The sequence below is a fragment of the Granulicella aggregans genome (assembly GCF_025685565.1).
Taxonomy (GTDB): domain Bacteria; phylum Acidobacteriota; class Terriglobia; order Terriglobales; family Acidobacteriaceae; genus Edaphobacter; species Edaphobacter aggregans_B.
On record NZ_JAGSYE010000001.1, the window covers coordinates 1,496,259 to 1,611,601 of the forward strand.

At 60.5% G+C, this 115,343-nt stretch carries 75 protein-coding genes and 1 tRNA gene (2 of these 76 cut by a window edge); 52 read left to right on the forward strand and 24 right to left on the reverse strand.

Annotation, left to right across the window (positions count from 1 at the left end):
* Both OHL18_RS05960 and OHL18_RS05965 read left to right on the forward strand, forming a co-directional pair.
* Positions 1-106: the 3' end of a carboxypeptidase-like regulatory domain-containing protein gene (locus OHL18_RS05960; protein ID WP_263373906.1), read on the forward strand. 1,739 nt of this gene lie to the left of the window's left edge; 106 of the gene's 1,845 nt are visible here — the last part of the coding sequence; its start codon lies beyond the left edge, outside the window; its stop codon occupies positions 104-106.
* Positions 103-1,749, forward strand: coding sequence for an MSCRAMM family protein (locus OHL18_RS05965; protein WP_263373907.1), 1,647 nt, complete (start codon positions 103-105; stop codon positions 1,747-1,749). The genes OHL18_RS05960 and OHL18_RS05965 overlap by 4 nt, the downstream gene beginning before the upstream one ends.
* A gap of 263 nt (positions 1,750-2,012) precedes the next feature.
* Here the strand turns inward: OHL18_RS05965 and OHL18_RS05970 are convergent, their stop codons facing one another.
* Complete coding sequence (locus OHL18_RS05970; protein WP_263373908.1) at positions 2,013-2,228, reverse strand: helix-turn-helix domain-containing protein; 216 nt, start codon at positions 2,226-2,228, stop codon at positions 2,013-2,015.
* A 130-nt stretch (positions 2,229-2,358) separates the two neighbouring features.
* Between OHL18_RS05970 and OHL18_RS05975 the strand changes: the two genes are divergently transcribed.
* Positions 2,359-3,570 carry a hypothetical protein gene (locus tag OHL18_RS05975; protein ID WP_263373909.1) on the forward strand — a complete coding sequence of 404 codons (1,212 nt, stop codon included), beginning with the start codon at positions 2,359-2,361 and terminating at the stop codon, positions 3,568-3,570.
* Positions 3,571-3,913: 343 nt separating this feature from the next.
* Here OHL18_RS05975 and OHL18_RS05980 read toward each other — a convergent pair whose 3' ends face one another.
* Together OHL18_RS05980 and OHL18_RS05985 are read right to left on the reverse strand one after the other, a co-directional pair.
* Positions 3,914-4,858: a hypothetical protein gene (locus tag OHL18_RS05980; protein ID WP_263373910.1), complete on the reverse strand. Its 945-nt coding sequence runs from the start codon at positions 4,856-4,858 to the stop codon at positions 3,914-3,916.
* A gap of 416 nt (positions 4,859-5,274) precedes the next feature.
* Positions 5,275-5,748 carry a hypothetical protein gene (locus OHL18_RS05985; RefSeq protein ID WP_263373911.1) on the reverse strand — a complete coding sequence of 158 codons (474 nt, stop codon included), beginning with the start codon at positions 5,746-5,748 and terminating at the stop codon, positions 5,275-5,277.
* A gap of 666 nt (positions 5,749-6,414) precedes the next feature.
* Between OHL18_RS05985 and OHL18_RS05990 the strand changes: the two genes are divergently transcribed.
* Entirely contained in the window at positions 6,415-7,092 is a 678-nt protein-coding gene (locus OHL18_RS05990) for a recombinase family protein (RefSeq protein WP_263373912.1), read from the forward strand.
* 244 nt (positions 7,093-7,336) lie between these two features.
* Here the strand turns inward: OHL18_RS05990 and OHL18_RS05995 are convergent, their stop codons facing one another.
* The 4 genes from OHL18_RS05995 to OHL18_RS06010 form a co-directional block, all read right to left on the reverse strand.
* Positions 7,337-9,568 (reverse strand): AAA family ATPase, encoded by a 2,232-nt coding sequence (locus tag OHL18_RS05995; protein WP_263373913.1) that lies wholly within the window; start codon positions 9,566-9,568, stop codon positions 7,337-7,339.
* Positions 9,549-9,725, reverse strand: a complete 177-nt coding sequence (locus OHL18_RS06000; protein ID WP_263373914.1) for a hypothetical protein — start codon at positions 9,723-9,725, stop codon at positions 9,549-9,551. Before OHL18_RS06000 ends, OHL18_RS05995 begins: the two co-directional genes overlap by 20 nt.
* A 223-nt stretch (positions 9,726-9,948) precedes the next feature.
* Positions 9,949-10,125 carry a hypothetical protein gene (locus OHL18_RS06005; protein ID WP_263373915.1) on the reverse strand — a complete coding sequence of 59 codons (177 nt, stop codon included), beginning with the start codon at positions 10,123-10,125 and terminating at the stop codon, positions 9,949-9,951.
* Between the two features lie 643 nt (positions 10,126-10,768).
* The gene (locus tag OHL18_RS06010; RefSeq protein WP_263373916.1) at positions 10,769-10,918 is read right to left on the reverse strand and encodes a hypothetical protein; all 150 of its coding nucleotides are present in this window, start codon (positions 10,916-10,918) and stop codon (positions 10,769-10,771) included.
* Positions 10,919-11,161: 243 nt separating this feature from the next.
* On the opposite strand from OHL18_RS06010, the gene OHL18_RS06015 reads away from it, so the two are divergent.
* Positions 11,162-11,398 carry a hypothetical protein gene (locus tag OHL18_RS06015; RefSeq protein ID WP_263373917.1) on the forward strand — a complete coding sequence of 79 codons (237 nt, stop codon included), beginning with the start codon at positions 11,162-11,164 and terminating at the stop codon, positions 11,396-11,398.
* Positions 11,399-11,707: 309 nt separating this feature from the next.
* Here the strand turns inward: OHL18_RS06015 and OHL18_RS23230 are convergent, their stop codons facing one another.
* Positions 11,708-11,923 (reverse strand): helix-turn-helix domain-containing protein, encoded by a 216-nt coding sequence (locus OHL18_RS23230; protein WP_396273990.1) that lies wholly within the window; start codon positions 11,921-11,923, stop codon positions 11,708-11,710.
* 86 nt (positions 11,924-12,009) lie between these two features.
* Between OHL18_RS23230 and OHL18_RS06020 the strand changes: the two genes are divergently transcribed.
* Positions 12,010-12,825: a hypothetical protein gene (locus OHL18_RS06020; protein WP_263373918.1), complete on the forward strand. Its 816-nt coding sequence runs from the start codon at positions 12,010-12,012 to the stop codon at positions 12,823-12,825.
* 286 nt (positions 12,826-13,111) lie between these two features.
* On the forward strand, positions 13,112-14,053 hold the full coding sequence (locus OHL18_RS06025; protein WP_263373919.1) for a tyrosine-type recombinase/integrase: 942 nt from the start codon (positions 13,112-13,114) through the stop codon (positions 14,051-14,053).
* 25 nt (positions 14,054-14,078) lie between these two features.
* Here OHL18_RS06025 and OHL18_RS06030 read toward each other — a convergent pair.
* From OHL18_RS06030 to alaS, 4 genes are all read right to left on the reverse strand, one after another.
* Positions 14,079-14,154 (reverse strand) — tRNA-Thr (locus tag OHL18_RS06030).
* A gap of 469 nt (positions 14,155-14,623) precedes the next feature.
* Positions 14,624-15,673, reverse strand: a complete 1,050-nt coding sequence (locus OHL18_RS06035; RefSeq protein ID WP_263373920.1) for a DUF6599 family protein — start codon at positions 15,671-15,673, stop codon at positions 14,624-14,626.
* Positions 15,674-15,842: 169 nt separating this feature from the next.
* Entirely contained in the window at positions 15,843-18,098 is a 2,256-nt protein-coding gene (locus OHL18_RS06040) for an N-acetylmuramoyl-L-alanine amidase (protein WP_263373921.1), read from the reverse strand.
* Between the two features lie 435 nt (positions 18,099-18,533).
* Positions 18,534-21,329 carry an alanine--tRNA ligase gene (gene alaS, locus OHL18_RS06045; RefSeq protein ID WP_263373922.1) on the reverse strand — a complete coding sequence of 932 codons (2,796 nt, stop codon included), beginning with the start codon at positions 21,327-21,329 and terminating at the stop codon, positions 18,534-18,536.
* Between the two features lie 65 nt (positions 21,330-21,394).
* Between alaS and OHL18_RS06050 the strand changes: the two genes are divergently transcribed.
* Both OHL18_RS06050 and OHL18_RS06055 read left to right on the forward strand, forming a co-directional pair.
* Positions 21,395-21,655, forward strand: a complete 261-nt coding sequence (locus OHL18_RS06050; RefSeq protein ID WP_263373923.1) for a type II toxin-antitoxin system Phd/YefM family antitoxin — start codon at positions 21,395-21,397, stop codon at positions 21,653-21,655.
* 128 nt (positions 21,656-21,783) lie between these two features.
* Positions 21,784-22,086, forward strand: coding sequence for a PIN domain-containing protein (locus OHL18_RS06055; protein ID WP_263373924.1), 303 nt, complete (start codon positions 21,784-21,786; stop codon positions 22,084-22,086).
* A 68-nt stretch (positions 22,087-22,154) separates the two neighbouring features.
* Here OHL18_RS06055 and OHL18_RS06060 read toward each other — a convergent pair whose 3' ends face one another.
* Complete coding sequence (locus OHL18_RS06060; protein ID WP_263373925.1) at positions 22,155-24,704, reverse strand: peptide-N4-asparagine amidase; 2,550 nt, start codon at positions 24,702-24,704, stop codon at positions 22,155-22,157.
* 189 nt (positions 24,705-24,893) lie between these two features.
* Complete coding sequence (locus OHL18_RS06065; RefSeq protein WP_263373926.1) at positions 24,894-25,853, reverse strand: hypothetical protein; 960 nt, start codon at positions 25,851-25,853, stop codon at positions 24,894-24,896.
* 113 nt (positions 25,854-25,966) lie between these two features.
* Between OHL18_RS06065 and OHL18_RS06070 the strand changes: the two genes are divergently transcribed.
* From OHL18_RS06070 to OHL18_RS06080, 3 genes are all read left to right on the forward strand, one after another.
* A complete protein-coding gene (locus tag OHL18_RS06070; RefSeq protein WP_263373927.1) occupies positions 25,967-27,613 on the forward strand; it encodes a porin in 1,647 nt (548 codons plus the stop codon).
* A gap of 228 nt (positions 27,614-27,841) precedes the next feature.
* Complete coding sequence (locus tag OHL18_RS06075) at positions 27,842-30,370, forward strand: M1 family metallopeptidase (protein WP_263373928.1); 2,529 nt, start codon at positions 27,842-27,844, stop codon at positions 30,368-30,370.
* 64 nt (positions 30,371-30,434) lie between these two features.
* Positions 30,435-30,626, forward strand: a complete 192-nt coding sequence (locus OHL18_RS06080; protein ID WP_263373929.1) for a hypothetical protein — start codon at positions 30,435-30,437, stop codon at positions 30,624-30,626.
* A gap of 180 nt (positions 30,627-30,806) precedes the next feature.
* Here OHL18_RS06080 and OHL18_RS06085 read toward each other — a convergent pair whose 3' ends face one another.
* Complete coding sequence (locus tag OHL18_RS06085) at positions 30,807-31,358, reverse strand: regulatory protein RecX (protein WP_263373930.1); 552 nt, start codon at positions 31,356-31,358, stop codon at positions 30,807-30,809.
* 82 nt (positions 31,359-31,440) lie between these two features.
* Complete coding sequence (locus OHL18_RS06090) at positions 31,441-33,672, reverse strand: dipeptidyl-peptidase 5 (RefSeq protein ID WP_263373931.1); 2,232 nt, start codon at positions 33,670-33,672, stop codon at positions 31,441-31,443.
* A 333-nt stretch (positions 33,673-34,005) separates the two neighbouring features.
* Here OHL18_RS06090 and OHL18_RS06095 point away from each other — a divergent pair, with 333 nt between their 5' ends.
* The gene (locus tag OHL18_RS06095; RefSeq protein ID WP_263373932.1) at positions 34,006-34,857 is read left to right on the forward strand and encodes an outer membrane lipoprotein-sorting protein; all 852 of its coding nucleotides are present in this window, start codon (positions 34,006-34,008) and stop codon (positions 34,855-34,857) included.
* A gap of 23 nt (positions 34,858-34,880) precedes the next feature.
* Here OHL18_RS06095 and OHL18_RS06100 read toward each other — a convergent pair whose 3' ends face one another.
* Positions 34,881-35,147, reverse strand: a complete 267-nt coding sequence (locus OHL18_RS06100; protein WP_263373933.1) for a hypothetical protein — start codon at positions 35,145-35,147, stop codon at positions 34,881-34,883.
* A 597-nt stretch (positions 35,148-35,744) separates the two neighbouring features.
* Between OHL18_RS06100 and OHL18_RS06105 the strand changes: the two genes are divergently transcribed.
* From OHL18_RS06105 to OHL18_RS06175, 15 genes are all read left to right on the forward strand, one after another.
* Positions 35,745-35,939 carry a hypothetical protein gene (locus OHL18_RS06105; RefSeq protein ID WP_184215194.1) on the forward strand — a complete coding sequence of 65 codons (195 nt, stop codon included), beginning with the start codon at positions 35,745-35,747 and terminating at the stop codon, positions 35,937-35,939.
* Between the two features lie 274 nt (positions 35,940-36,213).
* On the forward strand, positions 36,214-37,473 hold the full coding sequence (locus tag OHL18_RS06110) for an efflux RND transporter periplasmic adaptor subunit (protein ID WP_263374601.1): 1,260 nt from the start codon (positions 36,214-36,216) through the stop codon (positions 37,471-37,473).
* Between the two features lie 96 nt (positions 37,474-37,569).
* Positions 37,570-37,839, forward strand: a complete 270-nt coding sequence (locus tag OHL18_RS06115; protein ID WP_263373934.1) for a hypothetical protein — start codon at positions 37,570-37,572, stop codon at positions 37,837-37,839.
* An 83-nt stretch (positions 37,840-37,922) separates the two neighbouring features.
* Complete coding sequence (locus tag OHL18_RS06120) at positions 37,923-38,669, forward strand: ABC transporter ATP-binding protein (RefSeq protein WP_263373935.1); 747 nt, start codon at positions 37,923-37,925, stop codon at positions 38,667-38,669.
* Between the two features lie 237 nt (positions 38,670-38,906).
* Positions 38,907-41,366: an ABC transporter permease gene (locus OHL18_RS06125; RefSeq protein ID WP_263373936.1), complete on the forward strand. Its 2,460-nt coding sequence runs from the start codon at positions 38,907-38,909 to the stop codon at positions 41,364-41,366.
* 217 nt (positions 41,367-41,583) lie between these two features.
* A complete protein-coding gene (locus OHL18_RS06130; RefSeq protein WP_263373937.1) occupies positions 41,584-44,139 on the forward strand; it encodes an ABC transporter permease in 2,556 nt (851 codons plus the stop codon).
* A 184-nt stretch (positions 44,140-44,323) separates the two neighbouring features.
* Entirely contained in the window at positions 44,324-46,765 is a 2,442-nt protein-coding gene (locus OHL18_RS06135) for an ABC transporter permease (RefSeq protein WP_263373938.1), read from the forward strand.
* Between the two features lie 30 nt (positions 46,766-46,795).
* Positions 46,796-49,336 carry an ABC transporter permease gene (locus tag OHL18_RS06140; protein WP_263373939.1) on the forward strand — a complete coding sequence of 847 codons (2,541 nt, stop codon included), beginning with the start codon at positions 46,796-46,798 and terminating at the stop codon, positions 49,334-49,336.
* Between the two features lie 84 nt (positions 49,337-49,420).
* Positions 49,421-51,952, forward strand: a complete 2,532-nt coding sequence (locus OHL18_RS06145) for an ABC transporter permease (protein ID WP_263373940.1) — start codon at positions 49,421-49,423, stop codon at positions 51,950-51,952.
* Positions 51,953-52,039: 87 nt separating this feature from the next.
* On the forward strand, positions 52,040-54,520 hold the full coding sequence (locus tag OHL18_RS06150; protein WP_263373941.1) for an ADOP family duplicated permease: 2,481 nt from the start codon (positions 52,040-52,042) through the stop codon (positions 54,518-54,520).
* Positions 54,521-54,628: 108 nt separating this feature from the next.
* Entirely contained in the window at positions 54,629-57,091 is a 2,463-nt protein-coding gene (locus OHL18_RS06155; protein WP_263373942.1) for an ABC transporter permease, read from the forward strand.
* Between the two features lie 183 nt (positions 57,092-57,274).
* The gene (locus OHL18_RS06160; protein ID WP_263373943.1) at positions 57,275-57,964 is read left to right on the forward strand and encodes an ABC transporter ATP-binding protein; all 690 of its coding nucleotides are present in this window, start codon (positions 57,275-57,277) and stop codon (positions 57,962-57,964) included.
* A gap of 2 nt (positions 57,965-57,966) precedes the next feature.
* Positions 57,967-59,973 carry a TolC family protein gene (locus OHL18_RS06165; protein WP_263373944.1) on the forward strand — a complete coding sequence of 669 codons (2,007 nt, stop codon included), beginning with the start codon at positions 57,967-57,969 and terminating at the stop codon, positions 59,971-59,973.
* Positions 59,974-60,135: 162 nt separating this feature from the next.
* Positions 60,136-61,509, forward strand: a complete 1,374-nt coding sequence (locus OHL18_RS06170; protein WP_263373945.1) for a sigma-54-dependent transcriptional regulator — start codon at positions 60,136-60,138, stop codon at positions 61,507-61,509.
* A gap of 218 nt (positions 61,510-61,727) precedes the next feature.
* Positions 61,728-63,098, forward strand: a complete 1,371-nt coding sequence (locus tag OHL18_RS06175; protein WP_263373946.1) for a sensor histidine kinase — start codon at positions 61,728-61,730, stop codon at positions 63,096-63,098.
* 189 nt (positions 63,099-63,287) lie between these two features.
* Here OHL18_RS06175 and OHL18_RS06180 read toward each other — a convergent pair whose 3' ends face one another.
* The 3 genes from OHL18_RS06180 to OHL18_RS06190 form a co-directional block, all read right to left on the reverse strand.
* Complete coding sequence (locus OHL18_RS06180; RefSeq protein WP_263373947.1) at positions 63,288-63,614, reverse strand: hypothetical protein; 327 nt, start codon at positions 63,612-63,614, stop codon at positions 63,288-63,290.
* A 108-nt stretch (positions 63,615-63,722) separates the two neighbouring features.
* Positions 63,723-65,156: a sodium:solute symporter family protein gene (locus OHL18_RS06185; RefSeq protein ID WP_263373948.1), complete on the reverse strand. Its 1,434-nt coding sequence runs from the start codon at positions 65,154-65,156 to the stop codon at positions 63,723-63,725.
* Positions 65,157-65,383: 227 nt separating this feature from the next.
* Positions 65,384-66,430: a YihY/virulence factor BrkB family protein gene (locus tag OHL18_RS06190; RefSeq protein ID WP_263373949.1), complete on the reverse strand. Its 1,047-nt coding sequence runs from the start codon at positions 66,428-66,430 to the stop codon at positions 65,384-65,386.
* A 127-nt stretch (positions 66,431-66,557) separates the two neighbouring features.
* On the opposite strand from OHL18_RS06190, the gene OHL18_RS06195 reads away from it, so the two are divergent.
* Together OHL18_RS06195 and OHL18_RS06200 are read left to right on the forward strand one after the other, a co-directional pair.
* Positions 66,558-67,553, forward strand: a complete 996-nt coding sequence (locus tag OHL18_RS06195) for an MBL fold metallo-hydrolase (protein WP_263373950.1) — start codon at positions 66,558-66,560, stop codon at positions 67,551-67,553.
* The gene (locus tag OHL18_RS06200) at positions 67,546-68,424 is read left to right on the forward strand and encodes an aldo/keto reductase (protein ID WP_263373951.1); all 879 of its coding nucleotides are present in this window, start codon (positions 67,546-67,548) and stop codon (positions 68,422-68,424) included. The genes OHL18_RS06195 and OHL18_RS06200 overlap by 8 nt, the downstream gene beginning before the upstream one ends.
* Positions 68,425-68,699: 275 nt before the next feature.
* Here the strand turns inward: OHL18_RS06200 and OHL18_RS06205 are convergent, their stop codons facing one another.
* Genes OHL18_RS06205 through OHL18_RS06215 form a run of 3 tightly spaced genes read right to left on the reverse strand, consistent with a single transcriptional unit; the run spans position 68,700 to position 72,114 of the window.
* The gene (locus OHL18_RS06205) at positions 68,700-70,661 is read right to left on the reverse strand and encodes a fibronectin type III domain-containing protein (protein WP_263373952.1); all 1,962 of its coding nucleotides are present in this window, start codon (positions 70,659-70,661) and stop codon (positions 68,700-68,702) included.
* A gap of 42 nt (positions 70,662-70,703) precedes the next feature.
* Positions 70,704-71,366, reverse strand: coding sequence for a helix-turn-helix domain-containing protein (locus OHL18_RS06210; RefSeq protein WP_263373953.1), 663 nt, complete (start codon positions 71,364-71,366; stop codon positions 70,704-70,706).
* A gap of 46 nt (positions 71,367-71,412) precedes the next feature.
* A complete protein-coding gene (locus tag OHL18_RS06215; RefSeq protein WP_263373954.1) occupies positions 71,413-72,114 on the reverse strand; it encodes a YggS family pyridoxal phosphate-dependent enzyme in 702 nt (233 codons plus the stop codon).
* Positions 72,115-72,358: 244 nt separating this feature from the next.
* On the opposite strand from OHL18_RS06215, the gene OHL18_RS06220 reads away from it, so the two are divergent.
* The 16 genes from OHL18_RS06220 to OHL18_RS06295 all read left to right on the forward strand — a co-directional run bounded on the left by OHL18_RS06220 (position 72,359) and on the right by OHL18_RS06295 (position 95,556).
* Complete coding sequence (locus OHL18_RS06220; protein ID WP_263373955.1) at positions 72,359-72,991, forward strand: peroxiredoxin; 633 nt, start codon at positions 72,359-72,361, stop codon at positions 72,989-72,991.
* Positions 72,992-73,082: 91 nt separating this feature from the next.
* The gene (locus OHL18_RS06225; protein ID WP_263373956.1) at positions 73,083-73,619 is read left to right on the forward strand and encodes a Uma2 family endonuclease; all 537 of its coding nucleotides are present in this window, start codon (positions 73,083-73,085) and stop codon (positions 73,617-73,619) included.
* Positions 73,620-74,116: 497 nt separating this feature from the next.
* The gene (locus OHL18_RS06230; RefSeq protein WP_263373957.1) at positions 74,117-77,740 is read left to right on the forward strand and encodes a TonB-dependent receptor; all 3,624 of its coding nucleotides are present in this window, start codon (positions 74,117-74,119) and stop codon (positions 77,738-77,740) included.
* Between the two features lie 272 nt (positions 77,741-78,012).
* Entirely contained in the window at positions 78,013-78,897 is an 885-nt protein-coding gene (locus OHL18_RS06235) for a creatininase family protein (protein WP_263373958.1), read from the forward strand.
* A 33-nt stretch (positions 78,898-78,930) separates the two neighbouring features.
* Positions 78,931-81,399 carry a DUF1592 domain-containing protein gene (locus OHL18_RS06240; protein ID WP_263373959.1) on the forward strand — a complete coding sequence of 823 codons (2,469 nt, stop codon included), beginning with the start codon at positions 78,931-78,933 and terminating at the stop codon, positions 81,397-81,399.
* A gap of 23 nt (positions 81,400-81,422) precedes the next feature.
* On the forward strand, positions 81,423-82,790 hold the full coding sequence (locus OHL18_RS06245; protein WP_263373960.1) for a DUF1552 domain-containing protein: 1,368 nt from the start codon (positions 81,423-81,425) through the stop codon (positions 82,788-82,790).
* Positions 82,791-82,814: 24 nt separating this feature from the next.
* Complete coding sequence (locus OHL18_RS06250) at positions 82,815-84,593, forward strand: ankyrin repeat domain-containing protein (protein WP_263373961.1); 1,779 nt, start codon at positions 82,815-82,817, stop codon at positions 84,591-84,593.
* A gap of 62 nt (positions 84,594-84,655) precedes the next feature.
* The gene (gene hutI, locus OHL18_RS06255; protein ID WP_263373962.1) at positions 84,656-85,933 is read left to right on the forward strand and encodes an imidazolonepropionase; all 1,278 of its coding nucleotides are present in this window, start codon (positions 84,656-84,658) and stop codon (positions 85,931-85,933) included.
* Positions 85,934-85,935: 2 nt separating this feature from the next.
* Positions 85,936-87,069, forward strand: a complete 1,134-nt coding sequence (locus OHL18_RS06260; RefSeq protein ID WP_263373963.1) for a M20/M25/M40 family metallo-hydrolase — start codon at positions 85,936-85,938, stop codon at positions 87,067-87,069.
* A gap of 49 nt (positions 87,070-87,118) precedes the next feature.
* Positions 87,119-88,507 carry a formimidoylglutamate deiminase gene (gene hutF / locus OHL18_RS06265; protein WP_263373964.1) on the forward strand — a complete coding sequence of 463 codons (1,389 nt, stop codon included), beginning with the start codon at positions 87,119-87,121 and terminating at the stop codon, positions 88,505-88,507.
* A 134-nt stretch (positions 88,508-88,641) separates the two neighbouring features.
* Complete coding sequence (gene hutH, locus OHL18_RS06270) at positions 88,642-90,159, forward strand: histidine ammonia-lyase (protein ID WP_263373965.1); 1,518 nt, start codon at positions 88,642-88,644, stop codon at positions 90,157-90,159.
* Positions 90,160-90,286: 127 nt separating this feature from the next.
* Positions 90,287-91,189 (forward strand): sulfite exporter TauE/SafE family protein, encoded by a 903-nt coding sequence (locus OHL18_RS06275; RefSeq protein ID WP_263373966.1) that lies wholly within the window; start codon positions 90,287-90,289, stop codon positions 91,187-91,189.
* Between the two features lie 70 nt (positions 91,190-91,259).
* The gene (hisC, locus tag OHL18_RS06280) at positions 91,260-92,378 is read left to right on the forward strand and encodes a histidinol-phosphate transaminase (protein ID WP_263373967.1); all 1,119 of its coding nucleotides are present in this window, start codon (positions 91,260-91,262) and stop codon (positions 92,376-92,378) included.
* 52 nt (positions 92,379-92,430) lie between these two features.
* Positions 92,431-94,170 (forward strand): urocanate hydratase, encoded by a 1,740-nt coding sequence (gene hutU, locus OHL18_RS06285; RefSeq protein ID WP_263373968.1) that lies wholly within the window; start codon positions 92,431-92,433, stop codon positions 94,168-94,170.
* A gap of 8 nt (positions 94,171-94,178) precedes the next feature.
* Positions 94,179-94,772 (forward strand): HutD/Ves family protein, encoded by a 594-nt coding sequence (locus OHL18_RS06290; RefSeq protein ID WP_263373969.1) that lies wholly within the window; start codon positions 94,179-94,181, stop codon positions 94,770-94,772.
* Positions 94,773-95,070: 298 nt separating this feature from the next.
* Positions 95,071-95,556 (forward strand): Lrp/AsnC family transcriptional regulator, encoded by a 486-nt coding sequence (locus OHL18_RS06295; protein WP_263373970.1) that lies wholly within the window; start codon positions 95,071-95,073, stop codon positions 95,554-95,556.
* A 64-nt stretch (positions 95,557-95,620) separates the two neighbouring features.
* On the opposite strand, the gene OHL18_RS06300 is transcribed toward OHL18_RS06295, so the two are convergent.
* Positions 95,621-98,227 carry a glycosyl hydrolase 115 family protein gene (locus tag OHL18_RS06300; protein WP_263373971.1) on the reverse strand — a complete coding sequence of 869 codons (2,607 nt, stop codon included), beginning with the start codon at positions 98,225-98,227 and terminating at the stop codon, positions 95,621-95,623.
* A gap of 161 nt (positions 98,228-98,388) precedes the next feature.
* On the opposite strand from OHL18_RS06300, the gene OHL18_RS06305 reads away from it, so the two are divergent.
* From OHL18_RS06305 to OHL18_RS06330, 6 genes are all read left to right on the forward strand, one after another.
* The gene (locus tag OHL18_RS06305; RefSeq protein WP_263373972.1) at positions 98,389-99,738 is read left to right on the forward strand and encodes a hypothetical protein; all 1,350 of its coding nucleotides are present in this window, start codon (positions 98,389-98,391) and stop codon (positions 99,736-99,738) included.
* Positions 99,739-99,884: 146 nt separating this feature from the next.
* Positions 99,885-102,077, forward strand: a complete 2,193-nt coding sequence (locus OHL18_RS06310) for a GH92 family glycosyl hydrolase (RefSeq protein ID WP_263373973.1) — start codon at positions 99,885-99,887, stop codon at positions 102,075-102,077.
* A gap of 195 nt (positions 102,078-102,272) precedes the next feature.
* Positions 102,273-105,719 (forward strand): TonB-dependent receptor, encoded by a 3,447-nt coding sequence (locus OHL18_RS06315; RefSeq protein ID WP_263373974.1) that lies wholly within the window; start codon positions 102,273-102,275, stop codon positions 105,717-105,719.
* Between the two features lie 168 nt (positions 105,720-105,887).
* On the forward strand, positions 105,888-107,036 hold the full coding sequence (locus OHL18_RS06320) for an acyltransferase family protein (protein ID WP_263373975.1): 1,149 nt from the start codon (positions 105,888-105,890) through the stop codon (positions 107,034-107,036).
* A 571-nt stretch (positions 107,037-107,607) separates the two neighbouring features.
* The gene (locus tag OHL18_RS06325) at positions 107,608-112,116 is read left to right on the forward strand and encodes an Ig-like domain repeat protein (RefSeq protein WP_263373976.1); all 4,509 of its coding nucleotides are present in this window, start codon (positions 107,608-107,610) and stop codon (positions 112,114-112,116) included.
* A gap of 100 nt (positions 112,117-112,216) precedes the next feature.
* On the forward strand, positions 112,217-115,343 hold the 5' portion of the coding sequence (locus tag OHL18_RS06330) for an Ig-like domain repeat protein (protein WP_263373977.1). It continues 557 nt past the right edge of the window; the window shows 3,127 of its 3,684 coding nt (coding positions 1-3,127); the start codon lies at positions 112,217-112,219; the stop codon falls past the right edge of the window.

Genomic DNA, 115,343 nt, shown 5'->3' on the forward strand with positions numbered 1-115,343 from the left:
CGTGGTCGAAGTGACCTCTCGACAGACCGCGGAGGCCTCCCTCAAACCGCTTCCCCCCGAAACCGCCTACGGCGATCCTGGCTATGTAGACGAGGTAGAGCATTGAGTCTCTCTCACAACCGGCGCACCCGCTTGATCGCCGCTCTTTCACTCCTCCTCTGGGTCCACGGCGCGAACTCCCAGGGAACCCCATCGACAGTCGGTACGCACCGTATCGCGGGGCACGTGCTCAGCGCCGCCGACGGGCATCCGTTACCGCGGGCCTCAGTCTCGATCGCCGTGTCGCAGGGAGGCACCCTTGTCAGCTCCCTTACCACCGGCGACGACGGAGCCTTCTCCTTTGAAGGCGTGGCCTCCGGCAAGTACTCGCTCTTCGGTATGCGACGCGGCTTCATCCCCTCCGCGTATCGCGGGCACGAGCTGTACTCAACCGCTATCGTGACCGGTGCCGGAATCGATACGGAGAACCTCGACCTTCAACTGGAACCGGAGGCCTCTATCATCGGTCGCGTTCTCGACGAATCGGGAGATCCCATCCCCTCTGCCCAGGTCAGCCTCTACGCCGAGAAGCAGGATACCGGAAAGAAGCTGATCAACACCTACTCCTCCACGCAAACCAATGCCTTAGGCGACTACGTCTTCGCGCAGCTTCCCGCAGGAAACTACTTCGTCTCCGTGAGGGCCGAACCCTGGTATGCGGTTCCTTCCTCGCCCGGCGATCCGCAGGCGCTCTTCCCCGACGGCATCGACGCGACGCTCGACGTCGCCTATCCACTTACTTTCTACGGCGACACCATCAAGCAGGAAGCCGCTCTGCCCATTCCCCTGAAAGCAGGCAAACGGACGCGGGCGGACGTTCATCTCTCCCCGGTCCGGGCCGTCCGATTCAAGACCGGCAGCAGGCCCGGGGAGCCCGCATCGTTTGTATTCTCGCTGAAAACGCCGGTCTTCGACGGCTTCGAAGATATATCCGTCTCGCCACAGACAAACTCCGCAGGAGAAAATGAGGTCGTCGGCCTCTCTCCGCGCAAATATGAGTTTGAGACGGCCGCTCAAGCCCCGGATGGCACGTCGTACTCCGGAGTAGTGGACCTAACGCAAGGATCGGCGGAGGCTGATCCCCGGCGCGCCATCGCAGAAGGTTCCATGACCCTGAGCCTTGTCCAGGAGGATGGAAGCAAACTTCCGCTTCAGTCCTCCATCATGCTTCGAGGCAGCAGGCCGCTCTCCAACAACCGGCAGGAGATCGCCGCCGACGGCACCGTCACCTTCAGCAATCTCCCACCGGACGACTACCACTTCTTCGTCTATGGCGGGAACACTGTCTGGCAGACCCTGCGAATCGAGGACGGCGACAAGCAACTCGCGCAGGATCATCGGGCACTCGAAGCCGGCGAAGCCGCAAACCTTAAACTCTTCGTCGCTGGAACCGCGAAGGCGGTCGAAGGCACGGCCGTCCGCGAAGGCAAACCAATGGCCGGAGCGATGATTGTTCTCGCTCCGGTCGATGAGCTCGACAACCCTGACCTCTTCCGCCGCGATCAGAGCGACCTCGACGGGACCTTTGCTCTCATGGGTGTTCCGGCAGGCCGATACATCGTTGTCGCCATCGACGATGGCTGGAAGCTGGAGTGGGGAAAGCCAGAGATCCTCACTCGATTTCTCTTGAAGGGAATGCCCGTTGCGGTTCCCGCCACGCAGAGAGAACCCTTCCACCTGCCCAGCCCGGTCACAGTTCAGGAGCGCTGACATCGCATCATGAACGATGCGGACAAGTTTTGGAAAAGAATGGAGCCGATGAGCGGAGTTGAACCGCTGACCTACTGATTACGAATCACGTTCGAATTGATTCTAAAGAAGTTATACGCTTTACCACCGACGCACATCAATCTACTATGGGTTGCTGCAAGTTACTGCACCCAAAGAGCTTCGTAACCCAGAGGATCGCAATTCGTCGTAAACCGTCGGGGTTGGTGGTAGGCACAAAATCCGGCACAAGCTGCCCAAGTTGCTCACACCCGACTGAACAAGTCTGGAAGACTAATCTTCAGACCTTTAGCAATCTTCTCGATATTGACAACGGAGACGTTCCGAACGCCCCGCTCAACACCGCTGTAGTAGGTACGGTGAAGGCCGCAGCGTTCCGCAGCCTCTTCCTGATTGATCTGTCGCTCTTCGCGAATACGGCGGACGGCGCGTCCTAGTCGAATTCGGATATCGAGCGGCATCACCAGTGATCTTCAGGCTATGTAGCCGATGCGTACACACTCTATAAGTCATAACCTTCTTGACTCGATATGGATCATCGCCGAGACTCAAACAAACGAGAGAAGTTGCTGAGTCGCGAGAGGCGGTCGTATGAAGGGGAGCTTCATTGTGTTCGGGGTTCTCAGTGTCGCGCTTGGTGCGACTTCCAGCTTAGGGCAGGAGCGCAAGAAACAGACGGTTCCGTTGCCTGCTTCGCCACAAGCAGTGTGTACGTTCATTACCAGCCAAATGACATCGATGGTGCCGCAGGCTCCGACCCTTTGCTCCGGCGAACGAAGTGAAGTAGCTGGATACTATGAAATCAGCGTCGTTTCACCCACCGACGCGCTTGAGGGAAATCTACGGCGAGCGTGGTCTTCGGCTTTATTCCAAACATTTGAGCACCTAGTAGATGAGCCTTCTTTGAAGGGCGCGTGCAAGACCGACATAATCTGCGACACGAAGATAAGTGACACATCGATGTCTCGCGAGAGTCTTGATTACCAAATCTTTCTCACTCAAAATTTTGTTGAGCATGTTCAACTGGCCGGCCACGCGTTCCACGCTCCATCACTTTCAGAGAGGTGGTACCTGCTCTGGTGGGATGCGCTTATGGTCGGCAAGGAATCAGACAACAATTCCTCGGCAGCGGCGGCTCGGTCGGTTGGTGAACGTGCTTGCCAAGACTACATGGACGCCGAAGCAAAACGAACCGACACCAAATGGGGTACGGGGCCGCAGTGCTTCGTCATGCTGGCAACCGAAAAGAATCTATATCTGACCCTGAACTTTCCGACGCTCGTCTCCGCGCTCGTGGACAGAAGCGACATCGTTTCAGTCTTGGGACGGGCTCTGTCTTCCGCAAGCTATGACGGTGCCGTGGTCGTCCGGTCACCCTATCTGGACACCACGTCCGGCAAAGAGCGTGTCTTCAAAATCTACCCTATCAGGGGGCTTCAATTTGCCTACGATGAGCAACAAAGTGGCATGCGAAGCCTAGCAGAAGCGACTCTCCTACTTGAAGAGCGCTATCGCGGGTACGGACAGACTACTGAATACTCGTTGTCTAACGCTGGCAACTCGTCAATTTGGATCAGGACGGCAGCAGTGTTCGAATTCCCCCACGGCAAGGTCGATAGGACTACTGTAGACCTCACGGACGGCACCGAGTGGAAGTTGTCTGACGAGAGTAAAGCTCGGTGTGGAGTCGTTCTGGGAAGTGAGATCACAACGTTCGGCGTCATAGACAAAGCTCCGATTCTCACGGTCGACAGCAAGGGGCAAAGTTGCTCCCTAGATGCCATGTTTCTACGAGGTTGGTGAATTCTTACTGCTTGTGTTTTCCGTATCGATCCCGACCCGTCACCGGACTGCGATAGTGGCCGTTTTTATGATGGCTGTTCGTGGCGCCAGCATAGTATCCGTTATGGGATGCGGAGTGTTTCGCGCCTCCGTAGTAGGGTCGCGCTGCTGCCCGTGTACGCGCTCGGCGCGGGGTCGAAGCACTGGCAGCGAGCGGAAGTAACAAGCAAGCCATGAGTAACGTGAAGGCGAGTCTCATGACTCACAGGCTACACCAGAGACGACTCCTACCTTTGTGGTTTTGTACCTGCCCACCCGCAACCTTTCCAGTCGATTGGACCTTTACGTGGCGAGCAAAATCCGCCTACCGACGGGATTTCGCGTACTCGCGCAAAGATTCTTGATAAAGCCTGTTGCTCTCTTCGGGGCTCAATGACTCTAAGTCACGTCTCGTGATCGAGGCCGGCGCAACGGTCTGTGGCTTCTCGCCGCCATCGCTGAACAGTGCTGAATACTTACGGGCAGATTTCCACGCCTCCCACGCCTTGTCCAATAAATGGACGGTCAGTATCCGATGCCCGACTAGCTTCTCCTTCTGGAACTCTCGGAATGTTGCTGCATCAACCTCGCCGGCATGAGCGTGATACCACGCAAACTGCGCGGCTTCTGAAGAAAGTTCGGGATTGCGGGCGAGAAAATCAGTGGGCGAGTCGTACTCGACGGACGCTCCGTTCAAAGCCCAACTGACGTAGTTCACGACCGCTGATTCTAAGTCATTCATTCTGATTTGGGCGATCAGTTGCAGCTTCTCTTGCTCGGTCAGCGCGCGGCGTGTGCCCTTTGGAACATCCAGCTTGCCGGCCTTTAGCAACGACTTGTATGCGCTCGTGAGGTCGCCAGGTGTCCAATGTCCGGAATCATATAGCCGGTTGATCGCGGTCTCCTCATCTAGCCATGTCCTCCCTAAGTGCCTGTCGGCAAGGTGGAGAACGATTGCAGAAAGGTTTCGATCCGTCGCCATGTACTCCGGATTACGAAGCCGAAACTCTTCGGCAGCTTCCCCGATCTTTTCGTCAATTAGAGCAGCCGCCATCTCAGGGTCCTTGCGTGCGAGTTCGCGGCGGATCGCTGGATCGCGGAGCATGGTCTCCACGCTGGGCATTTTGAATTGCTTGTCGGAATCCAGGTTCCAGAAACCGTGATCCTCCGTCGGCTTCGCGGCGGTTGAAATGCCGAGCCCGCGCCAGTCAATGTTTGCCCCTTCCAAGAATGGGTCAATTTCTACAGGTGTTTGCTTGTTGGTGCTCATAGTTCTCCTTGCGCGTGGCGCGGTGAGTGGTGCGTTATGGTTGGCGATCAGTAGTGCGGACCGGTGCGGCGGTGGGAAGAAAGGGGAGCGCGCAGCGTTCTGCTAGTTCGCGGGTATCGCGGTAGATGCGAATTCTTGCCTTCTGATACTGGACCGTCGCCATCCAGCGACCGTCGGGCATTTGTTTGAGCGTCAACATCAGCGACCTCTAAAGTTGAAATAGTTGAGCGGGCCTGTCGTCCCGTCGTCTGTGTCAAGCACCTCGGGAGGTTCCTTACCGTTGAACATCAGGTAGTCCATCCGACGGATGAGCTTCTGAACCGCAGTCGTGGAGGTGGGTGGACACCTTAGTCGACGAGAAAGCTCACTCGGGTCGAGGGCTCGAATCTCCTCTGCTGTGAGGCCGTGTAGACCGCTCATCGGGAGACCTCGGGTTCAGCGAGCGCTTTGGATACTGCTTCGGTCAGATCGGGCGAGAGAGTTTCCGAAGAGTTGCGAAGGATCGACCGGAGGGCGCAAGACACCTTCAGTCGCACGACGGCACTGCGGGTGTTCGCGACAACGGGCATGAGGCACCGGGCGTCTTCGTTGGCTGTATTAGCATTGCCGCCTAGTAAACGTATGGTGAAACAGATGAGCCATAGCTTGCCCGTCGGGGTCTGAGAAAGATCTGAGAGAGGGTTGAACTCGGAACCGCCATATGGATGCGCGGCGCACATCTCCTCATACCGGGCGTCTAGTGATTCGAACTCTGCGTCGTTGGAAGGGTCGTATCCCTTCGGTGGCTTGCCCCTTAGATTGCTGCTGGGTTTCTCAGGGGTTAGGGCTGCTCTCTCAACTGGAGACAGTCGCGATCTATTGAGAAGCTTCTGTACGTGTTCGGGGTTCATTCGTTTTCCTTTGGGGCGGGTTTGTGTTGTCGTCTGAGGCATTCCAAGGCGTAGGCCTCGGCGCAGGCGCGCATCAATCTCTGGGGTGTCGACGTGTCGCGAAGTACGCGGGTCAAGAGGGCGAGTGGTGGACGATCCAGCGCTCTTAGAGCTTCCAGGCGGGCGGCTTGGGAGCATCTCGGATCGGCTAAAATTCTGCGGTAAAAGTGCTCAGGGCTCGGATTTCTCATAAGGGCGTTTCGGAGGCAGTGGCGGGGCGGAAAGAGGCATGCTCACGGGGTGGTGGAGTGCCAAATTTTTGCAATATTTTTTTCGAGAGGTGGGGTGGCTTTGCGAAAGGAGTGGCCCGGTCGCGTGGCGATACAAGTCCAAACCGGGGAGTGCAAGGGGTAGGGCCGGGGCGGGGTTAAAAAGACAGCCTGACCCCCTTTTCACCCTAGGTAGAATCGGCGTCAACCGGCACAGCAACCACCCATAAATGCCCCCGCGTCTGTGACTGGCGAGCATCCGGCTTCAAGGCCTCGCGACGGCGACTACCGAACCCTGCGAGGGGCAATCAAACGTTGCAGGAAGGATGGAAGCAAATAGTTCTTGACAGGCTGGAGACTGCTGTTACATTTGCTTCTACGTGCATTGCTGTAAATGTTATGCGCGACGGAGACAGTTATGGAAGGCAAGTTTGTCGCCTACTACCGCGTATCAACGAAACGGCAGGGAATATCAGGCCTCGGACTAGAGGCTCAACGGCAAGCCGTCCACCAGTACTTGAATGGAGGGCCGTGGAATCTCCTGTCAGAACTGACAGAAGTCGAAACCGGCAAGCGTAACGACAGGCCGCAGCTAGAGCAGGCACTTGGCCTCTGTCGCCTTCACAAAGCGACGTTGGTCATCGCCAAGCTGGATCGTCTCGCTCGTAACGTGAACTTCATTTCATCCCTAATGGAGTCAAAAGTGGACTTCGTTGCCGTCGACTTCCCCACTGCCAACCGCCTCACGGTGCATATCCTTGCTGCGGTTGCGGAGCATGAGGCAGAGATGATCTCCACTAGGACAAAAGCTGCGCTTGCTGCTGCAAAGGCGCGCGGTACGGTGCTCGGCGGGCGGCGTGGGGATCACAAGCTCAACCACCGTAGAGGGAACCGCCTGAGCGCTAAGGTCAGAGGTGCCACGGCGTCGAAGCGAGCGTTAGACCTGCTGCCCATCATTGCTTCGATCAAGGCTGCCGGCGCTACGTCCCTGCACGGCATCGCTCACGAACTCAACGAGCGGGCTATACCAACGGCAAGAGGCGGGGAGTGGAGTGCAATCCAGGTCAGCCGCGTGCTAGCTCGTGCCGAAAACTGAAAATCGAAAAATGGATCACGCATTTGGCCGCAAATCGGCGAGGGCATGAAGTCAGGCAACCCACCCCGATGCAGTCCATTTGTTGGAGCACCGACCTTCCGAACTTGATAGCCTTTGGCGAAAATAACAAGTTCATCAAGTTCAAGTGCGTGAGGGTTCGAATTTTCGAACTTGGTAAAGGGATGTTGCTGTAAGTCCTTTAGAACATGAAGATGATAATAAAGTTGAGTCAACAACATCATTATCAAGTTCGACTATCACCGGAAATCGGATCATCATCTTCGAGCATCAAGTTCTCTGGCGAATGCCACATCCAACCGCCTAATCCGCTCTTCTTCATCTGTACGCCCAGATTCTTGGCAGCTTTGCGGACGGAGGATTCCCCGATTCCTATATCTTTCGCTTTCTGAAGAACCGCCTTACTCTCGATCTTGGGGATCTTGGAAAAGAGATGCCTGAGAAAGTCTTGGGCCATGTCGATCTTCGTTGCTGGGGGTTGGTCTTGGTCTTCAATCGACAGCAGTATGTTTCGCGCACTCCCTTCGATTTGCTCCCCCCATTCAACCTTCGTTGTCTCGATAACTTTCCCGTCCTTTGCGTAGGTCACGACGGATAGCCGATAGCGATGCCCCCCGGTATCTTGCGAGATGTTCGATTTTGACCTCGCCAGAACGCAGTCACCGTTCTCCTCATCCTTGGCCGTAACGAGCACCACCCTTGCAAACGCGCCAAACGCCTGTGAGCCGAGGACACGATCAACGGTGTTCCTCCCGCCGCTATTCTTTGCGAAGTGTGTGATCCCGATGACCGCAACGTTATACGCGCTGGCCAGATCAACGACCGGTTGTAGAGCGGATCGGACATCGTTCGCGCGGTGCATGTCACCTGAGACAGTTGACACAATGGGGTCGATGATAAGCATTTTGCATCCGGGCTTTTCGTCAAGATGCTGCCGGACAAGGTCGATGTCTGTGGCGGGGTCAAACATTCGCTCCCGACCGTTTTCTGTTGTCTTTGTCGGGGTGAATACTCTGTCCGTGTTCGCTCCCGCCGCAACGAGACGCGGTTTGATCGTGTCCGCCAGTCCGTCTTCAGACGACCAAAGCATAACGTCTCCTGCCTCTTTACACCGTGTTCCGTCAGGCCATAAGCCGCCATTCGATATCGTTGCGGCAAAGTTGATCGTCATTGTGCTCTTGGCGGTTCCAGGTGCCCCCGCCAGCAAGGTTAGCTTTCCCCGAGGAATGAAGCCGTTCCAAAGCCACTGGATAGCTTCATCCCGAATGTCTGACATGCTCACCACCGTCAGGCGAGGACTAGATTTTTGCTGTGTGGTCGTGGTCGAGGCTGACCCCGCGTTTGGGTGGGACTGAGTCTTCGCCACAAAGGTGTGCTTCTGGCCCGTCGTCTCTTCGAGGTGATGGCGGAAGTCCTTCCAAGTGACGCCAGCACACTTCGCGGCCTGACACTTGAAACCGATACCGTGGGAAGTCAGCGAGACCATCGTCTTGCTCCCCGGCTTGTCATGGCTTCCGATTGGGCAAGCGTGCAAGATCCATTTCGACCCACCTTGGAAAGGCTGTCGACGTTCGTGAGAGATCCCGTAGGCGCCCAAGAAGTCTTCGATGTCGCTATCAGAAAGGTCTAAGCCGTCGGCTCTGATCGCGTCTCTTTGTATGACGGGGTCGACGATGTTTGATGCCTCGATGAGACGGGACAAATCGCCAGTGGTTGCGACCTTAGTCGTGACTGTTCTGAGCTTCGAGGCTCGCCAGCGGTTCCCATCCTCGCCTTTGCGGGTCAAACTTCCATAGAGCTTGCACACCCGCCCTGGATTAGACACGGTCGTGTCCACCTCACTGGCTTCGATATGGGGACGACCTAATGCAGCCACCGCCTGGACAAAACGCTTAACTAGCGAATCGGTTTCCGGAGAACGCGGCTCTCTGAATGGAACGAGTAAGTGCCAGCCATTGCCGGAGTCGGCGGTGATGCACGGAATGCGATGCGTTTCGAGCAGATCCTTTATGACTCGCGCATCAGATAAGGCACTGCGCTTTTCTTCGTCAGATGCGGAGGCTCCGGAGCCCTTTATCGGATCGATGTCCAGAAAAATGAACCGCCAAGATACGATGTCCAAGTCTTTAGGCGCCACGCCACGCCACGTAAATGCTGCTAGCGGATAGTCGGGTCGTAGGGTCTGTAATCCAACCCATACCGCTTCTACGTCAACATCCCAACTGAGAGCCCGCGCCTTTCGAACGAACTCGGAGCGGTTCGAGTACACGCCGCTGCCAACCTCCCCGGTACGTTTCTTCCCTCGAAGTTCCAACGGTCCGGGCTCCGGAAACAATTCTCGAACGGTGCGCGCAATCTCGTCTTCCGGGGCGTGGTCCTGGGTCGCGACCGAGAAGTCTTCAATAGCAGGGTCGCCTTCAAAGCCAAAATCAAAAACGTTATCGACTGTGGCGTGCATTGGCGGGGGTGTCCTCGTCTTGGATTTTGATTTGGCGTGTTGTGCGGATGAGGACGGCCTTGCCGTCACGGATATCTATTTCGACGTTGCCCCAACTCCGCGACTTCTCGGCGTCGGTCAACAGGGTCTCAATTTGCTGGATGATCTTGGTGTGCATAGTCTCGTGGGTTCTCCACTGAATTGCTACTGGCTAATTCAATGGGATTTGAATCTCTAAAAACGGTCAATAGGGTGCGCGCTGCGTGAACTCGCGAGTGTTCGACAGGCCTTCGCAGGAAGGCAGATAGCAAGATGGCCAGCTATCAAACAAAGGCCACGAACGCAGCCACGGGCTCCCTAGGCTGTCGAAAAATAAACATTCGACAGCCTGATCCGAAGCGCTAAAGAGGCCTGAACTCAAGCTCGGTCGTCTCTAGCGGCGAATGGACCTCAAACGGAAGGTCGAAGTCAGGATTCCCGCTCGCGGCAAGCAACAGGTCGGTGAGTTGGCGGTCTTCAGTCTGGTTCGTGTACGTGATAAGCAAAATGAGGGCGGCATTGGCGCGGAGTTTTGACATGGACTTCCTTACTTGGGTGGGGTTGGTGGTGCGGTGGGTGAAGCGGGAGGATGGTGCAGAGCGGCGAAGGTTGGGCGAGCGGCGAAAACCGGGGAGAGGGTTCTCAAGCCTGTGCCTATAGGGTTCTTGGAGCTTTACGGTCGTGATTGAAGGGCGAGCGTGGATTCGGAATTCCGGCGCCGGCTGCGGCCAGTCGGGCAATCTCGTTGAGGCTGACGACAACCCCGTGTGCTTTCTTAAGGTGTTCGCGAAGGCCATCGCACGTGCGGTCAAAGGCAGATGGAAGCCATTCCTCCCGAGTCGAGTAAGGACGATACCAGAAGGGCTCGCATCTTTCGCAGCGGACGCGGAAGCCTCCCGAGGGGGCACTGCCGACGGTTATTCCGATTTCGTTCAGGCTGGACGGTGCCGTCATTTAGCCGCCCTCGTGGAAGAGTTTGCGAGGACGACGGGTCCGGCCTCTGCACGCGCCATGAGCGCGTCCCACTCATCGGCGGATACGTGACGGATCGGCATTGAAGCGCGACTGGTGGCGCGCCACATGGCGGCCAATGAAGGGTCTTGATCTCTAATTTTCATTCGGGGGAGGGTACAACGAAGATATCGCCGCCGGGTGGCGGGGCTGGGTGGGTACTTCGGCTTTCTAGGCCGGGTTCAGGGCGTCAGCGAGGATGCGGCGAACTAAGAAGCCGACGGATGCGCCTGTTTCAGCAGAGCGGCGACGGAGTTCGGTCTTGGCTACGGGGTTGATGTAGACAAGCAGCGGCACGTTCTTGATAGCGTCTGATCTCATTTGTCCTCTGTAGGGGATATACGATTCAAAAAATCGTTTGGTAGTGCCCATCTCTGCAAATCCTGTGGAAAACTGGGGTATCTAAACCCGCAGCCATAATTCAAAGCATTGAAAATAAGACACTTGTAAGTGTCCATAAAATAGACAAATAAATTTTCCAATAAAACTCATTTGAGTTATAAAATACGACGTTGACATGTGAGTTGGGCCGGGTTAATCTCCTTTCATCATCAAGGAGGATGTATGACCCTACACGAGTCTGAACTGACCGTCGAAAACCATAACCTACTGGCCGGCTTCGCGGAGATAACCCGAAAAGACATCATCGAGTGCTACAACGATGCGCTGATGTGGGGCATAACCCACCTTGAGCCAGGAATAACCTGTGACCACGCGGTTGAGGAATGGCTGTTAGAAGTCGCATTGCCTTATGTCAAGCGGCTGCGCGATAGCAGGTTTAGACCGTTCCTTGTGATGTAGGTTGGCCGCAAGTTGTTAAGGTGCTAGGCGGGGCAGGGGCGTCCCCGCCGTAAGCCCTTAGGCGCGGAACTTGTTCTATTCGCCTGCTCTCTCTCTCCAGTTTACGGACTACCTTTTCAATCTCGCGGCGGACTTGGGTCCAGTCTTTGGACATATCGTAGAGGTGCTTGATGGCGGGGGAGATTTTCGGGATTGGGGCTGTCAGTTTTATGTAACTGGGACTCGGGCGTGCAGTCTTCCGCAACTCTGAATTCCGTCTGATTTGTGATTGCAGGGCCTCCAATACGTCGATCTGAACTTTGGGGGTTCTCATGCTGCACCAGCCTTTCCAGTTGCCGGTACAGCCGCGATATGCCCTGCCTCAACCAGGGCAATGCAATCACTTCGCTTGAGAAATACCCGGCCTCCCAGCTTAACAAACGGGACCCGTCTCTTCAGAAGCCAAGCCCTAACCGTCGACACCTTAAGTCGAAGCAAGGCGCTTGCCTCGCCCACTGTGAGCAAATCGAAATTGTCCATTGCCATCCCTTTAGTTCTGCGTAGTAGTTGACATCGAGCCTTCTCTGACTATAGCTTTAGGTCGTGGGGAAAGAAAGGCTAAAGGCGGGGTCGTGAAACCAAAGCAGTCGAAGACCTCTAGTGCTGGCGCGCAAGGGGCGTCGGCCCCTTACGAACTTCGCACGGTGATTTACGCCGATTGGAGGATGCCTACCCAGTTAAAAGTGTCGGACGTACACGGCATCACTGGAGGCCTGCACAGTTACGTGCTCACCGGTGCTCTCACAGATGTCCCCGCAAATCCTTCCAAGTGGAAGGTTCCCCCGCATCGCGCATTCGCCAACCTGCCGATGTCGCACCCGGACACGTCTGCCAATGAAAATCTACCGGATCAGGCGGCGATGATTGGATTCATCAAGAAGTACGGTTTCCTCGCGAATGTCTCCAACAAGGGAGCAATCCGCGAGTCGGTTGAACCTCGCATCAGGCCCACCAGTGCGCTCGTTGCAGACAAGCGTTTCGGAAGGGATTTCTTGGCGGGCCTTGCCGTCGACCATAGCCCCGGCTTGTTGCAGTTTGCTTGGGAGACCAGCGACGAAGACGCCGTTGTGGTCATTCAGTCTGAAGCATCACGCGGCTTGACATTGGCACTCTCGCCCCATAACAGTGCGGTTTCAATTGTCGCGCCCAACCTCTGGACGTTCATCTGTCTGCTCTTCATTCGCGATCACGGGGCCGGCAAGACGGGCGTCTGTCTCAATCCCGAGTGTCCTGCGCCGTACTTCATCCGAAGACGGCGAACGCAGAGAATCTGTGAATCGGGCGATTGTGTGAGTTGGTTCCAGCGGCAACACGCCCTAAAGTGGTGGCGCGAAAACAGGGGTAAGGGAGCAACGATACCAAGCACAGGGGTGGAAAATGATCTATAAGCGCGGGCGCTTTTACTGGTACCGTTTCACTTTCGAAGGCTTCGAAGTTCGGGAGTCCACGAAGCAAACTAACGATAAGACAGCCCGAGCAATGGAATCCGCCCATCGCACCCGGCTTGCAAAACTGGCCAAAGACAAAGACGAGGCGCGGGACCGACTCGGATGTTCTCAAGTCGAAACCTGTCACGAGTGCGAGAGACTCTTCAATGCTGAGAAAGCTCTCCGTCATGGCGAGAACACGTTCTGCGCTCCAAAGTGTGCGAATCAGTGGGGCCGAGCCCGGTCGATGCCAACCTTGGCGCAGTTTCTTGCAGACAGGTTCCTCCCGCATGTTGAGGTGGCGCTCAAGGCCAAATCGAAGTCTGTGCAGTACTACCGCCAGGGTGCAAGGATGCTTGAGAGGTCAAACATCAGCGGTGTTCGGCTCGACGAACTGACGGGGGAGCACGTTGGGCGCTTTGCCTCCGAGAACGACCGGCTATCCGCGTCTGGCATCAACATGGGGCTACGAACTCTGAGACGAGCGGTGAACCTAGCTTATAGCTGGGGCGTGATCGAGAAGCCGGTGAAAGTCGCACTCGCTACGGGGGAGGTGCAAAGAGAACGTGTACTGAGCGAACGGGAAACAGCACAGTATCTCGCTCACTGTCCGCAGCCGTGGAGAGACGCCGCGACCATCATGCTTGACGAAGGCGCCCGACCGGGGGAAGTGTTTGTTCTTCGATGGGAATGCGTCTCACTGGCTGAGGATGGGAGCGGCTTCATCAAGATCATGGATGGCAAGAGCAAAGCCGCACGGCGGACCCTACCTACTACCCCAAGGGTCACCGATCTCCTCAATGCGCGCCTAAAGGCTCAGGGATCGCCTACGGAGGGGTTTGTTTTCCCTACCAATAGCAAGGACGGCCACCTCGAAGTCCAAACCGCCAAGCGTCAACACCTAGTGGCGCTGAAAAGTTCGCAGGTCAAACCTTTCGTGCCCTATGTCCTCCGGCATACCGCCCTGACTCGGTTGGCTGCGGCGGCTCGGGGGGATGTGTTCGCGTTGGCAAAAATTGCCGGCCATTCCAGCATTGTTATCACGCAAAAGTACGTGAAACCCGAAGCCGAGACGGTAAGCGCAGTGTTTTACCGGCTAACCGCAGAGAATGGCGAAGCGGAGCCCCGGCACAAAATCCGGCACATTCAACCGGGAGCCCCACCGCTCGTAAGCGAGGCGGCTTCGTAAGCTATTGATTTTATGTAAGAAATTATGGAGCCGATGAGCGGAGTTGAACCGCTGACCTACTGATTACGAATCAGTTGCTCTACCAACTGAGCTACATCGGCCTGATACAGGAAGCGCTTGAAAGTCTGAGGCCCAAAGAAGAATCCGCCTTCACACCCTGCGCTCCTTTAGTCTACCGGGAACCTCTCCCGCACGCAATTCGCGTTCCCATTTCACTGCAGACAGGAAGAGGCCGCCCGGCAACAGGGCGACCTCTTCATCAGGGAGAACAGTTCCAACGGAGGCAAAGCCATCAGAACTTTCTGGCTGCATACTAAGATTTGAGAAATACCGTGTCAAGGCGAAAAGATTGGCGGAATAAGCCGTTATTGTTCAATGAGTTAACGCGTCCGGCAATCCCGTTTTTCTTCGTATTTTATTCGCTTTATAGCGAGCTGCATCAAGCCAATCCTGATTGAAATGAGCGCATTAGCTCGCCGGTTGCACGATGAATGGTGCACACTTCAACCGCTGGCGACACCAACCCTCAGTCGCGAAGCCAATCCCATAAGTCGTCGGCAAGCGAAACTTCTATCGCAGCGGCTTCATACGCCCGCCATCGCCCGGCCGGTCCCGCAAGTCGATCCGCAAAAACTCCGGCTCCGTCGCCGCGGGCTTCCCTTGCAGTACCCGAATCAGCGCCCGTCCGCCGCCAAAGAACAGTCCCAGCACCACCGCCGCCAGCATCAGTGCGGCACTCAGCTCCGCGATGCTCGTCAGCAACGTCGCCGTCTTGCGAATCTCGGCGTGGAACTCCAGCGGCATCGGCTTGTCGTAGCTCACCTGCAGGTTCAAGTGGGTATTTTCGACCAGTTGCTGTGCGTCTGCGGGTTGCCAGTTGCCGGTCGTCAGCAGCACCAGGACACCGTCCCGCTTCAGCTTCACCGTCCCTGCCGCCGCACCTTGGCGGTTCATCTCCGCCTCGATCTGCCGTCCATGCGCTCCGGCAATCTGCGGCGTTGGGTAGAGCAGCAACGTCAGCGTCCCCTTGCCCGCGTACTTCGCGGTCACCACCTCGGCGCTCTTGTCGAACCCGATGATCCCAGCCGGCAGCACCCCGCCCATCGCCTCATACCCCGAAGACCCCAAGGCATACTTCACCGTCTCCGGCAGCAATCCCTTCGCAGGCAGTGTCGTTGGCAGCAACGGAGGCAGCCCCTTGGTCCCGCCGATCTTCGGCAGATCCGACACCATGTCGCTCAACTCCGCCACCCGGTGGCCACCGTGAAACTCCGCCATTAGAACGCTGGTGCCGCTCCACAGCAGTACCGTGTCGCCCCTCTGGACAGCCGTTGCGCCTACCTTCGACTCAGGAAGCGGCTTGAACTCCGGCGTTCGCAGCAGGGTGAACGCCGAGTACGCCCCGGTAGCATCGCCGAACTGAAAAGCATTAATCGCGACCGTCTCCCCGCCGCCCTCACGCTTGTAGCTGGAGTTCGCCGTCCGCGACAGCCCGTCTTCGAACAGGACGCTCCGCGTGGTCGCGTCGTCGGCCGCCGGCGGAACGCCGGAATCTGCCGCCTGCTGCCACTTGCCAAACTGCTTCGGCAGCAGCGGAGGCGCAGGTTCCACAATCTTCACCGCCGCCGGCGAAGGTGCAGCTTGTGCCGTCAGGCGAGAAGGATGCAGTGAGACAGTAATTAACAGAGCAGCGGAGACCCCAGCAGTGCAGGCCGCAGATTTGCATAAAAGACCCATATCATCGGTCAGACTACCACCAAGCGACGATGGTAAGCGCGGTGCGTAACCTCTACTTCGATCCGATAGAAGCTCTTAGCGTCGGTGCCTTCACCCCACTCAGCCCCGACTCATACCGAGCCACGCCCTGGTACAAGCTCTCCGCCACGCGCTCGCGGTACTCGGGCCGCTGTAGCTGCTCGGCATCCCGCGGATTCGTCACAAACGAGATCTCCGCCAGGATCGACGGCATATTCGCTCCAATCAGCACCACGAACGGCGCCTTCTTCACGCCACGGTTCTTCAGCCCGTCGTTGCCCTTCTTCAGCCCGGAGTACAAGCTGTCCTCCACGTCTGAGGCAAACTCCCGCGACTCGTCGATCTTGTCCTTAAGCGTGATCTTCTTCACCAGGTCGCTCAGCTGATGGATCGACTGGTTCGAGACCGCATTCTCTCGAGCCGCCGTCTGCAGCGCGTCCGGGGAGCTTGTGAAGTTCAGGTAATACGTCTCCACCCCGCGCGCCGAAGCGTCCGGCGAAGAGTTCGCATGAATGGAAATAAACAGGTCAGCCTGTGCCTTGTTCGCGATCGCCGTCCGCGTCTCCAGCGGAATAAACGTGTCGTCCGACCGCGTATAGACGATCTCCGCGCCCAGCCGCTCATGCAGCAGCTTGCCCAGCCGCAGCGCTACATCCAGTACGACATCTTTCTCCTCGATGCCGTCCGCGCCCAGCGTCCCGGAGTCGTGCCCGCCATGCCCGGCATCGATCACGATCCGCCCAATCTTCAGCCCCAGCGCCCGCACCAGCGAGGTCGACCCGTCCGCCGTAGGCACCGCCGGACGCGCCGGAATCGCATCTCCGGCGGCCACGCCGTCCGCAGGCTTCGTCTTGGATCGCTTCCGCGCCGCCGCCGTCTGCGGCCAGTCGTACGCAACAGGTGCCCGGTCCGTAACCACCTCCGAGATCGGCTTCGAGGTAGGCCGAGTCGTCGCCTCAACCCGGTCCGGCTGCGTGCTCAGCGCCGCGACCTCAGTCGTATTGTTCGCCTTTGTCGCAACGGTATTTGGCACACTCGGTCCCGTCCGTCCAGAGGTTGTCGGCATGCTCGGCAGCGAGCTCGTTCCCGCCACAGCCGGCGGCAAAATCGTCGGCGCGGCCACCGGAGCCACAACCGCCGCATTCCCAGCCTTCGCCGTCTCCATCGGGGCCGTCTCACGCCGAGTCGTAGCCTTGCTTCCGCCATGAATGTCGATGATCAGCCGGTAAGGATTCGGCAGTAAAAACGCCGAATACTCCGACACGTCATTCACATCCAGCACCACCCGCGTCATGTTGTCGGAGAACTGCGCTGCCCGGATCTTCTTCAAAAAACCGTCATCCGTCACCGAAAAGCTCTTTCCCACCAACTCCGGAGCCAGCCGGCTTCCATGCAGGTCGAAGTAAATCCGATCAGGATTCGGCACCCGAGCCGCTTCAAACTTTACGTCCTCGCCCAGATCGATCGCCACCCGCGTGTACGTCGGCGTAGACCAGTGCCGTATGCCCTTCACCTGCGCCAGCGGTCCTTTGCGAGTCTCCGGTGCCCCACCGCCCGGTCGCCGCGCCGAGACCGGCAACCCGCCGCCCTCCAGAGGACTAGGAATCGCCGCATCCTCATCAATCGGATCCCGGCTCTTCTGCTCCCCTGGATCCTTCTGCTTTGAGATTGTGGCGGTTCCCACAGGGGCCTCAGGAATCGACGCCGCCTGTCCCCGTGCCGGTAAATTCTCGTGGTGCGGCGCAACGGGCTTCGCAACCTCCGCCTTCGTCGCAGCCTGATTTCCACTGGAACCCGCGCCCGAAGCAGCCGACAGCACCGCCTCATTCGCCCCCGTCCGAACCTTCGGAGCCTTCAAACTCTCAAGCCCCGCCCGGGCCTCCTCCGCCTGCTCGCTGTGCGGATACCGCTTCAGCAGCTCGCGATAGTGATCCTTCGCTGCCGCCTTATCGTCAAGATCGTTTGCCTCAATCTGCCCTTCGGCCAGCAAAGCCGGAATCCGCAAGCTGCTCCCCGGATACTGCTTCCGCAGAAACTCATACTGCCCCACCGCCGCCTGCAGGCTCCTCGTATCGTGCAGCACCCGGCCCTGCTCCGCCAGCAACTCCGCCACGGCATAGACACTCGCGGCAGCATGAACATCGCCCGGCCCATCATGGTAGATCGCCCGAAACCGGTCCATCGCGGCGGTAAACTCCGCCCGCGTCCGCTGGTCCGCGGGAACCGATTCAAGCTCCTCCCGCCCCCGCTCCGCCTGTTCCCACGGAGTTCCACGTGGCGGCTTAGGCATGCTCCGCGAAGTCGCATACGCAGCCGAGCAAAGCACCGCAGCCAGCATAAGCCCGCCCGTAAGCGCGACTGGCAAAGTCCGGCCCGAACGCCTGTACGAGCCCATAAGGCACCGAGATGGAGAGAAAGTCGTCAAATCGCCAAAGCACCCGCCAGCCTAGTTTAAGCGGCGACAGCCGATAGCCCGTTTACATTTCAGTTGGGGTACACCCGGTAACAACCCACGGTTCCCAAATCTTCTCCCGCTCGGATTCGTCATCTCGACCGAAGCGAAGCGCAGTGGAGAGACCCCCGCATTTCGCTCGAACTGCCGCCAAGGCATCGGGTGCCCATCCATGGCTCGCCCTTGACCATGGGTGGGACGTAAAAAGCCTGAACAGCCGGGGTGCCCCATATCTGGCAGCTTCATCGCCAGATGTGGGGCCAAGCCACGGGTCTACAGTGACGCCCCCACAAACTCCGCCGCCGCCTTCAACGCCTCATCCAGCTTCCCCGGCTCCGATCCACCCGCCTCCGCCAGATCCGGCCGTCCACCGCCTCTTCCGCCGACGATCCCCGCCAGGTGCCCGACGATCTTCCCCGCCTGCAGCTTCCCGGTAAGGTCCTTGGTCACGCCCACAATCAACGTAACCTTCCCTTCAGAAGCAGCGCCCAGCACCACGACGCCCGACCCCAACTTCCCACGCAGTTGATCCACCAGGTCCCGCATCTGCGCCTTATCCAGCGAATCGACTCTCTGAGCCAATACTTTCACGCCCTTCACGTCGACAGCCGAACCGGCAGCATCCGACATCGAAGCCGAAGCCGCCTTCATCCGTAGCTGGTCGAGCTCGCGCTTCAGCTTCTTCAGCTCCTCGTCCTGCGCGGAGATCTTATGCCGCAGCGCGTCCACATCGCCGCCGCCGGTAAGCTGCCCCACCACGCGTGAAAGCTCAAAGCCGCGCCGGAACTCGCCCAGCGCTCCCGTCCCCGAGATCGCCTCGACCCGCCTCACGCCGCTCGAAACCGAGCTCTCCCCGGTGATCTTGATCAGCCCAATCTCGCCCGTCGCCCCGGTATGCGTTCCGCCGCACAGCTCGACCGAAAAATCGCCAATCTTCACCACCCGTACCTTGTCGCCGTACTTCTCGCCAAACAGCGCCATCGCCCCCAGCTCATTCACGGCGACATCGATGGGCACATCCACCAGCGTCTCCACCTTTGTGTTCCCGAGCACCTGCTCGTTCACGATCGACTCAATCTCCCGCAGCTCCGGCTCCGCGATCTGCGCAAAGTGCGAAAAGTCAAACCGCAGCCGCGACGGGTCATTCAGTGATCCCGCCTGCTTCACATGCGTCCCCAGCACCTGCCGCAGCGCCGCGTGGAGCAGGTGCGTCCCGGTATGGTTCCGCTCCGTCGCTAGCCGGTTCTCGCGGTCGACGACGGTGTCCACCACATCGCCCACCGCAATCGCCTGTTTCGCCACGATCCGATGCGCAAAGACGCCCTGCACCGGCTTGGTCGCCCCGGACACATCTGCGATCACCGTATGGTGATCGCTTGCATAAAGCCACCCCACATCGCCCACCTGCCCGCCCGAGTCCGCATAGAAGCTGGTCACATCCAGGACGGCTTCGCCACTCTCACCCGCCGCCAGCACCGGAACGCCAACGCCATCCTTGACCAGCGCCAGCACCTTCGCCCCATCGACCCGCAGCGCCGTATACCCTTCAAACTCGGTCTTCGGCAGCTCCCGAAACGCCGGCGAAGCCGACTTCTGCGACCCACCCTTCCACGAAGCCCGAGCGCGCTGTTGCTCTTCTTCTTTGGCCGCTTCGAAGCCAGCGTCGTCGAAGATCAAGCCCGCATCTCTGACGGCGTCGGCGATGAAGTCTTTTGGAAGACCGAAAGTTTCGTAGAGGCTGAAAGCGATAACGCCTTCGAAGATATTGGCTTGCGCTCGATCCCTTTTTACAATTGCTTCTTGTTCCGAAGGATCGATATCTACGCGGAAAGGCCCAAGAATCTGTTCGTCGCTTTCTGCGGCTAAGTTCTGCTTTTCAGCGATATTCTCATTCAACAGTTTGCTTCCATTAGTGAGCACCCGGGCAAACTGCTCTTCCTCTGCCAGCACCACCTTCGCAATGCGAGGAGCAGTCTCTACAAGCTCCGGATAAGCTACCTGCATTTCATCCCGCACCGCGAGCACCATCTCGTGCATGAACGGCTGCTCCTGCCCCAACAGTCTTCCATGCCGGATCCCGCGCCGTAAAATCTTCCGCAGCACATACCCGCGCCCCTCGTTCGCCGGAAGCACCCCGTCGGATATAAGGAAGGTAGCCGCCCGGGCATGATCCGCAATGATCCTCAGCGAAGCCGCACCCTTCGCGTCGCTTACACTCGCCTCAGCCGTAGTCAGCCCGGAGAACCCCGTCAGCTCAGCAGCCCGCGCGATCAACGGCGTAAACAAGTCCGTCTGGTAGTTCGAAAGGACTCCCTGCAGCACCGCAGCGACCCGCTCCAACCCCATGCCCGTATCGATCGAAGGCTTAGGCAGCGGAGTCAGATGCGGCCCTTCAGGAGTTATCGTGCGGTCGAACTGCATGAACACCAGGTTCCAGATCTCGACATACCTCTGGTCGTCGTGCGGAAACGGCTTGTCCTCTCCCGTCTCGCTCGCCTCGATCCCAAGGTCGTAAAAGATCTCCGAACAAGGCCCGCAAGGTCCGGTCTCGCCCATCTGCCAGAAGTTGTCCTTCGCGGACATCTCGAAGATCCGGTCCTTCGGCACGCCCGTCTCGATCCAAAGCTGCTCCGCCTCGTCGTCTCTCGGGACGCTCGCGTCGCCCTCAAAGATGGTCACATACAGCCGAGCCGGATCGATCCCAAACCACTGCGGCGAGGTCAGCAGCTCCCACGCATACGCAATCGCCTCGCGCTTGAAGTAGTCGCCGAAGCTGAAGTTCCCCAGCATCTCGAAGAAGGTATGGTGCCGCCGCGTGAAGCCCACGTTTTCGAGATCGTTATGCTTGCCCCCCGCGCGCACGCACTTCTGCGAGGTCGCCGCCCGCGAGTACTCGCGCCGCTCCGCCCCCAGGAAGACGTCCTTGAACTGGTTCATCCCCGCGTTGGTGAACAACAGGGTCGGGTCGTTCTGTGGCACCAGCGAGGACGAGTGCACCCGCCGATGGGTCTTAGTCTCAAAAAACCGCAGAAAATCTTCACGAATCTGGCTGCCGGACTTGTAATGCATATGCGTGAAGTTTATCAGCGGCCACGCGCCCACGCCGGACTACAATCCCTACAGGAGCAACCGCCATGCGCCAGGTTCAGCTAACCGACGACGGACAACTAGCCACCCTAGTCAGCGAAGCTGAAGCGGGCGAGAGCATCACAATCCTCCGCGGCGAACGCCCCGTAGCCCAAATCATCCCCTTTCCCGAAGCTCCCGTAGCCATGACCGCTGATCGTCTCGCCGCGATCGAGGAGCTGAAGGCGATCATGGACAAGGGCTACGATCTTGGCATCGTCTGGAACGGTAGGGAAGAACTCTACGAGCGTGGCTCGGATGGCGAATAGTCGAGTCACCTTCGATACCAACATTTTGATCTATTCAATCGATGTGAGAGATGCTCGAAAGCATGCCATAGCGAACGAGATCGTCAATCGGTTGTCCTCTGCTGGTTCGGTTCCACTCCAATGCTTGAATGAGTTACGCGGCGGTCGCAAAGAAGCGACTTCTAGGGCCCACTGAAGCCGCTCGAATTGTGGCAACTCTTCTTCGAGCCATGGACGTCATGCCGTCGAGTCAGGAGGATTTGGTGGAGGCGATGACAGCGCACCAGACACACAACATCCCGTTCTTCGATGCGCTCATGTGGGCCACAGCAAAACGCGCAGGCTGCACCACCCTCATCACCGAAGACTTCCAGACCAGCCGGGAACTCGGCGGCGTCAACTTCGTGAACCCGTTTGCCCCAGACTTCGAAATGGCCAGCCTGAGCCTCTAACTCCTGCGCCGTCGAAGCAAAAACGGCCCGGGAGATCACTCTCCCGGGCCGCATCTGTCTTTGTTGCCTTAGTTCACAGTCAACGAGAATGTAGTCGAAGACGTCAGCGTCCCCGATGTCCCGGTCACGGTGATGGTGTACGTCCCCGAAGGCGTTCCCGTCTGCGCCGGAGCCTTGTTGCTCCCCGATCCGCAGCCCGTCAGCGCAACCATCGAACTCAGCCCCAGCGCGCAAACCGCCAGCGCCGTCAGCGTCATCGACTTCCAGCTCTTGCTCCGTTTCCGTGGCAGGAAGATGAAGAACAGCCCCGCCACAGCGACCCCGCCCAACCCTCCCGCAGTCGAACTCGGGAACGAGGGCACACGGTTCTCCGCGCTCGCCGCCGTGGTCGTCAGCACCACCGAGACCGTCTGCGTAGAGATCGCCGTGCTGGTGCTCGGCACCAGCGTAACCGAGGTCGGGTTGACCAGGCACGTAGCTCCAGAAGGCGCTCCCGAACACGTCAGCGCCACCACGCCGCCAAACGTCGCTCCCGAAGTGACCGGTACCGAAACCAGCCCGGTGCTGCCTGCGTTCACGCTCACAGCCGTCGGCGATGCCGGCCCAACCGTGAACGATCCCGCCACCGGCGTCACCGTCACCGTCAGCGGATTCATCGACGCCTCAGGGATAAAGTTCGAGTCCCCAACATAGGTCGCCGTGATGACGTTCGCTCCCACGTGCGTAAAGTTGATCGGCACGCTCACCGTCCCCTGCGAGAGCGAAAGGATGGCCAACTCCCCGCCATTCGCGAAGAACGTGACCCGCCCCGTCGGGATCAGCGTGCTGTTGAACGGAACGGCCGTGGCCGTCAAAGTAACGCTCCCACCCTGTGCCACCGTCGTGGCACTCGCGGTCACAAACAGCGTCGACCCGGTCGAGCTGGCGTTGGTCGTCGCTCCGGTCAGCACATTGTTCACCGAGGTCAGCGTGCTCGAGTAGCTGTTGCCCAGCGAATCGCTCGACTGGTACGTTCCCGTCGACGACGCCCCGCTGTGCCCGGTTAGGTTCTGGCTTGAGTCGTAAGCCAGCGAGTCAGTCGCCATCACTGACTCCGAAGCGTTGGAACTGAACGTCCCCGGCCCAAGCTGGTTGTCCACATCGTTCACTGTCGCCGTGGTCGTCTGCGCGTAGGTGCCGTCCGTGTTCTGGGTGTAGGTGATAAAGGCCTGTAGCGGATTTTCCGTGTGGTATGCGGCCGTCGTCGTACCGGTCGGGCTGACCGTCGTGACCGTCGAATCCAACGTCGAAGTCAGATTGTCCAGGACGACGTTTTGCACCGGCGTGTTCAGGTTGGTCAACTGCTGGGAGTTCTCAAAGTTCACCGTCCCCGCAACCGTCGTGATAATGCGTCCAGCCGAGGTATTCACGAAGCCCGAGATCGAGAAGCTCCGCTGCAGCGACTCGGTCACCGAGGCATTGCCGTTGCCGTTCGCATCCAGGTTCACCGAGGAGTTGACGCTGGTGCCCGGATTCACCGTCAGCGTGTCAGTGCTCAAGAGACCGGTCGTAGTCGCCTGGCCATGGTCGGTGTAGACCAACAGGTCCGCGCTCACGGTGGCGCTGCCAATTGTGTTGATGTCGTTGATCACGAAGGTATGCGCGGCACCATCCGCAAGCACTCCGGCAAACGGCGTCAGGTTGATCCGGTAAGGCATCAGATGAAGCGCCTGCGAGGCCGGAATCGGTCGCCAAAGGTACGGGTCGATCCCTCCGGCAAAGACATACGGGTGATTGGGCGCGATCCCGGCGGGCTTGCCGTCGATCGTCACATCCAACTCGCGCAGCGCAGTCCCGTTCCCGTTCCCACCTCTGATCAACGGAGCAACCTGCGCGTTTGGCGTCGAAAGCCACCAGAACTCGTCCGGCTGCGCGATCACGTCGAGGTAAAGCTGCGTCGTGTTTTTAGGCAACGTCACGCTGACGGTCAGCGGATTGCTCGTCGTAAAGGACTGCACCGGGTTGCCGGAGCTGGCGACGATCGGGATAACCTGGTCTGGCACCGTTGCCGCTAGGTTCGCTTTCGAGTCCGTCGGATAGAAGTCCAGCTCGGCGCTCGCATAAAGCGGGCTGGTGTTGGTCGAGTCCACAACGATGTTCGAAGCGGCCACCACGGTCTGCGACGCATTCAGCAGGGCCGACAGGTCCGTCACATCTCCCTCGACGTGCCACGACGGGCTCAGAGTCGCGGATGGAATCGCTGTCGTACCGCGGAAGAGCGTGGCGTTCCCAAGAAAGAACTCAGTGTTGCGTTCTGTCTGGGCTCCGGCCGCAACCGTGAAGTCGGCCGTAAACACGACCTTTGCCCAAGGGCCGGGGCAAGCTGACGGAGGCGTGTAGGTAAAAGTCTGGCTGGTCGCGCTATTGAAGGTGGTGTTGCTGAACAACTGTACCTTGCACGGCGTCGTCGTTGGCCGAGTCACAGTAGGCTCCGGACTTACCGGATTGGCGGACCCGACCGTCGGCGGTGGGGCAACGACGACTTGGGCACTGGAGGAGGAGCCAATCGCAAGCGCGGTGCCAAGGATGAATACGAATCGATGCGTCGATCGGAGGGGTAGTGAAGAGATCAGGCCCAAGGTGCCACTCCATGTTGCGTGAAATAGGGAATGCGATTTACGCGCCTGTAACAAATAACACAATTGCACGTAGATCTGGCAATAAATCCCTGCGAGGTTATTGACTCAGTGCACGCTAATCTTATCTAGGATGGCGCTGCACACAAGAGGTTGCCCGCTGCGGTTCTCTCAGCAGAAAGGGATTGAACTTTACTGGGAGAGCTGCTGCTGGCGGCCAGATACTCCCGGTCGCCACGTAATCCCTTCGAGCCGCAGCGTCTTGTCCCCGGTATCCTTCAGCCCCGGGAACTCGGCCCGCCAGCGCACCATCTCCACCATGCACACCAGCGCATCGAAGCCGTCCTCGCTGCCCTCCGCCGCTGCCAGCACCTTCCGCGATATCCCGGCAAACGCTGCATCCGCCTTTCGCCGCTCCTCCAGATAAGCCTTCCGCGCCTCGGCGTTGCTCTTCTTCACCGCCCCGGTCAGCAGCCGTGTATACATCTCCACCAATAGCGGCATCGGCGCGTCCTCTCCAAGCTGCGCCGCCTCAAATGGCCACGTCCGGAACCCAGCCTCCCGCAGCTTCAGCAGCAGCGGCATCGCCCTAAGCGAGCCCGTCCCCACGCTCCCCGCCCCGCCGATCTGAAACGGAGACTTCGGCGTGATCCCCAGCACCGCCGCCGCCCGCTCCGGCTCCTCCATCAGCAGCTTCGGCGTGATCTTGTTGTCGACATCCGTGAACCGCATCATCCGCATCAACCCCGCCCCGCAAAACTCCTCCGGCCGCCTTCCATGCCGCCGCGACCCCGCCTTGCCCCAGAACCGGTCGTCCGCGCAGTCGCGGTGCAGCCACTCTTCACCCTTGCCGTCGGCGACCTTCTTCCATAGCTCGAAGACCGTCCGGCAACGATGCTCCTTCAGAAACCACGCTGGATAGCTGAAGCAGCAGTCGATCCCCACCACCATCCGCGGCGTCTCCCGCGCTAGCTGGATCAGCCACTCGATCAGCACCTCCCGCGTCCGTCCCGCCTCCAGCACAACGCTCTCCTTACCGTTCTTCCCAGCAGACGCCGCCGTCCAAACCCCAGCCCAGATATGCCGCCGCTGCCCGGCCGCGTCCACCCGCCCCGACCAGTCGATCGCCACTACCCGCTCCGGTCCACTCAAATCGCTCAACCTCCTCACTTACGACTTCTTTATGACGATCCTACGCAGTCTTTATGCTTCACTGCCTACACTCGCCTTTAGCCGGTCGAGAGATCGACCGGCTATGAGGCCCCATGAACCGCATCATCTCCAAGCTTTGCCGCTCCGTTGCGCCGCTGTTGCTTGCGCCCAGCCTGATCGCTCTCCCCGCCAGTGCCGCCACATTCGCTTTCGATACACCTGCCACTACGGCTGCTGCACTAAACGCCGACGGCACCCCAACCTCCACACCCGATAACGGCTTCTTCCACCGCCTCGGTCGCGCCTATCTTGCCGACTGGGCCGGTCACGGCCCCACCACTGCCGTCCCTCAAAAGGACCGTCGTGGAACCCCCGGCCCGCTCTCTTCACCGCCGTTCCCCGCCTCCGACTGGCCGATCGGCGGAACCGTCACCATCGGGGTCCCCGACGGTCAGACCTATCCGCTCATGCAGGCCATCAACCAGAACAAGGGAGTCAACAAGATCTACGGCTTCATTGAGATCGGTGCCAACGGCTCGACCAACAATAAAAGCAACGCCAGCAAGGGCATCCTCTCGAACTTCCCCTCCGCCTACGACGTGTACGCCAACACCGTCCAGCTCGATCAGGCCGTCCTCTACTTCGAAAGGCTTGAGAACACGGCCCAGACCGATCACTTCGACTGGGGTTATCGCCTCACCCTGCTCTACGGCACCGACTACCGCTTCACTACCTCGCACGGCATCCTCAGCCAGCAGCTTCTCCTCAAGAACTCCCAGTACGGTTTCGACCCCGTCATGTTCTATCTGGAGGGCTACTTCCCAAAGGTCGCCAAGGGCATGACCGTCCGTGTCGGCCGCTACGTCTCGCTACCGGATATCGAAGCCCAACTCGCTCCGAATAACTACACCTATTCGCACTCCATCCTCTACACCGTGGATTGCTACACCCAGGTTGGCGTGAACGCGACCGTGAAGCTCAACGACCACTGGACGGTGCAGGGCGGAGTCTCTCCCGGCTGCGACACCGCGCCCTGGACCACCGACGCCAAGCTCACCGGCAACGCCTGCATCACCTACACCTGGTCGAACGGCGGCGACGCCCTCAATAGCTGCGATAACTCCATCAACGATGGCAAGTACGCCTACAACAACCTCACCGCCTTCTACGAGACCTGGTACCACCGCATCAGCCCCACCTGGCACACCGACACCGAGGCCTGGTACCAGTACATGAAAGACGTACCCAATATGTACTGGTACGACAGCGGCGGCCTCTACGCAAACTCCGCCGCAACGCCTTACCCCGAGATCACCGGCGGCGGCGTGAACCTGAACTTCGGCGCAGTCTGCCAGGACCCTCGTCTCCCGGCAGCGAAGCAGTCCACCCGCTGCTTCGCTCCCGAGTGGGCCATCACCAACTACGTCGAGCACAGCTTCTGGAAGAACCAGGCCTCGCTCAACATCCGCAACGAAGTCGTCGACGACATCAAGGGCCAGCGCACCGGCACCCCCGCGTACTACGAGGAGCACATGGTCGGCTTCAACTTCTGGGCCGGCTCGACCATCACCTTCCGCCCGGAGGTGAGCTACACCCACGCCTTCGCTAAGTACGGCGTCACCGCCCTCAACATCTCCCCCGGAGCCGCGATCGCCAACCTCGAAAGCGTCACCCTCAACGGCCCCAAGGCGATCATTCCAACGGGCCTCGGCAAGACACAAGCCCTCACCTTCGCGACCGACATCATCTTCCACTTCTAGAGAATTTCGACCACAAAATCGGGTGCGGGTGCCCCACCCATGGCTCGCCTTTGGCCATGGGTGGGTCTGCCACTGCATCATCCCCCCCAAAAAATCTGTCATCCCGAGCGGAGCGCAGCGCAGTCGAAGGACCCCGGGACCGCCGACACCGCCCAAACCTTTCAGCCTCGCCCCCGCCAGATTCCCATTGCGCCTTCAAACCAGCAATGGGATACTCGGCGTACTTCCATGAATCTCTTCATCTGCCGAGCAAGGCGAGCCTGCGCCCTTCCCCGGGTACGAAATCTCTCTGTCGCTCTCCTCCTACCCCTGCTCGGCGTTGCGGCAGCCCCCGCCCAACAACCAGCCAAGCAGCCCGAACTCGCCCGTCGCCCTGACCAACCCGTTAAAAACCCTCCACCACCGCCCCTCAAGGTACCCGAAAAGCTCGACCCAGCCCACGCCCCCAACGCAAGCAGCGTCTACCAGTCCCTACGCCTCCGCACGGTCAACGGCGAAGCCTTCACTGTCAGCCACTTCTCCTTTCAGCGCGACGCCGCCGTCTTCACCCTAGACTCCGGCACCGTCTACCTCTACGGCCCGGTAAGCGGCATCACCACCGGAGCGGTCTTTCTCGGCGAAGGCTCCATCCATCTCGTCCCGCCCGACGCCATCGAGCGTCGCCAGCTCAAGAACGTCATGAAGACCGACGTCCTCGACCAGCACTTCACCAGTGCCGTCTTCGCCTTCACCGACGCAACTGCGGCCGAACTCCTCAAGGGATCGAAAGGCACCGCCCCCGGCTCCGGCAACGCAGCCGGTCAAGGCGAGGAGATGCGCACGCTCTTCCGCCACGACCTCAAGTACGACCTCGAAGCCCGCCTGCTCGAAGACATGCCCGCGCCCGGCACCACGTCACAAAGCAAAGGCTCGTTCTTCGTCGCCGAGATGAAGGGACCGCTCTTCTCCAAGCGCCTAATCTACATGGTCGATTCCCACGGCGCAATCGGCGTCGCCCCCGAAGAGGTCGCCCTGCTCACCTCCGCCGACGGCACCTACGACATCGCCCTCGGCTTCCCGTCGGACGCCCAGCGCAAGCTCCCGCGTCCCTCCAACAACATCCCCTTCCGTACCACCCAGCAGACCATAGACGCCACCATCGAGCGCAACGGCAAGCTTACCGCCACCGCTGTCACCGCCATCACCGCGGCAAAGGACGGCGTCTCCGTCCTTCCCCTCGAACTCTTCCCAACCCTTCGTGTCAGCGGTGTCTGGGGCCCAAACGGCGAGGCCCTTGATTTCATCCAGGAAGACAAACTCCGCGACGCGGACTTCGCCATTGTTCTCCAAAAGCCGCTCAAAAGCGGCGAGAGCATCCAGCTCACCACCACCTACTCCGGCAAGGAAGCCGTCCTCGACATGGGAAACGATAACTACTTCCTAGTCGCCCGCGAGAACTGGTACCCCAACATGCGCGGTGAGTTCGGCAACTACGCCTTCTACACCATGACCTTCCACACGCCGAAGACGGTCGAGGTCGTCGCCACCGGCAACCGCATCACCGAAAAGACCGACGGCAAGCAGCAACTCGCAGTCTGGCAGAGCATGACCCCGCTCGCCGTCGCCGGATTCAACCTTGGAGCCTTCCAGACCAGCACCAGCGAGCGCAATAAGGACCTCCAGGTCATCAGCTACGCGAACACCGGCCTCGCCGACAACTACCACGGCCTCGCAAACTCCGGCATGGCCGTAGGCACCCTTTCGACCACCGGCATGCTCAAGCGCGCCACCTCCGAGGGCGACGCCGCCATCCAGATCTACACCGACTTCTTTGGCCCGCTCCCCTACGACCACGTCTCGCTCACCCAGCAGACCGCCTGCAACTACGGCCAGAGCTGGCCCACCCTCGTCTATCTCCCCATCTGCTACTTCTGGGACTCCACCATCCAGCACCAGATCGGCGTCCTCGACGGCGACCCCAGCTACTGGAAGGTCGTCACCGCCCACGAGGTCGCCCACCAGTGGTGGGGTCAGACCGTCGGCTTCGCCAGCTACCGCGACCAGTGGATGAGTGAGGGCTTCGCCAACTTCTCCGCCTCGATCTTTCTCTTGCAGACCAACAAAACCAGCAAGGAGTACATGGACTTCTGGGCGCTGCTCCATCGCCGCCTGCTCGAGAAGAACGTCATGGGCTTTCGCCCCGTCGACGCCGGCCCCGTCACCATGGGCGCCCTCGTCAGCAACACCCGCACCGGCAACGTCTACACCAACCTCGTCTACCCCAAGGGCGCCTTCATCCTGCACATGCTGGAGATGCAGTTCTACACCCCGCAGATGGGCGAAAAGCCCTTCAAGGCCGCCATGCAGGACTTCGTCAACTCCTACCGCAACCAGCCCGCCACCACCGAAGACTTCAAGGCCGTCATGGAGCGCCACATGACCGCTTCCATGGACATCGACCACAACCACAAGCTCGACTGGTTCTTCAACGCCTACGTCTACGGCACCGAGGTCCCGAAGTACGACCTCACCTCCAGCTTCGAGACCAAAGACGGCGACACCATCGCCCACTTCAAGCTCACCCAGTCCAAAGTCTCTTCAGAGTTCGAGATGTCCGTCCCCATCTACATCGAGCTTGACGAGAAGAAGACGATCTTCCTCGGCCACATGCCCATCAAAGGCTCTAACTCGATCGAGCAGACGGTCAACCTCGGCAAACTGCCCAACCCGCCCAAGCGCCTCGTCCTGAACTACAACTATGACCTGCTCGCCGAGTAGGGAAGTGAGCTAAGCTGGAACCGCAGCGCCCCCGGCCACGTATCTCCATCACGAAGGAGTTCCCGTGCTCAAACTGTTACTCTTCTGCATCCTGATCGTCTTCTGCTGGCCGCTCGCCCTGCTGGCTGTGGTTCTCTATCCGCTGATCTGGCTCATCCTGCTACCCTTCCGCCTTGTCGGCATCGTCTTCGAAGGCGTCTTCGACCTCATCGGCGCCCTCTTCTCCCTCCCCGGCCGCCTCGTCCGCGCGCTGTAATACTGCGCGTTTAAAGTTGCCGTAACGACGCTCGGGTGCCCCATCCATGGCTCGCTTTTGGCCATGGTTGGGAACGTAAGACGCTCAGGAAGATATTCTCGGCCGGGTAACCCATATCTGGCAGCTTCATCGCCGGATCTGGGACCCTATCGCCAAGGACTAGCCCTTCGTTCGCAACCTCTAAAACTGCGGCAGATCATCCTCAAACTCCTCCTCCACCGGCACCTCCACCTTCCAGCTCCTCAACAGCTTGAAGATCGCCGTAGAGCTGAACCCCGCCCGCATCAGCCGGTTCATCACCCGCACCGTCTCCTTCTGCGCGTCCGCGCCCGAAGGCTGCTTCATCCGTTTCTTTTCGCAATAAGCCCGGGCCAGCGCTACCTCATCGACATCCTCATACGCCGTCGCAATCGTCGAAGCGACCAGCTCCTTCGATATCCCCTTCTGAGCCAGGTCCTGCTGCACCCGTCGCTTGCCGAACTTCTGGTTCTCCTTGCGCAGCCGCGTGTAGTCCGCCGCAAACCGGTCGTCCGACAAGTATTTGAGATCGATCAGCCGAGCCACCACCGCGTCCATTGCCGCCTCGCCCGCCTCACCTTCCTCGGCGCGGTTCCGCATCAGCCGCCGCAGATCGCGCACCGTTCGCATCTTCCGCGCCAGCGTGCCTACGGCGTACTCAAACAATCCCGCCTCGCCTACCGGCTCCCGCTTCTTTGGCCTCTGAAACCCCATACCTAATCCTTAACAACGCGAAGCGGTATACAAGTCACGAAGTGACCGCCGCCCGCGTAGGGCGCCCGTCCGGCAGGACAGATCATTGCTTCGTCTCCGCATACTTGCCCGAGTGCGTCCACTGATCGCACCAGTCCCCCACCGTCTCGTACCAAAGCTTCGAGTTCTGCGGCTTAAGAATCCAGTGCCCCTCATCCGGGAAGTAGAGCATCTTGCTCGGCACACCCAACCGCTGCAGCGCCGTAAACAGTTGGAAACCCTCCGACACATCCAGCCGATAGTCCTTCTGCGAATGGATCACCAGCGTAGGCGTCTTCGCATTCTGCACGCTCAGCATCGGCGACCACTTCCTAAAAGGGTCCTCGGCAATCGGCCCCGAAGCGTACTTCCAAGGCTGCCCCGGCTCGCTCGAACCCGGCCGCCGGAACTCCCACTCGTTGAACCACATCTCCTCGGTCGACCCATACGCGCTCTGCGGGTTGAACATGCCGTCATGCGTCACGATGCAGGCGAAGCGGTTCGTATGCGTCAGAATCCAGTCTGCCATGTACCCGCCATAGCTCGCACCCAGAGCGCACTCCCGCGTCTTGTCGATGAACGGATACTTCGCCTCTGCGTAGTCAAGCCCCTTCATCAGATCGACATAAGGCTTGCCGCCCCAGTCGCCGTTCACGCCATCGATAAACGCCTGCCCATAGCCAGTCGACCCGCGCGGATTGATCATCACCACTACATACCCGGAGGCAGCCATCAACTCCGCGTTCCAGCGATAGCTCCACGCATCGCCCCACGCCCCCTGCGGCCCGCCGTGGATCAGGAATTTCAACGGGTACTTCTTTGCCGGATCGAAGTTGGGCGGACGGATGATGAAGCCTTGAACCTTAGTGCCTCCCGCGCCGGGGAACCAGAAAGACTCCATCTTCGGGAGATCAAGCTGCGACAACAGCGTGGCATTCACGTCTGGGAATGCGTGGTCTCCCGTAATCCCGACACACGCAATTTCGCGCGAGTCGCAATGCCCAACGGACTTCTTGACCAGCTGGGCCGGGGAATCTGCCGTCATTCGTGTTGCGACAAGCTCGGTTCCTAAATTTGAGAGGCGAATGTCTCCGTACTCTCCAGGCCCAAGCTCCAGCGTGTTCTTGTAATCGTCGGGAGCATTGGCATACCCGGTGACAAAGATCGGCTCTTCACCCTCTTTCGCGCTGGTCAGGTAGAACTGGTTCTCTTTCGTCCAGACGAACTCGTCAATCCAGCCGTCGAACTTGGGAAAGAGCTCCTTCGTCGTCTTTGCCTCGCGGTCATAAAGCATCAACCGGAACCGATCTGACTCATACCCCGCCCGCGCCTGCGACCTGAATGCTAGAAACTTCCCATCAGGCGAATACGCTGGCCCATCGTCGCTCCCCGGCGAGGTCGAGATCTTCTTCGGCGACCACCCTTTGGAGCTGTCGCTCTGGGGCTCCGTACCAGTCGCATCATGCTGCGTCACGTCAATCGTGTAAATCTCGTTGTTCGTGCTCGCCGCGGGCACTTTGTCCGGGTTGAGCACGAAGGCGAGTTCCTTCGAATCAGGTGCCCACGCATATCCGACAGGCCCGCCCAGAGAGAATGTCGGAGCGATCACATCCTTACCCCAGTCCTCCACCGGCGTCAGGTCGAAGATGTATCCGGCGCGGCTCACATGCAGCATCAGGATGTGCGAGCGCTTGGCCCCCTGGAAGTGGTCCCAGTGCCGGTAGAGCAGCGAATCGAACACCAGCGCCTTGGTCGGCGCGCGGCTGGACTCGGTCTCCGCCTTCTGGTTGCAGCTCTCGTCGAAGAGCACTCCCTTCGAGCACTCCGGATACACGTCGCTGGTAAACGCCATCGACTTCCCGTCCGGGCTCCAGACCGGCGCATCCGCCTCGGTCACGATATGCGTCAGCTCGACCGCGGGAATCAACCTGCCCTTCTTCTCATCCCACGCCGAAAGATAAAGCTGGCCCTTCGCAACGAAGACGACGCGCGTCGCGTCGGGCGAAAACCTTGCCTCCGATTCCCCCGCGCCGTTGGTCAGCTGAACCTCCTTCGCGCTGCCGTCGGCGGGAACCACCCACAGGTGGCTGGTCTTGCTATTCCGCGCAAGATCCACATCCACAACAGAAAAGATCACCCACTTGCCCGACGGCGAGATCTGCGGATCGCTCACGCGCTTCATCCGCATCATGTCTTCAAACGTCATGGGATGTTTGGGGGTACGGCGTTCGATCGGTGCCTGGGCAAAGACGGAGGTGCTGGCCGCCGCAAGAAGGAGAAGAGCGATGAATCTCATCGCGCAAGTCTAAACGACACGTCCATACTCGTGGTGCCATAACCTACCTGGCCGTCATTCTGAGGCTTAGCCGAAGAATCCCCGCGTTTCGCTTGTAGCGCCTCAAATGTCTGGCATGTCCATGCCTAAGAAAACCGGTAAAAACCGAATGTTCCACGTGGAACATCTCAAGTCTGCTGCACTCTAGCAATTTTCCACGTGGAACATTCGCCCGAAACTCTTTATTTTTGCGGGAGAATCCGCGCATTTACTCCGCTAAGCGTCTCCGGGGAACATTTCACAGGTCTGGCCGTCTATTCTTAACGTCAGATGTGCGAAGAAGTGGGGTTCAAGATGCGTTGGCTTGGGGCGATTCTGCTGTTTGGTGTTGCAATGACTGCATTTGCGCAGGATTCGGTCGAGGGCTTCGGCCCGCTCGACCCCTCGCCGCCAGTTGGAATGACGGCCCAGCAGATCATCGAAAAGTTCGGCGCACGGGAGAGCGAGTTCAAACGCGCCCGAGAGAACTACACCTTTCGCCAGTCCGTAAAGATCGACACCATCTCCGAGGACACCAATAAAGTTGACGGCGAGTACCAGCAGGTCACCGACATCTCCTTCGCGAAAGACGGTCGCCGCGAAGAGCACGTCGTCTTTGCTCCCCAGAACACGCTCCAGCGCGTGATGATGACACCAAACGACTTAGACGAGATCGAGCACCGTCTACCCTTCATCCTAACCACGGAAGATCTTCCCCAATATGACGTCACCTATCTGGGGAAACAGCACGTCGACGATCTCGACACATACGTCTTCGACGCCGGCCCGAAGACGCTCGAGAAGGGCAAGCACTACTTCAAAGGCAAGGTCTGGGTCGACACCCAGGACTTCCAGATCGTCCTGGTCAACGGCACGACCGTACCGCAGGACACGCGCCGCGGTCACGAAGACCTGCAGCCCCCGTTCACTACCTACTACGAACAGATCGACGGAAAATACTGGTTCCCGACATACACGAAGGCTGAAGGCAACCTGCACTTCGCCGCGCAGCAGGGCGCTCTGAGCCAGGACGTTCATATGCGGTCGACGGTAAAGTACACAAACTACAGCCAGTTCCGCAGCACCAGCACGATCCTCTTCAACGGCAAGCAGGTCGAGCAGGCACCTGACGAGAAGAAGCCCGAAGACAAGAAGCCACCACAATAAGAGCGCCCTGCGCGGGCGGGTCTTTATGTCTCGCAGTGAGCTTCGGGGTGTTCGCGCTGGCTCGTAATCCACCGGTCCATATACGTCTCGGAGCAGCGAGCGCCGCACAGGTGCTTGACGTCGTCCTCGTGCGCCTGGGCCTTATGCCAGCGGGTCAGTTTGAGCAGTGGCTGATCCTCACCGGGGTTTCCGCCGTTAAAACAGTCAACCCAGGCCATCCACCACAGGTCGGTCTCCATTTTGAGCTTGCCGCAGACATCGCAGTGGTAACTTTCGCTTCGAGACATCATCCAACCTCTCTCGCTGAACGTATCACATCAGGAGAGGGCGTTTCCGGTTCCGATTGAAGACGAAATTCCGCGCCATTTTGCGAGATATCGTGTCGCCTATTGACGAAATCATCACAAGCGATCACTGTATGCAATGCAAGAAGCTGCAAAGGGATTTTCGGGTTTGTGGAAATGAAGGAGAGATGTGCGGGCTGGGAGGTATCGAGGTAACAATTCGTTTCGAACTTCGGATGGTTACCTTCAGGATAAAAGTAATCTGAAGAAAACAAGCGGCTTCAATTCCGAAGATTGATGCGATTATAAGGGCGTTCCCACGATTCATGTTCCAAACATTTAGTTGCCTGACATGGTCCATTTAGTTTCACAAGCCTTGGTTTATCGGTATCTCTGAAACAGACTGCGATGCAAAACCCGTTGGGCACGAAAGCAGCGGCCCTGCTGGTGGAGATCTTGCGCTTTGTGGAATGTTGAGCCTGACAGACCCTGAACGTTGAAGAGTTGTTATAGATGTCGCCCCTTTGAGGCGAGGGCCCAGTTGGATTTGACACAGCAAAAGGCAGTAAACGGTTCAGACGATACAAACATGGAGCTATATCAATGCGCACGTACTTTGATGCACCCTTTCAACGGATTGTGAGTGCCCCCACCTGGCGGGCGCGCTTCTTCGAAGCAGCCGCGAAGGCCTCTGGATCGCTCGTAGACTACTCTCTCCGCCACCGCGACACGGTAAACGCCGCAGTGTGGATGGACCGTCTGCGTTTCTTCCGCGAGAAGGCCCGTCTCTGCAGTTAAGCGACCTGATCTGATTCGAAACACACCAGGCAGAGACATTCGCTTCTGCCTCTCCACGAACTACCGAGACTCTGGAACCCTGCGATTGCACTTCGAATCGCGGGGTTTGTTGCGTCTGGGGTCTGGACGCCAGCTACTCTTCCGCGAACTGTCCGATTCCGGACACTGATTCCCGAAAGCGGACAGGGAGGGGCCCGGAGATTATTCTAAGTCTTTTGTTTGCTTGATCCTAAGGGCTCCAAAGACGGAGCGCCAAGTGCTTCTATCGCTGGCGATGGATATCTCTAGGCCAGACTTGAAGGTTCGTAGGCAGCGTCGTTCGTGGACGTTTGCCGCAGTGGCGCTGGTCGCGGTGGCGGCGGTTGCGTTTTTCGTAGTTCGACTGAAGCCCGCGGTTCCTTCCGTCGAGCGGAGCGCGATCTGGACGGATACGGTGAAGCGCGGGCCGCTGGTGCGGCAGGTGCGCGGGCCGGGGACGCTGGTTCCGCGCGAGGACAGGATTCGGCTGATTCCGGCAGAGACGGAGGCGACGGTGGTGCGCATCCGGGTTCTGCCGGGAGCTAAGGTGACGCCGGATACGGTGTTGATGGACCTCGTCGATCCGACGCTGACGCAGCAGTTGCTGGACGCGCAGTTGCAGTTGAAGGCGGCTCTGGCGGACCTTGAAAACACGCGTGCGAAGGTGAACAGCGACCTGATGACGCAGCGAGCGGGGGCGGCGACGGTGGGCGCGGACCAGCAGCAGGCGGCGCTGCAGGCACAGACGGATAAATCTCTCTATGACCTTGGCGTGATCAGCGGGCTGACCTACAGCGCTTCGAAGGGCAAGAGCGACGAGCTGAAGGAGCGCGACGATCTCGAAAGGCAGAGGTTGAAGCTGAACCAGGCGTCGATCTCGACACAGATGGCGGTATCGCAGACCAAGGTGGAGCAGGCGAGGGCGATCCTTGCGTTGAAGCAGAAGCAACTTGACGCGTTGAGCGTAAAGGCGGGGATCGACGGCGTGTTGGTTGACCTGCCGCACCAGGTGGGAGAGCATGTCGCTCCGGGGATTACGCTGGCGAAGGTGGTGCAGCCGGACCAGTTGAAGGCATCGCTGAAGATTGCCGAGACGCAGGCTCGGGACATCCAGATCGGCCAGCCGGCTGAGATCGACACGCACAACGGGGTGATTCCCGGCAAGGTGCAAAGAATTGATCCGGCAGTACAGAACGGAACGGTCACGGTTGACGTAGAGCTCATTGGAGCGCTGCCGCAGGGCGCGCGCCCCGATCTCTCTGTAGATGGAACGATTGACCTGGACCGGATGGCGGACGTGGTCTATGTGGGCCGCCCGGCTCTCGGCAATGAGAACAGCACGATCAGTCTGTTCCGGTTGTCGCCTGATGGAACGACGGCGGTGAAGGTGCCGGTGAAGGTTGGACGGGCATCGGTGAACAGCATCCAGGTGCTGGAGGGGCTGCAGCCGGGGGACACGGTGGTGTTGTCGGATATGTCGAGATGGGATGCGAATGACCGGTTGCGGATTGAGTGAAGTCTTACGTCCCACTCATGCGATGAAGCCGCATGAATGGGGCACCCGGGGATTTGTGACCGCGAAGGATGACAGGGCGGACTTGGGAGTAGAGAGATGGGTGGAGGACACATGCAGGGAGCCTTTCCTTCGTTCGGCATGACGGATCTTGCGATGTTCCTGATTTCGACGGTTGAGATGTTGAAGGTTACGGATGTTGTATTTGAGGAAGCCGTCTCCATGTTGGATTTCATGGTCGACGAGGTCGCATCGGTGACGGATGTCGTGTTCGAGGAGGCTGCATTCTTTGCGGAGTTTCTGGATGAAGCCGCTGGAGTGATGGCGAATATTTTGTTCAACGCGACGACGTCGGTGACGGAGTTTTAGGCTCCGACGCTTCGTTGAGGCTGACGAGTTTAGTAGCAGATCAGGCAGCGGTAGATCGAATTTGAGGATAGGGAGAGGACACGATGGCGGAGAATCTGATCGAGATTGAGAAGATGACGAAGGTCTTTTACACGGACGAGATTGAGACGCACGCGCTCTCGGGCGTTCATCTGAATATCGCGCGCGGCGAGTACGTGGCGATGTCGGGGCCGTCGGGCTGCGGGAAGTCGACGCTGCTGTCGATCATCGGGCTGCTGGACACGCCCAGCGATGGACGCTACACGCTGAACTCGAAGGAAGTGGCGAATCTCAAGTTCGGCGACCGGTCGCGGATCCGCAACCAGGAGATCGGGTTCATCTTCCAGAGCTTCAATTTGATCGGCGATCTGACCGTGTATGAGAACGTCGAGCTGCCGTTGACGTACCGCGCCGGTATGCCGGCTTCGGAGCGTAAAGATCGCGTGCAGAATGCTCTGGAGCGGGTGAACATGGCGCACCGGATGCGACACTATCCGGCGCAGCTTTCGGGCGGTCAGCAGCAGCGTGTCGCTGTTGCAAGAGCGCTGGCGGGGACACCTTCGATCCTGCTGGCGGACGAGCCGACGGGAAATCTGGACTCGAAGAACGGCGAGGCCGTCATGCACTTGTTGGCCGATTTGCACGCTGAGGGCGCGACGATCTGCATGGTGACGCACGATCCGCGGTTCGCGGCTCATGCGCAGCGGCAGGTGCATCTGTTCGACGGCAAGGTGGTGGCCGAGGGCGAACTGCAGCAGTTGCTGTCCGATCCGGAGCACAACGCTTCGACGGTGTCGAGAGCTACGGCGTAGAGATTCGAAGTTTTTCGTCCCACTCATCGCGTGAAACAAGAGCGCGATGAATCGGGCACAGAGATACATCTCCCCGCCTTTATGGAGGTGGCGGGAGTTTCACATCTCAAAATCGAGATGTGGGCACCCGAAGAAAAAGCAGATTCCCTTCGGGAATGACAAGCAATACCGGAAGAAGCAGTACCGGGAACGTGCAGTGCCGGGCCGTAAAGTGCGTTTCGCACAGATAGGAATCCAATGATCGCAACAGTTCGTCAAGCACTTCGAAGTCTTCGTAAGTCGCCGGCGTTTGCTTTGACTGTGATTGCGACGCTGGGGATTGGGATTGGCCTTAACGCGGCGATCTTCGCGGTGGTCGATTGCGTGTTGCTAAGGCCGCTGGGTTATCACGATGCGGACCGGATCGTGGCGTTGCGGACGCGGTTTGTCAGTGAGAACAGATCGTATGGTGGTCTGGGTGGTGGTGATTATGTCGACATTTCAAAGCAGGTGCATGGGCTAGAGTCGACGGCCTTCTATCAGAGCTGGGCTGATGGCCTGTCGCTCAATGGCAAGAGTGTTTATCTCCAGATGGCAGTGGTAAGTCCGCGCTTCGCGGAGGTGATGGGCGTTCAGCCGGTGGCGGGTAGGCTTTTCAATCCCGAAGAGAAGGACGGACGAGACATCCTGGTCAGTGAAGGATTTGCACAGGAGTACTTCGGATCTTCGCAGGCCGCGCTGGGGAAGTCGGCTTCTTATGGCACTCAGATCTACACCATCGTTGGAGTTCTGCCGGGGGCGTTTTCTTTTCCCGACAAGACGCGCGTCTGGATCGAGCAGAAGCAGGTGCCGGAGAACCTGAACCGGACCGCGTACAACCAGGAGGGGGTTGGCAAACGGAGAGCGGATGTATCGCCGGAACAGCTTGCGGCGGAGTTCGCTACCTTCTCGGCGCACTTGCAGAAGGCCTACGTGGAGGATGCGCATAAGGCGCTCGAGTCGGTCCCGTTGCAGGAGCAAATGGTGGGGTGGATGCGATCGAGGTTGAGGCTGCTGATGGGAGCTGTGGGGGTGATCCTGGTGATCATCTGCGCGAACATTACGCACCTGCAGTTGGTGCGGGCTACGCGGGAGCTTCGATCCGTAACCATTCGAACCGCGTTGGGAGCGAGCCGTTCGACGTTGGCCGGACGTGCCTTGCTGGAGGCGGCGATCCTGTCGCTTGCGGGATCTTTGGCTGCGGTTCTGGTGGCTGCCCCTGCTTTGAAACTTCTGGTGAGTCTGGCACCGACGTCTATGCCGCGACTGGAAGAGATCCATTTGAATGCGGACGTGTTCGTTTTCTCCTTCCTGATATCGTTCGCGGTGATGGCCATTACGGCGTTGTTGCCTGTATGGCGGTCATGGCATATCGATCCATCGACGGCGATGCGGGCAGATGCTGCGCGAGGTACGGAGACGCACGGGTCGCTGCGGTTGCGCGACGGCCTGATCGTTGCCGAGGTCGCGCTGACGCTGACCCTTTCGGTGGCCGCGATTCTGCTGGCGCAGAAGCTCATTGTGGATTCGAAGCAGGACCTTGGGTTCAATGCCCAATCGCTGGTGACGCTGGACATGCATGTGGTGGGTTCCCCCTCTTTGCCAGAGGCCGCGAAGGACAAGTCGCCGGCTGCGCTTGCGGAGTTCCAGGAGAGGCGGCTTGCGGTGACGCATGAGCGGATGAACCGGCTAGACGATGTGCTGCGGTTGATTTCCGGTACGCCGGGCGTGACCTCCGCCTCGGCGATGGACGGAGCGCCGATGCGTGGCGTGGGAAATGTGAGCTATGCGATCAAGGGGCGGCAGGTGTTCGCGCCGGGCGTGGAGAATCTGCCGGTAGCGAATCTGAGCCCGGTAACGCCATCTACCTTCGCGACGCTGGGGGTGCCGCTGCTGCGCGGACGATGGCTGAACGCGAACGACCGAATCGAGTCGCCGAAGGTGTTGCTGATCGATAGCACGCTGGCGCAGGCGGTCTTTCACGGGCAGGACCCAATCGGACAACAGATCATGTGCGGGTATGACTCGGAAGGCGAGTGGTGGACGATCGTGGGCGTAGTTGGCGGGATTCGCGCCCGTGCGCCGGGTGTCCCGCCGACGCCGACGATTTATGTTCCGGTCGCCCAGCACCCGTCGATCGCAACCGACATGCAGCTGGTGGTTCGGACCGCGCTCGATCCCGCTGCTATGGGGCGCACGTTGCAGGAAAAGCTCATGGCCGTGCACCCGGAGCTGGCGATCAAGGTAAGCACGATGCAGGAGGCCCTCGGCGGAAGCCAGCAGGGAGAGAGGTTCGAGAGCCTTCTGTTTGGGAGCTTCGCGGGTGTGAGCGTTCTGCTCGCGGCGGTGGGGATGTACGGGGTGACGGCGTACTCGGTGGCGCAGCGGAGGTTTGAGTTTGGGCTGCGGGTGGCTCTGGGAGCGGACAGGCCGCAGCTGTTTGGGATGGTGCTGAGGAAGGCGATGGTGTTTGCAACGGCTGGGGTGGTGCTGGGTATCGGCCTCTCGCTGGGGCTGATGCGCGTGCTCGCGAGTGTGATTGGCAGGCTGCCGAAGTTTGATCCGGTCGTGTATGGGCTGGCTTCGGTTGCAGTGCTTGTGGTCGCGCTGCTGGCGATGTTTCTACCGGCGCGGAGTGCAGCGAAGGTCGATCCGATGTCGGTTTTGCGGAGTGAGTGATTAGGGTTTGGGGCTGAAAGGCTTAGGCGGTCGTGGTGATGTTGGCGGTGCCGGGGTCCTTCGACTACGTTTGGTGCGAAAAGCGCACCAAACTTCGCTCAGGATGACGGAGTTTGTGGCGGGTGGGGTAGAAGCAGATCCTCCGACTTCGTCGAAGGATCACAAGGGTTGGGTTGGGCTTAGTTGACTTGAGTTGCGGCGGTAAGAGGAGAGCGATATGAATTCGATCTGGCAGGATGTCAGCTACGCGATGCGGCAGTTGCGCAAGGCTCCGGGGTTTGCGATTACGGCGGTGTTGACGCTGGCGCTGGGCATCGGCGCGAACACGGCGATCTTCACGCTGGTGCACGCGGTGCTGCTGCGGAACCTGCCAGTAGCCGATCCGTCGACGCTGGTGCGGCTGGGTGACAAGGACGATTGCTGCGTGGATGGCGGCCTGCCGAATGACGATAACTACTCCCTGTTCTCGTGGGAGTTGTACAAGCATCTGCAGGCGAGCGCGCCGGAGTTCGAGAACCTTGCCGCGATGCAAAGCTATCCGTGGCAGATGACGGTGCTGAACAACAAGCCGGGATCGCTTGCCAAGGGATCGCCTGCGAGTTTTGTCTCGGGCAACTACTTTCAGACGTTCGGGCTGCAGCCGTATGCCGGGCGTCTGTTGACGCCTGCCGACGATATGCCGGGAGCTCCGATGGTGGCGGTGATCAGCTACCAATCGTGGCAGAGGGACTACGGCGCGGATAAGGGCATCATCGGCAGCACGTTCTACTTCAAGACGTATCCGGCGGTGATCGTGGGGATCGCTCCGCCTGGATTTTATGGCGAACGGATGATCAGCGCGCCGGCGAACTTCTACCTGCCGTTCTCCAACGAGCCAATGATGAATGGATCGGCAGCGCTGCTACATAGCAAAGGCGCTAACTGGGTGTATGTGCTGGGCCGGGTGAAGCCGGGGACGCAGCTTATGCCGTTGCAGGACAAGCTCTCCGCGGCGCTGCGGCAGTGGCTGGCGGACAACGTCGAGGTCTACAAGCGAGCAGACGTGAAGAAGCATCTGGATGCGACGCATCTGAAGCTGACTCCGGGCGGTGCGGGCATCGCGAACATGCAGGATGAGTACCGCAGCGGGCTGTATCTGCTGCTGTCGATCTCCGCGCTGGTGCTGCTGATCGCTTGCGCGAATCTGGCGAACCTGGTGCTGGTGCGGGCGATGGCGCGGGCGACGGAGACCAGCCTGCGCATGGCGCTGGGAGCGCAGCGCTCGCGGATACTGCGGCAGATGCTGACGGAGAGCGTGGTGCTCTCGCTGATTGGCGGAGTGGCGGGGCTGCTCGTGGCGTATGGCGGAACGAAGCTGCTGCTGTCGCTGGCGTTTCCGAACTCGCCGACGCTGCCGATCACTGCGACGCCGTCGCTACCTGTGTTTGGATTTGCCTTTGCGCTGGCGATGGTGACGGGAGTGGTCTTCGGGCTTGCACCGGCGTGGATCACGGCGCGGGCGCAGCCTGCGGAGGCTCTGCGGGGAACGGGCAAGGGCATGGGCGCGGCGCGGGGAAATGCTTCTCTGCTGCAGCGGGGGCTGGTGGTGCTGCAGGCGTCGCTCTCGCTGGTGCTGCTGGTGGGTGCGGGACTGCTCTCGAAGAGCCTGGGCAAGCTGGAGCATCAGGACTTCGGCTTCAAGACCGAGAACCGCGTGGTGATCCACATGGACCCGGAGAGCGCGGGATACAAGCCAGAGCAGTTGCAGGGGCTGTTCGATGAGATCACGCTGCGGTTCCACGCGATACCGGGCGTGGAGCAGGTGGGCCTCGGCGGCTACTCGCCGCTTGAGGGCGATAGCTGGGGCGAAGGTGTGTGGCTGAACGGAAAACCGGAGCCGAACGCCGATCAGGACATCGGATCGCGCTGGCTGCGGATCAATCCGGAGATGTTGCCGCTGCTGGGCGAAGACGTGATTGCCGGCCGCAACTTTACGGACAGAGATACGGCGGCAGCTCCAGGAGTGGCGATCGTGAACCAGGCGTGGGTGAAGAAGTTTCTCAAGAACGGCGAGAACCCGATCGGCGTGCGGTTTGGGACGAACGGGATGAAGAGCACCACCGACTACACGATTGTGGGCTTGGTGAAGGACGCGAAGTGGGCCAATCCTCGCGAAGATGCCGAGCCGCGATACTTCCGTCCGCTGATGCAGATTGCGGCGAGCCAGAAGGAAGATGGCGAGGTGCGGTCGCTGCATACGGGAACGATCATGCTGCATACGCATGGGCCGATCCCGGGGCTGGAGTCGCAGGCGCGACAGGTGCTGGCGAGCATCAATGCGAATCTGCCGGTCACGTACTATTCGACGTTTGAGGAGCAGATTGCGGGGCAATTCTCGCAGGAGCGGCTGATTGCGCGGCTGACGCTGCTGTTCAGCGGGCTGGCGCTTCTACTGGCGGCGATTGGGCTCTATGGTGTGACGGCGTACATGGTGGCTCGGAGGACATCGGAGATCGGGATACGGATGGCGTTGGGAGCGAATCGCGGCAGCGTCGTGGCGATGGTGCTGCGGCAGGCGTTAGTGCAGGCGGCGTTGGGACTGGTGATCGGAGTCCCGGTGGCGCTGGCTTGCGTGCGGTTTATGAAGTCGCAGCTCTACCAGGTGGAGGGGACTGATGCCGCGGTGATCGCGTTTGCGATCGTAGCGCTGGTGGTATCGGCGTGCGTTGCTGGGATTATTCCGGCTAGCCGGGCTGCCGGGATTGATCCGATGGTGGCTTTGAGAAACGAGTGACGGTTTACGTTCCCACCCATGCGATGAAGCCGCATGGATGGGGCACCCGGGGTTTTGTGGCGGGGTTGAAGAACGACGGGAGTGCTACCGCGGAGAAGCAGGTCCTTCGACTTTGGTTCGTGCGATGAAGCTGCACGAATCTTCGCTCAGGATGACAGCGTTTTTAGGAGCTATGGAGAGCACGATGATGACGATACTTCGCAACCTGATGCAGGACGTTCGCTATGCAGTGCGGCAGTTGCAGCGCGCGCCGATGTTCGCGCTCACGGCGATTCTTACGTTGGGACTGGCCATTGGGGTATCGACGTCAGTGTTCAGCGTGCTCGATGCGACGATTGTGCGGCCGCTGCCGTATCACGACCCGGATGGGATCGTGTCGCTGCGGACGATGATCGATGGCTACACGCAGCCAGCGTCGTGGCCGCAGTATCTGGATTGGAGGAAAGATAACCAGACGCTCAGCGCGCTGGCGGGGTTCCAGGTGGACTCGGCGAATCTCGAGAGCGACGGTGCTGCGGACCCGGTCCATGCGGTCGATGTCACAGATAACTTCTTCGATGTCTTCCAGGTGAAGCCGTTGTTGGGGGGGACGTTTGTTGTGGGCGAGCAGGAGGCTGGACGCAACGATGTCGTGGTGCTGAGCTACGAGATGTGGAAGGAACGGTTTGGCGAGAGCCGCGACGTCGTGGGACATACGCTGCGCGTGAACGGCGTGGTGAACACGATCGTGGGCGTGATGCCTGCGGGGTTCCGCTATCCGCTGGGAACGACCCATGCGATCTACCGGCCGATGCATCTGACGGCGTCGCAGCTTACGAATCGGGGCGGACACTTTCTGCCGACGATTGGAAGGCTGAAGCCGGGCGTGAGTCTGGATCAAGCGCAGGCGGATATGTCGCGGGTCTTCAACGACCTGGGGCGGCAGTATCCGGACGAGAGCGGCAAGACAGTAAAGATGCGGACGCTGGCCGAGGCGACCCTGGGTAAGACGGAGGCACCGCTGCGGGTGTTGACGCTGGCGGTGCTGGGCGTACTTCTGATTGGGTGCGTGAATGTGGCCGGGCTGCTGCTGGCTCGCGGCGTAAGGCGGCAGAAGGAGTTCGGGCTGCGGGCAGCTGTGGGCGCGGGGCGCGGACGGCTGGCACGGCAACTGCTGACGGAGTCGGCGTTGCTCTCGGTGGCAGGGGCGGCAGTGGGTGTGGTGATGGCGGCGGGGCTGCTGCAGGCGATGCGGCAGTTGCTGATCGCTTCGCTGGCGCGCGGTGCGGATGTGGAGTTGAACCTGCAGGTGCTGGCGGCGACGGTGGCGATTGCGCTGGTGACGGGGATTGCAGCGGGTGTGCTCCCGGCGCTGCGGTCATCGCGGATCTCTCCAAGTATGGCTCTGCGTTCGGGCGGGAGCGCGGGGACGAGCAGAGGGCAGAACCGGCTGCGCAGCGGCATGATTGCGGTGCAGGTGGCGGTCGCGCTGGGGCTGCTGGTGTGCTCAGGGCTGCTGCTGCGGAACCTGCAGGCGATGCGGAATACGGAGTTGGGGTTCGATCCTTCCAAGCTGCTTTCGGAGGAGGTCTTCGTCACCGCCGCCAATTACCAGACGGGGACAAGCGGGCGTGACATGTTGACGGGCTTTTATACGCCGCTGATTGAGAAGGTGCGGGCGATACCGGGAGTGAGCGCCGCTGGGGCAATCAACATCCTGCCCATTATGAGTTGGGGCAATAACAGTGATGTGACGATCGTGGGCCATCCGCCGCCGCCGCCGCACCAGGAGCTGTTGGCGGAGAACCGGATCGTGACTCCGGGAGCGCTGGACGCGATTGGAGCGAAGCTGGTGAAGGGACGGTGGCTCGATCAATCGCTCGACCGCCAGGGCGGTGAGCTGGCAGCGAATGTGAACGAGGCGTTCGTGCGCAAGTTTTTTGCGCCGGGCGAAGAGGCTTTGGGGCGGCAGATCAACTGGGGGCCGATGAAGGTCAAGATTGTTGGCGTAACCAGCGACCTGCGCCAGGACCTGGGCCAGCCGGCGCTGGCGGAGATGGACATCCTGGCGGCACAGGTGCCGCCGGAGTATGTGGTGGAGACCTTGTCCGATATGCAGTTGGTGATGCGGACTTCGGTTGCCCCGGAGACGATTGCCGGGCCGCTGCGCGAGGCGATGCACTCGGTCGATGCGTCGGTACCGTTCCGTGAGCCACAGACGATGCACGAGGTGATTGCGGAGACGCTGACGTTTGAGCGGCTGGAGAGCTGGCTCTTCGGCATCTTCGCGGCGCTGGCGCTGGTGCTCTCGCTGGTAGGCATCTACGGCATGGTGCATCACGAGGTGGAGGTACGGACAAGGGAGATCGGCGTGCGGATGGCGTTGGGGTCGTCGCGAGGGCGCGTGGTGCGCAATATTCTTTCGCGGGTCGCCATGCTGATGTCTGTCGGGGTTGCGGTTGGATGGGCGCTGACTCTGGCGCTGCGCAGCGTGATCGCTTCGGTGGTGGAGTTGAATGCTGCGCATGATGCTCTGCTGCTGGGAACGTTGACGTTAGGGCTGGTGGTGATCGGGATCCTGGCAAGCGTGGTGCCGGCGAGGAATGCGGCGAGCATCGACCCGATGGAAGCGCTGCGGAACGAGTAGGCGAGGGAGCAGGGAGTAGGAGAGCGGGCGATGAAGATGGTTGGCAATCTGGTGCAGGACGTTCGTTATGCGGTGCGGCAGTTGCGGAAGAACCAGGGGTTTGCGTGCGTGGTGGTGGCGTCGCTGGCTCTGGCCATCGGGGTGAACACCACGATCTTCTCGTATGTGAACCGGATGCTGTACATGCGGCTGGGGCTGCCGCATGCGGGCGAGCTGCGGTTGCTCTCGCTGAGGGGTGATGAGCACATGCTGGTGCATTCGTTCAGCGGGAACGGCTCGATTGGCGCGCACGATTCGCACCTCGATGCGTTCTCGTACCCGGTATACCAGGAGTTGCGCAAGCGGAATACAGTGCTTGGGGATCTGGTCGCGTTCAACGATCGGGGCAGCGAGAGTGTGACGCTGGATGGGGTCGCGCGGACGGCCTCGGCAGAGGCGGTTTCGGGCAATTTTTATACCGTGATGCAGATTCGCCCGGAGTTGGGACGCGGAATTCTACCGGGTGACGACGGCGCTCCGGGATCGGGTTCTGTCGTGGTCATCAGCGATCGCTTCTGGCACAGTGCGTTTGGAGGCGCCCGGGATGTGATCGGCAAGGTGATTCGTGTGGGTGCGACTCCGTTGACGATCGTGGGCGTAAACCCGCCGGAGTATATCGGTGCACAGGCCGGTTCGCCCGCGGTGCCGGAGCTGTATATCCCGCTCTCGCTAGCAGCGGTGCTCAACCCGGGCCGAGGCGATATGGACCTGGCCGGACCGTCGCTCTGGTGGCTACAGGTAATGGGGAGGGTGAGGCCGGAGGTCTCGAAGACGCAGGCCGAGGCCGCGTTGAGCGTCGCTCTGAACGCCGCGGTGCGCGCAACGACGACGCTGGAGAAAGATGAGACGATGCCGCGGGTCGTAGTGCAGGACGGCAGCCGGGGCGACGACTTCGGCATCGCGGAGCTGGCGAAGCCGACCTACATCCTGATGGGGCTTGCCGGTCTGGTGCTGCTGCTCGCCTGCGCGAACATCGCCAACCTGATGCTGGCGCGGGCGACAGTGCGGCAGCGCGAGATGGGTGTGCGGATGGCGCTAGGAGCGGGGCGGGCGCGCATCCTGCGGCAATTGCTGACGGAGAGCCTGTTGCTGGCGGCTATCGCCGGTGTGTGCGGGCTGTCGTTGGGATATACAAGCCGCAACCTGATTCCGGCCCTAATGAAGAGCGGATGGGAGGGCGGCGAGTTCAACGTTCCGTTCGACTGGCGGGTCTTCGGGTTTACGGCGGCCATCACGCTGACAGCGGGTGTCGTCTTCGGGTTGGCCCCGGCGTGGCGAGCTACGCGGGTCGAGCTGAATACGACGCTGAAAGAGGGCAGCAGGTCGGCGACGCGCTCGCGGAAGTCGCGCGGCGGCAAGGCGCTCGTGGCGTTTCAGGTGATGCTGTCGACGCTGTTGGTGATGACCTCGGCGCTGTTTGTGAGAACGATCACGAAGCTGGAGGCGGTCGATCCAGGATTTCGTGCGAAGGGGCTGATGTTGTTCAGCGTGTCGCTTCCGGCGGCGGAGTATCCTGCACCGAAGGACATTGCTGGGCTATACAGGATCGAAGCGGCGCTGGCCGCGGTTCCGGGTGTGCAGGGAGTGACGGCGAGTTCGATGCCTCTGGTGGCGGGATGGCAGTCGAGCGGGAGCTTCTATGTCGAGGGAGCTCCGGTGCCAACGAAGGAGACGCAGGGCGACTATGCCTCGTTCGCGCGCGTGGGTGGGAGTTTCTTCTCGACGATGTCGATTCCGATCCTTGCCGGGCGCGGGCTGAACGATCATGATACGGAGACCTCACCGCATGTGGCGGTGGTGAATCAGGCGCTGGCGCAGCGGTTCTTTCCAGGTGTGAATCCGATTGGGAGACGCTTCCGGACCAGCTACGATCCGAAGGACGCGGCGGAGTGGATCGAGATCGTCGGCGTCTGCGCGAACAGCCACTATCAGAGCCTGAAAGAAGAGACGCCACGAACCTTCTTCACGCCGTACCGACAGGCTAAGGAGATGGCGGACGCCACGTATATGGTGCGCTCGGAGCTTCCTGCGGCGGTGCTCTTGCCGGCGCTGCGTCATGCTGTCCAGCAGGTGGACGCGAACCTTCCGATGCGGAACATTCGCACCCAGCAGGAGCAGATCGACGAGACTATGCAGCAGGAGCGGATGTTTGCGACGCTGACGGCGGGGTTTGGCCTGCTCGCGCTGGTGCTGGCCTGCGTGGGCGTTTACGGGATTATGGCGTATACGGTCTCGCAGCGAACGAATGAGATCGGCATCCGACTGGCGCTTGGCGCTTGGCGCGGGCAGATTGGCGGAATGGTATTGCGCGAGGCCTCGTGGATCGCGGGCGCGGGCGTTCTGCTGGGCTTGGCGACGACGCTGTTGCTGGCGCGGTTGGTCCAGGCAATGCTCTTCGGGGTGAAGCCGTATGACGCGGTAAGCCTGGGGGGATCGAGCTTGGTGCTGCTGGCGATGGCGCTGCTGGCGAGCCTGATTCCGGCGGTGCGGGCGGCGAGTATCGACCCGATGGAAGCTTTGAGAAACGAGTGAGATTTTACGTCCCACCCATCGCCAAGAACGCGATGGATGGGGCACCCGAGCACCAGGTGAGTAGGGAGAGGATAAGAGATGATCATGCAGAATCTGCGACAGGATTTGACGTATGCGCTGCGGCAGTTGCGGCGCAGCCCGGGGTTTGCGGCGGTCGCGGTGATGACGCTGGCGCTGGGCATCGGGGCGAACACGGCGATCTTCTCGCTGCTGGATCAGGCCCTGCTGCGGGCGTTGCCGGTAGACCATCCGGAGCAGCTCGTAGTGCTCGAAGGGACGGGCAAGGCTTGGGAGGGTGGCACGAGCACCCATGGTGGGGATGCCGAAGCCTACTTCAGCTATCCGATGTATCGCGACCTGTTAAGCAAGGCAAGCCCCAAAGTGATGACGGGGATGATTGCGACCTCGCCTGCGGAGTTCGACATTACGTATCGCAATGCATCACAAATCCAGAGCGGCGAGGTGGTCTCGGGGAACTACTTCACGCTGCTGGGAGCGCGTGCCTACAAGGGCCGGCTGCTGACGGCCTCGGACGATACGGCTCCGGGAGCGAACCCGGTAGCTGTGCTGTCGTACAGCTTCTGGCAGGAGCACATGGGCGGCGATCCGTCTCTGCTGGGGCAGGCGGTCTCGCTGAATGGCCATCCGTTCCAGGTGATCGGGATCGCTGCGCCGGGATTTCATTCGGCGGTTTGGGGCGAGATGCCATCTCTGTTTGTGCCGATGTCCATGCTTGACCAGGCGAGCCCAGGGAAGGGTGTCCGGCTGACGAGTCATCGCGATAGGTGGATGAATATTCTCGGGCGGCTTGCTCCTGGAGTGACGGCGGAGAGCGCGCAGACTTCTTTGGCACCGCTTTGGCATGCGCTGCGCGCGGAGGAGCTGAAGGCGATGGGAAAGCGGTCGCCGCGATTTGTGCGGGAGTTTCTGGACAACAGCCGTCTGCTGCTGCTGCCCGGAGCGCAGGGGTTCAGCTATCAGCGTGGCGGCTTGAAGACGCCGCTGCTGGTGGTGATGGCGATGGCGCTGTTGGTGCTTGTGATCGCTTCGGTGAACGTAGGAAGCCTGTTGCTGGTGCGCTCTGCGGGCAGGGTCAGGGAGTTTTCTCTGCGGTCGGCGCTGGGCGCGGGCCAGGGACGCATCCTTGGGCAGCTGCTGTTGGAAGGGCTCCTGATTGGAGTGTTTGGCGGATGCGTGGGGCTGCTGTTGGCCCCGGTCGCGCTGCACGCGCTGGTGCATCAGCTTGCCGGGCCGGATAACGCGACGGCGTTCTCGGCGGAGCTGGATGCGCGGGTGCTGGCGTTCAACTTTGCTGCTGCGCTTCTGGTGAGCCTTATCTTTTCGCTTGCACCAGCGCTGCAGCTGCGCAGGCCGGATCTTGCAGTGACGTTGCGTGGATCGAACTCGAGCGCATCGGGAGGGATGCTGAGTCTGCGGCGCGTGATTGTGTGCGCCCAGATCGGGTTGAGCGTGCTGCTGCTGGTGGCTTCGGGGTTGTTTGTGCGAACGATGCAGAAGCTGCGGTCGGTGGATGTGGGCTTCAACGCGACGCACCTGGTGGGCTTCTCGATTGCGCCGCAGCTTGCCGGATACACGGTCGAGAGAACACCGGCTTTAGCCGAGGAGATTGAACGCACGATGGCGGCGTTGCCGGGCGTGGACTCCGTGGCGGCGACGACGACTCCGGAACTGAGCGGCTCAAGCCACGGCGGCAACATCTCGATTGAAGGCTATACCCCCGCGCCGGATGAGATCGTCGACGTCGAGAAGGTCTATGTGAACCCGGGCTTTCTGAGGGCGATGCAGGTTCCTTTGCTGGCTGGGCGCACGTTCACCGCACAGGACGATGCCACGCATCCGCAGGTGACGATCATCAACGAGGCGCTTGCCATTCGCTACTTCGGATCGGTCCGCAATGCGGTGGGCAAGCGGGTCATGGACGGCGGCTCAAACAAGCCGGTGTACGACACGGAGATCGTGGGTGTCGTTCCGAACTTCAAGCAGAGCAGCATCCGCGATGCCGTGGAGCCGACGGTGTTTCAGACTCTCGCGCAGGCTGGCGTGAAGCGGTTCCCGACTCAGATCTACTTCTATCTGCGAAGTGAGTTGCCCGCAGCCAGCGAGATAAGCTCGATTCGCCGGACGATGCAGCAGGTGGATCCGGTGCTGGCGATCGATGACGTGCGAACGCTCGACGAGCAGATCGACATCAACCTGGCCAATGACAGGCTGACGGAGTTGCTGGCGATCAGCTTTGGGCTGCTGGCTACGCTGCTGGCGGGAATCGGACTGTATGGCGTGCTGGCTTACGTGACGGAGCAGAGGACGCGGGAGATTGGCGTGCGCATCGCGCTGGGGTCGAGCAGGGCGGCGATCTCAGGCATGGTGTTGAGCGATGTGCTGAAGCTGGCGGGGATCAGTATCGCCGTTGCGATCCCTATGGCGCTGGGGCTGGCGCGGCTTTTGAAGAGCCAGTTGTTCGGCGTTTCGGCGAGCGATCCGATGACTTTCATATCTGTAACTATTTTGGTTGCAATGGTTGCGGTGGTGTCGGCGTTGCTGCCGGCGCGGCGTGCGGCGAATGTCGATCCGATCGAGGCTCTGCGGACGGAGTGAGGGTTTACGTCCCACCCATCGCGATGAGACTGCGATGGATGGGGCACCCGGAATGAATGGGCACGACAGAGTGAGAGAGGTATTTTTATGCGTTCCTTGTTGCAGGATTTCAGATACGCGCTTCGGCAGATGAAGCACGCCCCAGGGTTTTCGGTGAGCGTGGTGGTGGTGCTGGCGCTGGGTATTGGCGCGAATGCAGCGATGTTCACGGTGTTGGAGGGGACGCTGTTCCGGTCGCTTGCGTATAGAGACGCGAAGGATCTGGTACGGCTGAACAACACGAACGCCCAGGGCGTCGAGGGCTGGTCGAATGTCGCGGACATCTCGTTGTGGCAAGCGCGGGCGCATACGTTGAGCGCGATCGCTTATCACGATGAGAATGCCGCGTACCTCTTCGCCGGGAATGCCGAGCAGAAGGTGAGCGCGGTGACTTCAAGCGCGAATCTGCTTGGAGTGCTAGGCAATGCTCCTGCGATGGGACGCTTCTTTACCGAGGAAGAGCAGCAGTCCGGCCGAGAGCATGTTGTCGTGCTGAGCGACACGGTGTGGCGCAACCAGTTTCATGCGAGCGCGGGGATTGTGGGGCAGACGATCCGCATCGACGATACGCCGACGGTTGTGATCGGCGTGATGCCGCGCGGTTTTGCGTTTCCCGCCGATGGGCCGCCTGCACAGGTATGGATGCCGGCTGCGCTGAACGCTGCGGCGACGACTCGGGCCTTCGATGCGCCAATGTTTCAGGTGGTCGCTCGGCGACTTGCGGGCGTGAAGATGGAGGCAATTCAGAGCGAGTTGAATGCGATCCAGAAGGACGTTCTGCCGCTGTATTCGAGTGCGATCGCTTCGCTGCTGGCGCCAACGCATTTTCAGCCGGTCGAGTATCGCAAAAGTTTAAACGCGAAGGACCAGCGGACGGCGCTGCTTGCGTTGCTGGGCGCGGTCGGAGCGCTGTGGTTGATCGCTTGCGCCAATGTGGCCTGCCTGATGCTGGCACGGACGGCGGCGCGGCGGCGCGAGATGGCGGTGCGGTCGGCGCTGGGAGCGGGCCGCTGGAGACTGATGCGGCAGACGCTGTCGGAGTCGCTGGTGCTGAGCCTGGCGGGCGGCCTGGTGGGGCTAGGGCTCTCGCAGATGACGCTACGGTTCTTCCGGCATAGTCTGACGACGCAGCTTAGCCCATACCTTTCTCTGTGGCCGGATGCGCGGGTACTGGCTGCTTTGTTGGCGTTGAGCGTGGTGAGCGCGGCGCTGTTTGCGTTTGTGCCGGCGCGGATCGCATCGTGCGTCGCTGTGGACCAGGTACTGCGTCAGGACGGCGCGCAGACGGGCATGGGGCGTCAGCAGCACCGGTTGCAGCGGGTGCTGGTTGTGTCCGAGCTTGCGCTGACATTGGTGTTACTGGTCTGCTGCGGTCTGCTGCTGCGGACTGTGTTTGCGTTGAAGCAGGTCCCGCTGGGGTTTCGCACGGAGCATGTCTTTGCAATCGAGCCGCGTCTCCCGGATTACAAGTATGCAAAGCTGGACGCGAATACCACGGTCTACAAGCCTCTGCTGGAGAAGCTGAAGGCGATTCCCGGGGTTCAGTCGGCTGCGATCACGACGCTTGCGCCTCTAAACAAAGGCTTCACGATGCGGCTTACGCTGGACATGGGCAAGCGGGCCAAGGGGGGTGCGCCGTCCTCGCCCATCACGGCGAATATGCGTGCGGCGGGACCAGAGCTACAACAGGTCCTTGGGTTTCGAATGCTGCGGGGTCGTTACTTCAACGAACAAGACACGCCGGATGGACAGCTTGTGGCTGTCGTGAACAGCGCCTTTGCGCGGCTCTATGAGGCGAGAAACGCGAGCGTCAACGACTTCTCGATCAGTATGGGGACGAGTACGGGAGGGCCTTCACGAGCTTTCAAGATCGTTGGAGTGATCGACGAATTTCACCAGGTTGGAGTGGCGGAGGCCGCTGCCCCGGAGATCGATTTGAACGCCGCGCAGATGAAGCCTACAGATGGCTTCTACCAGTCGACGTTGAAGGCCCATGCCGAGTTGATGCTGCGCTCTTCACGCGACGCCAAGAGCATGGAGCCGGAGTTGCATCACGTGATGCAGGAGTTCAATCCCGACCTTGCCGACGCGGAGATTCGCACGATGGACCAGATCGTTGAAGATGCGATGGGGTCGCAGATTCTGGCGGCGCATCTGCTGGAGGCGCTCGGTGGGCTTGCGCTGATCGTCGCGCTGGCGGGGCTGTACAGCTTGCTAGCTTATTTGGTGACGCTGCGAACGCGGGAGCTTGGGTTGCGGCTGGCTCTGGGAGCGCAGAGGGAGGACATCCTTTCGCTGGTGTTGCGTGGGGCGGGAGTTCTTCTCGTTGCGGGGACGTTGGCGGGTGTAGGCATCAGTCTGCTGGCGGTTCGGATGCTGCATAGCTTTTTGTTTGGCGTTAAGGAGTATGACTTGGTGTCGTTGGTTGGGGCACCGGTGTTGTTGCTGGTGGTGGGGACGTTTGCGGCTTGGTTGCCGGCACGGAGGGCTTCGCGGTTGGAGCCGATGGAAGCTTTAAGGACGGAGTGAAAGTTTACGTCCCACCCATCGCGATGAGAATGCGATGGATGGGGCACCCGGAATGACTGGTAGTCGAACAAAGACATTTTTGGAGATACGGCACTCTTGGAGTTACAAATGTTCACACTGATTCAGGACGTTCGGTTCGCGTTTCGGCAGCTTCGCAAGAGCATGGGATTTACTCTGATGGCGGTGCTGACGCTGGCGCTGGGCATCGGCTCCGCGACCGCAGTATTTTCGCTGGTGGATGCGGTGCTGCTGAAGCCGCTGCCGTTCGCGCATCCCGACCGCATTATGGCGCTGGATACGCTCTCGCCGTCGCGCGGAGGCACCGCTCCGGCGACCATGCCGAACGAGACTTCCTTTCCGAACTTCGAGGACTGGCGGGCGAGGGCCAGAAGTTTTGAGAGCATGGCGTCGTGGCAAGGCAACTCCTTCACGCTCACCCTGGACAACTCCCCCGCGAAACGGATCGACGGCATGACTGTTTCGTCGGACTTCTTTCGCGTCCTTGGAGTCGGCCCCGCGCTCGGCCGTACCTTCACCCGCTCCGAGGAAGGCGCGGGCAATCGTTCCGTCCTTATCAGTCACGGTCTCTGGCAGTCCGCATTCGGCGCGAACCCGGCGGCAATCGGCCAGACCATTCATCTTAGCTATCAGAGCTACACCATCATCGGTGTGCTGCCCGCGTCCTTCCAGTTTCCGAACGCACCGGACGCGCAGGTGTGGACGACGCCCGCCATCGAGCACGAGGGCAGGAACCCCTCCGCGAAGCAGCGCGGCTGGAACCAGCTTCAGGTGATCGGGCGACTCGCTCCCGGCGTCTCGCGCACCCAGGCCAAGGCGGAGATGGACACGATCCAAGGCTCGCTCGCGGCCCGTTATCTCGACGACAAGACCGAGACGGCAGTCAGCGTCACACCGGCGCTCGAAGACCTGGTCGGCGCGGTGCGGAGACCGTTGAACATCCTGTTTGCGTGCGTCTGCTTCCTGCTGCTGATCGCCTGCGCGAACGTGGCCGGACTCCTGCTTACGCGCACCGCAGCGCGGCGTTCGGAGCTGGCTCTGCGCTCGGCGCTGGGCGCGACTCGGCCGCAGATCGTTCGCCAGCTTCTCATCGAATCGCTCACGATCTCGCTCCTCGGTGGTGCCGTTGGATTTTCGCTCGCGGCCTTCGTACTTCATATTGCGCCCAGCGTGCTTCCCGCCGATCTTCCGCGGCTGCACGAGCTTTCGCTCGATTCGCGTGTCTTCCTTTTCTCGCTTGCGGCATCGCTGGCGACCGGACTGCTGTTCGGTGTGCTTCCCGCGTGGCGGTCGTCGCGGCTCGACCCCGCGCTGGCGCTTAAGGACACGACCCGTTCGAGCACGGCCAGCCGCAGCCAGAACCGGTTGCACAGTGCGCTCGTAATCGGCGAGACGGCGCTTGGCCTGGTCCTGCTCATCGGTGCCGGCCTGTTGATTCGCAGCTTTGACAAGCTGCTTAACGTCAACCCAGGCTTCAACCAGACGCACCTGATCACCTTCCGTGTGGGTATGTCGCCCAAGCTGTTCCAGGACGAGAGGGCGCTGCAACTGATCCAGCAGTTGCAATCGCGGCTGGCCGCGTTGCCCGGTGTTCAGCAGGCAACCTACGCGTATCCTCTGCCGCTCACCGGCGGCGACATGAGTATCACCTTCACCATCGTGGGCAGGCCCAACCCTCCGGGAGAAGATCCCAGCGCACGCGCCAGCGTCGTGGCATCCAATTTCTTCAGGTCGCTGGAGATGCCGCTGCGCCGCGGCCGCTTCTTTACCGCTGCGGAGGACCGGCCCGGCAGCCCTCCCGTCGTCATCGTCAACCAGGCCTTTGCCGACCGCTTCTTTCCTGGCGAAGACGCGGTGGGCAAGCGCATCACGTCCGGCCTCGCTCCCGCCGTTCCGGGCGATCCGGACGGCCCCGGCCAGCCGCAGGAGATCGTCGGCATCGTCGGGAACGTAGTTCGCGCAAGCCTGGCCGAAGCGCCCATCCCGGAGTACTTTGTGCCGTTCGCGCAGGCTTCGATTGGGCAGCCGACCTTCGCGCTTCGTGTGGCGGGCGACCCTGGCAGTTATATCGACACAGTGCGTTCCCAGGTGGCACAGATGGACCCGACGCTTCCGGTCTACGCTGTCCGGACCAACCTGTTAGCTCGCAGCACGGCGCAGCAGAGGTTTCAGACGATCCTGATCTCGGCGTTCGCGGGGATTGCGCTGGTGCTCTCGGCGATTGGTTTGTATGCGGTGCTGAGCTACATGGTCGTGCAGCGGGCGATGGAGCTTGGGCTGCGGATCGCGCTGGGAGCGCAGCGGGGCAACGTGCTCTCTCTGATTCTGCGGCGCGGAATGCTGCTGGCGGTGGCGGGGCTGGTGGTGGGGCTGGGGGCTTCGTTTGCGCTGACGCGGTATATGGCTACGCTGCTGTTTGCGACGAAGGCGCTCGATGCGGTTACGTTTACGGGGATGACGGTGTTGTTGTTTGGTGTTTCGGTGGTTGCTTGCGTCGTGCCGGCTTATCGGGCTTCGCGATTGGATCCGATGGAGACGCTGCGGTCGCAGTGAGGAGTTCGAAGACGTACCTCAGCGGCTAAAGCCGCTTGGCTACGGAGACGGTTATGGCACGGCTGAAGCCCTGCCATTAAGCAAACCTGCCATTAAGCAAAACAGTGAGGCTCGCAAGATGTCGTTAGCTAACGAGACCCTGATGGTTATCGAGACAGAGTTAGTGGGAGTAAAGGGAACGAAATGATTGAACTGAAGAATCTTGAGCGGATTTACAAGACGGGGAACACGGAGAACTTCATCCTTCGGCGGATCAACCTGACGATTCGCGAAGGTGAGTTTGTGACTGTGATGGGGCCAAGCGGGGCGGGGAAGTCTTCGCTGCTGAATATCCTGGCGATGCTCGATGACTCGTGGAAGGGCGAGTTCTTTTTCAAGGACCTTGCGGTGCACGCGATGAACCGCAAGCAGAGGGCGGATCTCGCGCGGAAGCAGATTGGGATGGTGTTTCAGAGCTATCACCTGCTGGATGACCTGACGGTGGCGGAGAACATCGACCTGCCGCTCTCGTACAAGGACATCTCGCGTTCGGACCGGCAGTCTCTTGTGGCGGACACTCTGGACAAGTTTCAGATCGTGGGCAAGAAGGACCTGTTTCCTTCTCAGCTTTCTGGCGGGCAGCAGCAACTTGTGGGCATAGCGCGAGCGGTGATTCATAAGCCTGCGTTGTTGCTGGCCGATGAGCCGACGGGGAATCTGCACTCGGCGCAGGCGGCGGAGATTATGGAGCTCTTTCGCGGACTCAATGACGAGGGCACGACGATCGTGCAGGTGACGCACTCGGACTTGAATGCGACTTATGGGACAAGAACGATCGAGCTTCGGGATGGCTGGTTGACGATGGACACAGGGAATGCGGAAGTGAAGGGCTAGGGATGGTTGAGACGATGAGAGAGTTTGGGATGAGCGGCGGTGTGATGAATGTGGCGCAAAGGGTGCCAATGCGGCGATTCTTCGCTGCGCTCAGAATGACGGCGGCTTTGGGAGTTGTGGCTACGCTTGCGGTTGTGCCGGTGATGGGTTATGCGCAGGCCAATGCTCCGGTCGGCACTCAGGCCAATTTTCCGGTGAATGCGCCGCGCCCGACGCTGCGGCTGGATGTGCCGCATTCTTACAATCCGATCGATGCGTATCGGCCGGCGACCGTGCCGCTGCCAGACCTTGCGAACTCCGCGCGGATCGATGCGCTGGTGCATGACGGCGTGCTGGAGCTTTCGCTAACGGATGCAATTGCCTTGGCACTCGAGAACAATCTTGACCTTGCGATTGCCCGATACAACATTCCGATTGCGCAGGCCGACGTGCTGCGGACCAAGGCTGGCGGCGTGTTTCGCGGTGTCAATACGGGCGTAGTGCAGAACACGCCGGGCGGCGGCGTTGGAGGCTTTGGGTCGGGTGGTTCGGGCGCGGGTGCGGGTGGAACGTCGGGTGGCGCGGGTGGTGCGGGTGCGGGAGCTTCGGGACTTGTGCAGTCGACGCTCGGCACGGGGTCGGCAGTGTCTTCGTACGACCCGGCGATCACGGGAAACATTAACTACAGCGACGTCGCCCAGCCGCTCTCGAATACGACGGTGTATGGCGTGCAGGCCCTGAAGTCGATCACGTATACGGGGAACTTTGGATACTACGAGGCGTTTCCAACCGGGACGTTGTTCCAGGCGCAGTTCTACAACCAGCGGAATACGAACAACAGCCCGTTTACCTATCTGAAGCCGGAGCTGGATGCGTCGTATACGCTGACGTTCCAGCAGCAGTTGCTGGCGGGGTTTGGGCTGGGGCCAAATCTACGTTACCTGCGGATTGCGCGGAACAATCAGAAGATCTCGGATGCTGCCTTCTCGTTGCAGGTGATCACGACGGTCACGCAGATCGCGAATATGTACTGGGATCTGGTAGCGGCGTATGAGGATGAGCAGGTGAAGTCTCGGTCGCTGGAGTTTGCGAACCAGACTTTGACGAGTGGGCGAAAGCAATTGGAGCTGCAGGCGATTCCTGCGATGGATGTGATGAAGGATGAGGCCGAGGTTGCCAATCGCGAACAGGACGTGAGCATCGCGAAGAGCACGCTGAAGTTTCAGGAGCTGCTGATCAAGAACGCGCTTACGAAGAACCTCGACGACCCGATTCTGGAGGCGATGCCGGTGAAGCCGGTGAACGTTTCGACCGACGATGGGACGACCGCACCGGCGGGCGCTGCTACGGAGGACATCGTGGCGCAGGCACTGGCGCATCGCGTGGAGGTGGCGATCTCGGGGATCGACCTGCAGAACCGAGACATCAGCAGAAAGGCCGCGAACAATAATCTGCTGCCATCGCTGGCCCTGGTGGGGCAGTATGGCGGTGCGGGGCTGGCGGGCCTCGGGAATCCGAGCGCAGGGGTGAGTTCGAACGCTCCGCTTGGATTTGGCGGAGCGTTGAACAATGCGTTCAATAATTCGTCACCGGACTATTACGTTGGCTTCCAGATGAACATTCCGATTCGCAATCGGATTGCGAAGTCGGACCAGTATCGTTCGGAGCTGGAGTCGCGTCAGGCGGACCTGCGGCAGCAGCAGTTGAAAAAGCAGATCCGCATCGAAGTGCGCAACGCGCAGTATGCGCTGGACCAGAGCGTGGCTCGGGTGGTTGCGGCGGGCAAGGCGCGGGAGCTGGCGCAGAAGACGTTTGAGATTACGTCGAAAGAGCAGCAGCTTGGGGCGGGATCGGCGTTTCAGACGTTGACGAGCCGGAAGGACCTGGCCACGGCGGAGTCGGCGCTGCTGGCGGCAAGGACGGCATATCAGAAGGCGAAGATCGAGCTGCAGCGGTCGGTGGGGACAACGCTTGAGGAGAATTCGATTTCGGTAGAATCGGCGAGGAATGGAAGTTCGCAAGGACGCTAAAGACCCGCTGCGCGCGGGGCGGTCACTTCGTGACGCGTGTTGGGCTTCGCTCGGGCCGGCCGTTGGTCGGGACGGAAATATTTATGCCGACCAACGGGAGTGCCACGCGAGGCGTTAGAAAGGCGCGTGAGCGCCCCGGCAGGACATGTTTAGAAAGGTCTTATGACCGGAGTTTCAAGTAATAAGTGCCGTCTGTTGGTGGCGGACGATCAGCCGCAGATTCTTGAAGCGCTTGAGCTCTTGCTCGAGCCTGAAGGGTTCGAACTGCTGACGGCGCATAGTCCGGCGGCGGTGCTGGAGCTTTTGTCGCACGAACAGGTCGATGGGGTTTTGATCGACCTGAACTACACGCGGGATACGACCTCCGGTCGCGAGGGGCTCGACCTGATTGCGGCGATTCAGGAGCGCGATTCGCAACTGCCGATCATCGTGATGACGGCGTGGGCGAACATCGACCTGGCGGTGGAGGCGATGCGGCGTGGCGCGCGGGACTTCATCCAGAAGCCCTGGGACAACGCGCGCGTGCTGACCGTGGTGCGGACTCAGCTTGAGCTGTATGCGGCGCAAAAGCGGGCGCAGTGGCTGGAGGCGGAGAACCGTATCTTGAGGGCTGAGGGTGCGCCGGAGTTTATTGCTACGGCGGCGGCGATGCGGCCTGTGGTGGAGCTGCTGGCGCGGATTGGGCCTTCGGGTGCGAACGTGCTGGTGACCGGTGAGCATGGGACGGGTAAGGAAGTGGTGGCGCAGACGCTGCATCGGCTGTCGCCACGAGCGCACCGGCAGCTTGTCGCCGTGAACACTGGCGCCCTACCGGAGGGGACGTTCGAGAGCGAAATATTCGGGCATGTAAAGGGCGCGTTTACCGATGCGCGGACCGACCGCATTGGGCGGTTCGAGCTGGCGAATGGATCGACGCTGTTTCTCGATGAGATTGCCAATATCCCGCTGCGGCAGCAGGCGAAGCTGCTGCGGGTGCTGGAGACGGGCGAGTTGGAGCGGGTGGGGTCTTCGACGACGCGCAAGGTGGATGTGCGGATGATCTCGGCGACGAATGCCGATCTGCGGGCGGAGTCGGAAGCGGGGACGTTTCGCAGCGATCTCTATTTTCGATTGAACACAGTGGAGATTCATGTGCCTCCGCTGCGCGAGCGGCGTGAGGACATTCCAGCATTGGCGGCGCACTTTCTATCGCGGTATGCGGCGCGGTATCGTCGCTCGGTGGAGGGGTTTGAGCCGACGGCGTTGCAGATGGTGATGAGCTATGGCTGGCCGGGCAATGTGCGCGAGCTGGACCACACGATGGAGCGCGCGGTGCTGATGGCGCGGGGCAGCCGGATTGAGCTGGCGGACCTCGGGCTGCAGACTGCCAAGGTGGCGTCGTCGCAGGGACTGGATGAGATGTCGCTGGAGCAGGTGGAGGCGGTGCTGATCCGCAAGGCGCTGGCGCGGAGCCAGGGCAATGTAAGTCATGCGGCAGATGCTCTGGGGCTGAGCCGGGGAGCGTTGTATCGGCGGATTGAGAAGTATGGGATTTGAGATCGCCGCGCCTGAGCTTTGTTGGAAGAAAGGTCCGAGCGGTTGTGGTTGTACGAACGGTATCGGGGTCCTTCGACTTCGGCAATCGCGAGCAAGCTGCGAGTGCCTTCGCTCAGGATGACGGGATTTACACTCTTGAACGAACTTCAATCTGAAGAAGCGAAGCAGCGGGCGGCAATATCTCTGACATAGTTCCCAACTCGCAGCAGCGGCGGCGAATGCCTCTTGGCAAGACCGGCAGGCGGCTGAGCTTCGAGCGGCGGCTCTCCTTGTGGATGGTGGCGCTGGCCCTGCCGGCGGTGGTGCTGGGGGGCTGGCTAATGGTGGTTGAACACGCTTCGATCACCGCGATGGTTGCGGCGGTTATGGTCTTTGCGCTGGCGTGGCTGCTGGCTGCGAGCTCGTTGATGGAGCTGATCACGCGGCCTATGCAGACGCTGGCAAACGTAGTGGCGGCGCTGCGTGAGGACGACTTCTCGTTTCGTGCGCGTGGAGCTCGCAGGGGAGACGCGCTGGGCGATCTTGCGCTCGAGATCAATGCGCTGGCGGGGACGCTGCAGGCGCAGCGGTCGTCTGCTCTGGAGGCGCTGACATTGGTGGAGCGGGTGATGAGTTCCATGCAGTCGCCGGTGCTGGCGTTCGACTCGCTGGGCCGATTGCGGCTGCACAATGCCGCGGCGGATAGGGCGTTTGGTCTGGTACGACCGGCATCCGATGGAAAGAGCGCGGAGGAACTGGGACTGCGGGTGCTGCTGGATGTGGCGGACGAAGGGCAGTACTCTAACTCAGCCAAGGCGAACGATGCGACGCGATACGTGGTGCGGAGGGCGACGTTCCGGCTGCGGGGAGCGCCGCATCTGCTGCTGGTGCTGTCGGATGTGGGAGCCGCGCTGCGGGAAGAGGAGCGGCAGGCGTGGCGGCGGCTGATCCGGGTGCTGGGGCACGAGATCAATAACTCGCTGACGCCGATCAAGTCGATTGCCGGAAGTCTGCGGGGGCGGCTGCCGGAGACTGCGGGCGTTGAGAGCGGGCCGAACCTGAATCGCGATCTGCAGCGCGGGCTGGCGGTGATTGAGGATCGCGCGGCGTCTCTGAACCGGTTTCTGCAGGCGTATCAGCAGCTATCGAGCCTGCCGGCGCCGAGGCTGGAGGCGGTGCCGCTGCGACTGCTGCTGGAGCGGGTGGTTCTGCTGGAGCTGAGAGTTGCGGTGCGGATGATTGCGGGGCCGGAGGTGGTCGTGCACGTCGATCCGGACCAGATGCAGCAGGCGCTGATCAACCTGCAGCAGAATGCGGTGGATGCGGCTTTAGAGGCGGCGGGGGAGGCTTCTGAGACTGATGCGGAGGTCTCTGTCGCATGGGAGGTTGAGGCAGGGCAGGTCGCGATCCGGATTACGGACAATGGGCTGGGGCTGCTGAATCCGGTGAATCTGTTTGTGCCGTTTTATACAACCAAGCCTAAGGGGACGGGGATTGGGCTGGCGCTGGCGCAGCAGATTCTTATCGTGCACAAGGGAAGTGTGGGCTTGACGAACCGGGAGGATGGAAGAGGCTGTGTCGCCGAAGTCCGGCTGTCTTTGGCGGGGTAGAGGTGCGGCCTGCACGAAGTGTGCAAGCCGCAGCATGCTTCAGAAGGCGTACCTCAGCGGCTAAAGCCGCCGGGCAAGTGAGAAGTTTACGGCACGGCTGAAGCCGTGCCCTTAAGCAAGACGGAGTCTCTGTTGCGGAACAAAGTAGGGTCTCGGCTGCCGCGCTAAGCGAGGGTCATCGGGGCGAGGCTATTCTTCGTCGTCATCCTCATCTTCGTCTTCATCCTCGTCGTCGTACTCGGGTTCGTCTTCGTCTTCGTCCTCATCCTCATCATCTTCGTCGTCTTCATCGAAGTCATCTTCTTCGTCGAGGTCTTCTTCGTCCTCATCCTCATCCTCATCATCTTCGTCGTCTTCATCTTCCTCATCATCGTCATCATCCACGGATGCGGCGAAGAGGCTGTCGAGAGAGGCCTCGAAGAGGAAGGACGTAGCCGTGGCTTCGAGGTCGAGCGACGCCGGATTGAGGAAGAGAGCTTCCGCGCCGAGGGTGAGTTTTTCTGTAACTTGTGTCATCTATCGTCTCCTGATCTTGCTTCGGGGTGGATGCGCCTTCCTGCCAGGCGGTTGTTGGTTACGGAATTCGCTGTCAGAAGTGTGATTGTAAATATCTTCTATGAACTTTCAACCCTCTGCGAAGGGAGCGAGTTGGCTTGCCGAGGGCGGCGGAGTTATGAGACTGACGAGGACCAGCGAGAAAAGTGAGGTGAGCAGTGCCGGAAAGATGGCGTCGCGCTCGGTGAGAATGGTGGGGAGATGGGCGTGGATGAAGGCAGAGTCCCAGGTGATGGTGACCAGCGTTCCCAGGGCGATGGAGATCACCGCTGCTGTGGCGGTCGTCCGCTTCCAGAAGAAGGCGGCGAGGATGACCGGCGTGAGCGCGGCGGAGTAGATGGTGTAGGCGTAGAGCGCCTTCTTCAGGACGGACTCGGTGTGCAGCGACTGGTAGAGCGCCCATAGCCCGAGCAGGACGACCATGAGGCGGCTGACGATGAGGATGCGCTTGTTGGAGGCGTCGCGGGCGATATAGCGAACGAAGACGTCGTTGACGAGGTTGGTGGCGGGGGAGAAGAGGTAGTTGTTGGCGGTGGAGATGATCTTGGCAAAGATGGCGCCGACGAGGACGACTCCCATCCACAAAGGAAGGCCGTGCATGCCGGTGTAGGCGAGGATCTCGCGGGGGTGGGAGTGGACTTCGCCGGTGGGAAAGAGAGCGGAGCCTACGACAGCGATGGCGACGATGACCGTCTCAAGGATGACAGCGCCGATGAACCAGCCGACGACAGCCTGGCTGGCGGCCTTCTCGGACTTGGCGGAGAAGAACTTCTGGTACATGGACTGGTTACCGAGCATGAGCAGGCAGGTGGGGAGGAAGATCTCCATCGCTTGCGCGAAAGAGAGGTCGCCGAGCACCTGGAAGTGGCTGGCGGGAAGCGCGTTGTGGATGCCGCTCAGACCTCCGGCGAGATGGATGAGGACGGGTAGTGAAGCGAGCATGGAGACCGTCGCGAGCAGGCCGATGACGACGTCCATATAGGCGACCGAGGACATGCCGGCGATGGCGGTGAAGACGATGACGAAGCCGGCGATGATGTACTTGCTGAGGTTGGCGGTGATGAGGTCGGGGAAGATGAGGTGGAGGATGTCTCCGCCGCCGATGAACTGGTAGCTGGTGATGGCGGTGTAGGTGAAGAGGATGGCGATAACGCCGAGGACGCGGGCGGTCTGGTTGTAGCGGGCTTCGAGCAGGTCGGGGATGGTGAACTGGGCGAACTTGCGGGCGCGGGGAGCGATGAAGTAGATGAGGATGAGGCCGGCCCATCCTCCGGCTGACTGCCAGAGGGCCGCGAAGCCGTGCTTGTAGGCGTTCTCCGCCCCTCCCAGTAGTGATCCAGAACCAATCCACGACGAGAGCAGCGTGAAGATGAGGACGAAGGCGGGCAAGCTGCGGCCGGCGACGAGGTAGTCTGCCTTGGTCTTGGTCTTGTTGACGCGGCTGAGCGAGACGGCGAGAAGGGTGATGCTGATGACGGCCAGGACGGCTGCGTAAGGATTCATGTTGGTTGGGGGTTAGTGTACGTGAGCGGCAGGGTTTAGGGGGTAGGTTTAGGGTGTAGGGGCGATGAGTGATGGCTATGCAAGCTGGACCTGTGGCGGAAAGATTCGAGCGGTATGGGGTGATGTGGGCGGTATCGGGGTCCTTCGACTGCGGCACTTGCGATGAAGCTGCAAGTGCCTCCGCTCAGGATGACGGATTTTGAAGTGAGATTGAGAAGAGGGCGGATCTAGGCAGCGGTGGGATTGGTATGGGTTGCGCCGCCGCAGAGGCGGCGTTCGGTGACGGCGGCTTCGATCTCGCTGTTGACCTCGGCACCGAGCAGGAGAACTACGCCGGTGATGTAAAACCACGTGAGCAGGATGATGACTGCCCCTAGCGAGCCGTAGGTGACCGAGTAGTTGTTGAAGAAGTGGAGATACAGGCGCAGGCTGAAGGATGCGAGCAGCCAGGCGACGATGCCGATGGCGGCTCCGGGAGAGAGCCAGCGCCAGCGGCTCTTCTTGACGTCCGGGGCGAAGAAGTAGATCACGGCAAAGATCAGCGCGAGCAGAGCGGTGGCCACGATCCATCCGATGAGACGGCTGAGGATCGCGGTCGCGATGGCCAGCGGGCGGTGGTAGATCAACTTATGGGCGAAGGCGGCGAGCATGTCTCCACCGAGCATCGCCGCGAGCAGGCCTGTGACGAGGACTGACAGCATGGTCGTGACGCCGATGGCGGAGAGGCGGGCCTTCCAGTAAGGGCGGGTCTCGGGGACTTTGTAGACGAGGTTCAGGCTGTCCTGGATGGCGGAGAAGCCGACCGAGGCAGACCAGATCGCGGCGACCAGACCGAAGGTGACCTTTCCGCTTGTGGATGCGGCGGTCGTCTGGTTGAAGGTTTCGAGGACGATTCCCATGGCAGAGGGTGGGATCACGACCGATAAGTAAGACAGGAGAGTGAAGTAGATGTGCGACGCGGAGCGCGCGGCGAGGCCAAGCATGGAGCTGGCGCTGACCAGGGTTGGGAAGAGCGCGAAGAGGAAGTAGAATCCGAGTTCGGCGGCGCGGCCCAGGAGATTGTCGGCCAGAAAAGACTTGGCGGTGCGTTTGATGACGGTGCTGAGTGGCGTGCCTTGAAGGTCCCAGAGCGAGCCGAGCGGCGAGGCCGAGACGATGGTCCAGACGGTTCGCTGGCGGGCAGCGTGCAATTTAGCCGGGTCGGCGGACTGTGTTTGCAGAGTCGGCGTGAGCAGGGGCACCGCTGGGGGATCTGGGGGGTCGATGTGGGGCATAGATGGGGTACCTTCCGCCCAGATATAGATGCGCCGTTCATCGAAACAGAAGGCCGATGGGTTAACGTTAGGCATTGGGTGATCGAAGTAGATGCTTCGGCATCCAATGTCCATGGAGAACTGGCCGGTGAAGAGAGCCGCTGTACGCCGCAGGCGACCGTTCAAGATTCAGAAGCTGGAGCAGCTTGTTCGGCTGGTGCGTGAGAGCCACGAGCAGCCGATCTCGGGCGAGCCTCGCCTGCCGGAGATCGCCGAGCCGGGAGAGACTGCAATTACGTTTCTTGGGCACTCGTCCTTTCTGCTGCAGGCGGGCGGGAAGAACATCCTGGTGGACCCAGTGTTTTCAACACGGCTAATTGTGCTGCGGCGGCAGCGTGCGCCGGGAGTGCTGGTGCGCGACCTGCCGCCGATCGATCTGGTGCTGCTCACGCACGCCCACATGGACCATCTGGATAAGGCTTCATTGCGACGGGTGATCCGGGCGACGAGGCGTCTGCGGGGGACTACGCCGGAGGTGGTGGTGCCGAATGGCGTAGAGGATCTCGTGCAATGGATGGGCTTCGAGAAGCTCCATGTAATGAGCTGGTGGAACGAGATCGAGACGCTGGGCCTGAAGATTGTGATGACTCCGTGCAAGCACTGGGGCGCGAGGATGTTCCGCGACATGCATCGGGAGTACGGCGGGTATTTTATTGCGCCGATGGATGGCGCGCAGACGATCTACCACTCTGGCGATACGGCTTACTTTGAGGGATTCAGCCAGGTAGGCGAGCGGTTGCGGCCGAATGTGGCGTTGCTGCCGATTGGAGCGTACTTCCCGGACACGTACAGGACGGTGCATACGTCGCCCGAAGAGGCTGTGCGCGGGTTTGTGGAATGCGGTGCGAAGTGGATGATTCCGATGCACTTCGGGACGTTCAAGCTGGGACGCGAGCCCATGGGTGAGCCGGTCGAGCGGCTGAACGCCGACGCTTCGCGGCTCGGGATTACGGACAAGGTTCGCGTGCTGGCCGAGGGCGAGACGATGCTGCTGTCACGAGACGGTGCGGTGCTGCCTTCGCGTTCGGCTGCTGCAGAGAGGGAATCCTCCTCGCCGGTGGCTGCATCGTATGGGCATGGCTAACTCGGTTCTGAACAACGTCAATGCAGCGGCCAGCGGAACGTTTTCGCTGGGCGGAGACCTCCCGGTACATCGCCTGGGATATGGCGCGATGCGCATCACTGGCGAGGGTGTGTGGGGCGAGCCCAAAGACGCAGAGGGTGCGAAGAAAGTTCTGAAGCGCGCTGTGGAACTGGGCGTGAACTTCATCGACACGGCGGACGCCTATGGACCGGACGTGAGCGAACGGTTGATTGGTGAGTCGCTTGCTCCTTACGCGAACGGCGTGGTGATCGCGACCAAGGGCGGGCTGACGCGGCAGGGTCCGAACAAGTGGCTGCCGGTGGGCCGTCCGGAGTATCTGCAACAGCAGGTGGAGATGAGCCTCCGCCGGCTGAAGGTCGAGCGGATCGATCTGTGGCAGCTGCACAGGATCGACGCGAAGGTTCCGGTGGAGGAGTCGCTCGGAGTCATCAAGAGGCTGCAGAAGGCAGGAAAGATCCGCCATGTGGGCCTATCCGAGGTGAAGCCCCACGAGATCGAGCAGGCGCGGAAGGTGATCGATATCGTCAGCGTGCAGAACCAGTACAACATCGGCGATCGCAAACACGACGACACGTTGGAGTACTGCGAGAAGAACAACATTGCGTTCATTCCGTGGTATCCGGTGGCGGCGGGCAAGCTGGCCCAGCCTGGCGGCAAGCTGGACACGGCGGCGAAGCAGCATGGAGCGACGGTGTCGCAGCTCTCGCTGGCGTGGCTGCTGCAGAAGTCGCCGGTGATTCTGCCGATTCCGGGCACGACTTCGATTGAGCACCTGGAGGAAAATATTGGGGCGGCGCAGGTGGAGTTGAGCGCGGCGGAGTGGAAAGAGATTGAGGATTCGGTGAAGTAAGGGTTTGGTACGGTAAGAACGGCCCGGGGTCCTCTTTGAAACTTCGGGCCTTTCTGTTTTTGATGGCTGAAAGATTCGAGCGGTCGGGGTGGGGGGAATGGCGATGCAGGTCCTTCGACTTCGGCGCGTGCGATGAAACCGCACGCGCCTTCGCTCAGGATGACGAGTGTTGCGGTTGAGTGGAGGAGAGCGGTTCGTGCTTCGCACGAATGTCCCACCCATCGCGATGAGACTGCGATGGATGGGGCACCCGGATGTGGGGCTGGTAATGGACCTCAGTGCATTCGGCCTTTGGCGCTGGGCCTTTCGATCTTGATGGCGATGGGGTTTGAGGGTGGGCCTTCGCCGTTCGAGTTGCTAGCGGTGACCGTGTAGTAGCTCATCCCGATGGGTGCCTGGATGCCGGCATAGGTGGGGGTGGTCAGACCGATGGCGATGGTGTGGAACGGACCGCTGGGCTTGTCAGAACTGGCGATGGAGTAGGTTATTGCAACTGGGTTTGCGGGCCAGGTGAGAGTTATGCTGCCGCCTTTGATTACTGAAGCGATGTTCGTGGGGGAGGCAGGAACTTTGTCGCCGGGGAGCAGACCGTAGATGCAGAGGCCGCCGGTGCCGATGTTCTCTTTGCCGAAGCTCGCTAAGAAGACCTTGCCGTTGGCGATAGTGGGTGGGGCCATCTTGGAGTAGCCGTCGCAGTCGTCGCGGTCGCGGTTCTGCCAGGAGTTCCAGAGTTCGTGGTTGATGTCGTCGGCGTCGTAGGCGTGGAGGATGCCGGGGCGGGTCTCGTGCCAGGAGTCGCCGCTGGCGTGGATGGCGGCCCAGAGGATTCCATCGTGACCGCCATTCGCCGAGAGCGAGAGCATCGCGCCGGGGTGGCCTTCGTTCGATTCGGGGCGGGTGATGATGGGCGTCTCGCCTACCTTGCCGTCGGTGATCTTGTAGACGCGCTCTTTGTCCCGTTGGCCCCAGATGTAAAGAAGATCGCCGTTCTTAGCGCTCTCCCAGAAGACGACGCTGTGCAGGTGCGAACCGGTGGCCTGGAAGTGCTGGATGGCGTGCTGGTCGCCGAGGTGTCCCAGGTGGCGGGCGTCGAGGGTGTAGAGGACGCCTTCTTTGCCGCCGCCTACGACGAGGTTGGTGCCGGGGATGAGGGTCGCGCCGGAGGAGTCGAGGTCGTTGTCCTTGGCGTCGAGCTCGCGATGGTTGGTAGGGGTGAACCAGTCGAGGAGTTTGAGCGAGGGCGAGAGCTTCATGAAGCTCTCGCTGAAGTCCGTCACGCCGTTCCACGTCCCGTTGCCGGTGACGATGTAGATGTTGCCGGCGGCGTCGACAGCCGGGGCCTGGCCGGACTGCCAGATGCTGGCCTGCCCGCCCTTGGGCGAGGTGTTGAGGACGGCGGTCTGGCGTAGGGTGCGGGCGTCGTAGCCGAGGAGGAAGCCGTGGTAGGGCTCCTTGTCGCAGTGCGAGGCGTAGCCGACGTAGACGGTGTGGTTGGTGAGCAGAAGCGCTGGGCGCTGGTTCTGGAGTAGGGGATCAAAGGCTGGTGCGGCGATGGCGACGGGGCTGTTGGGGAGGTCCGCGCCGCTGGCTAGGTCGAGGGCGTGCAGGCGCTGGGTGAACTTGCTGCCGACTCTTGTGAGGGCTACGACGTAGAGGGCGTTGTGGGGTTTGTCGATGACCGGGGTGCCGATGATGCCCATGCTGCCGTTGATATCGAGGCAGCCGAAGTCGGCGTCGTAGAGGTTGGCGGGAGCGCCGAAGTTGACGTGCCAGATGGGCTTCGCGGCGGAGTCGGTGCTGTTGGCGTCGAAGGCATAGACGCTGTTGTTGACGGTGGTGATGAAGACGAGGTCGTGGGTACCGGTGCCGAAGCTGGCGTCTTTGAGCTTGACGTCCGTGACGACCAGAGGCTGGGAGTAGACCTGGTCGTCCACGGGGAACTTGGCGAGCAGGCCGAAGTTCGTTGCGTTGACTGTGGCCGGGGTGAGCACGGTCTCCTGCGTGTTCGCGCCGGTGCGGGCGAGGTCGTTGTGGCTGGTGGTGACATCGACCTTTTGCTGGGCGGATGCGGCGGCAGACAGCGCTATCAGGGCAAAGACGAGGGCAAAGGCGAGATGAGGGGCTCTCTCCACTGCGCGGCAGACGATCGTGCCGTCCGACGCTTCGGTCGAGATGACATTCTTTGATGACGAAGTGGGACGAGAGTTCGGCGCGGCGGAACGGCGCTGGATTGGCATGGAGGGAGTCTACTAGAGGTCGGACCTCTTTGGCTTTCCCTGCTACTTTGGATGTTCCGTGACGATGAGGGCTCGGGCGATACCGTCGCCGTTGCACAGATACTGCCGTGGAGTGTTGGCGTCGATCCAGACGACGTCGCCAGTGCCAAGCCAGTGATGCTCGTTGGGGAGTGCGATCTCAAGTTCGCCTTCAAGGATGTAGACGAACTCCGTGCCCCGAAATATCTTCGGGGTGAACTCGCACTCTTCACCGTTGGGGTGGAAGTCGGCGAGGCAGGGCACCATGTGGCGGTCTGGAATGAGGGCGCTAAGACTCTGCGAGACGAAGCGGGAGTTCTTTTGCTTGCGGGTGATGGGGATGCGGTCTGACTTGGACAGACGGCGGAAGGTGACCTTCCGCTCAAGCTTGAAGAAGCAGGAGAGGTCTTTTTCGAAGACGAGAGCGATCCGTGCGAGGTTGCGAATGGTGGGGACGACGCGTCCGGTCTCGAGCTGGGAGAGGAAGCTTGCGGAGAGGCCGGAGAGACGGCCGAGTTCGACCAGGCCCATGGAGCGTTTGAGGCGCATGGAGCGGATACGCTCGCCGATGAGCTTCTCGTCGATCTGCTGCTCGACCCGGAGAGGATCGACGACGGTGAAGTCGTTACTGGTGGCTGTTTCCCCAGTTATGGGCTGATCAAGTTCGGGTTGTTTGGTCGCTGGCATCACCTCTTAGGATGACGCTGGAGTCCGATTTGAGGGCTGACATTCGTCAGGCCTGTTGATCGGGTGAAATCCGGCGGCCAAAGATTGCTGTGCCGATGCGAACGCAGGTGCTGCCCTCTTCAATGGCGACGGCGAAGTCGTTGGACATACCGGTGGAGAGCTGGGTCAGCGATGCGTGGAGTTGCTGCTGGGCGTCGCGGAGCTCGCGGAGGTGACGGAAGTAGGGGCGGGCGGTTTCGGCGTCCTCGCTCCAGGGTGGAACCGTCATGAGGCCGACGGCGGTGACGTTTTCGAGCGGAGCGATGGCGCTGAGCAGGGCGGGGAGGTCGTCCGGGGAGATGCCGTGCTTCGATTCTTCGTGGGAGAGTTTCACCTCGACGTAGATGGGGAGCTTCTTGCCGAGCGCGGCGGCGGCGCTGTCGAGGCGCTGGGCGAGTTTGACCGAGTCGACGGTGTCGATGGAGTGGAATAACTCGGCGGCTTTAGTGGACTTATTGGATTGGAGGGGGCCGATGAGGTGGTACTCAGCGTCGGTGCAGGCGGAGAGCGAGGGGAACTTGCCGGCGAACTCCTGAACGCGGTTTTCGCCGAAGAGGCGCTGGCCGGCGGCGTAGGCCTCGAGGAGCGCTTCGACGGGGTGGACCTTGCTGACGGCCATCAGGGCGACCGAGGATTCGGGGCGATTGGCGCGGCGGCAGGCGGAGGCGACCTCTTCGCGGACGCGGGCGAGATTTGCTTCTATGGTCATGCTTGTTGCATCTTATCCTTATAAGGATTGGGGAGCAGCGATGAGCGGTTGGATGTCTGGCGCGATCTGTTGTCCCCGATGTTGTATGGATGCGTATCGCACCGTTTCGACGCAGCGATAGGCACAGGTTCCCCCTGTCACCACATTTTGAAGCTCCTGAGGTCCGTGTCCGGTTGATGAGACGGTCGCGAGTTCTCCGGAAGACTTCACCTACACTTTGCAACTCAATCGAAAAGGAAAAGCTATGTCACTCCAGCTTGGCGATATTGTTCCTGACTTCACAGCGCAGACTACCGAAGGCGAGATTCACTTCTATGATTACATTGAGGGCAAGTGGGCGGTGCTGTTCTCGCATCCCAAGAACTTCACGCCTGTCTGCACGACGGAGCTTGGCTACACGGCGTACCTGAAGCCGCAGTTCGATAAGCGCGGCGTGAAGGTGATCGGCCTGAGCGTGGATAAGCTCGAATCGCATGAGCCGTGGTCCAAGGACATCGAAGAGACGCAGGGGACGGCGCTGAACTTCCCGTTGATCGCCGACACCGACAAGACGATCGCGAACCTCTACGGCATGATCCACCCGAATGCTTCGGACAGCGCGACGGTGCGGAGCGTGTACGTGATTGGGCCGGACAAGAAGCTGAAGCTGTCGTTGACCTACCCAGCATCGACGGGGCGGAACTTCGACGAGATCATCCGTGTCATCGATTCGCTGCAACTGACGGCGAAGCACCAGGTGGCGACGCCGGTGAACTGGAAAAACGGTGAGGATGTGATCATCGTTCCGGCCGTCTCGGATGAGCAGGCGAAGGAGAAGTTCCCGGCGGGATGGAAGACTCTGAAGCCGTATCTGCGGGTGGTTGCACAGCCTCAGTAGTTGATGTTTTTGGAATGACTACGGCGGCTGGCCCTTTGGCCGGCCGCCGTTTTGCGTCTGATGTAAGACGATCTGGAGTAAACTAGCGGCCATGGCGAGCGTGACGCTGATCCCGGTGGCTGAATATCTGAACACCTGCTATAAGCCGGACCGCGAGTACATCGATGGAGAGCTCCGGGAGCGAAACGCGGGCAAATGGGACCATGCTCGGATTCAATGGCTTCTGGCGCTCTGGTTCGGCCAGCATGAACGGGAATGGAACATCATAGGAAGTACCGAGCAGCGGACTCGCGTCTCTTCAACGCGCATCCGGATTCCTGATATTGTCGTGCTGCGGCCAGGGACGCAGCAGGATGTCTTTACCGATCCTCCACTATTGGTGATCGAGATCCTGTCGCCCGACGACACCTACTCGGACACCGAAGAACGCGCGCGAGACTACTGGAATATGGGCGTCGAGACGATGTGGATCATCGACCCGAAGACACGCAGTGGACGGATGTGCTTCGGAAGCGAATGGGTACGGGCCACGCGGCTTGAGGTTCCTGGAACGCCGATTTATGTGGAGCTTGAAGAGCTGTTCAGCCAGGTGCCAGCGACGACCGGAATAGAGCCGGCCGCAGGGTAGCTTGAGTGCCGGCGGGGCGTGCTGAGGATCGACCTGCCCGAGAGGGTGGTGAGCACGGCCTTCTCCATGTTCCTCTTTGTTACTGATTGAGAACTGGCAACCGATCATCGGGTGAATCATGGCGCGGGCATGCAATATGGTGCTTCATCTTGCGGTTCCTGACTACGTTTTTCCGTTGATCGAGGGTTAATCCGCCTCGATACGCTTGATCCTGCATGGGAAGAAAAGGGATTGTCTTCGTACAATTATGCAGTACTCACACTCACCTCAAGCAGAGCTATAAGGTCCTCCGAGCCTCCACGATGAGAGCCGGATAGAGCTTACATCGGTATCCATTCCGCGCCCGCGGAACCAGCTCCAAAAACGTATTGATTCAATCGCACGAAGTGCCTCCGCTTCCCCTTGCCGGGAGGACGGTCGAACTTACCTCTTTTCCAGCAACGCACATGCGGCGGATACAGGAGACTCCATTGATTAAACGATTGTCTTGTTTTCTTATGTTCACTTTTTGTTTCGTGGCCGCCGCATTCGGCCAGGCAACGTCGGTCAGCGGCATTGTCTCTGACCCCACCGGCGCAGTCGTTGTCGATGCGGCCATCACGCTTACCAATATCGATACCGCTGCCGCGCGTACCGGGACAACGAACAAGCAGGGAGCCTACCAGTTCTCGCAGGTCGCGCCCGGCAACTACAGCATCACTGCTGTTTCGCCAGGATTTGGCAAGGCGACGATTGCCAAGGTGCAGTTGCTGGTGAATACGCCTTCGACCTTTGACATCACGCTGCAGGCTTCTAGCGAAGAGATCGCCATCGAAGTGAGCAGCAGTGCGTCCCAGGTAAATACTTCTGACGCTTCGCTGGGAAACGTTATATCGACCAAGCCGATCGTTCAATTGCCGCTTGAGGGTCGCAATGTCACGGGGCTGCTCGCATTGCAGCCCGGCGTCACGTTCATCAAAGAGCCGAATCCAGGCGCTAAAAATGACTATCGCAGCGGTTCCGTGAACGGTGGTAAATCGGACCAGGCGAACGTTCTACTCGACGGAGTCGATGCCAACGACCAGCAGAACCGCACCTCGTTCACCAGCGTGCTCCGGGTCACGCCGGACTCCATTCAGGAGTTCCGCACGATTACCAGCAACCCGGGCGCGGAACTCGGCCACAGTTCTGGAGCGCAGGTCACGCTCGTCACCAAGGGTGGCACGAACACCTTTCACGGATCGGTTTACGAGTACAACCGCAACACGGCGCTTGAGGCGAACCAGTTCCTGAACAAGCAAGCCACACCGGTACTCGCCCGGCCGGCGCTTATCCGCAATGTCTTCGGCGCTTCCGTGGGCGGTCCTATCAAGAGAGACAAAGTCTTCCTGTTCATGAACTACGAAGGCCGTCGCGACGCGAGCGCCACCACGCAGAACCGGACTGTTCCTACCGACGCTTTCCGTGCGGGTACGTTCACGTATGCGAAGACAGCAGGAGGAACCGGCACGCTGACCCCGGCGCAGGTTCAGGCGCTCGATCCGCAGGGTATCGGTGCGGGCGCTGCCGTGCTCGCCGACCTGCAGAAATATCCTCATGCGAACATCGCCGGCGGCGATACCATCAACACCGAAGGCTACACGTTCAATGCGAAGACGCCGCTGAAGTACAACACATATATTGCGCGCGCGGACTACAACATCGACAGCGCAGGCAAACATACGATCTTCTGGCGCGGCAACCTGCAGACCGACAACTACGCCAACGGCGCTCCGCAGTTTCCCGGCGAGCCTTCGAGCAGCGTCTATGTGAACTTTAGCAAGGGGTACGCGATCGGCTACAACTGGATCGTCAAGCCCAACCTGGTCAACACGGTCCGCTTCGGCTACACCCGGCAGAGCGTGGCAACCACCGGCACGCAGACCGCTTCTACTGCGTACTTCGATGCCATCACCCCGCTGTACGCCATGGGCGCGGCCAGTTCCACGCAGGCTGGCGGATATGCGACCGCACAACAGCTTCCGGTGTACGACATTCGGGACGACGTAACCTGGAGCAAGGGGCGCCACACCATCGGCTTCGGCGGGGAGCTCTTCTTCCTCCATAACCACTACGCGACGAACTCTGCATCGTTTTCGAATGCGTTCATGGATGGTCTCTACCTGATCAACGATGGCGGCGGGTTTGTTGTTCCCGACGCCAAGAAGACGACCGCGTATGAGCTGCAGTTCGCCAATCTGCTGGGACTGGAGGCGAAGTTGCAGCGTCGCAGCAACTACGACCTAAGCGGGAATACGCTGCCCGACGGAAGCACGGTCAAGCGCAACTTTGCCGAGAAGCACTTCGACCTGTACGTGCAGGACAGTTGGAAGGCGCGTCCGAACCTCACACTGACCGCGGGCATTCGCTACACCATGAGCCCGCCGCTTACGGAGACCCAGGGCTTCAATGTCAGTTCCACGGAGGCCCTGGGCGATTATCTGAAGAAGCGCGGAGAACTTGCCGCCAGCGGTCAGTCCCAGGCGGGTGCCGGAAACGTGGTCTACGACCTCTCTTCCAAGCTTGGCAAATCGCTTTATAACTTCCAGAACGACTTTGCGCCGCGCGTCTCCTTTGCATGGTCGCCGAGGTTCGAGAATGGGATGGGGCGCGCCATCACTGGCGATCAGGACCAGTTCTCGATCCGAGGCGGCTTCGGTCTCTTCTATGACGCCTTCGGCCAGGGACTGGAGCGCGACTACAGCAACGCTGTCGGCTTCTCCACTCTTACGCAGAACGGGCCCGGCCAGGAGATTGCGAACGTTCCGCGCTACACCGGTTTCTACGATGTCCCGTTCAACGCGCCACTCTTCCCGGTTGCCGTTCCAGGCGGCTTCCCGCAGACGCCTGCCGTCGGCGGTCTAGCGCAGGCCAGCACGGTCGATTCGTCCATCCGTTCTCCGTACTCCATGACGGAGAACCTGACGGTTGCGCGCGAGTTCAAGGGCGGCTTCCTGGTGCAGGCGTCGTGGGTGGGCCGACAGTCGCGCCGTTCGCTTACGGGTGAGGACATCGCTGCTCCGACCGATCTGTACGACACGGCCTCGAACATGGACTACTTCCAGGCCGCCAAGATCCTGAGCCAAGCGGCGCAGGCTGGCACGGCCGCAAGCAACGTCCCGACGGTTGCTTACTGGGAGAACCTGTGGCCCGGTGCGACAAGTTCGACGACGACCGCAACCCAGGCCATCTACAACCAGTTCGTCGCGAACAAGAACGACTGGACCTCCGCGCTGTTGAACTTCGACAACGGGTGCAAACCTTCGTGCAGCAAACTGGGGCCGAACACCATGTTCAACTCGCAGTTCGCCGCTCTTTATGCCTTCCGGTCGATTGGTAATGGAAGCTATAACGGCATGCAGTTGTTGGTGCGCAAGTCCTTCTCGAAGAGCTACCAGTTCGACTTCAACTACAGCCTGTCGAAGTGCCTCGATCTTGGGTCGTCTCCTGAGAGCACTGGTGCCACGACCTCGACCGGATCGATTCTGAACACCTGGGCGCCGCAGCAGATGAAGGCTGTATGCGACTATGACCTGCGGCATCAGATCACGGCCTTCGGGGTGGCAGAGCTTCCTTTCGGCAAGGGCAAAATGTATGGCTCCCACGTGAACAAGCTGACGAACGAGTTCATCGGCGGATGGCAGCTTACCACTGTCTTCCGTACGACCAGCGGCTTCCCTGGAAGCGTGCAGAATGGCGTGGGCTATCCGACGCTGTGGGACTTCACGGGATATGCGACGCAGACAGGAAAGCTGCCGAGCAGGGGCCCGAAGGGGCAGCTGTTCTCTGACTCCGCTGCGGCCTATGCTGCCTTCTCTCCAACCTACGCGGGCGAGTCCGGTACCCGCAACAACCTTCGTGGCGATGGTCTTATCACCTGGGACGCAGGGATTGCGAAGCGCTTCGATCTGTATAGCATCAAGGACCAGCAGCATAGCCTTCAGTTCCGCTTCGAGGGCTTCAACCTGACCAACACGGCGCGGTTCGACATCTCGACCGCATCGCTTACGCTCAGCACTCCTGGAACGTTTGGCAAGTATCTGGGGCCGCAGCAGTTCATCGATCCGCGCGTCTTCCAGGCGGCCCTTCGCTACGAGTTCTAACCCTCAACTAATTGCGGTCTCGCCTCGTCCATCAGCACATGCGGCGAGACCGCAAAACCTTCGTAAATCTGTATCTTCGCGGCATGTTGTACTGAATTCTTAGGTATCTCGCCCAATCTGAAGAAAAAAGCTGGATTCAACGGCATAGAACAGCGCAAACCACGGGTCACTGGTTCCCATTTTGTCCCATATTCCCTACTCTTTAAGCAGTGGTCATCACCTCCGCTTTGTTTCGCGACACTGCTCGTAGCAAGCACTCAAGTGAGGAAACGTTGACGGGATTTCATCTCTCAAAACATAGGGCCTGGGTCGTCGCGGCGATTCTCGCCACGTCGGCAGCCGGTACGTTGGCTGAAACGAAGGCCGCCGCAAAGGTGGACCGTGTCGATCTGGAGTTGATGACGACCAACGAAGTGAAGGATGCGATCGCTGCCGGCAAGACTACGGCGCTCATCTTCAACGGGGGCACCGAGACGCGCGGGCCGCAGGCAGTAAATGGCGGTCATACGTTTGTGGCGCATGCCAAGGTGGTTGCTATCGCGCGCGAGCTGGGTAATGCGGTCGCCGCGCCGGTGCTGCCCTTCTCGCCGAACAACGCTAACCCAGACCTTCCGGGCACGATCGGAATTACGGCGGAGACGTTCAAGGAAGTGAATAAGGAAGTCGCGGAGCAGATTATCCGCAACGGCTTCAAAAACGTCGTGCTGATGGGCGACCACGGCGGCGGGCAGAAGGAACTCGCCGCGCTTGCTACGGAGCTCGACGCGAAGTACGCGCCCCAGGGCATCCGCGTCGTCTACTGCGAGGACGCTTACAAGAAGTCTAACGACGACTACGACGCGTGGATCGCGTCGAAGGGGCTTTCGCCAGGCGGCCATGCTTCGATCAACGACACTTCAGAGATGATGTACCTTGAGCCTGCGCCCGATGCCTGGGTGCGTCGCGACAAGCTGCCGATAGCGGTCGAGCAGATTCCGGACGGTGCTCCTCCTGCGCAGCCTGGACATCTCAAGCATTCCACGAACGGCGTCAGCGGCGATGGCCGCGCTTCGACGGCGGAGATTGGCAAGTACGGCTACGACATTCACGTCAGCGAATCGGTGGCGCAGATTCGCCAGCTTCTCGCTCCTGCGGCAACGTCAACACCCTCGAAATAACACCGCAACGGCACCTGTTTGGGAGATGGATTGATGCGCAATCGGATGATGATGGCCGTCTGCAGTCTGGGTCTGGTGACCGCCTATGGGCAGGCGCCGAAGTCCCACGCGACGCCCGCTTCTCATATGACCGTAGACCAGCAGAAGCAACTGGTCGATCGCTACTGTTCGGATTGTCACAATCCGGATGAGAAGTCGGGCAGCATGACGCTGACCGATCTCGACCTGCAGCATCCCGAGAAGAACATCGATCTTGCGGAGAAGGTGATCCGACGCGTTGGCGTGAACATGATGCCGCCTCCGGGCAAGGCTCGGCCTGACGCTGCGACGATGAAGCTCTTCGCCACGTCGCTGGCGAGTGACGTGGATAGCTACGCGGCGACCCGGCCTGCGATCGGTAATCCTGCCCTGCATCGCTTGAACCGGGCAGAGTATTCGAACTCTGTGCATGAGCTGCTTGATGTCGATGTCGACGCGGAGAAGTTGCTGCCCAGCGACGCCATGAGCCACGGCTTCGACAACATGTCCGATGTGCTGACGCTCTCGCCTGCATTGATGGAGGCGTACATTCGCGCTGCCGGACAGATCAGCCGGCAGGCCATCGGCGACCGCGGCGCCGCTCCGCTGAGTTCGACGTACAGCCTGCCTCGGGTCGTATCGCAGGTGGGCCATGTCGATGGAGCTCCGCGCGGCACGCGGGGCGGCATCTCGGTTGTCCATAACTTTCCCGCGGATGGTCTCTACACCTTCAAGGTCACGTTCTACTTCTCGCTTGAAGGCCAGCTCTTCGGAGCGATGCAGGGCAACGGGCAGCAGATCGAGATCTCTATCAACGGGGCTCGCGCTGCTGTCTTCACGCTCAATCCGGCGATGACCAAGTTCGATGAGCTGCGCACGCCGGCGATTGCAGTCAAGGCTGGGCCGCAGCGTATCTCTGCCGCCTTCATTAACAACTTCGATGGCCCGGTTGAAGACGCCGTGCAGCCTTTTGGCTTTTCCTTGCTCGATCTCAACCAGGCCGATATTCCTGGGCTCACCACGCTGCCACATGTGCATGAGTTCACTGTTACCGGACCGACGAAGGTTGAGGGCATCTCGGAGACGCCTAGCCGCAAGCTGATCTTCTCCTGTCATCCGACTGTGGCCGCACAGGAAGAGCCCTGCGCGCGCAGCATCGTGACGCGGCTTGCTTCGCAGGCTTATCGCCGGCCGGTCACGACGGCTGAAGTCGCAAAGCTGATGAAGCTCTACGAACTTGGCCATGAGAATGGCGGCTTTGAAGGCGGCGTCGGCGTGTCGCTGCAAGCGATCCTCTCGAGCCCATCGTTTATCTATCGATTTGAGCGCAGCCGTCAGCAGGGTGTCCGGAAGAACGTGAAGGATACTGTAGCGCCTTCGGGCTCGCTCTACCCTGTCAGCGATCTTGAGCTGGCATCAAGGCTTTCATACTTCCTCTGGAGCGCCGCACCGGACAAGACGCTGCTCGACCTTGCCGAAGCGGACAAGCTACACAACCCCATCACGCTACGTGCGCAGGTAAAACGCATGCTGGCCGATCCTCGCTCGAAGTCGCTCTCAACGAACTTCGCAGGCCAGTGGCTTCATCTTCAGAACCTGAAGGGCGTACAGCCGGACGGCTACCTGTATCCGGCTTATGACAAGACCCTCGGTGACTCTATGCGGAAGGAGAACGAGCTCTTCTTCGGCAGTATCGTCCATGACGATGCGAGCGTCCTTACGCTGCTCAACGGGCACTACACCTACGTCAACGAGCAACTCGCCAATCTCTACGGCATCCCCAACGTCTCCGGCAATCGCTTCCGCCGCATTGAGCTGACCGATGAGAACCGCTTCGGTCTTCTCGGCCAAGCCAGCATCCTCACGCTTACCTCCGCGTCAAACCGTACCTCGCCCGTCATTCGTGGCAAGTATGTGATGGAGATCTTCTTCGGCACGCCACCTCCGCCACCTCCGCCCAACATCCCGGCGCTGAAGGAGCATGGGGATGGTGGTTCGGTGCAGACCGTGCGCGAGCGTCTCGAAGAGCATCGCAAGAACCCCACGTGCGCTGCCTGCCACAAGTTCATGGACCCCATCGGGTTTGCGCTGGAGAACTACGATCCCATCGGCGCATGGCGCAGCTTCGACTCGGGCGCTCCAATCGACTCAGCGGGCGTTCTTTACGATGGCACAAAGCTGAGCAGCCCGGCCAGCCTGCGGAACGCGCTGATGGCGCACTCCGACGCGTTCCTCGGAACCTTTACCGAGAACCTCTTCGCTTACGGCATGGGACGCGTGCTCACGCCAGCCGATATGCCGGTTGTGCGTTCCATTGCGGCCTCTGCCGCGCGGCATGACAACACCTTTTCATCGTTCGTCATGGGCATCGTCAACAGCGAACCTTTCCGGATGAGAGCCGCAGAGCCAGCTTTGCCGGCGCGCTTTACAGCTTCGATTGATCTCAACGGTCCGGCCTCTTCAACCGGCGCGGAACACCACTAGAATTCAGGACTAAGGGAGCGTTCATGTATCTCACAAAACGGCATCTATCTCGCAGGACGATGTTGCGCAGCATGGGAGCGACGGTCTGTCTTCCTTTGCTGGATGCGATGGTTCCGGCGCGCACGGCGCTTGCCGATACCGCCGCTCGACCCATGTCGCGCCTTACCTGCATCGAGATGGTACACGGCGCTGCCGGCAGCACGATGGACGGCACGAACAAGCACTACTGGTCTCCCGCTGGTGAAGGCTCGAGCTTCGAGATGTCCGATACGCTGAGCCCGCTTGCGAACTATCGCGACTACATGACGATTGTGAGCGGCACTGACCTTCGTCCGGCCATGGCATCGACGCCTGAAGAAGAAGGCGCGGACCACATGCGCTCCTCGGCTGCGTACCTGACCGCGGCGCACCCCAAGATGACGGAAGGCGCGGACATCTACAACGGCACCTCCATCGACCAGCTCTACGCGAAGCGCTTCGGGCAGGACACGCCGCTGCCTTCGCTGCAGCTCTGCATCGAGAGCGCGGACGCATCCGGCGCATGCGACTACGGCTATGCCTGCGTGTACTCAGACACGATCAGCTGGGCCAATCCCACCACGCCGCTGCCGATGACGATGGACCCGCGCATGGCCTTCGAGACGCTCTTTGGCGATGGCTCCACGCCCGGTGAACGCCTGCAGCGGCAGAAGGTCAACGCCAGCATCCTCGACTGGATTGGCAGCGATGTGCAGAGCCTGCAGAAGAATCTTGGCGCAGCCGACCGCAGCCGCATGAACGACTATCTCGAGAACGTTCGCGAGATCGAGCGTCGCATCCAGCACATTGAGAAGTACAACGCCAGCGGTGAGTCGCGCTCGCTGCCTTCCGCCCCGCTCGGTGTACCGGATAGCTATGACGAACACGTAAAGCTCATGTTCGATCTGCAGGTGCTCGCTTTTATGACGGACGTGACTCGCGTCAGCACCTTCAAGATGAGCCGCGACGTCTGCATGCGCGTCTTTGCGGAGAGCGGCGTCACCACGCCGTTCCATAGCTGCTCGCACCACGGCGAGACACCGGCGCACATCGCTGAGTTCGCGAAGATCAATAAGTACCACGTCAGCCTGCTGAGCTACTACTTCGAGAAGTTGAAGAATACGCCTGATGGCGATGGCAGCCTGCTTGACCATTCACTGACGCTCTACGGCAGTCCGATGGGTGACTCCAACGTGCACAACCACAAGCGACTTCCGCTCTTCCTGATGGGCAAGGGCGGCGGTGTTCGCGGCAACAATCATGTGAAGGTGCCGGACGAGACGCCTATGGCCAATGTTCTGCTGACCATGATGAACAAGCTGGGCATGAACATGGACCACCTGGGCGACAGCACCGGCGTCATCAACATCTAGCCAGCGGTGCGAAGGAGGTATGCGATGATTCAGCGGAGATTCAATCTAGCAACGGCCATGCTCGCGCTTCTGCTGGCCCCTGCTGGCCTTGCGGCGGATACCATGACGCAGCCGGACATTCGCCTGCCCGAGGCCGTGAAGAGCGGCAACACGCTCGAAGTGAAGAAGCTGCTCCGCATACACGTTGCGGTCGATAGTCCTGAGGGTGATGGCTCTACAGCACTGCACTGGGCCGTGACTACCAACAACCTCGCGCTCGCCGAGCTTCTGATTGCAGCGCATGCAAACGTGAATGCAGAGACGCGCCTCGCTGCGCTGACGCCGCTCCACCTCGCCAGCCAGATGGGCGATGCAGCCATGATCGACCTGCTGATCCAGCATGGCGCGCTCATCAATAAGCCCAATAGCCTTGGCACGACGTCGCTGATGATGGCGGCAGCTTCAGGGAGTGTCCCGGCCGTTACGACGCTGCTGAACTACGGTGCGGACGTCAATCTCCGCGAACATGTTCACGAGCAGACCGCTCTGATGTTTGCGGCGAATCTCGATCGGGCTGACGCGATCAAGGTGCTGCTCGCGCATGGGGCCGATCCGAACGCCTCCTCCAAGGTCGTCGAGATTCCGAAGATCAACTTCCGCGAGAAGGCCACCGCCAAGAGCGAGCAGAAGGCTTCCGAGTCGGCCACAGTCAGCAAGAAGGAAGAGACCGTCAAGGCCGAGGCTACTCGTGCCGATGCGACCAAGCCGGACTACAAAGACCCGCCGGTTGCCAAAGCGGAAGCCGCGAAAGAAGACGACACCATCGCCGCGTTCCGGAAGGCCGCTGCGGAGCGCAATGCCCACGTTATGGGCGGAATGACGCCTCTCCTGTACGCCGCGCGCGAAGGGAACATCGCCGCAGCGAAGGCGCTGCTCGATGGTGGAGCGAAGATCAATCAGGTCAGCGGCAGCGAGCACTCGACGCCGCTGGTCCTCGCCATCGCGAACGGCCACTATGACTTTGCCAAACTGCTGATCGATCGCGGAGCGGATGTGAACCTCGCGAACGACATGGGTGTCGCTCCTCTCTATGCGACGATCGATGTTCGCTGGCCACCGCACGAGTGGTCTGCCGAGCCGATCGTCGACCAGGAGAAGACCGACTATCTCACGTTGATGAAGCTGTTGCTGGCCAAGGGTGCGAACCCCAATGCGCAGATCAAGAAGCAGGTATGGTCGCGCATCCTCAGCGAGAACCGGAACTGGATCGATCCCACCGGCTCAACTGCCTTCTGGCGTGCAGCGCAGGCTGATGATGTGAAGGCGATGGAGGTGCTGAAGGCTGGCGGTGCCGATCCCAATATGCCATCGAAGATCGGCACCACGCCGCTGATGGTTGCCGCAGGTCTCGGCTGGTCCGCGAACTACAGCACTACCTCGCCCACGCGTCTTGCGGCGATTCAGTACTGCATGAGCCAGGGTGCGGATGTGAACGCGAAGGATACTCTTGGCTACACGCCTTTGCACGGCGCGGCCTTTGTTGGCGATCTCAAGAACATTCAGTACCTCGTGGATCATGGCGCAAAGATCGATGCCAAGACCAAGGCCGGAGATACCGTGGCCGATCTCGCAAACGGACCGTTCGAGAAGTCTCTCCCGAATCCAGAGGCGGTTGCGCTGCTTGAAAAGCTTGGGTCGGTCAACTCCCATAACTGCCGTTCCAGCGACTGCGTTCCTCCGGTGAAGGAAGACAAGAAGCCAGTTGTGGCCGAGGCCAAGGAACCGAAGAAGCCGGTTGCAGCCAAGGGCTCCTCGGACAAGTAAGATTCAAGTGCGTGCAGGAAGCAGATTCATGCAGCAGCGCTGCGCCTCCGCCCGGAGATTGTGTGACCTTCAGTAAAGACTCTGCCCCGCAAGGCGCGGCAACATCCATCGTCGTGAACTGCGGACAACTCGTCACTGTCGCAGGCCCATCACGGCCGCGAATGGGTGCCGAGCTGCTCGACCTCGGCATCCGCAACGATGCCGCGATGCTGATTGCCGATGGCCGCATCGCAGCCATCGATAGCTACGCGGAGATCAAGGCTCTGGCTCCGGCTGACGCGGAGATCATCAACGCTCAAGGTCGTACCGTCATGCCGGGCTTTGTCGATGCCCACACGCATCTGCTCTTTGGCGGCAATCGTCTTGGCGACTTCGAACAGCGCGTCGCGGGACGTACCTACCAGGAGATTGCAGCCTCTGGCGGAGGCATCGCCTCGACACTTGGGTATACACGCAAGGCCTCCGAGGACGACCTCATCGCAATTGGCCAGCGCCATGCGGAGTGGTTCCTTCGCGGCGGCACTACGACCATCGAAGCGAAGTCCGGCTATGGCCTCTCCGTTGAGTCCGAGTTGAAGATACTGAGTGCGCTGCGGTCGCTACAGCTGCAGGTGCCGATGAGGATCGTGCCGACGCTGCTTGCCGCGCATACTGTTCCGCCCGAGTTCCGCGCAGACCGCGAAGCTTACATCGCACTGATCACGGAGCAGATCATTCCCGCCGTTTGCGAAGAGAAACTTGCTGCCTACTGTGACATCTTCTGCGACGACCACGCTTTCACGGTGGCGGAGGCGCGGCAACTCCTTGGACACGCGAAGCGAAGTGGCCTCGAGCTTCGCATGCACGTCGAACAGTTCCGCTCCGATGGTGGAGCGAAGCTTGCGGCAGAACTTGGCGCAGTCACCGCCGACCATCTTGAATGCATGTCGGTCGACGACATGCCCGCGCTGAAGGCCGCCGGAGTGCAGCCTGTTCTTCTGCCTGCGTCGGTCTTTGCGCTCGGCCGCAGTGAATATCCCAACGCCCGGGCGATGATCGAGGCGGGCCTAGCGCCCGTCATCGCTACGGACTTCAATCCAGGCTCCTCGCCCACTGCATCGATGCCGTTTATCATCACACTGGCCGCACTTTACATGAAGATGCTGCCCGCGGAGTCGGTAGTAGCCTCTACCATCAACGCCGCAGCAAGCTTGAACCTCGCGCACGATATCGGCTCACTTGAAGCGGGCAAAAAGGCCGACTTCGTCATCCACGAGTTCGATGACTATCGAGAGCTCGCCTACTTCATCGCGACACCCTCGAGGCCCCGCGTCTTTGTCTCCGGACAGGAGGTCTGCTAACTGTGCTTGGGACTCCTGAAATTTTACGCACCCTGGTCGGCATCGAAAGCGTCTCGTCGCTTTCGAATGCTCCACTGCTCGACGAGATTCAATCACTGCTGGAACCCCGTGGATGGTTCATCCAGCGCTTTCCGTACATCGCGACGGATGGTCTTGAGAAGGCAAATCTCCTTGCCATTCCAAGCCGCTTCAAGGACGCGCTGCCCGACGTCGAACTGCTCTTCGTGTGTCATACGGACACCGTTCCGTTTCGGCGCGAATGGGCCGCCGCCACAAACCTGACGGAACAGGACGGCTTCCTTCATGGCTGCGGATCGTGCGATGTAAAAGGCTCACTGGCCGCGCTCATCTCCGCCGCGCTCCAGGTCGATACAGCGTCCATGAAGTCTCCCGTGGCCTTCGCCTTTACCGCGGAAGAAGAGATCGGCTGCATCGGCGCAACGAAGCTCGCGGCCAGTGGGGCGATCCGTCCGCGCAACGTCATCGTATGTGAACCTACGTCGCTTCATCCTGCGACGGCAGGGAAGGGATATGCATTGGCGGAGGTCAACATCCGCGGACGTGAAGCGCATAGCGCCTTTCCGTATCGCGGAGCCTCCGCCGTCAACGCGGCCGCGAGCTTCATCGTCAAGCTAGAGCACCTGCAGAAACAGCCTGCGGCCAGCAGCGATGCTCGTTTCACGCCGCCTGTTACCACCTTCAATGTTGGCGTCCTTAACGGTGGCACGGCGAAGAACATTGTTGCAGGCGCATGTAGCTTTCTTGTCGAGTGGCGTCCCATTCCCAGTGAAGATCCCGCGCTCGGTGGCTTCATTTTGAAAGACATCGCATCGGCTCTCTCAAGCGAACATCCCGGGTGCGAGATTGAAGTGAAGGTGCTACGTACGGATGCTGGATTTGCAAACCCCGCGTCCGATTTACTTGGAGCGACTCTATGCCGCCTGCTTAATCGCACAGAGATAGGGATCTCGTTTGGCTCTGAGGCTGCGCGCTTCGCCGCAATCGCGCAGTCGGTTGTGGTCGTAGGCCCGGGGGATATGGAGACAGCGCACAGCGAACGTGAGCGCGTCCCCATAGACGAACTTGAAGAATGGACCGGCATCATCAAGCACCTTTTGCTGCAAGGCCTCAATTGATCCTCATCACGAATCAAGCACGACATTCTCAATGGAAGTGAGTAACACCATGCCGACACTCTATCGCCCCGAACTTCTCTACCTGGAAGGAGCCTTCCAAAGCGGGATAGGGCTGCTCGTGGGAGACGATGGCGCGATCCTCAACATAGGCGCGGACATCTCCCCCGAAGGTGCAACGGTCGTCGGCATGGCCGGACGGGCGATGCTGCCGGGCCTCGTCAACGGCCACTCGCACACGTTTCAGCGGCTCATTCGTGGCGTTGCGGAACATCGCGGAGTCAATGGCGACGACTTCTGGGCTTGGCGGAATACGATGTACCGCGCTGCATCGCGGCTCACCCCCGAAGAACTCTACGATGTTGCCCGCATGGCCTTCCTCGAGATGGCGTTCACGGGGATTACGGCAGTCGGCGAGTTCCACTACCTCCATCGCCAGACCGACGGCACGGCCTATGATGATCCCAATCTGCTCTCCAAGGCTGTCATCGACGCAGCGCGCTCGGTCGGTCTGCGCATCTGCCTGCTTCGTGTCGCTTACTCGCGCGCGGGATATCAACTGCCTCCAAACCCAGGCCAGGCGCGGTTCTATGAGACCAACGTCGAATACATCAACAGCATGGAGCGACTCGCCGCGGACATCCAGGGCTTTGATCCGACGGTGAGCTTCGGTGTTGCTCCGCACAGCATACGCGCGGTCACGATCGACGAAGTGAGGCGCATTAGCGAATGGGCGCAGTCGCGCGGCTTGCCCATCCACATGCACATGGCAGAACAGACTGCCGAGCTGGACGCGTGTGTGCGTGAGTATGGCTATACGCCTGTGAAGCTGATGGCGGAGAAACGCCTGCTCACAAGCAGCACCACACTCGTTCACGCGATCCATGTGACCTCCGAAGAGATCGCGCATCTCGCACGTGCGGGTACCACGATCTGCTCCTGTCCGACGACCGAGCGCAATCTCGGCGACGGCATCATCGATGCAGACCAGGCGTGCGCCGCCGGGATTCCATTCTCTTTCGGCACGGACAGCCAGGCGAACATCAATCTGCTTGAGGATGCGCGTGAGCTTGACTACCACCTCCGCCTGAAGCGTCAGCGCCGGCTACTTCTTGATGGCATCCACGGCGAAGAGATTGCCCAGCGGCTGTTCGGCTATGCGACAACTGGTGGCGCGAAGAGTCTCGGCATGAATACGGGGGAACTGAAGGCTGGCCTCCCCGCGGACTTTTTCACCGTCGACCTCAAAGATCTTTCGATTGCCGGAGCGACGGCTGGCGAATTGCTTTCGACCATCGTCTTCGGCTCTGAGCGGACCGCGGTCTGCGATGTCGTAAGCAACGGACGTGTTCTTGTGGCAAACAGACAAAGCCCTCTAACCGAAGAAATTGTCACTCGTTACACCGCAGTTGCTCGTCGGCTCTCGTCTCTGCCAGCGTAAGTTCGGAGCCGACCGCTTTTCGCAGAGGATACAGCGGTTCAAGGCGGTCAAAAGCAGGCAATCAAGCTATAGCGGGCAAAAGTGGCGTTGATTCCCCATTCACCGAGCTACCTGTTCTTACGTAGGATGAGACCATGATCCAGTTAGATGGAATGAGCTTCAGCGTTGATGAAGTTGTTGCAATTGCCTATGGCCGCGACCAGGTTTCAATTGCTCCCGCCGCACTTGAGCGCATGTCGGTTTCGCGCCGCTTTGTGGAAGAGGCGATGCTGAGCACGCAGCCTGTCTATGCGTTGAACACCGGCGTGGGCCTGCTCGCAAACATCGCGCTGGGTCATGCAGAGATCGAAGAGATGCAGATCAATCTTGTGCGCTCGCACTGCTGCGGCGTCGGCGACCCGCTGCCGCACGAGGTGGTTCGCGGACTGATGGCGATCCGCGCGAATGTGCTCGCCAAGGGAGTCTCGGGCATCCGCCCGGTCATCGCGGAGAGAATCTGCGATCTGCTGAACTGCGGCATTACGCCTGTGATTCCATCGCGCGGAAGCGTAGGTGCGAGCGGCGATCTCGCTCCTCTTGCGCACATGGCGCTGGCTCTTATCGGCGAAGGCGACGTTGAGTATGAGGGTGAGGTTCGTCCCGCATCGGAGTGCCTGGTGCTCGCGGGCCTCGAGCCATTGCAGCTTCAGGCCAAGGAGGGTATCTCGCTGCTGAACGGCACGCAGGCGATGCTTTCGATTGGCTGCCTGCAGTTGAAAGAGATTGAAACGCTCTTCGTCGCCGCGCAGACATCGGCTGCCATCACGATGGAAGCGCTGCGCGGCACTCCGGTTCCGTTTGATCCGCGGCTGCACAAGGTGCGTCCGCATCCAGGCCAGATGCACAGCGCGCAGCACATGCGCTCGTTGCTTGCCGATAGCCCCATCCCGCGCACGCAGGGCGTGAACCGGAAGATTCAGGATGCCTACTGCCTGCGCTGCATTCCGCAGGTGCATGGTGCCGCGTGGGACACGCTGCGCGAAGCTCGCCGCGTCTTCGAGATCGAGTTGAACAGCGCCACCGACAATCCGCTGGTCTTCGAAGAAGACATTCTCTCCGGTGGCAACTTTCATGGCGCTCCGCTTGCGCTGAATCTCGACTACCTTGCGATCGCGATCTGCCAGATTGCGGGCATATCCGAGCGCCGTACCGAACGCCTGCTGAATCCAACGCTGAACGAAGGGCTTCCGGCGTTCCTCGCATCGGCACCGGGCATTGAGTCCGGCCTGATGATCGCGCAGGTCACCGCCGCCGGTCTTTATGCGGAGATGCGCGTGCTGGCCACGCCGGCGTCAACGGGATCGCTGCCGACCAGCGGCAACCAGGAAGACTTTGTGAGCATGGGCATGACCTCCGCGCTGAAGCTGGAGCAGTCGGTCAAGCTCGCTCGCATGATCGTCGCTATCGAGCTGATGGCGGCAACGCGTGCGCTCGACTTCCGCGAAGACAGCGATACTACCCCCCTATTGCAGGAGGCGATACGCCGCTTCCGTGAGCACGTGCCAGGCTGGTCGAAGGACTGCGTTCTCTCCACCCGCATGACGAGTGCGGAGAAGTTCATCGCCTCGGGATTGTTGAACAATATTGAGGTGCAGGCTTCCGTAGCTGCATGAAGTCGTTGAGGAATCGTTTGCGCAGGCGCTAGACTTGCACTACGCCCACAGGAATTGCCCGGTCAAGCTCTGGAGACCGCGTCGGGTCACCGCAATCTTTTTCGAAAGAAACGAGGATTTGGCGATCATGACGATCAAGCAGATGCTCTTTGTCGCTCTCGCCCTCTGTACTGTGGTTTTCTGTGTTCTCTGGTATCAGGAGGCGCGGCGCAAGCAGTCGCTTTGTTGGCCGAGTCTGCGTGAGTGTGGCATCGGCTTGTTCACGCTCTTTCTCGACACGCTTGGCATCGGTGCCTTCGCGACGACGACGGCGCTCTACCGTGTGTGGAACCTCGTTGCCGATGAAGATCTTCCCGGCACGCTGAACATCGGCATCACGCTACCTGCTGTGGCGCAGGGTTACATTTATATGTCGGTGGTCGATGTCGATCCGAAGACGTTGACGTTGATGATCATCGCCGCCGCCGCCGGTGCGTGGTTCGGCGCCGGCATCGTCTCGCGCTGGCCGCGGCGCAAGATCCAGATTGGCATGGGCACTACGTTGTTCGTAACGGCTGGCTTCCTGTTGGCAAGGCAGTTTGATCTGCTGCCACTTGGCGGGGAGCTGTTGGGTCTTGACGGGCCACGTCTGCTAATCGCCGTTGCTGCGAACCTGCTGTTGGGAGCGTTGATGACGCTTGGCATCGGCTTCTTCGCGCCGTGCATGATGGTCGTGTACATGCTGGGCATGAGCCCGCGCGCGGCGTTCCCTATCATGATGGGCTCCTGCGCTTTTCTCGGGACGGTCGGCAGCATTCGCTTTATTCGCCAGAACCGTTACAACTGGCGCGCGGCTATCGGCATGACGATTGGCGGGCTGCCTGGCGTGTTGCTGGCGGCGTACTTCGTTCGATCGTTGCCACTGTACGGGCTGCGCTGGCTTGTTTTCTGCGTGATGATCTATACCGGCTTCAATATGCTTCGCGCCGCCAGCAGGGAACATGCCCAGAGCCTCAGTAAGGAAGCGCAGCCGAGCGTTGCGGAGGCGTAGTCATTTTGCACTTTAGCCCGCGTACGGAATTCTGGAATCGATTCAGGAGAGGCCTTTGACTATGGAGACGATGAACGAGCTTAAGCCATTCCTGAGCGCGACGCGGGCGGCGATTCGTGAGTTGCCGCTGTATAACTCAGGCCTCTCCATCGATTACGTCCGCAAGCACTATGGCGTTGAGAAGATTGCCAAGCTGGGCAGCAATGAGAATCCCTATGGACCCAGCCCGAAAGTGATTGCGGCAGTTGCTAACGCTGCTCCGGAGATAGCGATGTATCCGGAGGCGTCGTGCGATTCGCTGCGGGTCGTGCTTGCCGAATATTTGCAGGTGGCTCCGGAGCAACTCATCTTCGGCAATGGCTCTGAGGATCTCATCTCAGTCGCGGTGCATACCTTTCTCTCGCCTGGCGATCGCGTCGTTACCTTCGCTCCGTCGTTTGGATTGCATGTGATCTGGCCGCAGGCTGTCGGCGCTGAGGTCTCGACTGTATCTATCGGCGTCGACTACAGGATGGACGTGGACCAAGTGATCGCGGCGCTCACGCCTGGCACTCGCATGCTGCTCTTCGGCAATCCATCGAACCCGGCTGGCACATCGATTACTGCTGAAGATTTGCGCAGCATCCTGCGTCATCTCACACCAGAGACGCTTGTGCTGTTCGATGAAGCTTATCTCGAATATGCGATGGCTGACCCGTCTTATCCGGACTTTCACGCGATCCTGGCCGAGTTCGATATTCCGTGGCTGATGCTTCGGACCTTCTCGAAGGCGTATGGACTTGCAGGACTTCGTATCGGATACGCGATCGCATCCGACCCTGTGATGATCCAGTTGATGGACCGTGTTCGCGCGCCCTTCAATGTGAATCGGCTTGCACAGATCGGTGCGATTGCGGCGCTTGGGGACCGCGCTTATGTCGACACGGTCGTGGAGCGCACCGTCGCCGAGCGCGAACGTATGCGTGCAGCGCTGGAACAGATGGGCTATCCATCGGCGCCCTCAAACGCGAATTTTCTTTTTCTCGATGCTCGCGACAATGCTGCCGAAGTAGCGCGGCGGCTGCTGCCTGGCGGAGTCATCGTAAAGCCGTGGATGGAGCCTGCGTTCAACACGCATGTCCGTGTAAGCGTTGGATCGATCGAGGCGAACGATCAGTTTCTTGCTGCATGGAAGGCGCTTGCGCACTGATCTCGATCGCAGCACCGGGTCAATATTTTAGGAAGTATGTGAGGACTTAGCCATGTCATCTACCGTCATCGACACGCCCGCCGAGCAGGCCACGACCAACCGCTTCGATCCTTCACGCAAGATCCGCGCGCCGCGTGGCTCCGAGATCACCTGCAAGAACTGGTTGAGCGAAGCGGCCTATCGCATGATTCAGAACAATCTGGATAGCGAAGTCGCCGAGGCCCCGGAGAGCCTGGTCGTCTACGGTGGCATCGGCCGCGCCGCTCGTAACTGGGAGTGCTTTGACGAGATCCTCAACTGCCTGCGGAATCTGGAGGCCAATGAGACGCTGCTAGTTCAATCGGGCAAGCCCGTCGGCGTCTTCGAGACGCATCCCAATGCGCCGCGCGTTTTGATCGCGAACTCGAACCTTGTGCCTGCGTGGGCGACGTGGGCGAAGTTTCACGAGCTCGATCGCAAGGGCCTGATGATGTATGGCCAGATGACAGCCGGAAGCTGGATCTATATCGGGTCCCAGGGCATCGTGCAGGGAACATATGAGACCTTCGCCGAAGCCGGGCGGCAGCACTATGGCGGCGATCTTCGCGGGCGCTGGATTCTTACCGCTGGCCTCGGAGGCATGGGCGGAGCTCAGCCTCTTGCCGCGACGTTTGCTCATGCCTGTTCGCTGAATATCGAGTGCCAGCAATCGCGCATCGACTTCCGTCTGCGCTCGCGCTATCTCGACAAGCAAGCCAGGGATCTTGACCACGCGCTTGAGCTGATCCAGTACCACTGTGAACGTAAGGAGGCCGTGTCTATTGGCCTTTTGGGCAACGCGGCAGAGGTGCTGCCGGAGCTCGTGCGTCGCGCACAGGCTGGTGGGCCACGGCCTGACCTTGTTACAGATCAGACCTCGGCGCACGATCTGATCAATGGATACCTGCCGGTGGGCTGGACTGTCGAGCAATGGAAAGAAGCTGCAAAGGACTCTTCGCAGCACGCGGCGCTTCGCGATGCAGCGGCGGAGGGATGCGCCGCCCATGTGAGCGCGATGCTCGCTTTCCACGAGATGGGCGTGCCTACTGTTGACTATGGCAATAACATCCGGCAGGTCGCGCTCGAAGCTGGTGTGAAGAATGCGTTCGATTTTCCAGGCTTCGTTCCCGCTTATATTCGTCCGCTCTTCTGCGAGGGCAAGGGGCCTTTCCGCTGGGTCGCACTCTCGGGCGACCCGGAAGACATCTACAAGACCGACGCAAAGATCAAGGAGATCTTTCCCGAAGAAGATCACGTTCATCGCTGGCTCGACATGGCTCGCGAACGCATTGCGTTTCAGGGCTTACCCTCGCGCATCTGCTGGCTGGGCCTGGGGCAGCGCCATCTTGCGGGGCTTGCGTTCAACGAGATGGTGCGCAACGGCGAGCTGAAGGCCCCCATCGTGATCGGTCGCGACCATCTTGATACGGGGTCTGTGTCGAGCCCGAACCGTGAGACGGAGTCGATGCTCGATGGCTCCGATGCTGTGTCGGACTGGCCGCTGTTGAATGCCATGCTGAACACTGCAGGTGGGGCGACCTGGGTCAGCCTGCATCACGGAGGCGGCGTGGGCATGGGCTATTCGCAGCACTCCGGCGTGGTCATCGTATGCGATGGCACGGAAGAGGCGGATGCGCGGCTGAAGCGCGTGCTCTTCAACGATCCCGCGACCGGTGTGATGCGACACGCGGACGCTGGCTATGCGCTGGCGCAGGAGACTGCGCGCAAGGCACACCTCAAGCTGCCGCTGCTTCCGAACAGGTCCGTCGAATAAGGAGCTTGATGGAGATTCAAGCGCCCATTGCGATCGACAGCGTGGCCTCCATCCCGTGGAAGAACGGTGGAGGCACCACGCGACAGCTTGCCGTTGCGCCCGCGGCGGCCGGGGCAAACGACTTTTTGTGGCGGATCAGCATCGCGCAGATTGATGCGCCGGGAGAGTTCTCTACGTTTCCGGGGGTTGATCGCACGATCCTGCTCTGGCGCGGAGATGGTGTCACGCTTCGCTCCCCAGCTTGGCCGGATCATCGGCTCGACGAAGAGCGTGTGCCTTTCTTCTTTCGTGGTGAGGAAGACGTGTCTTGCGATTTGTTTGGCGGCCCTACGCAGGATCTGAACCTGATGGTGAGGCGCGGCAAGGTCGGTGCGACCTTCGAGATCATCAAGGAAGCGCGATACCTTGTGCCGACCTGTGATGACTTCTTTCTCCTCTGCTCACAGGGAAGCGCGCAGTTGGCAACGCTGACCCGTGAAGAGGGTCTCGACATTCAAGCCGGTCAATACCTGCGGGCTTCGAAGGTCGGAGAGAGGCAAGCATTCGTTCTAGCAAACAGCGGAGCGTTGCTCGTGGGCATCGCCGTTCGCATCTTGAAGTAGCCTCCGGTTCAGCGCAAGCAAGACTTCGCTGTGTTATAAGAAAATCGCGGTAAGATGAGTTTAAGCCATTGATTCAAGTGCGTATATCCTGGAATTAGCTTGGATCAACCGCCGGATGCGGTTTTCGCAGCGTCAATTCACTTCGATTCTTTGCGGCCATCGCATACGGTTAATGCAGGCGAACTCTCCGCAGGCTCTGCCGCGTCCCCGTTGCACGCGCTCCTGCCTCAAGCCATCAACTCAATTGAATTGCGCCTTACCCGTGTTGCTATAGCACTCTTGCCTGGGAGGACTTCAGATGGACAATGGTTCTGTTCTCGACAACATCGGCCGCAAGATCCTGGTTGAACTCCAAAAAGATCCACGCGCTACGTACGCTGAACTTGGCCGGCGAGTTGGCCTTTCGCCCTCCGCGACGGCAGAGCGCGTTCACCGTCTTGAAGAGGCGAAGATCATTCGCGGCTATCGGATCGATATTGATCCCGCAGCTCTTGGGTACGCGGTGAAGGCGCATATCCGCATGGTGTGCGATGGCGAGCGCTATCGGCAGTTCACGCAGTTTGTGAAGACGCTTGAAGCGGTGCGCGAATGCGACCACGTGACCGGCGGTGACGCCCTGATGATGAAGGTGCTGGTCTCATCGATTGAAGAACTGGAGCAGCTCATCATGAAGCTCCTGAGCTACGGCGTACCGACGACGAGCCTTGTCCTCTCGCACACGGTGGTGCGCCACGAGTTCAATCTTGAGTTGGAGAAGCCGACTCCCAAGCGCCGCCGCGCCTAGCGGCGCGATCCATCGAAGATGGTTGGGTTCATCGTCTTCGGGGCGGAAGGGTTGCTCCAGGAGCTCACGAAGATGCGCGAGTCTTGCCGGGGACGGGATAGGCCGGCGACGCATTGGGCAGCGTGATGACAATATGCTCGAATATAACGCCAGGGTCGAGGTAGAGAAGGCGCAGGGTGTGGCGACCGGCGGTAAGGTTGGCGACAGGTATTGTTAGGATGGCGGAGTTGCGGAGTACGTTGGCGGCCCAGACGGGGGCGGAGTCTTCATGCCACTCGCCGGTGCTACCGGTGTCGAGGATGGAGGCTGGGGCACCGTCGAGGCTGACGGCGAAGCGCTGAGCATGGTCTGAGTCCAGAGGGAACGTGGGCAGGACGTGAAGGGTGACCGTGGCTGGTCCGGCAACGGTGGTGGTGAAGTCGTAGTCGAGTGAGGGCTGCGGGGCGAGGCTCGCGGTGGGTTGGTTCGCGAGCAGGCCGGGAGAACCATAGGTAACGGAGCCGCCTTCAGAGATGCCTAACTCGGGGAGTACATTCCAGCGGGCAAGTGTTCCATCGACCTTGCGGTTGAAACTGGTCGCATTGATGGAGATGGTGGCATTGGGGTCGCCCTTGCCCCAGTCTGAGGGCAGCGGTTTGGCTGCGTCCGCCATGGTCGCGGTGGCGGGCATCTCGAAGACGTGGCGATCACGGGGAGCGGCGGACATTATGCCCTGCCATTTGCCCGTTTGGAGGTCGTTGTATTGCGCGGTCAAACTCTGTATGCGTTCGTAGGAAGCACGGGCCTTGGCGGTGTCGGTGGCTAGAGCGGTCGGGCTTTGGTCGTGGGCGTCGAGATAGGTTCTATCCGTAGATAGGAACTTCTGGTTCATCGCCGCCGCAGCTTCGACAGGGTAGGCTACGAGTTCAAAGTAGGACGATCGCGCGGCGGCAGGGAGCTTCTGCTCGAGGGCCTCGGCTTCGTCGTAAAGCTTCTGCCACGCGGCGAACCGGATTGCGTTTTGGTCGCCGAAGGCCAGCGGATTGAACGCGGTGCGATTGATGCCGTCGTTGTAGCCGTTGAAGCCCATGAACTCGGGTTTACGGATGAAGTTGAGATGGTAGTAGCTGTCGTAGAGTGTGGCGAGTTCTTGGGAGTCTACGGACGGAAGCTGCTCGGCGAACCAGCGTGCGAGGAAGTCGTGCTGGGATTCGCGGGAGACGGTCGGTTCATCCCAGGCGAGCTGCATGAAGTAGTCGATGTCGGACTCGGCTGGTTTGAGGTCGCCGACGTTGAGGACCCAGTAGCGGCGAACGCCGTGGTCGAAGGCCTTGGTGAGCTCTTCGCGCATCAAGGCTGGCGGGGTGGAGCAGAGCCAGAGGTAGTCGTGGGGAAAGCCCCAGTAGGAGACGTGGTAGTAGAGACCGGATCCACCGGGACGTTGTTGTTCGGCCACGGTCGGGAGCTGGCGGATGTAGCCGTAGTTGTCGTCGGTCCAGCCAAGGGTGACGTCAGGCGGGACCTTCATGCCGGCGCGGAAGAGCTGGAGGGACTCTTTGTAGAGCCAGATGACCTGAGGGACTTGGGTGAGGTCGGGGTTGACGCGATGCGCGAGGAGAGCGCGCTGGTCGCCGATGGCCTGCTCGACGAGGCGGGCCTTGACCTGGTCGTCGCCGGTGGCTTCGAGGCCGGTGTCGTGAACGCCGCGCAGTCCGACGGTGTAGAAGTTCTCGTACTTGCCATTGGCCTGGAGGCGCTGGTCCCAGTAGCGGATCATGGCGTCGCGATTGAGCTGGTAGTTCCAGGGCCCGTCGCCTTTGGGTGGCGCAGCCTCGGACCACTCGCCGACGTTGTTGCGCAGAAGTGCCTCGGAGTGCGAGGAGCCCATGACGATGCCCCACTTGTCCGCGAGGATTGCGTCTTCCGGCACAGCGTTGAACGGCAGCGTGCCGGGGTGCATGGCCGGCCATAGCGAGTTGGCGTGCAGTCGGAGCAGAAGTTCGAAGATGCGGTCGTAGGTGTTCGGTCCGATGGCATGGAGTTTAGAGTCTATCTTCGCGGAGGCCCAGGGACGCAGTCCCCAATCTTCGTCATTGAGGAAGATGCCGCGATACTGGACGGAGGGCGAAGGCTGCACGACGTTATGGGCGGAGATGTAGATGGAGGCGCGATGCGCGACCGGCACGTCTGCCCACCAGTACCACGGAGAGACGCCCATCTGGCGCGAGAGTGTAAAGAGGGCGAAGGCCGCGCCGCGCCGGTCGCTGCCAGCAAAGACGAGTGCGTGGGCGATGCCTGGGAGCGGGTGGTCGAGTGTGGTGGTGAGGGCGGACTCCCATTGGCCGGCGATAGCGGCAGTGTCGAGGTGCGGGAGCTGGGGCAAGTGCGCGACAGTGCCGACGAGCACCACGTCCGCGTTGCTGAGACCTGTAAGAGAGGATACGATGCGGGGACGATTGCCAGTGACACGGTTCACGTCGTCGGCGAAGGCTTCCACCGCGGTGCCGAGCGCGGGTGCGTCCTCCGGCGACAGAAAGATGGTGGCAGTGTGCCCTGAAGCGGAAAGACGAAAGGTGCCGGGGCGCGAGCTGAAGCCAACAAGGCGAGGTTGCGCGGCAAGGACGGGAGAAAGTAGCAGCAGAACGGCAAAGAGACGGACCAGATTCGGGATGCGGTGGCGGTCGATGCGCATGGGCTTTGAAGCTCTATTATCCACATCCCTGATGAGGGCCAGCTTCGGGCGCCTAGCCAACACTCAACGTGTGGTGTGCGGGGTATGATTTCTAGTATCCCGTCGGCCCGGATACTGATTGGGAACGCTGGTCTGGATGCCCGCAGTCTTTTGGGAGAAGAATGCCTTTCGAAGTACCGCCTTTAGAACTCGATCCAGACTCGGCCTGGGAGTTGTTGCAGCGCGTTGTGAATAGCCAGGAACTTCGCCGGGCGACACGCCTGCGGGAGCTTCTGCTCTATGTGGGTCAGCGTTCGCTCAAATCGCACGCGGCGAGCATCCGCGAGCAGGAGATCGGGGCGGCGGTCTTTGGACGCCCAGAAAACTACGACACCAATATCGACAACATCGTCCGCGTGAATGTGTCGGAACTCCGCAAGCGTCTATGCCACTACTTCGAGACGGAGGGCGCGGCGGAGCCAGTGCTGATGGAGATTCCCCGGGGCGGATATCTACCGGTCTTTGTGGCGCGTCCGGCCGTCGAGGTGGTCAAGCCGGTTGAGTCGCTCGAAAATCCTCCTGAACCCCATCGCGAGATACCTGCGATAGAAGCGAAGCCGGTCGAAGTGGTCACCGCGAAATCGGCGCGGAGCGGTCGCGACGTGGGTACATGGGTCCTATGGCTTCTGGGATCGGCTCTGGCCCTGGCGCTGGTCGCGGCGGCTGTCTTCTGGTGGCAGGCTCGGACCTTGCGCAATGAGTTGCAGCCATGGCAGGCGGACGCGGGCCGGGCGGCGTTCTGGGGGCAGTTCTTCGCGTCTGGCGAGCAGATGGACATCGTGACCGCGGACACTTCCTATGCGCTGGCGGAGGACCTGCTGCAGCGGCCAATCTCGCTGGACGATTATCTGGACTACGAGTACAAGAACTACGCCAACATGCCGGAGGTTACGCCGCAGACGCGGGACGCGCTGAACCTGGTGCTGAGCCGCAACACGGGCAGCGTGGGGGACTTCGAGGCGGCTGAGCAGGTGCTCGCGCTCAACGCGCGTTCTCCGCTGACGCGGCTGGCCTCGGCGCGGTCGTACACGCCACAAGCGATCAAGAGTCACAACGTCGTCCTGATTGGGAGCCGGCAATCGAACCCGTGGGTGGAGCTTTACAAAGACCGCCTGAACTTCTATGTGGAGTACGATCCGGCCCGGCACCGGTCGTATGTGGTCAACCGGGCTCCGTTGAAGGGCGAGCAGGCCGTGTATGAGATTGTGAATGATCGGAACCGGGACCTCAGCGTGGTCGCGTTTGTGCCGAACCTGAGCGCCCACCGGTATGCCCTGATTCTCGCCGGGACGGACTCGCAGGGGACCCGGGCGGCGGGTGAGTTCATTACCTCCAGCGAAGGGTTGGCTGCGATCCGGCAGCGACTTCCGCAAGGGAGCTATCCGTACTTTGAGGTGCTCCTGTCGTCGACGCGTCTGGAGGGAACTACCTTGCAGACGGCGATCGTGGCGGTGCGTGGGTACACAAAGTAGATTTCTAACGGGCAAACAGCGATCTCTCACTGTAAAGACATGATGTAAATGTTGGATTGCTTACTTGTGCGTGGCGTTTTCGATGCGGACAATCGTCCGTTATGCCCCTCCGACCCCTTTTCACCATCTGCCTAATTCTGAGCGCTTTGAGTCCACTGCAGGGCAGCTCTGCTGCGGCACAGGTGGCGAAATCGCCACAATCGCTGGCCGATCAGGTCAACGAGATGATCGGTACGGCGGCAGAAGGGCAGACGTACCCTTCGACCGGTGTGCCGTTCGCCATGACGGAGTGGACGCCCCAGACGCGGGCAGGGGAAGACAAGTGCGTCTCGCCGTATTACATCGTGGACAAGCAGATTCAGGGGTTTCGCGGCAGCCACTTCTTGTCCGGTTCCTGCGCCCAGGACTACGGCAGCTTTACCTTGATGCCGCTCAAGGATGCAGCGAAGCTGGGTGCCGCACAGTGGGGGGCAGGCTTCCCGCGTCAGAGCGAGCTAGCACGGCCCTACAAGTACAGTGTGGATCTGGATAGCGGGATCCATGCGGAGATAACCGGTACTCAGCGGGCGGGGATCATGCGGTTTCGGTATCCGGCGGGGCAGACGGTCGGGTTTCTTGGATTGGAAGGCAACCTCCGGCTGGGGCATGGGACAGTCCAGATCGACGTCAAACGCCAGGAGATTACTGGCGAGAATCCAGTTCACCGGATCTATGCCGGGGATGGACAGCCAGCGGGATTTTCAGGGTGGGTCGTGGTGCGGTTCGACCGTCCGTTTGAAGTAGGCGGGACTTGGGCCGGGGCAAATCGGGCCGACGGAAAAACGGAGCAGGTTGCGGACGCCATGCCGCTAGGTGCCTTTGTTTCCTTCGCGTTGCCGAAGGACGGCTTGGTGCGGGTTCGGATCGGGACATCCTTTGTGAGCCTGGAGGAAGCGCGAAAGAACCTTGAGGAGGAAATCCCCGGCTGGGACTTCGACGGTGTGGCCGCGAAGGCCCATGCGGCCTGGGACAAGGCACTGGGCGGGGTCGAGGTGGCGGGGAACTCGCCCGACAAGGTCACGTTTTACACGGCGATGTATCACGCGATGCTGCTGCCAAGGACATTCTCCGATGTGAGTGGAACGTATCCGAAGTTTGCCGACGGAAAGGCGATCGAGCGGGCGGAGGGGTTCATCTACTACTGCGACTTCTCGGCGTGGGACACCTTCCGCGGGGTGCATCCACTGTTTACGATCCTCGAGCCGAAGCGCGACCTGGACATGGTGAAGTCGCTGATCGCGAAGGGCGAGCAGGGCGGAAACTTGCCCATCTTTCCAGCATGGAACAGCTACACGACCGAGATGACCGGCGACCATACGACCGCGATCATTACCGACGCCTATGTGAAGGGAATTCGCGGGTTCGATACCGCTGCCGCCTATAGGCTGATGCGCAAGAATGCGCTGGAAAAGCCGGAGTTCGAGTTGTACAAGAACGGCCGCGGACGGCGGGCGCTGGATTCCTACATGAAATACGGATACATCCCGCTGGAGGACAAGGTACCCTACGCCTTCCATGCGAACGAGCAGGTATCGCGAACGCTGGACTACGCCTACGACGACTTCGAGGTGAGTGTGATGGCGAAGGCGCTGGGACACTCCGACGACGCAGCCCTATTTGCGAAACGATCAGAAGATTGGCGCAATGTGATCGATCCGGCGGTGGGATTCGCGCGCGGCAGACACTCCGATGGAAGCTGGGTGACTCCGTTCGATCCGGCGGCGAAGGCGAGCTACATCACGGAGTCCACCCCGTTCGTCTTTACCTTCTTCGTCCTGCATGACGTGCCCGGCTTGATCGGCTTTCTGGGCGGCCCGAAGCCGTTTGAGGCGAAACTCGATGCGCTCTTTGCCAAGGCTCTCTACGACCATGGCAACGAGCCAAGCCACCACATTGCCTATCTGTACAACGAAGCCGGTGTGCCGTCGAAGACGCAGAGCCATGTCCACGAGATCATGACGACGCTCTATCACAATGCTCCAAACGGTCTGGCTGGCAACGATGACGCAGGACAGATGTCGGCCTGGTATGTGCTCTCGGCGATGGGCTTCTATCCCGTGACTCCGGGAACTCCGCGGTACGAGATTGGGACGCCGCACTTCGATGAGATGGTGCTGCATCCGGAGAATGGCAAGCCGCTGCACATCATGGCGAAGGGCGCGGAGGCCGGAGCGTTCTATGTCAGGTCTGTGACATGGAACGGCGTGCGGCTGGATCGAAGCTACTTGCTGCATCAGGAGATTGTGGGCGGAGGCAATCTGGTCTTCGAGATGAGTAAAGAACCCATTGCCGCAAAGTGACCTAACGAGAGGTTTCACCGTGGACTTACTGTAAATTCACTTGTCCATCGTCGTCTGAGCTAGGCAGTGTTATCGCCGTTCTTCTTATAGAAATATTTGCGCTGTGAAGCGGCCCGACCGGCGCTCTACAGCCGGAACAAGAGCAACAAAGCCACCAAGAGAGGTACAACGCGAAAGCGTAAGAAGGAGACCAGAATGAACGCACCTCAGAAAAAGATGGAGTCATCCACACACCTGATTGGCCGTAAGAGCGGCAAGAAGCTGACCGTCCAGTATCTGCTTGCGCTGTTCGTGTTTGTTCTCTGTCTTAGCGCGACGCCCGCGCTGTTGGCGCAGGGCATCACGGGAACGATCACCGGCACGGTGGTGGACTCGACGGGAGCGGCGATACCGGGGGCGACGGTCACGGTAAAGGACCTGGGGACGAACGCCGTCCACACCGTGACCACCTCCGACGTGGGGAGCTATACGGTGACTCAGCTGCCTCCAGGGCAGTACACCGTCACGGTCGCCAAGGCGACGTTCAAGTCGTATAAGCAGAGCGCGATCACGCTCTCGATCGACCAGGTGGCGCAGATCAACGCGGAGCTGACCGTCGGCGGAACCGACCAGACGGTCGAAGTCACGAGCGCGGGGCCGACGATCCAGACCGAAGACTCCTCGGTGGGTTCGGTCATCGACAGCCAGGCGATCCAGAACACGCCGCTCAATGGCCGCCTGGGAATTAACGGTCTGGTGGCGTTGGCACCCGGAGTCCAGGGCGTGGGTGCGCAGGACCAGCTCGATACGCGCGGAGTCACGGCGGCCATCGGGACGGGCGGAAGGAACGCTTACGGCGGCCTGGGTTCGACGCTCGATGGCGTCACCAACCAGGAGGTCACCCTGCAGCGTGGCGAGGGCGAAGTCCCCTCGCTTGACGCCATCGCTGAGTTCAAGATCCTCACCACCGGCGCACCGGCAGAGTTCAACCAGCCCGCTCAGATCATCGTCGTCAGCGCCAGCGGCACCAACAAGCTGCACGGCGGGGCCTTCGAGTTCAACCGGTCCAAGGGCATGGGTGCGAAGAGCTACTTCAGCGGATCGCAGGCGCGGCCGCCCTACCAGCGCAACGAGTACGGCGGGAACCTGAGCGGCCCCATCTTTATCCCCAAGCTCTACAACGGTCGTGACCGCAGCTTCTTCTTCGCCGCCTTCGAGGGGTTCCATCTCACCCAGTCCTATGCGCTCAGCACGCAGCAGCCCAGCCTGCTGGAGCGCCAGGGCGACTTCAGCGAGTTCCTCGCCGGCGGTGCCTGTGAGCAGAAGGTCAACGGCGTCCTCACCCCCACCATCATCATCAATCCGGCGACCGGGCTTCCCTTTCCGGGTAACGTCATCAATACGACGTTGAATCCCGTCGATCAGCAACTGCTGAACATCCTCTATCCCAAGCCAACCACCAGCGGCTGCGGCACCAACACCTTTGAAGAGGTGCAGGAGCTGAGCAAGTCCACGCGGTTTTCGCTGCGCGTCGACCACAAGATCGGCCCGAACGACCAGGTCCGCTTCACCTGGCTGCGAGCGTTCTACGGCCCAAACGCGACCAACGGATCGGACAGCCTGCAGGGCGGCAACGCGCAGGACGGCGAGCACAACAGCAACTTCATCGCCGGCTATACGCACACCTTCTCATCGACGCTGCTGCTCGACGTCTACGGTTCGTACTTCCACCTTCCCATCTACCGCACGCCTCAGAACTACAAGACCGACTTCTCTTCGATCATTCCCGGCCTCGGGCCGGAGCTAATCGAAGGCGCACCGCAGATCACAATCACGAACATCCAGAGCGTCTCCGAGTCGGGATCGAAAGACCTCGAACAGGACGGCCAGATCGTCGGTGCCCTCACCAAGGTCTTCGCCAAGCACACCGTCAAGATCGGCGCCTCCTACCTCTACGACAACCACTTCAACGACTCGGCGGAGAGCCCGCAACGCGGCTCGTTCACCTTCAACGGCCACTACTCCGGCATCGCGTTCGCCGACTTCCTCCTCGGCGATCCCGTCTCGACCGGCAACGCGACGCCGAACAACTACATTGTCCGCAACATCTCTGCCCAGTATGCGGGATATGTGCAGGACGACTGGAAGCCGGTTCCGAAGCTCACCATCAACGCCGGCCTGCGTTACGACCTGCAGTGGTTCAAGCCCAGCCCCTATGGTGCGGAGTCGCTCTACATTCCCTCGCTGAAGGAAGTAGTCGTCTTTGGCAAGGCCTATCCGTCGGCTTCGATTCCCGCCTTTATCAACGGTGCGATCCCGATCGCGCTCTCCTCGCAGGTTGGTCTGCCGAACAACGTCTTCAGCTACCTCGGCCAGGCGAAGAAGAACTTCGCCCCGCGCTTTGGCTTCGCCTATGAGATTCTGCCGAACACGGTCATCCGTGGCGCGGCTGGCCTCTACTTCAACCTGCTGGCGTCTAACTATATCGATACCGCACCCTTTACCACGCTCCCCTTTGTCAGCTCAGAGAGCTATACCAACTCGACGTCCGGCACTCCGGCCTTCACGATGAACAATCCCTTCTCGGCGACGGGCAAGTTCACCGCGAACCCTTCGGTCCTCACCCAGCCCAAGACGACTACCCCGTACACCGAGGAGTACAACCTTGCCGTGGAGCACCAGTTCAAGAGAGGGTTGGACGTCCGCGTTGGCTACGTCGGCCAGCACAACCTGAAGCAGAACAACTTCGGCGGCCCTGGAACGACGACGCCAAACATCAACCTGCAGAACCCGCCGATCGTTGGCGTGAGCGTCCAGAGCACGAACCTGGTGCAGCCGTTCTCCGCCATCACTGAGAACATCGACCCCATCTTCCACAGCTCGATGAACTCACTGCAACTCGGCCTGCATAAGCAGTACAGCCACGGCATCGCCTTCGGCGCGGAGTACCAGTGGACGCGTGTGCTCGGCACGGAGAACATTGAGAACCCGTCCGGTGCAACGCCGAACGACAGCTATGGACCGGTCTCCGGCATCACGCCTCAAGTGCTGGCACTCAACTACTCCTACCTGCTTCCGTTCGGCCGTGGACAGGCGTTTCTCTCCGGCTCCAGCAACCTGGTCAGCAAGATCGTCAGCGGATGGCAGATCTCCGGCATCACGGACATCCAGACCGGACAGCCCTTCTCGGTGACCTATTCCGCACCGGGCTCGCCGGCTGGTCAGGTAAGCGGCCGCGCGAACATCGTTCCTGGTGTGCCGCTCTATCCAAGCAAGAAGACCAAGGCACAGTGGTTCAACCCGGCGGCGTTCGTCGCGCCTCCGTGCTACACCACAACCGGGCTTAGCGGCACCTGCGCCACGGTCTACGCCAACGCCGCCGGGGCAACCACCTACGCCACCTACGGAAACTCCGGCTACGACATGCTGCGCGGACCCCGCTTCCAGAACTGGGACATGAACCTGCAGAAGAACATCCTGTTCAAGGAGCGGTACAACGTGCAGCTTCGGGCGGACTCGTTCAACGTCTTCAATCACCCGAACTTTGCCACCCCGAACGCCGCGATCAGCAACACGTCGAGCGTGGGTACGATCACCGGAATCTCCGGAACGCCCGCCTATGAACAGCGCACGGTGGAGTTCGCGGCGAAGTTCAGCTTCTAGTCCGCAACAGGGCTAAGCCGCAGCCCGTTCCTTAGCATTTGGGGAACGGCATAAGAGGTTGAACCAGCAGGGGCCTGAACAAATGTCCCACCCGAATGCGCAGCACCCACAACCGGGGAGCTGCGCATTCGGCGCTTGGCCTGAGCTTTCGAAGAAAGAAGAGCTGCCATGATTCCTGCGAGAACGATCAAGGCTCCCCGTCTACTTTCGCTCGATGTGCTGCGTGGTGCCACGGTGGCGCTCATGATCCTGGTCAACAACGCCGGGGCCGCGTCGATCGCTTATGGGGAGCTGCGTCACTCGGCCTGGAACGGATGCAGCCTGGCGGATGTCGTGTTTCCAATGTTCCTGTTCATCGTGGGGGCTTCCATCGCGATTGCGCTGCCGCGCAGGCTGGAGCGAGGGGATACGCAGGTTGCGGTGCTCGCGCAGGTGCTTCGACGTGCGGCAGTGATCGCAGCGATCGGGCTGGCGTTGAACGCTCTGCCGATGTTTCACATGGGTGAGCTGCGGTACTATGGCGTGCTGCAACGGATCGCGCTGTGCTACCTGTTTGCGAGTGTCATCTTTCTGTACGGGCGCGCACCCGCGTGTGCTGCGGTTGTGGTCATGGCGCTGGTAGGGTATAGGCTGCTGTTGTGCGATGTCCCTGTGCCGGGATTTGGGCTGCCGGGAATCGATGTGCCTCTGCTCGACCCGCGTGGGAACCTGACGGCGTGGCTGGATCGGAGGCTGGTGCCGGTCACGCATCTCTATCATCAGGGGTTTTACGATCCGGAGGGGCTGCTCAGCACACTGCCCGCAGTAGCAACGACGCTCTTTGGAACGCTGAGTGCCTTGTGGCTGCGCGGTGAAACTTCGGAGCGCCGAAAGGCTGTCTGGCTGCTGCTGTGCGGGGTCCTGCTGCTAGGCGGCGGCCTCGCGTGGGGACAAAGCTTTCCGCTGAACAAGCGCCTGTGGACGAGCTCGTTCGTATTGTTCAATGCGGGTCTGGACATCGTCTTGCTCGCAGCCCTGTATCGGGGAATTGATTGCCGCGGAGAGCGGGACTCACGGTTGCGGAAGAGCCTGGTGCCGTGGCTGGCGTTCGGCAGCAACGCGTTGACGGCGTATATCTTCAGCGAGGTGCTGGCGGTGTTGTTGAGCGCAATTCCTGTGGGGCATCAGGAGACGCTGCAGCAGTGGCTGTTCCGGTTGATCCCGCCGGGTCTGGGGTCTCCGGCGTTTCTTTCGCTGATCTATTCGTTGTTGTTTGTGGCGGTATGTTTTGTGCCGGTGCTGGGGCTGTACCGGCGCAAGATCTTCATCAAGCTCTAGCACCTTCGATGCCCGTAGTGTCTTCTTCATTCAATCGGCCTTGCTTAAGGGCAAGGCTTGAGCCGTCCCGCAAGAGCTTCCTGTTGTCTTCCGGCTTTAGCCGCTGAGGGACTCTCTTCGGTCCGAGTCCGAATGGCTAAGGGTCAGGGGCCCTGCCATGTGTCGATCGTGGGTGACATCTCACCGGTCGACAGCAGATGTCGTAGCGCAGCATGACGGATGAGGTGCCGGCGTCGAGTTGGACCGCGTCCTTGTGCGCGGTCAGGATTCTGCCGCCAACGATCATGGAGTCGATGAGCCAGTCGACTGCACGAACGACGTTGGGATAGGCCCCCAACCTACCCGTTCGAGTAGGTTGAAATGTACTCTTCACGAGTCATTCATCTTCGGAACTCTTTGCTAAGCTAAGCGCAAGCCAAAGTTGACAAAATTCATCTCTCTCGATCGGCGAAGGTGCTCATTCGCTGTCGTGGATGAGCTGCGCTTCAAAGTCACCCGTTCTTCGCCATGTCCACGATTTCGCAACGGCTCGATGAGAGCGATCTTAGTCACCGCACCTGGAGAACAAGTAATGATCTTGAACAAGCTTCGTGGCCTAGCCTGGTCTTTTCTCGGCGCTGCCTCCCTTGCGGCATATACCGCGTCAGCCCAAACTGTGTCACCGCCGGTCGCGCAGATCACCAAGCCGGTCGATGCTTCTGTCAGGCATACCATCGCGGACAGCGTTCCCGTGCAGGTGAGGTCGGCATCCGATCTCGGTCGCGCTTCAGCCGCGTTGCCGATGAAAGACATGCTGCTGCGGCTCAAGCCCAGCGCTGCCCAGGTTACCGCGCTCAACAAGTTCGTCGCGGACGTGCAGAATCCGAACTCTCCCAACTTTCACAAGTGGATCACTCCCGCGGAGTTTGGCTCCCGCTTCGGTGTCTCCGATGCCGACGCGAAGACGGTTGCCACGTGGCTCACTTCGAATGGCTTCACCGTCAACCAGGTCGCTAACGGAAAAGGGTGGATCCGATTTTCAGGAACATCCTCGCAGGTCGAGAGCGCGTTCGCGACGGAGATCCACTCGTACTCGGCGGCGGGCGCGAAGCAGTACGCGAACGCCAAGCCGATCTCGATCCCGGACGCCCTCTCCCCCGCAGTGGCAGGTCTTCTAAGCGCCAACAGCTTCACCAAGCGTCCTCTCCACAGCCCGGTTGCGAACATCAAGCGCGGATCGGACGGCAAGATGCTTCGTACCGCCGCGGCTCTTTCGTCCGCCGATACCGCTGCCGTCGCCGCCCTTGGAGGCGATAAGAACATCGCCCAACCGAACTTCACTTCGCAGGAGTCTCCAGAGGTCACCTTTCTTGCGCCCGGAGACTTCTCCCGTATCTACAACACCAAGCCGCTGATCGCCGCGGGAACCGATGGCACCGGTGTCTCCATCGCCATCGTAGGCCGGTCCGACATCAGCCTCTCCGACGTCGAAGCGTTCCGTACTGTCTTCGGGCTGCCCTACAACGACCCCAACTTCATCCTCGCCAACGGAGATCCCGGGGTGATTCCCGGTGACGACGAAGAGGCCATCCTCGACGTCGAATGGTCCGGAGCCGTTGCGCCCAAGGCGAAGATCAATTACGTCATCGGCGCCAGCACCTACTCGACGGACGGCGTCGACATCTCCGCCTCCTACATCGTCGACAACGTCGTCTCGCCCATCATGACTGTCAGCTTCGGCGCGTGCGAGCAGTCCCAGAGCCAATCCGAGATCGACTTCTACAACAACCTCTGGGAGCAGGCCGCCGCCGAAGGCATCTCCGTGTTCGTCTCCGCGGGCGATAGCGGCTCCAGCGCCTGCGACGACGTTCCCTACGAATACATCGCCACGCCTTACAGTCTTGGCGTCAGCGCTCTCGCTTCCACGCCGTTCAACACCGCCGTCGGCGGTACCGAGTTTGCTGACACCAGCACCAACACCTACTGGAACACCAGCGTCAACTCCGACCTCTCCTCCGTCAAGGGATACATCCCCGAGACAGTTTGGAATGAAGCCTGCAACCCGTATCTTCCCGTCAGCGCTACCAACTGTTTCTACGATCCCAACACCTACGGCACCTATGCCGGTGCCGGCGGAGCGAGTAACTGTTCCGTACACCCGGACGGCGATACGAAGAGTCTCTTTACCGGCCTCTTCGACTGTCAGAGCGGTTACCCCAAGCCAGCGTGGCAAACCGGTCCCGGCGTTCCCCAGGATGGAGCCCGCGACATTCCCGACGTGTCGCTGGCCGCCGCGGGAGGCCACGATGGCTACATGATCTGTTACGACGGCTCCTGCCAATGGACCACGAATCCCGACGGCTCGATTTCACTCAACTCCGCTGCGATCATCGGCGGAACCTCAGCTTCCTCGCCCTCGATGGCCGGCATTATGGCCCTGGTCGAACAGAAGAATGGGCAGTATCAGGGTCTGGCGAACTATCAACTCTATAAGTTAGCCAACCTGCAGGCATCCAACTCCTGCGACTCATCCACCGAAACCGATCCCACCCAGGCCAGCTCCTGCGTCTTCAACGACATCACCGCTGGCAGCAACGCCCTGTTCTGCGATTTCGGCAACCCCGACTGCACCACGCAGGTGGGTAACGACGGCTACGGACTCCTGTCTGGATGGTCGGCAACTCCCGGCTACGATCTTGCCAGCGGCCTTGGCTCGGTCAACGCCGCCAACCTTGTAAGCGCCTGGGGCTCGACCTCCCTCGTCGCAACTGCATCGACTCTCACTGTCTCCTCTACGAAGTTCGCTCACGGCACACCGGTCAACGTGACCAGCGTCGTATCGCCTACCACCGGTTCGGGAACTCCCTCGGGCGACATCCTTCTCAAAGCCACTGGAACCTCCATCGCCACCCCGGATATCCCCGAGACGCTCGTCAACGGTCAGTATGCCGCTTCGCTTAACAACCTGCCGGGTGGAACCTACAACCTCACGGCGCAGTACGTTGGCGACGCAACCTACGCCACCAGCACCTCCGCTCCCGTCTCGCTTACGGTCACGCCGGAAGACAGCGTGATGACGCCACAGACCCTGGCTCCGTCGCGGTTCCTCATCCTCGGCAAGCATCCCATCGTTCCGGCGACGGGCATAGGTCTGGGGACCAACTGGTACATCTCCATTAGCGTTGCCGGCAACTCCGGCGGCGGTATCCCGACAGGTTCCATCGCGATCAACGATGGTACCAAGACCATCGGCACCTACCCGCTCGATAGCACTGGCTCGATCTACATTATCTGCGGTCCTTACACGGAGTGCGACTACCCGCTCGGCACGGTGAACTTCACCGCAACCTATAGCGGCGATAGCAGCTTCAATAAGTCCACCTCGACCTTCCCCTTCACGATCAACAAGGGATCGATTGAGTTTGAGGTCCTGCTTAGCTCGCTAACTCCGCCTGCTGGCTCTACCGTTGTGGCCCAGGTTTACTTCAACAACGATCCTGTGGTCCTGCCCACCGGCACCGTCTCGCTCTACCGCGACGATACCGGCGCTCTGATCACCACAGGTACCATCGGTGCGGACGGCACCGCCAACATCCCCTTCGTCGCGGCCGCCGGTGACTATCATGTGACCGGAACGTATCCCGGGGACAACAACTACAAGGCAGGCACGCTGTTTGGCTATGACGAACTCATCACCAGCGCAGGCGGAGCTATCACCACCTCGACGACCCTGAGCGTCAACTCCACAACCTCCGTCATCGGCGGTAAGACGCAGGCGGTCATCGTCGTCACACCTTCGAGGACAACGGCCTCCGCGACCATCCCTTCGGGAACGGTCACGGTGCATACCGCCGACGGACTCCAGGTAGCTCCTGTGAACCTCGTGGGCGGTCAGGCGACGGCCTTCCTGAGCTGGGGCGCAGGCAACATCGGCGTGGAGAAGGTCTACGCCACCTACGACGGAGACGCCAACTTCAACGGCAGCAGCACCGCCATCATTCCCATCACCGTCAATAAGGCCACGGCTACCCTGCAACTGAGCGCGCTCTCCGGCTACGTTGCGGCGGGAGGACAGACGAGCGTCACCGCTGCCATCGTCAGCACCCCAACCACGCTTGCGGCCGCTCCTCCGACCGGAACGGTTCAGTTCTTCGACACCGTTGGCACCGCCGCCGCCGTCCCGCTCGGAAATCCTCAACCCATCAACGGCGGTAATGGTGGCAGCCTCATCGCCACTCTCGCTCCCGTGCTCGCCAGCGGTATCCATAGCATCACCGCGGTCTACTCGGGCGACGTCAACTGGAACACCGCCACCACCGCCACTGCTGTGACCATCGACGCAACGACTCCCGACTTCTCGGTCGTTGCCACCCCCAACCCCCTGATCGTTGTCGCCGGCCAGTCCGCGGCGGTCGATGTCACCAGCCAGAGCGTGCTTGGCTTCAACGGCCCAGTCGCCCTTAGCTGCGGCACTCTACCCGTGGGCCTGACCTGCAACACGGCAACTGTAGCTGCGGGTGCAAGCGGAACCATCACCATCACCTCCACCGCCCCTGGCACCGCGACCCATGCACAAAACAGCATGGCGGCACCGGCACTGGGTGCGACCGGAGCAGGAGCGCTTGCCGCGCTGCTGATGCTGGTCATGCCGAAGCGCCGCCGCCGCGTGCAACTGCTGCTCGTGGTGTTCGCAGCCGGTATCGCCGTCTCGCTCTCGGGTTGCGGCGGTAACGGTTCGCCGAAGTCCACCGCGCTCGCGCTTACCTCTTCCAGCACGAAGGTGGCTTCCGGTTCGGCGGTCACTCTGGAAGCCACAATCAGCTCCTCGGACAATGTCACTGGAACCGTAACGTTCTCCGATAACGGCACCGCCATCGGTACACCCGCAACCGTTAGCGGCGGTGTAGCGACGCTCTCTACGAGCACGCTCTCCGTCGGCACCCACTCCATCACGGCAACCTACTCCGGTGACAGCAAGAACCTGAGCAGCCAGAGCGCCGACACCCTCAACCAGACGATCACCGGCACGTTCAACCTCACCCTCAACGCAACCTCCGGAACACTGAGCCATGCTCTTACCGTTCCGGCCACCCTGCAGTAAGAATGGCGCGGTAAATCTGAACCAAGGGAGGACCGCCGAGGCATCGGCGGTCCTTTTTCTCAGTCGAACGAAGACGCAGCGAAAAGATCGAGACAAACTCTTGAGCCTCTCTACCTCTCCTGAATTCGCGAGCCCTTCGTCGCCGTGGTGTACGTTTCGCGTACGGATTGCCGCAAAGATCTTCAGCTTCCTTCTGCTCGCTGCCTGTTGCTTGTCAGCGTCGGCTCAGAGGACGATTCAGGTACCGGCCGACTACGCAAAGATCCAGGATGCGATCGGCGCTGCGGTCGACGGCGACACGGTGCTCATCGCCCCCGGCACCTACTACGAGAACCTCGACTTCTTAGGCAAGGCAATCACGGTTACAAGCTCGGCTGGTCCGACGACAACGATCGTCAACGGCTCGTTCAAGGCTCCCGTTGTCACCTTCCAGTCTCAGGAGACACGCGCGAGCATTCTCTCGAACCTGACGCTCGAGTACGGCAGCACTACCTTTGACTACAAGGGCAATCCCAGCACTACGGGCGGAGTGTATGTTGGGCCGCAGGCCAGCCCCACGATCCTGAACAACGTGTTGACCACGAACAGCTGTGCGGGCGTGTACTCGAACTCCGGCAACCCGCTCATCCAGGGCAACGAGATTACGCAGACGCTGTTCAGTGCGGCGTTTATCTGTCTGCCACCTGGCGGCCCGGCGATCTCGCTGAATGGCGGATCGTACGCGACTCCCTTCAAGGACCTCACGCCGGTGGTGATCGGGAACACGATCGAGGAGAACAACGCTCCGGAGGCAGTCTCCGCCACCGGCATCTATATCTTCGGCGGCACATCGGCCATCATCGAGAACAACATCATTCGCAACAACCTGAGCGGTGGCATCGGCGCTGCGTTCTCGATGAACGACCCGTCGAGTGGGGGAGGTGGGTCGGCGAACACCGCAGGAGTCCTGCTCTTTCTCCAGAACCTCGTCTACGGCAACAAGGCCACTAAAGGAGACGGAGGCCTCAGACTCTTCTTCAATTCTGCTGGAGCCACGCCCGCTCTTTCGCTCATCGCCAACAACACGATCTCGAACAACACGGGCTTCCTGTCCGCGAGCTCGGCGACTTTGCCCTCGTCGACGCAGGTCGATCTGCAACAGGCGCTATCGCCGGTGAGCCTGGTCAACAACATCATCCTTGGCTCGGGATCTATGCCGGCGGTGAACTGCGTCAGCACCAAGGGATTCGACAATCCGACGCCGCCGGTGCTGGACACCAACGACATCTTCAACGGCACAGGTGCCGCGCTTGGCGGTAGCTGCGATGGGCTTGGAGATCTCTCCTTCAACCCAAGGTTCACCGATGCGAGCACCGGCGACTTCCACCTGCTGCCGGTCTCCGCCGCGATCGACGCCGGCAAGAACAGCGTCCTGTATCTCCAGACGAAGGACCTTGAAGGCAACACCCGGCCTGTCGACGCCACCGGGCAGGGATATCCCATCGTCGATCTTGGAGCGTACGAGGCGCAGGGAACAGTCGACGCGAATCCAACGACCATTACTCTTACGCCCTCGAGTATCTCTGTCAACGCTGGCACGACTATCGATCTTGTCGCGCAGCTCCACTCCGCAAACGGCGTACCCACGGGCACTGTGGCTTTCCTTGAAGACGAGAAGCCGCTGGGCTCTGCAATGATCGCCGGGGATGGCTCCGCGTCGGTGACAACGCCTCTGCTTACACCCGGGGTTCATCTCTTCACCGCCAGCTACGCGGGAGAGGGAGAGTTCACCCCGGCTATCCCCGTCAAGGTCTATGTCTTCGTCGGCAAGTACACCCCCACGATCAATCTCACCTCCGACATCAACCCCTCGACCTTTGGCCAGACCGTGACCTTCACCATCACGGTCCGCACACCGGACCATGCAGTCTTGAAGCCCATCGTTCTTGACGACGTTACCGGAATCCAAATAACCCTCGACGAACCGACTCCGGACGCCAACGGCAATGCCTTGTCAAAGATAAGCAATCTCTCCGTAGGGATTCATCATCTCGTCGCGATCTTTCCCGGTGACGAATCGCACGTTTCAGTCGAAGCAGCCTATACCCAGGAGGTCAAGCCCGGCCTGACCTCCAGCCTCGCGTTCAACTGCACGCCCAATCCAGCGGGCTCAGATCAGTCCATCAACCTTGCCGCCATGGTCACGGGCTCAAGCGGTACGCCGGCCGGCACCGTCAACGTCACCTTCAATGGGAACGCCTACGCCACTCTGGTGCTGAACGGAACGGGCTCTGCCTCCGGCATCTTTCCTCCACTGCCTATCGGCACCGATACGCTTTTCGCCACCTACGCGACCACCAACGGCTACGCTCTCAGTTCCTCCGCGTGCCTGATCGATGTGCACCTGGCAACGAGCATCACCCATCTCTCCGCCAACCCCTCACCGTCGCCGCTGGGCAAGCCGGTTACGCTGACTGCGGCGATCACTGGAAGTGACGGAACGACCAGCCTGACCGGCGGCTCGGTTGCGTTCTCTTCGTCGCTCGGCGGCCCGCTGGGGAGCTTCTCCGTCAACGCCGCTGGCACTGCGCAGTCGACGCTGTCGAACCTGCCTGCGGGTCAGCAACAGATCACGGCAACGTTCTCCGGAGTCGCCAGTCACGGCCCCAGCTCGGCCACGATTCCGCTCGACATTACGCTCGGCGACGACGCGCTCAGTCTCTCGACGACGCCGCCTCGCACGACGAGCTTTCAGCCGGTCACGTTGAAGGCGCAGTTCCAGACCGACCCTGTCTCCAGTCGCGTCGCTGGAGACACAATCCTGTTCACCGCCAATGGCAACAGCCTGGGCTCCGCGGTGACTGATGCGAATGGCAACGCAAGCCTGGTCACCACCGCGCTCACGACCGGCACCTATAGCCTGGGCGCGAGCTTTGCCGGAAACTCTTCCTATGCCGCATCTACCGCTGCGTCGGTGAGCGAGATCATCGATCCGGCACCTACAGCGATCACTCTCACCTCAAGCTCCGCGACCGCCTTTCACTCGCAACCGGTCACACTTACTGCGACGGTGACAGCCCCCGGAACTACCGCGATCCCAACAGGAACAATCACCATCACGGACACGAGCACTTCGGCTGTACTTGCAAGCCAGTCTGTCAGTGCGCAGGGAACGGTCAGCGCAGCGATCTCTTCGCTTGCCATCGGCTCGCACACGCTTGCGGCGACTTATACTCCGCTCAACCAGG

Coding starts and splice junctions, on each gene's coding strand:
- OHL18_RS06070 (WP_263373927.1), top strand. CDS start 25,967: ATGAACCGCATCATCTCCAAGCTTTGCCGCTCCGTTGCGCCGCTGTTG.
- OHL18_RS06025 (WP_263373919.1), top strand. CDS start 13,112: ATGCCAACCTTGGCGCAGTTTCTTGCAGACAGGTTCCTCCCGCATGTT.
- OHL18_RS06215 (WP_263373954.1), bottom strand. CDS start 72,114: ATGACCATAGAAGCAAATCTCGCCCGCGTCCGCGAAGAGGTCGCCTCC.
- OHL18_RS06190 (WP_263373949.1), bottom strand. CDS start 66,430: ATGCCCCACATCGACCCCCCAGATCCCCCAGCGGTGCCCCTGCTCACG.
- OHL18_RS06090 (WP_263373931.1), bottom strand. CDS start 33,672: ATGAGATTCATCGCTCTTCTCCTTCTTGCGGCGGCCAGCACCTCCGTC.
- OHL18_RS06245 (WP_263373960.1), top strand. CDS start 81,423: ATGTATCTCACAAAACGGCATCTATCTCGCAGGACGATGTTGCGCAGC.
- OHL18_RS06140 (WP_263373939.1), top strand. CDS start 46,796: ATGAAGATGGTTGGCAATCTGGTGCAGGACGTTCGTTATGCGGTGCGG.
- OHL18_RS06010 (WP_263373916.1), bottom strand. CDS start 10,918: ATGAGATCAGACGCTATCAAGAACGTGCCGCTGCTTGTCTACATCAAC.
- OHL18_RS06095 (WP_263373932.1), top strand. CDS start 34,006: ATGCGTTGGCTTGGGGCGATTCTGCTGTTTGGTGTTGCAATGACTGCA.
- OHL18_RS06155 (WP_263373942.1), top strand. CDS start 54,629: ATGTTCACACTGATTCAGGACGTTCGGTTCGCGTTTCGGCAGCTTCGC.
- OHL18_RS05995 (WP_263373913.1), bottom strand. CDS start 9,568: ATGCACGCCACAGTCGATAACGTTTTTGATTTTGGCTTTGAAGGCGAC.
- OHL18_RS06150 (WP_263373941.1), top strand. CDS start 52,040: ATGCGTTCCTTGTTGCAGGATTTCAGATACGCGCTTCGGCAGATGAAG.
- OHL18_RS06120 (WP_263373935.1), top strand. CDS start 37,923: ATGGCGGAGAATCTGATCGAGATTGAGAAGATGACGAAGGTCTTTTAC.
- OHL18_RS06145 (WP_263373940.1), top strand. CDS start 49,421: ATGCAGAATCTGCGACAGGATTTGACGTATGCGCTGCGGCAGTTGCGG.
- OHL18_RS06005 (WP_263373915.1), bottom strand. CDS start 10,125: ATGTCAAAACTCCGCGCCAATGCCGCCCTCATTTTGCTTATCACGTAC.
- OHL18_RS06100 (WP_263373933.1), bottom strand. CDS start 35,147: ATGATGTCTCGAAGCGAAAGTTACCACTGCGATGTCTGCGGCAAGCTC.
- OHL18_RS06230 (WP_263373957.1), top strand. CDS start 74,117: ATGTTCACTTTTTGTTTCGTGGCCGCCGCATTCGGCCAGGCAACGTCG.
- OHL18_RS05985 (WP_263373911.1), bottom strand. CDS start 5,748: ATGAACCCCGAACACGTACAGAAGCTTCTCAATAGATCGCGACTGTCT.
- OHL18_RS06055 (WP_263373924.1), top strand. CDS start 21,784: ATGAGTTACGCGGCGGTCGCAAAGAAGCGACTTCTAGGGCCCACTGAA.
- OHL18_RS23230 (WP_396273990.1), bottom strand. CDS start 11,923: ATGGCAATGGACAATTTCGATTTGCTCACAGTGGGCGAGGCAAGCGCC.
- OHL18_RS06290 (WP_263373969.1), top strand. CDS start 94,179: ATGGAGATTCAAGCGCCCATTGCGATCGACAGCGTGGCCTCCATCCCG.
- OHL18_RS06210 (WP_263373953.1), bottom strand. CDS start 71,366: ATGCCAGCGACCAAACAACCCGAACTTGATCAGCCCATAACTGGGGAA.
- OHL18_RS06225 (WP_263373956.1), top strand. CDS start 73,083: ATGGCGAGCGTGACGCTGATCCCGGTGGCTGAATATCTGAACACCTGC.
- OHL18_RS06295 (WP_263373970.1), top strand. CDS start 95,071: ATGGACAATGGTTCTGTTCTCGACAACATCGGCCGCAAGATCCTGGTT.
- OHL18_RS06175 (WP_263373946.1), top strand. CDS start 61,728: ATGCCTCTTGGCAAGACCGGCAGGCGGCTGAGCTTCGAGCGGCGGCTC.
- OHL18_RS06165 (WP_263373944.1), top strand. CDS start 57,967: ATGGTTGAGACGATGAGAGAGTTTGGGATGAGCGGCGGTGTGATGAAT.
- OHL18_RS06170 (WP_263373945.1), top strand. CDS start 60,136: ATGACCGGAGTTTCAAGTAATAAGTGCCGTCTGTTGGTGGCGGACGAT.
- OHL18_RS06105 (WP_184215194.1), top strand. CDS start 35,745: ATGCGCACGTACTTTGATGCACCCTTTCAACGGATTGTGAGTGCCCCC.
- OHL18_RS06205 (WP_263373952.1), bottom strand. CDS start 70,661: ATGCCAATCCAGCGCCGTTCCGCCGCGCCGAACTCTCGTCCCACTTCG.
- OHL18_RS06085 (WP_263373930.1), bottom strand. CDS start 31,358: ATGGGGTTTCAGAGGCCAAAGAAGCGGGAGCCGGTAGGCGAGGCGGGA.
- OHL18_RS06220 (WP_263373955.1), top strand. CDS start 72,359: ATGTCACTCCAGCTTGGCGATATTGTTCCTGACTTCACAGCGCAGACT.
- hutH (WP_263373965.1), top strand. CDS start 88,642: ATGATCCAGTTAGATGGAATGAGCTTCAGCGTTGATGAAGTTGTTGCA.
- OHL18_RS06320 (WP_263373975.1), top strand. CDS start 105,888: ATGATTCCTGCGAGAACGATCAAGGCTCCCCGTCTACTTTCGCTCGAT.
- OHL18_RS05990 (WP_263373912.1), top strand. CDS start 6,415: ATGGAAGGCAAGTTTGTCGCCTACTACCGCGTATCAACGAAACGGCAG.
- hisC (WP_263373967.1), top strand. CDS start 91,260: ATGAACGAGCTTAAGCCATTCCTGAGCGCGACGCGGGCGGCGATTCGT.
- OHL18_RS06110 (WP_263374601.1), top strand. CDS start 36,214: ATGGATATCTCTAGGCCAGACTTGAAGGTTCGTAGGCAGCGTCGTTCG.
- OHL18_RS05975 (WP_263373909.1), top strand. CDS start 2,359: ATGAAGGGGAGCTTCATTGTGTTCGGGGTTCTCAGTGTCGCGCTTGGT.
- OHL18_RS06185 (WP_263373948.1), bottom strand. CDS start 65,156: ATGAATCCTTACGCAGCCGTCCTGGCCGTCATCAGCATCACCCTTCTC.
- OHL18_RS06135 (WP_263373938.1), top strand. CDS start 44,324: ATGATGACGATACTTCGCAACCTGATGCAGGACGTTCGCTATGCAGTG.
- OHL18_RS06250 (WP_263373961.1), top strand. CDS start 82,815: ATGATTCAGCGGAGATTCAATCTAGCAACGGCCATGCTCGCGCTTCTG.
- OHL18_RS06315 (WP_263373974.1), top strand. CDS start 102,273: ATGAACGCACCTCAGAAAAAGATGGAGTCATCCACACACCTGATTGGC.
- OHL18_RS06040 (WP_263373921.1), bottom strand. CDS start 18,098: ATGCCTAAGCCGCCACGTGGAACTCCGTGGGAACAGGCGGAGCGGGGG.
- OHL18_RS06300 (WP_263373971.1), bottom strand. CDS start 98,227: ATGCGCATCGACCGCCACCGCATCCCGAATCTGGTCCGTCTCTTTGCC.
- hutU (WP_263373968.1), top strand. CDS start 92,431: ATGTCATCTACCGTCATCGACACGCCCGCCGAGCAGGCCACGACCAAC.
- OHL18_RS06325 (WP_263373976.1), top strand. CDS start 107,608: ATGATCTTGAACAAGCTTCGTGGCCTAGCCTGGTCTTTTCTCGGCGCT.
- OHL18_RS06050 (WP_263373923.1), top strand. CDS start 21,395: ATGCGCCAGGTTCAGCTAACCGACGACGGACAACTAGCCACCCTAGTC.
- OHL18_RS06275 (WP_263373966.1), top strand. CDS start 90,287: ATGACGATCAAGCAGATGCTCTTTGTCGCTCTCGCCCTCTGTACTGTG.
- hutF (WP_263373964.1), top strand. CDS start 87,119: ATGCCGACACTCTATCGCCCCGAACTTCTCTACCTGGAAGGAGCCTTC.
- OHL18_RS06160 (WP_263373943.1), top strand. CDS start 57,275: ATGATTGAACTGAAGAATCTTGAGCGGATTTACAAGACGGGGAACACG.
- OHL18_RS06130 (WP_263373937.1), top strand. CDS start 41,584: ATGAATTCGATCTGGCAGGATGTCAGCTACGCGATGCGGCAGTTGCGC.
- OHL18_RS06000 (WP_263373914.1), bottom strand. CDS start 9,725: ATGCACACCAAGATCATCCAGCAAATTGAGACCCTGTTGACCGACGCC.
- OHL18_RS06125 (WP_263373936.1), top strand. CDS start 38,907: ATGATCGCAACAGTTCGTCAAGCACTTCGAAGTCTTCGTAAGTCGCCG.
- OHL18_RS06305 (WP_263373972.1), top strand. CDS start 98,389: ATGCCTTTCGAAGTACCGCCTTTAGAACTCGATCCAGACTCGGCCTGG.
- OHL18_RS06075 (WP_263373928.1), top strand. CDS start 27,842: ATGAATCTCTTCATCTGCCGAGCAAGGCGAGCCTGCGCCCTTCCCCGG.
- OHL18_RS05970 (WP_263373908.1), bottom strand. CDS start 2,228: ATGCCGCTCGATATCCGAATTCGACTAGGACGCGCCGTCCGCCGTATT.
- OHL18_RS06015 (WP_263373917.1), top strand. CDS start 11,162: ATGACCCTACACGAGTCTGAACTGACCGTCGAAAACCATAACCTACTG.
- OHL18_RS06240 (WP_263373959.1), top strand. CDS start 78,931: ATGCGCAATCGGATGATGATGGCCGTCTGCAGTCTGGGTCTGGTGACC.
- OHL18_RS05980 (WP_263373910.1), bottom strand. CDS start 4,858: ATGAGCACCAACAAGCAAACACCTGTAGAAATTGACCCATTCTTGGAA.
- OHL18_RS06115 (WP_263373934.1), top strand. CDS start 37,570: ATGGGTGGAGGACACATGCAGGGAGCCTTTCCTTCGTTCGGCATGACG.
- OHL18_RS06200 (WP_263373951.1), top strand. CDS start 67,546: ATGGCTAACTCGGTTCTGAACAACGTCAATGCAGCGGCCAGCGGAACG.
- alaS (WP_263373922.1), bottom strand. CDS start 21,329: ATGCATTACAAGTCCGGCAGCCAGATTCGTGAAGATTTTCTGCGGTTT.
- OHL18_RS06180 (WP_263373947.1), bottom strand. CDS start 63,614: ATGACACAAGTTACAGAAAAACTCACCCTCGGCGCGGAAGCTCTCTTC.